Below are 115343 nucleotides of genomic sequence, written 5' to 3' on the forward strand. Positions count from 1 at the left end.
TGCGTATCCAAGTTATTAATTTAGAGGTGAGAACATGAAGTGGACAGAAGTAAAAGTAGAAACGGCTAGCGAAGCAGTTGAAGCAATTTCAAACATTATGATGGAAGCTGGCGCAAGTGGCGTGGCCATTGAAGATGCGTTGGACATTGAAAATTTTGAAAGTGATCTGTATGGGGAAATTTTAGATAAAGAGCAATTCACCCACATTAAAGAAGGGGCGATTGTGATGGCTTATTTTCCTGAAACAACCTTCTTACCAGAAATTTTACCATTTATGAAAGAAAATATTTTACGCTTGCCAGAGTACGGCTTATCCATTGGTAAAAACGAAATGACAATTAGTGAAGTAGCAGAAAGCGACTGGGCAACTGCTTGGAAAAAATATTATCATCCTGTCCGTGTCACACGATTCTTAACGATTGTGCCAAGTTGGGAAGCCTATCACGCACAAGATGAAGCAGAAAAAATTATCACATTGGATCCGGGCATGGCTTTCGGTACAGGCACGCATCCAACGACTCGTTTAACCTTGCAAGCTTTAGAAACTGTTTTACGTGGTGGCGAAACAGTTCTAGATGTAGGAACGGGTTCTGGTGTTTTGAGTATTGCAAGTCGCTATTTAGGGGCTAAAGACGTCTACGCATATGATTTAGATGAAGTAGCAGTTGCAGCGGCAAAAGAAAATATGGATTTAAATCCCATTGCGGCCGATGTTCATGTGTCAGCCAATGATTTACTAAAAGGGATTGACCATTCTGCTGATGTAATCGTCGCAAATATTTTGGCAGATATTATTGTGTTAATGATTGAAGATGCTTGGCGTTTGCTAAAACAAGACGGTACCTTCATTATTTCTGGAATTATTGAAGATAAAAAAGCAATGGTTTTAGAAGCACTAACGAAAGTCGGTTTTGTGGTGGACCAACTCTTTAATCAAGGCGATTGGTATGCGATTATCTTGAAGAAACCAGAGGAAGAGTAAAATGCAACGGTATTTCATGAAAGAAGATTATCAAGAAAAAGATTTGTATAAAGTCGCAGATGAAAACTATCATCATATTGTGCGAGTTATGCGAATGACGCCGAATGATCGTTGTTATTTAGTATTTCAAAATAAAACTGCCATTTTAGCTGAGATTGTGGAAATTGATTCAACATCTGTTTACTTTAAAGAAATTAGTAAAGAAGAAATGGACAAAGAATTGCCAATTGAAGTGACGATTGCGTGTGGGTTACCAAAAGGGGACAAGTTAGAATGGATTGTTCAAAAAGGCACGGAGCTAGGTGGCAATCAGTTTATCGGCTTTCCTGCGAAAACTTCCGTTGTCAAATGGGACCACAAAAAAAGAGCAGCCAAAGAAAAAAGATTACAAAAAATTGCCACAGAAGCGGCGGAGCAATCGCATCGACAGCAGACACCAAGTGTTTCTTTGGTGGAAAAAACACAAGAAATCATTGCGCAATTTGACTCATATGACACAGTCTTGGTTGCGTATGAAGAATCAGCAAAACAAGGAGAAAAAAGTCAATTAGCACAAGTATTATCCACTTGCCAGCCAGGCGCACGTTTGTGTGTGCTCTTTGGACCTGAAGGTGGCTTTGCACCGCAAGAAATTGAACAATTTCTGCAGGCTGGGGCGAAACTTTGCGGGTTGGGTCCGAGAATTTTACGAGCAGAAACAGCACCGTTGTATCTTTTAAGTGTGGTTAGCTACCAAATGGAACTTTTAAATTAAACGAAAGCCCGCCTGTAAAATTCTTGTAGGCATTCTCTTTAAATAAACAGAGAGTAAAAAAGCGACAGTGATTGAAATTTAAGGGAAATTTAGTATAATAGAGTTGTTGAAAGTGCTACTGTTTCAAGTGGTACTTTTCTTTTTTATTAAAATAGATAAAACGTGAACGAAGTGTTCTTTATCCAAAGGTCACCTTCATAGAGGAGTGAATACCATGCCAAAAGAAGAAATACTGACAGGCCCAGCGGTCATCAAAATTGTAAGTACCTATATGGGACCAGAACATGTTGAGTTGGTTCAAAAAGCATTAACTTATGCTGAAAAAGCACACGAAGGTCAAGTCCGACAATCAGGTGAACCTTACATCATCCATCCGATTCAAGTGGCAGGCATTCTGGCTGAATTACATATGGATCCCCATACTGTAGCAACAGGATTTTTACATGATGTTGTCGAAGATACGGACGTAACACTGGACGATTTAAAAGAAGAATTTGGCGAAGACATCGCAATGTTAGTCGATGGCGTAACGAAACTAGGAAAAATTAAATATAAATCTCATGAAGAACAATTAGCTGAAAATCATCGAAAAATGTTATTGGCAATGGCGCAAGATTTACGGGTTATTATGGTGAAACTAGCCGATCGTTTGCACAATATGCGCACATTAAAACATTTACGTGAAGATAAGCAACGACGGATTGCACAAGAAACTTTAGAAATTTATGCGCCTTTAGCACATCGCTTAGGGATTAGTCGAATTAAATGGGAATTAGAAGATACGGCCTTACGTTATATTAACCCCAACCAATACTATCGAATTGTTAATTTGATGCAAAGTAAACGCGATGAACGTGAAGCTTATGTGGCAGAAGCAGTCGAAGATATTCGTTTAGCTACGGAAGATTTAGAAATTTACGCAGAAATATATGGTCGACCAAAACATATTTATTCAATCTATCGTAAAATGAAGGACCAAAAGAAACAGTTTAATGAAATCTATGACTTATTAGCCATTCGTGTTATTGTCGATTCCATTAAAGATTGCTATGCCGTGTTAGGTGCGATTCATACACGTTGGACACCAATGCCAGGTCGCTTTAAAGATTATATTGCTATGCCAAAAGCGAATATGTATCAGTCTATCCATACGACAGTTATTGGGCCAAAAGGGAATCCAGTAGAGGTCCAAATTCGGACCCATGAGATGCACCAAATCGCCGAATTTGGGGTGGCGGCTCATTGGGCCTATAAAGAAGGCAAAGCGGAAAAAATTGAAACAGATGAACTGACGAAGCAAGTCGATTGGTTCCATGAAATTATTGAATTACAAGATGAAAGCTATGATGCTTCTGAATTTATGCAAGGTGTTAAAGAAGACATTTTTAGTGACAAAGTCTATGTCTTTACGCCAAGTGGAGATGTAACCGAACTGCCAAAAGGCTCCGGACCACTAGATTTTGCCTACAGCATTCATACTGAAATTGGAAATAAAACAACCGGTGCGAAGGTCAACGGCAAAATGGTACAGTTAGACTATGTCCTAAAAAATGGGGATATTATTGAAGTCTTAACATCACCGAATTCTTTCGGACCTAGTCGCGACTGGCTGAAAATGGTTAAAACAAGTAAAGCCAAAAATAAAATCAAACGTTTCTTTAAAGAACAAGACCGTGAAGATAACATTATTAAAGGGCATGATGCTGTCATTAAATACATGACAGAAATCGGCTTTACACCGAAAGAATTTTTAACGAAGAATAAAATGGCGGAAGTGCTAGATAAATTTAAATTTCAAACGGAAGATGATTTATTTGCGGCAGTAGGTTATGGCGAAGTAAGTGCGCAAGTAGTGTGCAATCGTTTAACAGAAAAAGAACGCCGCGAACAAGAGTTGGAACGCCAACGTCAAGAAGCAGAAGAGTTGTTAAATCAGCCAGCTAAAAAAGAATCAGAAAAAATGAAAGTTCGTCATGAAGGCGGCATCGTGATTCAAGGGGTGGACAACCTATTGATTCGTTTAAGCCGCTGTTGTAATCCAGTGCCTGGTGATGAAATCGTTGGTTACATTACCAAAGGACGGGGCGTTTCAATTCATCGTGCGGACTGTCCTAACGTACAACATCAAGAAGAATTAGCACAACGTCTAATTGAAGTTGAGTGGGAAGATACCGAGCACAGTCGCAAAGAATACGCTGCCGATTTGGAGATTTACGGCTATGATCGTAGTGGCTTACTGAGTGATGTTTTACAAGTCATTAGTTCGATGACAAAAAATTTAGTCGGCGTTGAAGCTCGTCCATCCAAAGATAAGATGGCCCAGATTCATGTCACTGTGAAAATTCAAAACCTTTCTCATTTAAAAACCATCGTTGACAAAATTAAAAGTGTACCAGATGTTTATAGTGTTCGTCGAACCAATGGGTAAGTGTTAAAAGTGAGGCAAAAAAGATGAAAGTAGTTATTCAAAGAGTCAGTCAAGCACAAGTTGCGATAGAAGAGCAGATAGTGGGACAAATCAAACAAGGCTTCATGGTGCTGGTGGGCATTCATCAAGAAGACACGCCAGAAGATGTGGCTTATGTTGTTGGCAAAATCAGTAAATTACGTGTTTTTGAAGATGACGAAGGAAAAATGAATCGCAGTATTCAAGAGATTGAAGGATCAATTTTGAGTATCTCTCAATTTACCCTCTATGCAAAAACTAAAAAAGGCAATCGTCCCAGTTTTATTGAAGCGGCTCGTCCAGATGTGGCGATTCCTTTGTATGAATTATTTAATCAACAATTAGAAGCAGAAGGAATAGCGGTAGCCACAGGAGAATTTGGCGCGGATATGCAAGTGTCGTTGACCAATGATGGTCCAGTGACCATTGTGATTGATACACGAGAAAAATAATTGATTTTCCTGTCGGAAACCCTTGACTTTCTAAGAGAACTTTAGTAGTTTATAGATAATATTAAAAATCTACGAAGGAACGAGTAAGTTTCATCTGTCTGCGAAGAGAGAGTTGCCGTGGCTGAGAGCAACTTCAACAGTGAAAGTGAAAGACATTCTGGAGATGGACGGAAGAAAAGCCGTCCCGTTACGAGCGTTAATCGTTGAGGAAAGAGTAAAATCTTTCAAAACTAGGTGGTACCGTGTAAAAGAGACTTTTACGCCCTTGTATGTTCAACATACAAGGGCTTTTTTCATTTTTAGAAAAAAGAAAATGGCGCACACATTTTTGTGGAATGATAGAAGGAGAGAAAGACAATGAGTTATCAAAAACCAAAAGGAACAAACGATATTTTGCCAGGAACTTCTGAAAAATGGCAATTTGTGGAAGAAACAGCTCGTTTGATTTTTAAAGATTATCAATACCAAGAAATCAGAACCCCGATTTTTGAACATTATGAAGTGATATCTCGCAGTGTTGGCGATACTACAGATATTGTTTCAAAAGAAATGTATGATTTTTATGATAAAGGAGACCGTCACGTGACGCTACGTCCTGAGGGGACAGCGCCAATTGTTCGGGCCTTCGTTGAAAATAAATTATATGGTCCGGAATATACGAAACCATATAAAACCTATTACATGGGGCCGATGTTCCGCTATGAACGCCCACAAGCTGGTCGTTTGCGTCAATTCCATCAAATTGGTGTGGAAGCATTTGGTAGTGAAAACCCAGCATTGGATGTTGAAATTATGGCTATGGCTTTGGACTTCTTCAAACAATTAGGCATCCAACAAATCAAATTAGTTATTAATTCCTTAGGGGATAAAGAAACACGTGCTACGTACCGTCAAGCATTAATCGATTATTTAGAGCCCCATATGGCAGAATTAAGCGAGGATTCACAACGTCGCTTACACGAAAATCCATTGCGGGTGTTAGACAGCAAAGATAAAAAAGACAAGGTGATTGTCGCGGAAGCGCCCTCCATTTTAGATTATTTAAATGAACCATCTAAAGCACATTTTGAAGCAGTAACTGATATGTTAGATTTACTAGAAATTCCTTATGAAATTGATAGTAATATGGTTCGCGGTCTGGATTATTACACACACACAATTTTTGAAATTATGAGTGAAGCGCCTAAAATGGGGGCGCAATCAACTATTTGTGCAGGGGGCCGATACAATGGTTTAGTTGAAGAATTAGGCGGCCCAGACACACCAGGTTTTGGTTTTGGTATGGGCATTGAGCGAGTGTTGTTAACAATGGAAGCTGAAGAAGTTGTGATTCCAGCGTTATCTGAATTAGACGCATATGTGGTTGGCATTGGTTCAGAAACCAACGTCGCAGCTTTGCAACTTGTTCAAAGCATTCGTAACTTTGGTTTCTCAGCTGATCGTGATTACATGAATCGCAAACCAAAAGCGCAATTTAAAACGGCCGATAAATTACAAGCAAAATTAGTTTTAACAATCGGTGAAAATGAATTGAATGAAGGCATTGTCAACGTAAAATCAATGGCAACACGCGAAGAAAAAGCCTTCCCGTTAAGTGCTATTCATGATTCATTTGATGAAGTGTATGACGAAATGATGACAAAAATGATTGAAGAATAAAAAGGAGAGATTGAGAAATGGCAAAACGCACAACCTATTGCGGCAATGTATCTGCCGAATTTATTGAAAAAGAAGTTGTATTAAAAGGATGGGTTCAAAAACGTCGTGACTTAGGAGGCGTTATCTTTATTGATTTACGTGACCGTGAAGGAATCGTCCAAGTGGTCTTTAACCCAGAAAAGTCAAAAGAAGCATGGGAAATTGCTGATAAATGTCGTAGTGAATACGTCATCGAAGTTAAAGGTCAAGTCGTTTATCGTGATAAAGAAGCGATTAATCCCAAAATGAAAACTGGCGAGTTTGAAGTGATGGCGACTGACATTACGATTTTAAATACTGCGAAAACAACGCCATTTACCATTGAAGATGATAATAACGTTAATGACGAATTGCGCATGAAATATCGTTATTTAGATTTACGTCGTCCATCAATGACAAACAACATTAAATTACGTCACCAAGTAACGAAAACAATCCGTCACTATTTAGATAATCATGACTTTTTAGACATTGAAACTCCTTATTTAGGCAAATCAACACCAGAAGGCGCTCGAGATTATTTGGTTCCTTCTCGTGTCCATGCCGGTCATTTTTATGCTTTGCCACAATCACCACAACTCTTTAAACAATTATTAATGGGGGCAGGCTTCGATCGCTATTACCAAATCGTTCGTTGTTTCCGTGATGAAGATTTACGAGGCGACCGTCAACCAGAATTTACACAAATCGATATCGAAACGACCTTTTTAACACCAGAAGAAATTCAAACATATACAGAAAATATGTTGGCTGAAGTGATGAAAGAGACAAAAGGAATTGAGATTTCTGTTCCGTTTCCACGAATGAGCTATGACGAAGCGATGGCACGCTATGGTAGCGATAAACCCGACACTCGTTTTGCTATGGAATTAATTGATGTTGCAGATGTAGTGAAAGACGTAGACTTCAAAGTTTTCCAAGCAGCGTTGGAAAATGGTGGACATGTGAAGGCTTTAAATGCAAAAGGCGCCGCAGATAAGTATTCTCGTAAAGATATGGATAACTTAGGTAAGTATGTGAGTCAATTTGGCGCAAAAGGCTTAGCTTGGTTAAAAGTTGAAGAAGATGGCTTAAAAGGACCAATTGCTAAATTCTTAACAGAAGTTAGTGATGAATTAATTGCTGCTACCAATGCAGAAGTCGGTGATATTTTAATGTTTGGTGCCGATAAACCTGAAATCGTAGCCGCTGCTTTAGGTGCGGTACGTACACGTTTAGGTAAAGAATTAGGTTTAATTGATGAATCGAAATTCAATTTCTTATGGATTGTGGATTGGCCGTTGTTTGAATATGATGAAGAAGCTGGCCGCTATGTTTCTGCTCATCATCCATTTACACAACCAAAAGCAGAGGATGTGGCCCGCTTAGCAACAGACCCAGCCTCTGTGTATGCTGAAGCTTACGATGTTGTCTTAAACGGCTACGAATTAGGCGGTGGCTCATTACGGATCCATACACGAGAATTACAAGAAAAAATGTTTGAAACGTTAGGTTTTACAAAAGAAGAAGCACAAGACCAATTTGGTTTCTTGCTAGACGCATTAGATTACGGCTTCCCGCCACATGGAGGGATTGCTTTAGGGCTAGACCGCTTAGCAATGCTATTGGCTGGGGAAGAAAATATTCGTGAAGTGATTGCCTTCCCTAAAAACGGGAAAGCAATTGACCCAATGAACAACGCACCAAGTTTAGTTTCTCCATTACAATTGTTTGAATTAAACATTGATGTAACAGCCATTGACGAATAAATGTTAAATCTAAAGAAAGAGTGACTTCATTGACGGATGAGGTCACTCTTTCTTTGGGAAAGAAAAGGATAACAAAATAAAAAGTGGCTGAGCTAAAAATCTGCCAATTGGCTGTTTTTTCTTTTTAGAAAACTTTGTATGATAACTGAGTGTATAAAGGAGCGAAACAAATGACAAAAATAATTTTAACAATTGGCGGTTCCGATCCTTTTTCAGGTGGCGGGATTCAAACAGATTTAAAAACGTTTGAAAATCATCAAGTCTTTGGTTTATCAACTTTAACTTGCCTTGCTACAGCCCCTAAGAATCATTTTCAGATTCATGACCTTGAGACTTCTTTGGTGAAAGAGCAACTCGCTTCCATACCTGCCGGGAGTTTAGACGGCATCAAGATTGGCTTGATTCACAGTGAAGAAAGTATGCTACAAATTGCAACCTTTTTGAAAAAGTACGCAGGTCTGCCGGTGGTGTTGGATCCTGTCTTGGCTTTTAAAGAAACGACTTCAGTTTATGAAAAAAGATACATGCAGTTATTGATTGAAAAACTTTTTCCATTCGCAACGATTATAACGCCTAATTTGAAAGAAGCAGAATTACTCATTGGCAGAAAATTAACAACCGTCGAAGAAGTCCAACAAGCGGCGGAAGAGTTAAACTCTTTAGGAGCGGCAACGGTGGTGATTAAAGGTGGTAATCGTTGGCTTGGCCAAGAAGCACGTGACTTTTTTTATGATGGACAACAACATATTCAATTGGTCAAAGAAAAAGTAATGGCCCACACCATTGATGGCGCTGGTTGTTCCTTTGCCTCTGCAATTGGTGCGAATTTAGTTAAAGGATATCCGTTAATTGAAGCAGTTGATTTAGCAAAAACATACGTTCATGAAGCCATTGTTTCTGGGGTCCAGCTAAATGCAGCTTTTGGAAGTGTGTGGCATGAAGGATTACTAGCAGGAGGTGTGGCGGATAATGACAAGAAAAATTAGTCTATATGCAGTAATTACCGCTTTAACAGTGGCTGTGTCAATGGTCTTTATTATCCCCGTCCCAGCAACAAATGGCTTTGTTACATTGGCGGATGCAGGGATTTACATTGCTAGTTTACTTTTTGGTCCGATTGGTGGCTTGACAGTCGGAGCTTTAAGCGGTGGTTTAATTGATTTATTGTCAGGCTATCCACAATGGTTCGTTTTTTCGTTATTGATTCATGGCGGACAAGGTTGGTTAGCAGGTCACTTCTTTAATAAAAGTAAAAAGATGCAAACGCTAGGATTACTTTTAGCCAGTCTCCTTATGATTAGCGGGTATGCTTTAGCGACTAGCTGGCTTTACGGCGTGGGTGCGGGGATTGCCTCTTTACCAGGGAATATCATTCAATCCTTATTTGGGGTGATTGTAGCATTGCCTCTTAGTCAAACATTAAAACGTGTGTTACCAAAAAATGGTCGTTTAGAAGAAAGAAGGATGAACAAATGACTATCGATGAAAAAATGTTAAAAGAACAGTTAGTGACAATTACAGAAGAAGTCATTACAGCAGGGAATTTAAAAAAAGGGGACCTATTCGTTTTGGGTTGTACCACCAGTGAGGTAGTAGGTGGCGTCATTGGTAAAAATTCCAGTGCCGAAGTAGGACAATGGATTGTCTCAACCTTAATTGAACAATTAGATAAAAAAGGCATCTCTTTGGCTGTCCAAGGATGCGAACATATTAATCGTGCTTTAGCGATGGAACGTCGTGTGGCTGAAGAAAAAGGCTTTGAAATTGTCTCGGTAGTACCACAATTACATGCTGGCGGTTCTTGTTCAGTGGCTGCCTTTGAAAAATTTGATGAACCTGTGGAAGTGGAGCATATTGTTGCTCAAGCAGGGATTGACATTGGCGATACATCTATCGGTATGCATGTAAAACATGTGCAAGTTCCTCTTCGCTTGAGCATTCGAACGTTAGGTGCGGCCCATGTTACAGCATTATATTCTCGTCCTAAATATATTGGTGGACCAAGAGCCCATTATGAAACAACCCAAGAACGAAATCGTTAAGATTTCGTTCTTTTTTCATTTCTATAAACATTTGATGAATCTTCCGTAATTATTATAGGAATCTCTTTTTTTCTCTCGGTAAACCACGTATAATATGAAAAGAAATGTAATTTATTGAAAACCTGAAACGAGGCTATTATTTATGAAAAAAATTTATGACGGACTGCCAGTTCATGACTATACAACAAAATTTTCCGTGTCGATTGTCTATGCTATTCTTGCATCAATTGCCATGAACTTTTTCTATCAACCAGGAAATATTTATTCCAGTGGCTTAACAGGCTTGGCACAAATTTTAACAACCCTCTCAACAAAAATTGTCGGTTTTAATGTGCCTGTCTCCATTACATTGTATCTTTTAAACGTGCCGTTATTCTTTATTGCGTGGAAAAAAATAGGTAAGAAGTTTACAATTTTTACTTTCATTACCGTGACTTTAACTTCATTATTTATGCATATTGTTCCGCAAACGGTGATGACTCAAGATCCAATTATCTGTGCTATTTTTGGTGGGGCGATTTCTGGATCAGGAATTGGTTTTGTTTTAAAAAACGGGGTTTCTTCTGGGGGCTTAGATATTCTAAGCATTACCATTCGGAAAAAAACGGGGCGTTCCGTTGGCTCGATTTCAATTTATTTTAACGCACTAATTGTCTTCGTTGCAGGTTATTTATTTGGCTGGCAGTACATGTTCTACAGTGCGTTATCAATTTTTGTAAGTGGGAAGGTCACAGATGCCGTTTATACTAAGCAAAAGAAAATGCAAGTTATGATTGTCACTAAAAACCCAGATCGAGTCGTGGATGAGATTCAAAAGAAAATGCGCCGTGGTATTACAATTATTCATGAAGCGGAAGGAGCATATCGCCACGACCGCCAAACTGTTCTGCTAACTATTGTGACACGCTTTGAGTTGCCAAGTTTAGAAGCAGCCATGAAAGAAAGCGATCCGAATGCCTTTGTCAGCATCTCAGATAATGTCAAAATTTTAGGACGTTTTTACGAAGAAGATTACAAATAAAAGGATATGAAGCAACGAGAGAATGGCTGTGTCTATTCTTTCGTTGCTTTTTTTGAAAAATAAGTAAAAAAATGCTTTGTGTGAGGACCTGAAATTCCCATTTAAACAAGAAGTTAATTGAAAGACGTTCGTGAATTCCTTTGCTTTTGGTTTAATTAAATCTAATTATTCGGAAATAAGTCGCTATTGTTTCTCGCAAACGAATGCTTTGTTTGGATTTGAAAGAAAACGATGAAAAAAGAATCATTTTTATTGAAAAGACCCAAAAAAACTGGTACACTAAGTGTGTAATTGATAAGTACTTTTAATACTGTTATGAATAAATAGTAGGAAAAACGAACATCAATTCTATTTTTTTAAAGTTCATAGGTCGTTTTCAGTCTTACTTGGACATATTTCGACCCACAAAAGGAGCGCATCATGTTAAAAGAATTTAAAATGATTGAAGCAGTTGCTCCAGATATGCTCGATGTATTACAAGAAAGATTCCAAATTCTTCGCAATATTTATTGGATGCAACCTATTGGACGTAGAAGTTTATCAGAAACGATGGGAATTACAGAGCGAGTCTTGCGTACAGAAACAGATGTTTTGAAGCAGCTCAACCTGATTGAACCTTCAAAAAGCGGAATGACATTAACAGAACGCGGTTTGGAAGTCTACCAAGGCTTAGAATTAGTCATGAATCAATTGCTTGGCATGCACCAAATCGAAAAAGAAATGACACAGTACTTTGGCATTCAACGTTGTATCGTTGTTGCAGGAGATAGTGATATCCAAAAGAAAGTTCTTTCGGACTTTGGAGATGTCTTAACCAATACGCTGAATTTACTCTTACCAAATGGTGAGAATACAATTGCGGTTATGGGTGGGACAACAATGGCCATGGTGGCCGAAAATATGGGATCACTAGAAACTGAAAACCGTCATAATTTGTTTGTTCCAGCCAGAGGAGGGATTGGTGAAGCAGTTTCTGTCCAAGCCAATTCAATTAGTGCTGTAATGGCCAACAAAACGGGTGGTAACTACCGGGCGTTATATGTCCCAGAACAATTGAGTCGTGAAACGTATAATAGTTTATTACAAGAACCCTCGATTCAAGAAGTTCTTACGTTAATTAGTCATGCCAACTGTGTGGTGCACAGTATTGGTCGAGCGTTGCACATGGCGGCACGCCGAAAAATGTCTGATGACGAAATGGTTATGCTCAAACAAAAAAATGCCGTGGCAGAATCGTTCGGTTATTTCTTTGATGAAGAAGGAAAAGTGGTCTATAAAATTCCACGAATTGGTCTTCAATTAAAAAACTTACAAGAAATTCCCTATGTCGTCGCAATTGCGGGCGGCAAAACGAAAGCCAAAGCCATTCGCGCATATATGAAAAATGCACCAAAACAAACGTGGCTCATCACAGATGAAGCTGCTGCAAACGAGATTTTAAAAGGGGTAACCCTTTAAAATAAAAAATTTTTGATTTTCATAAGGAGGAAATCTTTAATGACAGTTAAAGTAGGTATTAATGGATTTGGACGTATCGGACGCTTAGCTTTCCGTCGTATCCAAGATGTAGAAGGAATCGAAGTAGTTGCAATCAACGACTTAACAGATGCTAAAATGTTAGCACACTTGTTAAAATATGACACAACTCAAGGCCGTTTCAACGGTACAGTTGAAGTTCACGAAGGTTCATTCAACGTTAACGGCAAAGAAATCAAAGTTTTAGCTAACCGTAACCCTGAAGAATTACCATGGGGCGAATTAGGCGTAGACATCGTTTTAGAATGTACAGGTTTCTTTACTTCTAAAGAAGCTGCTGAAAAACATTTAACTGCTGGTGCAAAACGTGTAGTTATTTCAGCTCCTGGTGGTAACGATGTACCAACAATCGTTTACAACACAAACCATGAAACATTAACTGGAGAAGAAACTGTAATTTCAGGCGCTTCTTGTACTACAAACTGCTTAGCTCCAATGGCTAAAGCTTTACATGACAACTTTGGTGTTGTTGAAGGTTTAATGACAACTATCCACGCTTACACAGGTGACCAAATGACATTAGACGGACCACATCCTAAAGGCGACTTCCGTCGTGCGCGCGCTGCTGCTGCAAACATCGTACCTAACTCAACTGGTGCTGCTAAAGCAATCGGCTTAGTAATCCCAGAATTGAACGGTAAATTAGATGGCGCTGCTCAACGTGTTCCTGTAGCTACTGGTTCATTAACTGAATTAGTTACTGTATTAGACAAAGAAGTTACTGTTGATGAAGTAAATGCAGTAATGGAAAAAGCTGCTAACGAATCTTATGGTTATAACACAGACGAAATCGTTTCTTCTGATATCGTAGGTATGACTTACGGTTCATTATTCGATGCAACTCAAACAAAAGTTATGACAGTTGGCGACAAACAATTAGTTAAAACTGTTGCTTGGTATGACAACGAAATGTCATACACTGCTCAATTAGTTCGTACTTTAGAATACTTCGCTAACTTATAAGATTCATTCTTATCATTAGTGAAATTTGAACAATTGTGAAATAATAAGCGGGGAAGCAACGCGCTTCTCCGCTTTCTTTTTTTAAAAAAGAAAAATCCTAAAATTGACAATACAGGAGGTCTACTCATGGCTAAAAAGACAATTAAAGATGTAGATTTAAAAGACAAAAAAGTCCTTGTCCGTGTTGACTTTAACGTTCCGTTAAAAGATGGCGTGATCACAAACGATAATCGTATCGTAGCGGCTTTACCAACAATCAAATACGTGATTGAAAATGGCGGAAAAGCAATTCTTTTCTCTCATTTAGGTCGTGTAAAAACAGAAGAAGACAAAGCTGGCAAATCATTAAAACCAGTGGCTGAACGTTTAAGCGAATTACTAGGTCAACCAGTTACTTTTGTTCCAGAAACACGTGGTAAAGAATTAGAAGACGCTGTTAACAATATGAAAGACGGCGACGTTTTAGTATTTGAAAACACTCGTTTTGAAGATGTTGACGGCAAAAAAGAAAGCGGCAATGACGCTGAATTGGGTAAATACTGGGCTTCTTTAGGCGATGTATTTGTCAATGATGCTTTTGGTACTGCACACCGTGCACATGCCTCAAACGTTGGAATTGCTTCAACTGGTATCCCAACAGTTGCTGGTTTCTTAATGGAAAAAGAAATTAAATTCATCGGCGAAGCTGTTGAAAATCCAAAACGTCCATTCGTAGCAATCTTGGGTGGCGCAAAAGTTTCTGACAAAATCGCTGTTATTGAAAACCTAATTGAAAAAGCCGACAAAATTTTAATCGGTGGCGGTATGGCTTACACATTCATGAAAGCACAAGGCTATAGTGTTGGTTTATCTTTACTTGAAGAAGATAAAGTGGACTTAGCGAAAAGCTTAATGGAAAAAGCTGGCGACAAATTAGTTTTACCGGTTGATACAGTTGTCTCTAAAGAGTTCAGCAATGACGCTCCTTTCCACACGGTTCCTTCAACTGAAATCCCAGATGATGAAGAAGGCTTGGATATCGGTGAAAAAACAATTGAATTATTCGCTAACGAATTACAAGGTGCGAAAACAGTTGTTTGGAATGGTCCAATGGGCGTATTTGAAATGAGTAACTTTGCCAAAGGAACAATTGGTGTTTGTGAAGCGATTGCTAATTTAGAAGACGCAACAACAATCATCGGTGGTGGGGACTCTGCTGCTGCAGCAATTCAATTAGGCTACGAAAACAAATTCTCTCACATCTCAACAGGTGGCGGAGCAAGTTTAGAATTATTAGAAGGCAAAACTTTACCAGGTTTAGCTTCTATTAACGATAAATAATCAGTTTAAAAGACAATATTTTTAAAAAAAGAAAAGGATGTGCTTTTCATGCGCAAACCAATTATCGCTGGTAACTGGAAAATGAACAAAACTTTAAGCGAAGCACAAAGCTTTGCAGAAGCAGTAAAAAATGCTGTTCCATCAAACGACGTTGTTGACGCTGTGATTGGATCTCCAGCATTATTCTTAGCTCCTTTAGCTTGGAACCTAAAAGATTCTGAAGTGAAATTAGCTGCACAAAACTGCTACTGGGAAAACGCTGGTGCCTTCACTGGTGAAAACTCACCAGCTGCAATTGCCGATTTAGGTGTAAACTATGTGATTATCGGACACTCTGAACGTCGCGAATATTTCCACGAAACAGATGAAGATATCAATAAAAAAGCCAAAGCAATCTTTGCAAATGGTATGACACCAATCTTCTGTTGTGGTGAAACTTTAGAAACGTATGAAGCTGGTAAAACAGCGGAATGGATCGAAGGTCAAATCACTAACGGCTTAGTTGGTTTATCAAACGAACAAGTTGCTTCAATGGTTATCGCTTACGAACCAATCTGGGCAATCGGAACTGGTAAATCTGCAGATGCTAATATTGCAGATGAAATCTGTGGTGTTGTTCGTTCAACAGTTGAAAAATTATACGGCAAAGAAGTTTCTGAAGCTGTTCGTATTCAATACGGTGGTTCTGTTAAACCAGAAAACATCGCTGAATATATGGCAAAAGAAAACGTTGACGGTGCTTTAGTCGGCGGCGCAAGCTTAGAAGCAGATTCATTCTTAGCTTTATTAGATGCTGTAAAATAAGAAATCACTAACGGTAACGTTTTCTCAATGACTTTTGCAAAAAAATGTTTGCATAGTTTGCGAGAATTAACTACAATCATACATGAGGGAATCCCCTTAGTATAAATACAAACTCAAAGGAGAGACAAAACATGTCAATTATTACTGATATTTACGCACGCGAAGTCTTAGACTCACGCGGTAACCCAACAATCGAAGTAGAAGTTTACACTGAAAGCGGAGCTTTCGGCCGTGGAATGGTTCCTTCAGGAGCTTCAACTGGTGAATACGAAGCAGTTGAATTACGTGATGGCGACAAAGCTCGTTACTTAGGTAAAGGTGTTACTAAAGCTGTAGATAACGTAAACAACATCATTGCTGAAGCAATCATCGGTTACGATGTACGCGATCAAATGGCTATCGATAAAGCAATGATCGATTTAGATGGAACTCCTAACAAAGGTAAATTAGGTGCTAACGCTATTCTTGGTGTGTCTATCGCCGTAGCTCGTGCTGCTGCTGATTACCTAGAAGTGCCTTTATATCATTACTTAGGCGGATTCAATACAAAAGTATTACCAACTCCAATGATGAACATCATCAACGGTGGATCACATGCTGACAACAGTATTGACTTCCAAGAATTCATGATCATGCCTGTAGGTGCGCCTACATTCAAAGAAGCTTTACGTATGGGTGCAGAAGTATTCCACGCATTAGCTTCAATCTTAAAAGGTCGCGGCTTAGCTACTTCAGTAGGTGACGAAGGTGGTTTCGCTCCTAACTTAGGTTCAAACGAAGAAGGTTTCGAAGTAATCATCGAAGCTATCGAAAAAGCTGGCTATGTTCCTGGTAAAGACGTTGTTCTTGCTATGGATGCTGCTTCTTCAGAATTCTACGACAAAGAAAAAGGCGTTTACGTTTTAGCTGACTCAGGCGAAGGCGAAAAAACAACTGAAGAAATGATCGCGTTCTACGAAGAATTAGTTTCTAAATACCCAATCATTTCAATCGAAGACGGCTTAGACGAAAACGACTGGGACGGATTCAAAAAATTAACTGAAGTATTAGGCGACAAAGTTCAATTAGTTGGTGACGATTTATTCGTAACAAACACAACTAAATTAGCTGAAGGTATCGAAAAAGGTATCGCTAACTCAATCCTAATCAAAGTTAACCAAATCGGTACTTTAACTGAAACATTTGAAGCAATCGAAATGGCTAAAGAAGCTGGCTACACTGCAGTTGTATCTCACCGTTCTGGTGAAACAGAAGATTCAACAATCTCTGATATCGCTGTTGCAACAAACGCTGGCCAAATCAAAACTGGTTCATTAAGCCGTACTGACCGTATTGCTAAATACAACCAATTATTACGTATTGAAGATCAATTAGGCGATGTAGCTGAATACAAAGGCTTAAAATCTTTCTACAACTTAAAAAACAAATAATTCATTTAATGAATAACGCTTAAAGGGACAATTGGTTAATGAACCAATTCTCCTTATACTCGGACGTAAAAACACGCCTTTCTGCAAAGAAAGGCGTGTTTTTTTTATATTTATAAAAATATTGAAAAAAATAGATTAGAAATAACTTCAACCGTACATCGCTCTATAATCACTTGTTTAAAAATAACAAAACATTAACAAAACAACATTATATAAAAATTTAATAAAACAAAATAATTGTTATTTTATAATTTTAGTATTGACTGGTTTCAGATAACGCTGTACGCTTAAAGAAATAGTATAGAATTTCACAAAAAAATGAAAATACAAATTTAACTTGGAGGATGTTGAGTAGTGAGCAACGGGAAAAAGATTTTTATTAGTCATAGTTCAAAGGATCAAGAATATGTGGATGCGTTTATCCAATTGTTGAAAAAGTTTGGGTTTCGAACACAGGATATTTTTTATAGTTCCGCTATTGAAACAGGTGTACAGCCAGGAGAATTAATTTTTGACACGATTAAAAGGGAGCTAACTAATCAACCTGTCATGCTGTATTTTTTATCTGATCATTATTATCAGAGTATTCCATGTTTAAACGAAATGGGTGCTTCTTGGATGCTATCAGATAAACACTATCCAATTGCGTTAAATAATTTTTCTATGAAAGATATGAAAGGTGTTATTAGCAGTGAGCGTTTGGCGATTGCGTTTAATGATAAGACAAGTACTAATGAAATAAACTGCTTATTAAAAAAGTTATCTCATGACACAGATGTACAAGCTGAGCCAGATTTTGAACTAAACGTTGAGAAAAATATTCAGCCATTCCAAAATAAACTGACACAACTGATTCGGCAAGCAAGTTATTTAAAACCTGATGAAAAGGGATATTTTGAAACGATTCTTAGCACTCATCGTCCTGTGTATGGCACAGCAAAAGGGGTCTATGACTGTTTTAAATTACCTAGCTTAATTGAGCCTAAAAGTTTAGGTTTAGACACGCTATCAGAGGATGAAAGCCATTGGCTATTCTTTTTTCTTACGTGGGGAACTTTTCAAGAAGGCGAAAAAGTGCGGTTTAAATTGAAAAAGGATAAGGCGTATAACAATCGGGAATTTAGTGATATTGGTAAATGTAAAAATATTTACGTCTCTTATTTAGAGAAGGTAGAGTAATTGGAGGAGGTAATAAATGAAAATGAATTGGCGTCAGTTGGTTGGTACATATCGTATTTCTGATAATGGTAAACAATATCAAAATGACTGGTTAAATAAGCAAGTTGATTTAGCCACAGAACTTCGTAAATCTTTTGATAGTGACTATCGTAGAGTAATTAAAAGTGATGCATTTAGACGTTTACAAGACAAAACACAAGTTTTTCCTTTAGAACGTAATGATTTTGTAAGAACGCGTTTAACACATAGCTTAGAAGTGGCAATGCATAGCAGGGATATACTTAGATTAGTTATTTCACAGTTGAACGAACGAAACATTGAGGTTATGGAATTATCAGAATGCTATCGGTTGTTAGAAACAGCTGCATTAATCCATGATATCGGCAATCCCCCTTTTGGACATTTTGGGGAAGAAGCCATTCGTATTTGGTTTGAAAAAAATGGTCCTTTGTATGCTTGTTGGTCTGATTTTTCGGAGCAACAACAAAATGATTTTCTTAACTTTGAAGGCAACGCTCAAACCATCCGACTTTTAACAAAACTGCATCATGATAATGGGACTTCTAAAGCAGGAATGAAACTAACTGCCACGACATTAGATACAGTTATCAAATATACGGCATCTTCAGATCAATTAAATAAGCAACAGCTTTTGTCTAAAAAAGTTGGCTATTTTTACTCGGAAAAACAAGTGTTTAACGCCATTAAATTTGCGACAGGAACACAAAATAAGCGACACCCATTAGTCTTTTTGCTAGAAGCCTCAGATGATATCGCCTATACTTTTTCAGATATCGAAGATGCCTATAATTATGGTTTATACAGCTATCAAGATTTAAAGCAGTTTGTTGATGGGCAAACAGGAACAAAAAAATTTTTAATGTTAGAAAAAGATAAAACAGAAGAAGCTACCTTACAAGAATTTTTGAGAAAGACACAAAGAGCTGTTTGTCAAAGCGTAGCGAAAAATTTTGCTAATCATTATGACTTAATTATGAGAGGTATCTATCATAATGAAATTATCATTGAAGATTGTGATGAAGTGAAATGCTTTCAGGCATTAAAAAACTTTTCTAGAGCCTATGTTTTTCAAACAAAAACAATTTTGGATCAAGAGGTATTGGGCTTCAATATCATCAATCGTTTACTAGATGAATTTGTTCCAGTCGTACTAAAATACGAAAAAGTTTCCATGAATAAGTATGAGGAGCGAATCTTTAATAATATTTCGGAAAGCGCGAAAGCGTTGTATAGAAGAGAAGCAAAGAACGCTACAGAAGCAGAAAAAGACTATTATCGTTTGAAAATGGCGGTGGACTTTGTATGTAATATGACGGATGGATATGCCAAAAAAGTTTATGATACATTATTCACTTAAAATTTGAGAAAAAGCTTCTCAGCGGTTGCCGCCGCTGAAGAAAACTAGTTCATTGCACAGGCTGATCGTTTCAGTAAAAATTTTAAAGATGCTAGTAATTTCACTGAAAATCGGGTACACTAAAATTAGCTAGTGTAACTAGCAAAAAAGGCAACTGGAATAGATAGGTTGTGCTGTCTATGAAGGGCTTTGTTTGTCAGGTGGTGCTGACATGCAAAGTGCCTTTTTTCTTTTTCTCAACATTTTAAGGACAAAAAACGATTGCAACATGTCACAATCGCTAACCTCGGAGAAAAAGGAATTTTTCTCCAATGGCCATTTCGATAACCTGTTGTGTGTTTCGAAACATTCAGAACGGTGGTGCGTTCTTTCAGTGCCTAATTATCCAATTCGTTTCTTGTTCCTCTATTTACAGTATACTGAATGAAAGCCTATTCTGCAATGATAGAATCAGGTTCCTGTGATTAAATAACATAAAAAATGGGCTCCTTATATAAAGAAAAATAACAAAAGAAATTTTGAATATTGACGTTTTTTTTAGGTACGTTATGATAAATGAGAGGTGATTTTATGTTAAAAATGCAAATTGTTGATTATTTACGCAATCAAACAGCTTTTTTTGAACCATCTTTAGTCAGTGAAATTTTCACAGCAAGCAATATTGCAACGACATTTTCTATCAAACGAAATACAGCTAGTCACTATTTAAATCAGTTAAACGAAGAAGGGATTCTAGTTAAGATCAATACACGACCAGTTTACTTTTTTCATAAAGAAGCGTTTCAACAACAAAACTATCTTTTAAAAAGAACTGTTTATCAAAGTTTCCAAGAAATGATCGATGAACAGCCTGTTTTTGATCGCAAAAGTGATTTTTTTCAGTCGGTCATTGGTTATCGCGGTAGTTTAGCCCAGACCATCGAACAATTAAAAATGGCAGCGCTTTATCCTGGCGGTGGATTGCCTGTCTTAATTACAGGTGAAAGTGGTACGGGTAAAAGTTTTTTAGCATCCTTATATTATCAGTTTTGTCTTTCAAAAGAACTGCTTGACGATTCAGCACCTTTTGTGACAGTTAATTGTGCGCAATATGCTAACAATCCAGAGCTTTTAACTAGTCAATTATTTGGGCATCTTAAAGGCGCTTTTACGGGAGCAGATTCCGATAAAATTGGGGCCTTTCAAAGTGCAGAAGGGGGCGTTTTATTTTTAGATGAAGTTCATCGTTTGAGTCCTGAAGGGCAGGAAAAGTTGTTTACATTTTTAGATCAGGGCATTATTTATCGAATGGGTGAAACCAATCGGCCCATTCCTGTTACGTGTCGGTTGTGCTTTGCCACAACTGAAGAAATTTCTAGCACCTTTTTAACGACATTTTTAAGACGAATTCCTATTCAAATTAAAATCCCAAGTCTTGCTGAACGCACTCAAGCGGAAAGAAAACAATTAATTATGCGAGCATTTTATGAGGAACAGCAAGCTATTCAAAAAGCAGTTACTATCACGCCACAAGTTATCCAACTTTTAGAAAACCACCATTATGTAGGCAATGTAGGTGAATTAAGAAATAATATAAAAATTATTACTGCACGCAGCTTTGCCGCCAATCTTGATAAACGTGTTATTCCAATCACTTTGCACGATCTACCGAAAGAATTTCTGGATCAATCGATCAGACTAGCTCCTGATGAAAATGAATTGCCTATTCGTTTAGATGAGCAAACAAATCTGGTTAGTTTGTTAGAGGAAACAGAGCTTGCGCAAAGAAAAATTATCCAGAGTTATGAACGAATCCTTCGTCTTTATGTCTCTCACCATCATCATCTTTCCACTGCTAATAACGACATCTCGAAAGAAATTGAACGCTTATTCGATGATTTATTATTTGAAAAGAAGCGAGAGAAAAATCACGAAATGTTATTGTTTATTACGCAAAATATCCGTCAATTATTGGAAACGATTGAATCGTCTTATCAAATTCGGTTTAATGGCAGTTTAGTCTATGCATTAAGCACCTATCTGTTTCAACGAAGATGTATTGATTGGTTTCCAGAAAAAGAACCTACAACAGTCATTGACGAACTTTTAACAGAAGTTCAAACTAAATTAGCAACTAGTTATGGCTACGCTGAACAACTGTTAACTTTAGTGAAACGTTCATTAGATATTGAACTATCCCAGATGGATCGAATTATTGTCACCATTTATCTTCACTATTCGGGTTCAGTAAAGGAAAGTCACTATCCGAAAGCGGTGATTGTTGCCCACGGATATGCCACAGCAAGTAGTATTGCGAATGTTGCAAATCGGCTGTTAGATGTGCCAATTTTTCAATCGTTTGACATGCCGTTAGATGTTACTCCCAAAAAAATTTCCGAACACTTAATTCACTATATGGAACGTCAAGAAACGAGGAATGGTTTAGTAATTCTTTTTGATATGGGTTCATTGAAAGAAATTTATCAGTATTTTCCGGCAGAAGAAGAAGGTCCTTTTTTATTAATGAATAATGTGACAACAAGCTTGGCTCTGTCTATAGGAGAAGCCATTAAAGACGAAGTTTCTTTTGAAGAATTGCCCCAAAAAGCGTTAACGGTTCATCCAAATGAATGGGAAATCATATTACCTGAAAATAAAACGGAACGTGTCATTTTAACAACGTGTAGTACCGGAATTGGCACAGCCGTTAAAATTAGAGATTTACTTGGAAAAAGTTTACCTGCGGAAGCACAATTAAAGATTATTCCTTGTGAATATAATCAATTACGTAATGCAGAGTCGATCAAAGAAAGTTTTCCAGAATATGAGATTGTCGGCATCATCGGTACAAACAACCCGTCTTCAAATGACCTCCCGTATATCTCTTTAGAAGAGTTGATTGCAGGAAAAGGAATTACGACCCTTTTAGAATGGACAAAGAGAGAATTAACTAAAGATATGCTGTCCTATGTAAATCATGAGTTGATTCGTAACTTTTCATTAGATCGGGTCATTCAATCAGTGACGATTTTAGATACAGAAAAAATTATTCGACAAGTAGAAGTCTTTTTAATTCAATTAGAAGAGCGGTGGCAACAAACAATTCAAAATGATCGTAAATTAGCGGTATATGTCCATGTCAGTTGTTTAATTGAACGATTAATCCGGAATGAACCTATTGAAAATTATAATGGCGCCGAACAATTAAAGCAGTGTCAAAGAACGGTCTTGCAAGAGTTAAAAGAGGCGTTTAGTGTCATTGAAAAAGTTTATAGTGTCAATATACCTGAATCGGAGCTTTTTTATGTCTATGATGTGTTGTTTGGAAAAACGGAGTTTAACAACGCAGAAAGCGATTTTTAAAATAAAAAGGAGGGAGTGCCACTTTTTTGGCACTCTTTTTGCTATATAAAGAAGTAAGTGAGGTGAAGAAAATGGAACGTAAAATTATTCTGGCAACACATGGTAATTTCGCTGCAGGGATTCAGACATCATTAGCTTTAATTTGTGGTGAAACAAAGAATGTGGAATGTCTTTGCGCTTATATGGAACAACCTTATGATTTAGCCAAGACGGTCAAAGACATTTTAAAGAACAATCAACAAAATGAATTAATTGTGATTACAGACCTATTTGGCGGAAGCGTGAATAACGAATTCTTTAATTATGTGGGGAAACAAGCAATGCATTTAATTTCAGGATTAAATTTAGCAACATTAATTGAAATATATACCCAAATAAATACTGTTGATTCATTAGTTGATTTAGTAAAACGTGCCGTTGAAAACGGACAAGAAAGTCTTTGTTATTGTAATGAGTTATCTAGTAAAGAAATTTTAGAAGAAGAATTTTAGGAGGAAATGAAATGATTAAATTGTTAAGAGTCGATCATCGCTTGTTACATGGTCAAGTGGCTTTTTCATGGACCCAAGGCTTAGGCGCCGATTGTATTTTAATCGCAAATGATGACGTACCTAAAAATGATATTCGAAAAACAACCATTAAGCTAGCTAAGCCAGCAGGAGTAAAACTGGTCATTAAAACGATTGAAGATGCGATTGCCGCACTAAAAAGTGGTGTTACAGAAAAATACAAACTTTTTATTGTAGTTGAGAGTGTAGAAGATGCTTATCGATTGGCTACTGCTTATCCAGAAATAAAAGAAATTAACTTAGGAGGGATGAAAGTAAGGGAAAATACTCGAAACATTTCTAAAGCAATTAATATCACACCGGATGAAGAAAAAATGGTTAAAGAATTGGTCGCAAATGGTTGTGAAGTTGAAATTCGACAAGTCCCAAATGACAAAAAAGTAGCAGCATTAAATGTCTTGTAGAAAGGAGAAATACAAATGATAGGACAAGCGATTCTTTTAGGTTGCATCGCTTTTATTGCGCAGTCGGAATATGCTTTAGGAACCTCGTTGCTTTCAAGACCAATTGTAACCGGTTTATTTGTCGGAATTGTATTAGGTGATGTCAAAACGGGCGTAATCATGGGCGCGACCTTAGAGTTAGCTTTCATCGGTTCTTTTTCAGTGGGCGCATCAATCCCACCTGATGTAGTGACTGGTGGGATTCTTGGTACAGCGTTTGCTATTACTGCTGGCGCAGGAACAGAAACAGCCTTAGTCTTAGGCTTGCCAATCGCAACGTTAACGTTGATTCTTAAAAATATTTATTTGGGTTTGCTCATCCCAATCATGAGTCAAAAAGCTGATCAGTATGCTGAAGAAGGAGCATATAAAGGGGTGGAGCGCATGCATTTACTTGCAGGCTTTGGCTTATCGTTCATGCTAGCGCTCATTGTAACTATTTCATTTGCCGTGGGCAGCAACACCATTAAAGGCTTACTTGATCTGATCCCTGAATTTATTCAACATGGGTTGTCTGTTGCAACTGGGATTATTCCAGCGCTAGGATTTGCGATGCTTGCACGCTTACTGATTAACAAACAAGTGGCGCCATATTTCTTTTTAGGCTTTGTCTTAATGGCTTACTTTAAGTTACCTGTAACAGGAGTAGCAATTTTGGGTGCCATTACAGCAGTAATTGTTGTGAATATCATGAATTATGCCAAAGGAAAGAATGAAACAATACAAACAACAAGTGGGGAGGTAATTGATGATGACGAAGACTTCTAAAACTAAGACAGAAAACTTAATTACAAAAAAAGAACTTAATCAAGTCTTTTGGCGTTCATTCCAAATGGAATTTTCATGGAATTATGAACGTCAGATGAATATGGCTTATGTCTATGCCATGATCCCTATTTTAAAGAAATTATATCCTCAAAAAGAAGAGATGGCGGCAGCTTTAAAACGGCATCTTGCTTTCTTTAATACCACGCCGCATATCGTGACGTTTATTTTAGGAATTAATGCTGCAATGGAAGAAGAAAATGTTCTGGACGAAAATTTTGAAGTTGGAACAATCGATAGTATTAAAACCTCGTTAATGGGACCTTTAGCTGGTTTAGGTGATTCCTTTTTCTGGGGAACCTTACGCTTGATTGCAACAGGTGTTGGAACTTCGTTAGCTTTACAAGGGAATGTGTTAGGGCCAATTCTATTTTTACTCATTTTTAACGTCCCCCATGTGATTGTTCGTTATTTACTGAATCGTTGGGGCTATAAATTAGGAACTGGTTTTCTCAAAAAAATTCAAGCAAATGGCATGATGGAAAGTCTCACATTAGGCGCTTCAATAATTGGCTTGATGGTGGTAGGTGCTATGACCGCCTCCATGATTGATTTAACTATCCCGATTACAATCAGCGGAAGTGGCAAAAATGCAGTCACGGTTCAAAGTATCTTTGACGATATCATGCCTAAATTATTACCGCTTGCATCCTTTGGTTTTGTTTTTTATTTATTGAAAAAAGAAGTAAAACCTTTAGCGATTTTAGGTGGCATGGCAATTGTCGGAATTCTTGGCTCATTAATTGGTCTATTTTAGGAGGCAAAATATGAAAACGATGCTGGATTATATAAATGAGGAGCAAGCAGCCCTAACTCAGATTCTTAACCAATTTCAATTAACTGATACAGACGTTTCAAAGGTCACGCACTGTCTAATTTTAGCAACTGGCTCGTCACATAATGCTTGTCAGGCGGCTAAAGTTTACCTTGAAGAAGTGGCGCCTATTTATGTGGAAATCCAAGAGCCGTTCAATTTTGCTCATTATGGCAAAGTGGATGATCGGTTTGATCTGGTCGTAGCGGTTTCGCAAAGTGGTAAAAGTGCTTCAACAATTGATGCCATTGCAAAAATTAAAAACCAAACGTCTGTAAAAACAGTGGCCTTGACAAGTGATGTCACCAGCCCGATTACGGAGGTTGTGGATGAAGTCCTGGATTTAAAAATGGGGCTTGAAACAGTTGGTTTTGTCACAAAAGGCTATACGGCAACACTTTTAAATTTATTTCTATTTGGTTTGAAACTGGGCTATCAAAAGCATCAATTAACAAAAGTAGAGGTTGAAGAAGAATTAGCAAAACTTGCCAAAGCAATTCAGGAAATCGATTCGGTGATTTATAAAACCGAACAATTTTGGCAAAAAACGAAAAAAGAATTAACAGAGGGGACACGATTTATCGCAATTGGTTATGGGCCCAATATTGGTACGGCGAAAGAGTTTGAGACGAAGTTTACAGAAACAGTTCGCTTACCTTCCCAAGGATTTGAAGTCGAAGCCTATATGCATGGGCCTTATCTTGAAGCGGATACTACACATCTTTTGTTTTTTATTGAAAATCAAAGTCCTATTCAAGCACGTAGCCAAGCCTTGAAAAATTATCTAGCCAGTTATGTTGGCCAATGTTACACAATTACAACGCGTTCAACGCGAGCATCAAATACGTTAGGTTTAGCAAGTGATGTCGAAGAAAAAATTAGTCCTTTATTGTTAGTTATTCCATTTCAATATTTGGCGTATCAAGTAGCTACAAGTAAAGGAATTGATTTATCTCAACGGATTTTTGATGATTTTGATTGTGTCCTAAAAAGTAAAATAGCAAAGAAAGAGGGAAATCAGCCATGTTAAAATTTAATGAAGAACAACAAATCAAAGACATACGAGGTGCCTTAGCCTTGCGTTCAGATGTTGAAAAAGTTGTTGATCAAGTTTGGACGAAAGGATTTGATGCGGTCTATTATTTAGGAATCGGCGGTACTTATGCTTCAGCCATGCAAGCAGTTACTTATGCGAATGGAAAAAGTAATTTACCAATCTATGTTCAACATGCTGCTGAGTATTACACAACAGGCAATAAACGTTTAACAGAAAAATCATTCGTCATCTTGTCTTCCGTTACTGGGACAACACAAGAAGTGGTGCAAGCCGTTCAAGAAATCAAAAAGGTCGGCGCAACGTTATTTGGTTTTATCGATGCAAAAGACAGTCTTTTAGCAGATTTATGTGATTATGTGGTGACTTATCCAGCTCCAGGAACTGAGCAAATCAAGTTCTTTATGGTAGCTGATCGTTTAATGCAAAAAAACAACGAATTTACAGATTACGAAAATTATTACCAAGAATTGGAAGAATATTTGCCTACAGGTTTAGCTGAAGCCGAAAAAAGTGCCGATGCGTTTGGCTTAGATTTTGCGGAAAAACATCGTCATGATAGCATTCACTATTTTATTGGCGCAGGGAACCAATGGGGAGCGGTCTATTCTTATGCAATGTGCTATTGGGAAGAGCAAAGTTGGCTTCGCTCAAAATCAATTCATGCAGCAGAGTTCTTACATGGAACGCTAGAAATTGTAGATGAAACTACGCCAGTAACGTTGTTTATTGGAGAAGACGAGCAGCGACCGTTGGCAGAACGAGTAGCAAAATTATTGCCGAAAATCTGTGCCAATTATACAATTATTGATTCGAAAGCGTATGAACTTCCAGGAATTAGTGAAAAATATCGTGGCCGAGTTATTTCATTTCTCCTAATGCATGCGGTAACGCAACGCATTGATGCGCATGTAGAAAAATTAAATTGTCACCCATTAGAGATTCGTCGTTATTATCGTCAATTTGATTACTAAGACAAAATAGCCTCTTTTTCCAGCAAGCCTGTGGTAGACTGAAGAGAGAATACTTCAGAAAGTAGGAAAACCAATGACAAAACCGAAAATCTATACAATGACCTTTGCCAGTGTTTACCCGCTATATATCCAAAAAGCAGAACGTAAAAATCGAACGCAAGCGGAGGTTGACGAAATTATTTATTGGTTAACTGGTTATGATGAAAAAGGCTTGCAACAACAATTGGCTCAAAAAGTAACGATGGAAACATTTTTTGAAGAAGCACCCAATTTTAATGAAAACGCCCAATTGATCAAAGGCGTAATTTGTGGCTATCGCGTGGAAGAAATTGAAGATCCTTTAATGCAAAAAATCCGTTACCTAGATAAATTAATCGACGAATTGGCCAAGGGAAAAGCGATGGAAAAAATTTTAAGAACATGAAGAGGTCGGGACAGAAGTGTTTAACTCCGAGAACCAAGTAGGTACTGTTTAACATCTATTTGCTTTGCAAATAGTGTTTCTCAGCAATAAGAAGGAATTTCCGAAAATTGTTCTTTAATTTTTGGAGAATTTCGGCTTATTTCCGAAGGAGTTGCTTCTGTTCCCGCCGTTTATCAGTTTTTGAGCGTGGGACAAAAATTCAAAGTGATTTTTGTCCCACGCTCTTCATGTTTTCTTGTACACGGAATTTAACTATTTCCTGTATTAACGAAAGAGGTAACTCTTGCGTGTAGGGAAATTGAATGGCACCTTTCGAGGTTTTAAAAGGGCGTAATTCTTTGCTGAAACGTTGGATGGCTGATGGCGTAGGATAGAAACCTAAATGTTGCTTGGCCGCCGCAAAATGCACTAAATTGCCATTTAAGTAAAAGGTCGGCATTCCATAAGCAATTTTTTCAGTAGTCTCCTGAGGAACAACCGCTAAAATTGCTTGGTAGATTTCTGTTAACTGTGTTTGATGTTGGGATTGCTGGCGTATATAGTTTGCAATGATGGTCATCTAAAAACACCTCCGTTTGTTTCAGTATACTATGTAAAAAATAAAAGGCGAAGAGGATACAAAAAAACCGTCTAGTATTTTTTCTTTACTAAACGGCTTTTAGCTTAAATAACTACCTAAAGGGTCTTGCATGGAAATGTTTGTCACTCCTTAGTTTAATTGTTTTAAGTGTGCAATTGCTTCTTCAATTGTGTGACCAGTTGCTGTTTTACTTTCATTTTTTGCATCAAAAACAATGAAAATATTTTTGTCTGTGTCTAATTGAATACGGTATTGAATGTTTTTTACTTTGTAAGTCATAGTTATTCTCCTTTCATAAAGTACTCTAAAAAGGCGACGATAACTGATAACGAAATTCCATTGTTACTATACCACTGGAAAATTATTTTTGCAACAAATAACATTTTTTCTTTACTATTCCTTAGACTTCTTTGTTAGCTACTTCTTTACATTCTTTTTCAAGAAGCATAAAATAAATACATTACTAGTTTTTGAATAGGAGATCGATGTGAAAAAGAGAGTTGAGAAAATTAAACGATGGCCCTACCGCAATCTTCTGTATGGAATCGGGTTCATCATATTAATTATTTTTAGTAATTTATATCTGCAATGGTGTCAGAATAACTTGTCTGTTGATTTAGCCTTCAAGTTTGCTTTTTCGTGGCATACGGAAAAGTTTTTCTTAGGTTGTTTTGTGCTAAGTGTTTTTTTACTTTTTTTATGTAGTTTGGCAGGTTCATTAGGAGTTGGCGCTCTTTTATATAGTGTCATAATAGGTGTTTTAGGATTTGCGGACTATCAAAAGATGTTTTATCGTGTCGAACCTATTTACCCAGACGACTTAAAAATGATCACAGAAGTTAGTTTATTAAAAGAAATGGTTGGTTTATGGCCGTTTATTTTTGTGGTAGCGTTAGGTTGTGTAGCACTTTTTTTCTTAGGAAAAGCCTTTTATAAAAGTTTCTTTTTATCGAAGAAAAAACAAACGATTCGTGTGTTAAGTCTTGTTCTTTCGATTGGTCTATTTTCATATATTGGTGATTTTAACAATCCGCAAAATTTGTTACGTAAAGCCTATAATAAAACCGCGTTATGGATTCCTTACAGCCAAAAAATGAATTACTACAATACAGGATTTATTGGTGGTTTTCTATATAATTTAAAAGTAGAGGCTATGGACCAACCAAAGGGTTATTCAAAAGAAGCTATTTCAGAAATTACTCAGAAATATCAAAAGTTGGCCGAGGCGAAAACAGTGCCGAGCAATGAGCAACCCAATATTGTGTTTGTCATGAGTGAAAGTTTTTCAAATCCAGATCATCTGAAAGGTTTGTCCATTATTGGTAACCCTTTAGCTGATTATCAGCAAATCGCTGATAAAACTTACAGTGGCCAGATGCTTTCACAAAACTACGGGGGCGGAACTGCGAATATTGAATTTGAAGCCCTAACAAGTTTTTCGATGGAATTAATGAATGCCCAAATGACTACACCTTATACGATGATGATTCCTAAGATGACGGAATTGCCTTCCATTGTTTCATTACTTAAGGAACAAAAGTACCAAACAACGGCTATTCATCCGTACAATACATCTATGTATAAACGAAAAGATGTGTATAAAATTTTAGGTTTTGATCAATTTATCAATGAAAAAACAATGAACTATACGGATAAACTAGAAAATAATCCTTACATTTCAGATCAAGCAGCGTATCAGGAAGTGACGACACTGCTTAAAGAAAAAGAGCAACCGCAATTCATTCATTTAGTTACTATGCAAACACATATGCCCTATGAAAATAAATACACAACGTCCAATTATTTTTCTCAAGGAAACGGCAATCAAGTCGCGCTCAATAATTACTTGCAAGATATTGCCTACAGTAGCGAAGCTTTGAAAAATTTCCTACAAGAAATCGAAAAAATGCCCAAACGCACATTAGTCGTTTTTTGGGGAGATCACTTACCAAGTATTTATGATGAAAACATTCAAGCGTTGAATGAAGGGGCAGCCCTTCACCAGACAGAATTTCTAATGTATGATACGGCGAACCAGTTAACAGAAAAAAATCAGCATCAAGCAACCATTAGTCCATTTTATTTTGCTCCCTCACTTTTCCAACAAAGTGGCTTACCGCAATCGGGATTTTACGCTATGCTAAATGAGGTACAAGAACAATTGCCTGCTTTTGAAAAGGGGAATTACTATCTCGGTGGGGAATGGAAAAAAACAGTAGAAATGAATAAAAAGCAAGAACAACTATATGAGGAATACCGACTGATTCAATATGATATTGTTTCAGGGAAGCAATATAGTTTAGAAAATCAATTTTTTAGCTAAAAAAAACACACGAAATATTCGTGTGTTTTTGATTTTTATTTTAAAGTTTTACGATAAACAATGACATAATAGCTGAAAGCTAACAGACAAGCAAAACTTAAAAAGTAAAGCGGTAAGACCCAAATGGTACCATTGTGAAAGTAACTAATCAAATAGGTAAAGAAACTAACAAACAAGTAATAGACAAAACTAAAAATCCCACTGGCAGTACCAATTACAGATTCATAGCCTTTTAAGGCCATACTTAAGGCATTGGGCAAAGTAATATTAATCCCTAAGAAAAAGAGGAAAATAAACAAAATAAGACCAATGATTGTTTCAAATTGTGTCATTATTAATAAACAGCAAGCCGCAAAGATACTTAGCAGCAAACCAGCAAAGGCAATTTTTTCCGCTGACCAATATCCCAGCAACCAATTGATAAGAACTGCAGCAAGAATACTAGACACAGCTAAAACTAAACCAAGAAAGCCATATTGGACACTGCTAAAGCCAAAGTGATTGATGAAAATAAACGGAGCTTCTGCATAGTAGCTAAACAATAAACCATTAATGCCACCAATCAATAAGCCGTAGCACCAAACTTTCGAGTCGAAGGAAAGGCGTTTCGCCACGGACCAAAAAGGCGCTTTCGTTAAGGTATTTCCTAAGTGAAAGGTTTCTGGTAAACGATAAAAACTATAGAAAAGTAATAGAACAGCCATGACAATTAAGGTGCTAAAGACATGCTGATAGCCAAAATAGGTTTGAACAAGTCCGCCGACTAAGGGTCCGATGGCAGGAGATAGCGATAGGGCAGCGCTTGTTTGAGCAAAAATTTTCCCTCTTTGAAGATCGTTAAAGCTTTCCCGCATCATTGATTGGGTAATGACAGAACCAACGCTTGCACCAAATGCTTGAATTAAACGGAAGAATAACAGCCAAGGAAATGTCGGACTCAAAAAAAGGCCAATATTTCCAATTAAATAGCATAAAATTCCTAATAACATAGCTGGGCGACGTCCAATCGTATCGGATAAAATTCCCCAGAATAAAACGCCAACGGCAAAGGCAACAAAATAAATACTCATGGTTAATTGTGCTACGCTATCGTGAATGTTAAAAGCAGAACTAAGCGCTGGCAAAATGGGTGTGAAAATCGACTCGCTGATTTGTGGAAATCCCACAAGCAAAATAATAATTAGTAATGATGGGACGGTGTTTCGGGTGTTTTTCATGATTTTTCTCCTTAAAAGTTTAATCTAATCAAAAACACCCATTGTCTTTTACAACCGCCAAATTTAAAATAAGTAAAATAATGTCACCAACTTTCCTTGAAATTTTTTATTATACAAAGTCTAAATGAAGAAGCGCTTCTTCTTGACTAAATTCATAAGTGTAGCGACCGGATAAACCGGCAAGCTCACCTGATGCTTGAAATAGTTCACCTGGGCAGTCTAAAAGACCCTGTGTAAACGTCCCTTTTTCGCAAGCAATAAAGGTGCCTTTTTTTCCTAAATAAGTTCCTTCGAAATGTAGGAAACCGACCACTTGAGCCACAGCTTCAAGCCCATCTGCCATTGAAGAGCCTTGATAAGTCATTAAGTATTCCACAGAAGCTGTCCCAGATAAGGCGCCTGACAATTGATAAGTAGCGCTCGCTTGATTCACTGGGAAATTTTCATTAAGATTGTCAATCGGTTGTTCTTGCCAACTAGATACAGTAAATGATGCTTGCTCCATTGCTGTCCCTTCTTTCTTATTAATAAGAATAGGGTAGCGGGAAGCGCACTATTTGTCAACAATCCACCACTTTAACTCTTCATTTTTTGCACAAAAGAATGTAACGCTAAGCGGTTGATGTGATAAGCAGTTCCTTGTTTTTGAATAAAGCCGCGCTCTCGAAATTGTTTGAAGGTATAAATAAGATGGCGATAACTAACCCCTAAGTATTCGGCAATCTCAGTATGTTTTTCTTTATAAACATCTTCGTGATTAGCGGCAACCAATAGCAATTCCGCTAGCCGATAACTTAGTTCATAGGTCTGATTCGTTGTAAAGTGGTCCACCCGTTGGAGCATTTTTTTCCCTAGATAATGGCTGAGTTGCTGCATAAAAAGCACCTTGTTTTTTAAAACAGTTTCTGCGTAAGCTAAAGGTACAGCCAAACAACAGGTTTCACCTAAGGCGATAACGTCCTTGGTTATCGTTTCCGCTTGGACTAATGTTAAATCGCCAATTAAATCACCTGTCGTTAAAAACTAAACAATGGATTGGCGGCCATTGCGTTCTGTTTTTAAAATTTTCGCTTTTCCTTTGATTAAATAAAAAAGATAATTTAATGGCTCTGCTTGGTGATGAATGAATTCTTGATTTTCAAAATCGATAATAAAACTGTGTTTTAAATCAGTTTCATTAAAAAAAGGCGTATTTTTAGCTAATTCTTGTTTCGGTGATCGTTGGTAGGCTGTTTTAAGCATTTTTTCTCCTTATAATAGGAGATATCTCCTATTTGTTTCTTCTATTGTAGCACATAATAGACGTATCAAGAGTAGAGGAGTTTTTATAATGTGGAAGAAAAAAATTGTGCTATCGTTTCTTTTTTATTTAATTAGTGCATTGGGCATCAGTTTGACAATTCAAGCAGGCATTGGAGTTAGTAGTTTTAATGCATTTAATGTGACCTTTGCAACACTTACTCATTTAAAAGTCGGAACTGTTACCACAGCTATTAATTTCGCTTTTTTAGGCACGTGTTGGTTGTTAGATCAGCAGCGTAAAATTCAGAACTATTTGATTATTTTGGTGGCGTTAATTGGCTTTGGTTTTGTCATTAATTTTTTCTTATATCAATTATTTGGTTCGCTTGTTTTTCAAAATTATTTGGTTAAAATTGTTCTATTTATTTTAGGGACAATCATAGCAGGAATCGGGACAGGACAGGTAGTTGCGCTAGGTGTTTTGCAATTTCCTATTGAAAAATTTTGTACACTTATTTCTGAAAGAACGCGCTATAGTTTTCAGTTTTATCGTTATTTAGTTGATATTTTTTGTGTCAGTTTAGCACTAGGATTGTCCATTAGTTATCATTTGCCGATTTTTGTTCGTGAAGGAACCGTGATTAGTCTTTTCTTACTTTCTTGGGTTATTAGTTGGTCGAGAAAGCGGGGACAACAGCGTATTTTACGAATACAAATCAAGAAACTGGAATCCGAATGAAAGGATTTCAGTTTTTTTCAAATGAGCAGAACTTTTATTTGAAAAAAAGAGTGGAAAACGGTATACTAATTAAGTAATTATTCATAACATTGGTTCTCCAACCAATGTTAAATAGTTTTTTCATGAGGGAGTAACTGACAGTATTTATGCTGTGACAACATCACCAACTCCGAAAGCAATTTCTGGTGTTGTCTTAAACGGTGAGACTTATGTATGTTCGACGAAGTAGCATACACAAGTCTATTTTTTTTCATTTATTTTTGATGAAATGTAAAATAGAACTTGGAGGATGCTGCAAAAAATAGAGGAGGAAGAACATGTCAGAAGAAAAGAAAACACAATTGTCTGAAGCGTTTTACGCACAAGACGACACAGTTGTTTTGGAGAAAATGAACACAACAACTGATGGATTAAGTGCACAGGAGGCTCAAAAGCGTTTAGAAACGTACGGGGAAAATGTGCTAGATGAAGGGAAGAAAAAATCACTTGCCGTGAAATTCTTTGAGCAATTCAAAGATTTTATGATTATTGTTTTATTAGCGGCAGCGGTCATTTCAGCCGTCTTTTCCCATGATGTGGTAGACTCGATTATCATCTTAGTGGTTGTTATCTTGAACGCCATCTTTGGGGTCATCCAAGAAGCCAAAGCGGAACAAGCCATTGAAGCATTAAAAGAAATGTCTTCACCAAATGCGAATGTTCGCCGTGATGGACACGTCATTACTGTTAAAAGTGATGAATTAGTGCCAGGTGACATTGTTTTATTAGAAGCAGGGGATGTCGTTCCAGCCGATTTACGTTTATTGGAAGCGAATAGCTTAAAAATTGAAGAAGCAGCGTTAACCGGTGAATCTGTTCCAGTTGAAAAAGAAGTAACCATCTTAGAGGGAACCGATATTGGTATCGGTGACCGAATCAATATGGCTTATTCCAATAGTAATGTGACGTATGGACGTGGTCTTGGCGTTGTGGTTGGCACAGGAATGAATACAGAAGTCGGTAAAATTGCTGGCATGCTAGCAAGCGAACAAGAAACGGAAACGCCTTTAAAACAAAACTTAAACCAATTGGGTAAAATGTTAACAATTGCCATTTTAGTCATTGCAGCGGTGATGTTTGTGGTAGGAATGATGAATGGTCGTTCATGGATTGACATGTTATTAACGTCAATTTCGTTAGCTGTAGCGGCAATTCCAGAAGGATTACCAGCGATTGTCACAATTATTTTGGCTTTAGGGACCCAAAAAATGGCCAAGAAAAATGCGATTGTCCGTAAGTTACCAGCCGTTGAAACATTAGGAAGTACAGACATTATCTGTTCAGATAAAACAGGTACGTTAACCTTAAATCAAATGACCGTTGAAGCGTTGTATACAGATGGTCAAGTTTTATCTGCTTCCACAGAAATCCCTACCGATAATATGGCTTTAAAAATCATGAACTTTACGAATGATACAAAAATCGCTCAAGATGGTTCATTAATTGGTGACCCAACAGAAACTGCCTTAGTACAATTTGGTTTAGATCATGCGTTTAACGTAACCGAAAAAGTAGCAGCTGAACCTCGTGTGGCAGAGATTCCTTTTGACTCTGATCGTAAATTAATGACTACTGTTCATGAATTAAAAACAGGTGGCTTCCTAGTTTCTGTCAAAGGTGCACCAGATGAATTATTGAAACGTTGTACGGAAATCTTATCAAATGGAGAAACAAGTCCATTAGATGAAACAAAACGTCAAGAAATTTTGAAAACCAACACCTCATTAGCGAAACAAGCCTTACGTGTTTTAGGAATGGCTTATAAATATGTTGAGACGATTCCAGCCGAAATGAGTTCTGAACTTGTGGAAAAAGATTTAACATTTGCTGGTTTAGTCGGTATGATTGACCCAGAAAGAAAAGAAGCTGCAGATGCTGTAAAAGTCGCGAAAGAAGCGGGTATTCGTCCAATTATGATTACGGGTGACCACCGTGATACAGCAGAAGCAATTGCGGCACGTTTAGGCATCATCAAAGAAGGCGACGACGATGCAGTCATTACAGGCGCTGAATTAAATGAATTGTCAGATGAAAAATTCGCACAAGTCGTGGGAAACTACTCTGTCTATGCTCGTGTTTCACCAGAACACAAGGTTCGGATTGTTAAAGCGTGGCAACAAGAAGGAAAAGTGGTTGCGATGACTGGTGATGGCGTAAATGATGCCCCAGCCTTAAAAGCTGCTGACATCGGCATTGGTATGGGGATTACCGGAACAGAAGTATCAAAAGGTGCTTCAGATATGGTCCTTGCCGATGATAACTTTTCAACAATTATTGTGGCAGTAGAAGAAGGACGTAAAGTTTTCTCAAATATCCAAAAAACGATTCAATATTTACTTTCAGCTAACTTAGGGGAAGTATTAACCTTGTTTATTGCAACAATGCTCAATTGGGATACCTTGTTACCTGTTCACTTATTGTGGATTAACTTAGTAACGGATACTTTCCCAGCGATTGCGTTAGGTGTGGAACCAGCAGAACGTGATGTGATGAGCCATGAACCTCGTGGTAAAAAATCGAACTTCTTCTCTGGCGGCGTTTTAAGCAGTGTTGTTTATCAAGGGATTACGCAAGGGGCATTGACTTTGATTGTGTATAAAATGTCAATTATGTTCCCAGCACATACCGCAGCTAACACAAACTTATCGGCGCAAGCGTTGTATGATTTACAACACGGCGATGCTTTAACCATGGCCTTTGCTACTTTGGGATTAATTCAATTGTTCCATGCCTTTAATGTGAAGTCGATTTATCAATCAATTTTCAAAGTTGGCTTATTCCGCAACAAATCATTTAACTATGGGATTCTTGTTTCGTTCTTGCTATTAGCTGCAACGATTGTTATTCCAGGATTTAATGATTTATTCAGCGTTACACATTTAGATGCATATCAATGGGCAATTGTAGCAGGTACTTCTTTTGCTATCATCCCAATTGTGGAAATTGTGAAGTTCTTCCAACGTAAAGCAGGTAAAGGTGCTTAATAAATAAGAAAAGAAAATTGGCTGGTACTTAAACCAGTCAATTTTTCTTTATGTAAGGAGTGAAAGGGCTTGAAACGGAAAATTATTTTCGAAACACAACGACTTATTGTCAGAGAATGGCAGTCGGAAGATGAAGTGGAATTGAAAAAATTTTTGCAAGATGAAAATGTGATGTATGCCTATGAACACGCTTTTTCTGATGAAGAGGTTGCAAACTGGCTAAAGTGGAACTTACAGTCCTATCAAGAATACGGCTACGGCTTATGGGCGTTAGAGAAGAAACGAACAGGCGAAGTCATCGGCGAGTGTGGTCTCACCAATCAATTAGTAAAAGGTAAGAGCTATCCAGAAATTGGTTATCATTTATGTGTGAAAGAATGGCACAAAGGGTATGCGATTGAAGCTGCCGCAGCGGCAAAACAGTACGCATTCGATGTATTAAATTTTCCAGAAGTTATTTCAACGATTCGTGATACGAACTTAGCCTCTATGAATGTCGCTATTCGAAACCAGATGCTTGTTAGGGATCGATACATTAAAACATACCGTGGCAAAACGATGCCTCACTATGTTTTCTCTGTTAAAAATCAAAAGAATAAAAACTGAAAAAGTGCCACTTGTCAGATGGAATAGAAAAAGTGTAAAATGGAGTGAAAGAGAAAAGAGAAAAGAGAAAAGAGAAAAGAGAAAAGGGAAAAGAGGGATGGTTATGAGACCAAATTTAGGATTTTACGTTCAAACAATTAATGATATCGTTAAAACAACAGAAGACATTGGCGAAGTCATGAATCCATATTACGAAGAAGTTCGTCAAGCGATCGATAAGAATAAAGTGAATGATTTAACAGCCGAACGAATTGCAGAAATTCAAGCAAAATTTAAAGAAGGTACTGAAAAATATGAATTAATGCTCAAAAAAGTCGGAACATTAAAACCGACGCCACAAGTACTTGGCATTCACAAAAAATTTCAACATGCTTATACAGAATATGTAGCAGGATGCAATGAAATGATTTTAGCAACAGATTCAGAAACAGGTATTGATGCAGATTTATTTAATGCTTCAGAGGAAAAGCAGGATCAAGCAACGGATGAATTAACCTTTGCCATTACGCGGATGAGCAACATTCTTTTGAAAAAATAAAAAACTAATAAAAATAACTAACGAATTTAATATTTTTTTCATGTCTTTTTTATGGACAAAAGAGAAAGTGTATTGTATTATTAATTCATACCAACAACAACCTTTTTATTTTTCATTTTACTCTTATTGAGTAAATACTCCTTTTCCATCGGCAAAACTGCCGGTGGTTTTTTTGTTATTTTTTTATTTAATAATAAAACAACCTTTGATTTTATTAAAATCAAAGGTTGTTTTAGCTTGTTAATTTTCAACATTTCGCACATAATCATCAAAGTATTGAATTAACTCTTTCTTGATTTGTTGATAATCTGCTTCAGAATAGTTCTTTTCTTCTAGCGTACCATTAAAAAATGGCAAATTTAGTTCTTCTTTTAAACGTTCAATCACTTCTTCTTGCTTCATAAGGACCCCTTCTCAACGAATTGTTCTCTTCTATTATAGAACATTGTAGTCATCCGTCAATTGTTCAAAGGCAATTTTCATTTCCTCTAGACGTTCATTCAATTGATGGGTTTCATCTTCTTCATTGAAAAAATGTTGTTTTAATTCAAAATAAAAATTTTCGAAGGCTTGGAAAAAAGGCTCAGACTTGTTGTTTTCAAGAGCAGGAACACTTGTGTAGAGAACACGAGCGCTATGGTAGTAAGTGAAAACCTCGTTAATATTTAATAAAATACGCGCTTCTTCTGGGCGTGGTCGACTTGTAACTAAGTCATGTAAAGATAAACTTTTTGTATGGGTTTCAGATAAATAAAATAAAAATAGTTCCAATTGCTCTTTCGTTGCAGACATGAAAACTCCTCCTCAAACAGTAGTAACATTTATTATAAATGAAAATGAAAGTGCTTGAAAAGCAATGCGCTCAGCAAAAATAATTATTTTAAGGGAAAACTATAGTTGTTGCTTTAGCATTCTTTTTAATCATGATAAACTGAGAGAAGTATAATAGGTCCTGACAGAGGAGGAAACAAATGAAAATTGTGATTATTGGTGCATCATTCGCAGGTATTTCCGCAGCAATTGCTTCAAGGAAAAAATATCCCCAAGCAGAAATTTCTTTAATTGACAAACAAGCAACAGTGGGGTATTTATCTGGTGGCTTAAGTGCGTATTTTAATCATACCATCAATGAATTACACGAAGCACGTTACATAACGGAAGAGGAATTACGTCGTCAAAAGATTCAGTTGCTTTTAAATAGAGAAGTCGTGGCAATGGATGTTGAGAACCAACTGATTGCTTGGGCGCAAAAGGAAGAACAACAGTGGTATTCTTATGATAAATTGATTTTAGCGACAGGCGCGAGCCAGTTTTCCACGCAAATTCGTGGTAGTCAAACAGAAAAATTACTCAAATATAAATTTTTATCAGGTGCTTTAGCGGCTGTTCCATTACTGGAAAAGAGCCAGACAGTAGCCGTCATTGGTGCAGGACCCATTGGAATGGAAGCTATTGATTTTCTTGTGAAAATGAAGAAAACTGTCCATGTCTTTGAAAGTTTAGAAAATCTATTGCCTAAATATTTTGATAAAGAAATGGTTGCAGATGTTCAAAAATCTTTGGAAAAACAAGCAGTAATTTTCCATTTTGAAGAAACGGTCCTAGGAATTGAAGAAACGGCAAATGGTATTGTTCTTGAAACAAGCGAACAGAAAATTTCTTGTGACAGTGGGATTTTTGCTTTAAACTTACATCCTCAATTAGCCTATTTAGATAAAAAAATTCAACGGAATCTGGATCAGACAATCGCGGTGGATGCTTATTTACAAACTTCAGTGCCGAATGTTTTTGCCATCGGAGATTGCATTTCAGTTATGAATGAACCAGTCGCGGAAACTTTTTATGCTCCGTTAGTGAACAATGCGGTACGAACTGGCTTAGTAGTCGCCAACAATTTAGAAGAAAAAACACACCGATTCATTGGCTCTTTGCGAACAATGGGAACAAAAGTGGGGGACTATTACCTTGCTAGTACAGGTCTAACTGAAACGGAAGGTTTATTTTTTCCGCAAACACTTGCTTCCGTAATTGTTAGACAGCCAGCGCCGCCTCTACAACATGGGACAGAAATTTTAGGCAAATTAATCTATGATAAAGTGACACAACGGGTCCTTGGGGCACAGCTTTGTTCAAAAAACAATTGTTTAGAAAAAATAAATACGTTAGCATTAAGTATCCAAACAGGTCAGACACTGACAGACCTATTACAAAAAGATTATTTTTATCAACCTTCCTTAACCAATATTTATGATATTACAAATTTGATGGGTGCTTCGGCTTATTGGAGAGAGAACGATGAAAGTTGAGACGTTATTGGAAAAGAAAGCGATGCGACAATTATTAACGGTGCAACAAACCATCTTAGCAGGCGGTACCTGCTCAGTCTCTGATTTAACAGCATTTTTAGCAGTCACAAAAGCCTCCTTTGAAAAAGACTTAGAGGATTTACATTATTTTTTGAAACCTTTTGGACAGGACTGTCAGCTTACTTATGATGGCCAGCAGCTATCAATCACCTTATCGGATTTTTTTTCGTTGAATCATTTAATTGAAGCATTTGTAAAAGAGTCTCTTAAATTTCAACTTTTAGATTATTTATATCGTAATAAAGAGTTTTCTATTGTTCAATTAACGACTAAATTTATGATTAGTGAGTCTTCTTTATTTCGAAAGATTAAAGAACTCAATCAATTGTTAGCCGCCTTTGATTTGCAAATAAAAAATGGACAACTACAGGGAGAAGAATTGCAGATTCGTTACTTTTACTTTCAGTTGTATTGGTATATTACTCCCTATGAAATACACCAGAAAAAAACGATGTCGCCGTTAAATAAACGGATAATTGAAGGGATTGAGACTGGCTTAGGTTTTACTTTTAATGAACATAATGCGTTAAAAGTTAGCCTTTGGTTGAGTATTACGAAAAAGCGCCTAGCGGTCACTTCAAAAAAATATCAACAATTGAGAAAGAAAATGATTGATTTTAAAGAAGATCCGTTATTTAAGCAAGTTCGACAATTGTTTTTCCGTTTTTCTAGTCGCTATTCATTAGAATTAGATGAAGGAGAAAGCATGATTCATTTTGTTTTTCTAATCACAATGTCGGTCTTACCAGAATCAGCTTTTGATGAATATTCCTTAATTCGGGGACGTCGTTCCGCTGTTTCTTTAGCTGATACGTTTATCTTGGAAAATGTGGTCTTGTATTATCGGCCCCATAAATTTGAACCTACTCTTGAGAAAACCATGGCTTACTATTTTTCACAAATTCATGGAAAACTGTATTTTTTTAAAGGAGAATTGGAAGTTTTTGATCGGGCTCATATCTGGGAAAAAGAACAGCAATTATCTAGTCGGGAATTAGCTTCTTTTTCAACAACGTTATTAGAAAAAGCTTTAGCTTGTTTTGATGAAACGTATCAACCAGGAGATAGTTTGCATGAACTTTCTCTGGTCAAATATTTAAGCGTGTTGGCATTAATTGAATTTAAAATGATTGGTGAAATAAAAATTGGAATTCATCTAGCAATGGATGCTCTTTATCAAGCGGCGTTAACACAAGTATTAATGCTTAGTCTTAAAAATATGAATGGCACGCTGGTGGAGAAGTATCAGCCTGAACAAACATATGATTTAATTGTGACCAATTATCAGCAAACGAGCTATCAAGGAACACCGGAAGTCTATGTTTTGTCAGAATTAAGTTCGACCTATGATGTGCAACAATTAAAAAAGAAAATACGCACCTTGCGGGAGAAATAAACAAAAGGTTGGTGTGACGGAAATTGTCTGATCCTCGCACCAGCCTTTTTACAACTAAAAGTCGAAAATTAGGCTTTTTTAAACAAAAATGTTTCTTTTTATTGAAAAATTAGAGATAATAAAAGTATTATTGAAAGCGTTGTCTTTGTTGGTTTTAGTAGAAATCCTTTCAATTTTTTTAAAATAAAAAAAGTTTTTGACATGTTTAGTTATTCTTTTGTTTGTAAGATAGGGACATAAAGAAAACGATTTCAAAAACGTTTAGGAGGAATTATCATGGCAGAAGAAAAATACATTATGGCGATTGATCAAGGAACGACTAGTTCTCGTGCAATTATTTTTGATAAAAAAGGAAACAAAATTGGTAGTTCACAAAAGGAATTTACTCAATATTTTCCTAATGCAGGCTGGGTGGAACATAATGCCAATGAAATTTGGAATTCTGTTCAATCCGTTATTGCAGGTTCTTTAATTGAGTCAGGAGTGAAACCTACAGATATTGCCGGAATTGGGATTACAAACCAACGGGAAACAACCGTTGTTTGGGACAAAGCAACTGGGTTACCAATTTATAACGCAATTGTTTGGCAATCACGCCAAACGACACCTATTGCTGATCAACTAAAAGAAGATGGCTACAGCGAAATGATTCATGAAAAAACTGGGTTAATCATTGATGCTTATTTCTCAGCAACGAAGGTTCGTTGGATATTAGATCACGTAGAAGGTGCGCAAGAACGTGCAGAAAATGGAGAATTGATGTTTGGGACAATTGACACTTGGCTCGTTTGGAAATTAACGGGAGATACTCATGTCACTGATTATTCAAATGCAAGTCGGACGATGTTGTTTAATATCCATGATTTAGATTGGGATCAAGAAATTTTGGATCTTTTAAATATCCCACGAGTGATGTTACCGAAAGTCGTTTCGAACTCTGAAGTGTATGGATTAACAAAAAATTACCATTTTTACGGAAGTGAAGTACCTATCGCTGGGATGGCTGGTGACCAACAAGCCGCTTTATTTGGTCAAATGGCCTTTGAACCTGGGATGGTTAAAAATACCTATGGAACAGGCTCATTTATTGTCATGAACACTGGCGAAAAACCTCAACTTTCTAAAAATAATCTGCTTACCACTATTGGCTATGGCATTAACGGCAAAGTATATTATGCCTTGGAAGGAAGTATCTTCGTGGCTGGTTCAGCGATTCAATGGTTACGAGATGGCTTAAAAATGTTGCAAACGGCTGCTGAATCTGAAGCAGTAGCCAAAGCGTCAACAGGGCACAATGAAGTTTATGTGGTTCCGGCATTCACTGGTTTGGGCGCACCATATTGGGATTCACAAGCGCGTGGGGCTGTCTTTGGATTGACACGCGGTACCACGAGAGAAGATTTTGTCAAAGCGACACTTCAAGCAGTTGCGTATCAAGTTCGTGACATTATTGACACGATGAAAGAAGATACAGGCATAGACATTCCCGTCTTAAAAGTAGACGGTGGAGCAGCAAACAATGATTTCTTGATGCAATTCCAAGCAGATATTTTAAACACTGCTGTTCAAAGAGCCCATAACTTAGAAACAACGGCCTTAGGCGCAGCTTTCTTGGCGGGCTTAGCGGTTGGCTTCTGGAAAGACTTAGAAGAAATCAAAGCATTCCAAGAAGAAGGACAACAATTTGAACCAATTATGGCGGAAGAAGAACGAGAAGATTTATATGAAGGTTGGCAACAAGCAGTAGCAGCTACCCAACAATTCAAACGTAAAAATAAGTAAATGGAAAAGGGGAATTTTCTATGACTTTCTCAATAGAAACACGCCGACAATCAATCGACGCTTTAAAAACACAACACTTAGATGTCTTAATTATTGGTGGTGGTATTACTGGCGCAGGCGTTGCCCTGCAAGCCAGTGCCGCTAAAATGAAGACAGGGTTAATTGAAATGCAGGATTTCGCAGAGGGCACCTCTTCACGATCAACCAAATTAGTTCATGGTGGTATCCGCTATTTGAAAACGTTTGACGTGGAGGTGGTGGCAGATACGGTGAAAGAACGAGCCGTCGTTCAATCCATTGCGCCACACATCCCTAAAGCGGATCCCATGTTACTGCCGATTTATGATGAGCCAAATGCAACATTTAATCTATTTTCTGTCAAAATAGCAATGGATTTATATGATCAGTTAGCTGATGTAACAGGTACCAAGTACGCCAACTATTTGTTAACAAAAGACGAGGTTTTGGCACGTGAGCCACAACTAAAAAGTGAAGGTCTACAAGGTGGCGGTGTTTATTTAGATTACCGAAATAATGATGCTCGTTTAGTTATTGAAAATATTAAACAAGCAGTAGCTGACGGGGCGCATGCTGTGAGTCGGGTTCAAGCGGTTGGCTTTTTATACAATGATGAAGGGAAAATTACTGGCATTCAAGCAAAGGACCTACTAACTGACGAACAGTTTGAGATTCACGCAGATGTTGTGATTAATACTACTGGTCCTTGGTCAGATAAATTAAGAGGCTTAGACAAAAACGATTCATTTACACCACAAATGCGTCCAACCAAAGGGGTTCATTTAGTTGTCGACAAAAGCCGTTTAAATGTTCCTCAACCAACGTATTTTGATACAGGTAAACAAGATGGCCGCATGGTCTTCGTTGTTCCAAGAGAAGAAAAAACATATTTTGGGACGACGGATACAGATTACCATGGAGACTTTCAACATCCAACAGTAGAAAAAAGTGATGTGGATTACCTATTGGAAGTAGTCAATAATCGTTATCCAGAGGTACAATTGACAATTGATGATATTGAAGCCAGCTGGGCTGGCTTGCGACCTTTAATTTCTGCTAACGGTGGCTCAGATTATAACGGGGGAAACAATGGCAAACTTTCAGATAAAAGTATTGATGAAGTCATTGATGTCGTTGACAGATACCAAAAAAACCAAACAGATAAAAGAGAAATTGAAGAAGTCCTAAACCATCTGGAAGACAGTTTGGTGGAAAATAAAGTCAATCCTTCAGCTGTCTCTCGAGGCAGCTCATTGGAAAGATCAGCGGATGGCTTGCTCACTTTGGCTGGTGGGAAATTAACAGATTATCGTAAAATGGCAGAAGGTGCGATGAAAATGATTCAAACCATCTTAGCAGAAGAATACCAGAAAGAATTCATCTTAATTGATTCTAAAAACTATCCAGTTTCAGGCGGAAAATTGAACCCTGCAACGGTAGACGAAGAATTAGAAGCGTTGGCAAAACATGGCGTGTCTAAAGGGTTAAGTGAAAAGGATGCACTATACTTAGCTCATTTATATGGCTCCAACGTACCAACTGTTTTTGAAATGATTGATGATGCCAAAGTAATTCCTGGTTTAACCTTAACAGAAACTGTCTCTTTAAACTATGCGATGGAAGAAGAAATGGCTTTAACACCCGTCGACTTTTTATTGCGACGGACCAACCACTTATTATTTATGCGTGATCGTTTGGACCAAGTGAAAGCGGGAGTCATTGAAGAAATGGCACAGCATTATCAATGGACAGCGGAAGAAAGAGCACGACACATTGAAACATTAGAAAAAGTAATTGAAGAATCAGATTTAAAAAATTTGAAAGTAGGGTGAAGAAAAAATGGGAACTTCGATGATGACACAATTATTCGGTGAATTTTTCGGAACGATGATTTTAGTTTTACTAGGGGATGGCGTCTGTGCCGCAGTTAACTTGAAGAAAAGCAAAGCCTTTGCTTCTGGTTGGGTCGTTATTGCTTTAGGTTGGGGCGCTGCTGTTACATTAGCTGTTTACATGTCTGGGTATATGAGTCCAGCGCATTTAAATCCTGCTGTAACAGTTGCGATGGCAATTACTGGAAACTTTGAATGGGGCATGGTTTTACCTTATATCGTAGCTCAAGTCATAGGCGGTTTTATTGGTGGTTTAGTTGTCTGGTTAGCTTATTTACCCCATTGGAACATTACAGAAGACAAAGGTGCTATTTTAGGAACCTTCGCCACTGGTCCAGCTGTCCGTAACTATCCAGCCAATGTTTTAACAGAAATTATCGGCACATTTGTCTTGGTTTTTGGTTTACTAGCCTTTTCTCAAAACGACTTAGCGGCTGGCATTAACCCAATGCTTGTTGGGATTTTGGTCTTAGGACTAGGTCTATCATTAGGCGGACCTACAGGTTATGCAATTAACCCTGCACGTGATTTAGGACCTCGTTTAGCGCACCAAATTATTCCTGTGAAAACAAAAGGTGATTCTGATTGGGCTTATTCTTGGGTGCCAATTGTGGGACCTATCTTAGGGGCTTCATTAGCTGCAGTAATTTATTTATTCACTATTTAATAAAATGAAATGTAAATAGTTGTTTTAGACAATAAAAAACGCTTGTGAGAAGTAATCAATTCTTGCAAGTGTTTTTTGCTACATATTAAACCAAAAAAGATTTCGTTAGACATTTAGACAATTTGTCTAAATACGGAACAGAACAATTTTCCTATATGATACAATAAAAGTGCACAAGTAAGTGGGGAGTAACATTTCATACTTATTTGTCAATTTTAATCTGGACAATGTGTTCAGTAATATATACTAATTTAAAAAGGAGTACATGATTTGAATGGGATAATGGTTTTGTTAGTGGGCGCTGGGTACATCGGTTGGGTTATTTATAGAAATGGTCGTACGTATTTCCGTTATAAAAAAAATCTAAAAAAATATCAAACGACGCACCATCTAACGGACAGTGACCTAGAGATGTACCAAAGAATTATGGACGAATTAAAAAAACAAATTATTTATTTAAACGAACTAACGAATAAGTCACGAAATTTAAAAAAAATTGAACAAGTAGAACTGGGTGTTGCTTCCGCTAAGGGCATCTTTAAACACTTAGTGAAGTATCCTGAAGCAATTACTCATTTTAGTGATTTTTTATATCATAAGATACCAGAGATTTTACGAGCATCAGAACGGTTTTTAAGCATTAAAGAAGATAAATTGTCAACAGAAGAAATAACACTTGCAACCAATGGTATCTTAAGTACCATACGAGTGTTGTCGGAAAGTATCACAGATGATTATGAAAGATTAGTCTCCGAAGCATCTGAGGAAATTGCCTTATCAAAAAAATTAGTGGAGAGAAAAAATGGCTAAACAAAAGAATTTTTATGATACATATGATGCGCTTTTTCAAAAGCCAAAATGGTCGTTTTTTCCTGTCACAAGAACAGACACAGTAAAGCAACTTCCTAACCCCAATAAAAAAGTGGTAAAACCACAGACGAAAAAAAAGAAAAAACAAAAAAAGAACAAAAAAATTATTTGGATAGGCATTGCTGTAGCAATTGGCTTTATAGTATATATTGATCTTGCGGAGAAAGATGATTATTGGGATTACTCCGCTTCATCAGAAGATGTTTATCCTTTAAAAGAAGCTGGACTTACCACAACTGGACCTGTTGATTTAGAAAAACCACTAAAAGTCACAATAGAACAAAATAAACTTTTATTTAATCAAGGCTACCAAATAGAAATTATCGGCGACGCCGATATTGAAACCAGTGGCGGAAAGAACTTTTTGATTTTACCTTCTACAGAGGAGTATCCAGATACAAAATATCTAGGCAATATCAGTTTTTATGAAAAAAGAGACTATTATACATCGGCAGGTATGTACCTTTCTGGCAATCTTGTCAACAGTCTTTCTGATTATTTGGATACAAGTAAAGAGTTTATCAAAGCATACCCAATTGATAAAATTGCTGATGTACAAACCGGCTATATTTTAAAACGGAATCAAGGATATACAGACATCTCAAAATATTATCTCTTTAAAGATGGGACAGGATTTGAATTAGAAGTCTCTATTGACCAATTGGAAAAGGTCAAAGATCCCAAAGACTATTCTTCTTTTGTAAAAACATACGCAAAAGAAGTCGCTTTTATAGAAAAAAGTTTTAAATTTGAGTCTACTGATGAGGAATCTCGATAGAGAAACTAGTTTTCAGCTTCAAGTAGCGCCTAGCAATACCTTTGTTGAAAAAATGTAAGAGCCTGAGACAAAAAACACTTTGGATTTTTGTCTCAGGCTTAAAAACTGATCAGCGGTGGAACCGTAGCACTTTAAGGACTGAAGTACGACGTGTACCCACTTACTAGATTGTCTTTGAAGGTAACGTAGAAAAGAACAGCAATATACAAGCGACCTACAAACTATTTTCTGTCAGACTAAAACTGGCAGAAGTGGTTTGTAGGTCGCTTGTTTTCATTATGGCTGGTGAGACAGGTTGGCGCTTGATGTTTGTTTTAATATTGCAAATCAAAAATGGCGATACTTATTTTACTGAAAATTAGTTCCCAATCTTCTCGGGTTAATTCTTCTTCTAAAATGTAAATTCGGTCTATTTCTTTTGGTAAATCAAATAAGGGATAGTCAGTAATCACAATATCACAACTAGAAAAATCGGTTCGTTCAAAAATAATATCCTCACTAAATGCTTGCTTGATTTTCATCATAATAAAGCTAGCAATGTAAAAATCGCGAGAATATGCAACACCAATTTTAATTTTTTTGCGGGGACTATAGTGCTTATAAATTCGTAACAACAATTCACATGTCCAAATTGGGTTCTCCTGATCCTTAAATCTTAACTGATAAGGGGAATGCGCTGAAAAGTTTTGATAAAAAGCATAAATTTTTTTCTGTAAATCTTTTTGATAAGTACTATTTTTATTGACTAAAAAATCTAGAATTGCGGTATTTGGTTGCTGTGAAATAAATAATTGGTTATAGATAATATTTTTAAATAAAATAAGTAAGAAGTAATGACGATCAAATTCACGCATTTTTGGAATTTGAAAAACTTCGCAAAAATTGGTTAATAAAGAATCAACGTAGAAATATTCTGGGCAAGAAATTTCATTTAGAGCAGCCAGTAAATCTTTGGCTCGTTTTGCTGAATCAAAATTATCAATGGCAATGGGTGCAATGATATCTACAACCCGCTGTTGATCTTCTGAAAAATTTGATTGGGAACAAAAAATAGTTTGTTTTGAGTCTGAGAAAAGCCTTAAATAAGGATGTTCTTCAAATTCTTTTTGGAGATCATCTTCACAAGTATATGGAAAGCGATATTTTGCGATGTGTAAAAGTAAATTTAATTTTAGTAGAGAAGCGTGTTCCAAGCGTTCAAGAATTTCTGGTTTAATATGTTGCGTCAGTATATCTTCAAAATAAGTAGAGGTATAACGTGGTAAGGCTAAGGTATTTAAAAAGATGGTCCAGTAGACATCAAGAAAAGCATATAGGACTTGAAATTCAGAACCTGTAATCACTTTACTCGCGGAGGGGGAAAAATGGACGGAAATTCCATACAAACCAAATAGTTTATTAATGTTATTTAACCGTTTGTAAATGTAAGATGAGCTAAAATTAGTTTCTTGACTCACTTTCCAGACAGAATTGTTTTCTTTTTTGATAATTGCTTGAAAAAGAATGAAGTCAGTAGAATGGACACAGTAATAATTAAATAATAAAAAATAGTGGGAAAGAAAATCATTGGAAGTCGTATGTAATGAAATTTTTCCGTGATGGATCTGAATCTCTAAGGTATTTTCAGGAAGGGTTGCTAAGTCTTCTTGAATTTCACGAAGATAAATTGATAAATTTTTAGTAGAAAGATCGAATTTTCGGGCAACACTAGATAAATCAAGGTTCGTTTGTTTTGCTAAGTATAAAAAGACAGCCAATTTTTTTTGTGTTTTCTTTGAAAGTAAAAATGTTTTTATGGCATCTTGTGTTTTGATGAGACTCACTCCTTAGTAATAACTTCTCTTTTATTATAATAGTTCGCCTAATAAATTGTAATAAAAAAGAACAATTCTCATTGGTTTATGAGAAAATAACAAGATATTCAGCAGGAAAACACCTGTGTCAGTCGACACAGGTGTTACGATGAGCAAAAAGAGCGGGTTCTTTTTTTATCAAATAATTTTCCAAAGTGACGTGATCAACTAAAGAATCAATCACCCCTTCTTTAGAAACTGAAAATCCTGCAGCCTGAATTGCTATTTGAATGGCTGCTTCAGTCGGATAACCTTTCGAAAGATAGGAGGCGAGCGCGCTGATAAAGCTGTCACTGGCACCAGTACTATCCACAGCTATATTTTCTGTTGCAGGGAAATAGTGGCACGCTTGGGGTGTTTTTAATAACACGCCTTTTTTTCCTAAAGTAACAATGACATTTTTTACGCCCATTTCTAAGAAGTACGCCGCTTTCTCTTCTAATGTGCCAGTATCTGGTTGAAGTTCCAATAATTCATCTTCATTGGGAATGAAAAAATCAACCTTTTCTAGTATATTCACTGGAATATGATGAATAGCAGCTGGTTTTAAAATAATCGGTACGCCTGAATGTTGGGCAATTTCACAAGCTTTCTCTACAGCAGACAAAGGAATTTCTGTTTGAATGAGACAAAAACTGGCATCCATAAATAGGTGTTTTTGCTGTGCGATTTTTTTAGGTGTAAGCGCTGTGTTTGCACCAGGTAAGATTGAAATCATGGAGTCGCCGCTTGTCTCAACATAAATATAAGCTTGACCAGTCTCAGTATCTTGAATACGTGTGATACCATCTGTCGTAACGTGGTATTTTTCTAATTCTTTATATAAGTAATTCGCATCTGTGTCTGAGCCTAAACAACCAATTAAAGTGGCCTGATGGCCCAGTTTGGTTAAGCCAACAGCTTGATTTAATCCTTTTCCGCCGGGGAATTTAGCATAGCTAGACAAAAAATTTGTTTTACCATTATGTGGTAAATTTGTTGAATACAGATAATTATCAACGTTTAAACTACCCACTACAATCATTTTGCTATGTGGATTAACACTAGACATGCCTAATGTATTTTTGTGATCTAGCACCAATTTTTCAGCGTCATTAATCAAGGCTGTTTTTTCTTTGCGTTTGTTAAGCAATAATAAGGCTAACTGGCTACCAAACGTCTCTGTATCTAATAAGACGGAAGAAATATGATCAGGTAAAAATGAACGATCAATTTTTCGCTTAATTGCGAGTAAAGAGTAATTATCGGGGGTTCGCAAACCGCTCTGCTTTAAAAGCTGTTCCAAAAAAACAGCCTGGGTATAGTCATCAGTAAGGATACCCGTAATCCCATCTGTGATAAGCTGATTACTGAAATCAGCAGGGATAGTAGTTAAAATATTTTCTTTACTAAAGGGTAAATTGACATCAAACAAGGCTTTTTTATAGCCTGCAATAATTGCTTCTTTATATTTTGGGTTAGTGACGAAATAACTAATTTTTTTATGGTTATTCTGTAATAATTCTTGGGTTAAAACATAACTAGCTTCTTCATAAAGCCCCGCTAGAGAAGGTAATTCGTTAGTTGAGTGATTGACGAAATAGTAAGGAATCGTTAATTCTTCTATAAATTTCGCGTATTGTTTACTGTTTTCATTGATTGGGTCCCAAATAATGCCACTGGCTTGTTTTAACGTTGGCGAGGTAATATTTTTCAGTTCTTGTTCTAAACTACCGTGACTATTTAAAATCAAGCAGTTATAGCCATTTTCTTGAGCTTTATCAATAAAGCTCGTAACCCAAGCCTCAAAAGTTTCATGGCTATTTAATAATAACACGAAGGTTTTTGTAGTACTATTTGTGACGAGATTTGCTGAGTAAGGTGTGTAGTTGTAATCTCGAACGATTTTTAAGACACGCTCACGGGTTTCTTTACTAATAGTTTGATCTTTATTATTTATAATTTTGGATACAGTTGAAGCGGAAACGCCAGCTAATTTTGCAATATCTTTAATATTCATCATTTTCGTCCTTTCACTGAACTCTTTTTTATAGTAAGCATTCTAAAAGCAGAAAGTCAAGAAAAAGCCTAATTATTTATTATTTAGAAATTCTGCTTGACTTTTAATGAAAGCGCTGTTAATCTCAAATTAAGAAAACGTTTCCGGAAATGTTTTTCCTAAATGTGAATGGAGGAAGAAAAATGGATACAAAGAAAAGACCGATCATTATTGATACGGACCCAGGAATTGATGATGCTGTAGCTTTAGCGATTGCACTGAATCATCCTAACCTAGAAGTTCGCTTAATAACGACGGTTGCAGGGAATGTAGATGTAGAAAAAACAACAAATAATGCCTTGAAACTTGTCGATTTTTTTGGGAAAAAGGTTCCTGTAGCCAAGGGGTGTAATTGTCCGTTACTTATTCAATTGGAAGATTCTGCTGAGATTCATGGGGAGACTGGCATGGATGGCTTTGAGTTTCCGCAACCTATCTCTACGTGTTTAGATATTCATGCAGTGGAAGCTATGCGAAAAGAAATTCTGTCTAGTGATGTTCCTTTGACCATTGTTCCAATTGCTGCATTAACGAATATTGCTTTGTTACTGACCCTCTATCCAGAAGTCAAAGAAAATATTGCAGAAATCGTCATGATGGGTGGCTCATTAGCAAGGGGAAATACAAATACAAGTGCCGAATTTAATACGTATGTCGATCCACACGCTGCACAAATTGTTTTCCAATCAGGTGTCCCGCTAACAATGGTAGGATTAGATGTTACAAGTCAAGCTGTGTTAACGAATCATGAAGTAACAGCCATCAGAGCGCTTGGTAGAGTTGGGGAAATGTTTTATGGTCTTTTCCGTCATTATAGAGGCGGCAGTCTAACTACAGGTTTGAAAATGCATGATGTCTGTGCGATTGCCTATTTAACTTCACCAGAATTATTTGAGACAACTGAAACGTTCATTGAAGTTGCTTTGGAAGGTCCAGCTGCGGGAGCTACTGTTGCGGATTTAAAAATGAAGTATCATAAAAACACGAATGCTGTTGCCTGTATAGATGTAAACGTTGAAGCTTTTCAAAAATGGGTTGTCGAAAAAATGAAAGCGGTTAATTAACTGAAGGAGGATAAGTATGATTGAAAGTTTATTGGTATTGGTCGTTTTAGTTGTTGTAGCCTATTTGATTGTAAAAAATTATCATCCCGCACTCAGCTTAATTATTGGTGCGCTTGTTCTACTTGCATGTGCATGGATGTTAGGACATCCCATTTATCCTGCAGAAGAAGGAACCGGTTTTGGATTATTTGATATTTTCTTGAAGTTTAAAGATACAATTATTGCACAAGTGAGTTCAGCAGGAATTGTAATTATGATTCTTTTTGGTTATTCAGGCTATATGAATGCAATCGGGGCCAATCAGATGGCTGTAAACTTTTTGGTGAAACCATTAATGAAGATTAAACGTAAATCGTTATTTGTCCCTGTGGTCTTTTTAATTGGAAATTTAATGTCACTAGTAGTTCCTAGTGCATCAAGCTTAGCGATTATTTTAATGTCTATATTATATCCGATGCTAGCCAGCATGGGGATTTCATCCTTAACTGCTGCAGGTGTGATTGCAATGACGGCAACTATCATGCCAACACCTTTAGGCGCGGATAACGTAATCGCCGCAAATACTCTTGGTTATGATGTGTTAAATTATGTTGTATGGAATGCCAAAATTTCGCTGCCATCGTTATTAATCATTGCGGTTGCACAGTACTTCTGGCAAAAATACTGCGATAAAAAAGAAGGTGAGGCTGCCTATGTTTCATTAAATGAAGAGGGCTTAAGCAAACAAAAAGAATTTGATGTTCCTAAATTTTATGCAATATTGCCAATATTACCGCTATTATTAATTGTTGGAGTGGGAATCGCAGGAATGTTTATTAAAGGAATAACGATGGATATTTTTGTTCTTACATTTATTTCTTTCTTCATTGCTGTATTGGTTGAGACGCTTCGCTTGAAATCTTTTAAAAAAGTTCAAGATACAGCTGTCGAGATGTTTAAAGGAATGGGGCAAGGGTTTAGTCAAGTTGTGATGCTTGTCGTAGGCGGTTCATTGTTCACGTCTGCGATTCAAACGTTAGGAATTATTGATAGTATTATGGCATCTGTCGAAGCGTCAAGTTCAGCAGGAATCGTTACGACCTTAATTTTCAGCGGTGCAACGACCCTTTTTGGAATTTTAAGCGGTGGTGGACTGGCAATGTTTTATGCGGTTATCGAACTAATTCCTGGGATTGCTGAAAAAGCTGGGATTGATGGTATTTTAATTTCCTTGCCAATGCAGATGATTGCGAATTTAACTAGAACGATTTCTCCTGTAGCAGCAGTTGTCATGATTGTCGCATCAACAGTAGGAGTTAGTCCCATCAGAATTTTAAAACGGACGAGTGTACCGACCATCATTGGCATTATTAGTGTGATTGTCTTATCGATTCTATTGTTACCTTATTAAGAGAATAAACAATGAAAATTAGAGTGGCTGATGAGAAAGAGTTACCGATGATTCTTCAATTTTTAACAGAAGTAAAGGCATATATGGATGTTGTGGGCATTACACAGTGGACAAAGGACTATCCTTCTCAAGGAGATATCCAAGAAGACATTACAAAAAAACGATTATATTTGCTAGTGCACGAAGAAATGATTTTTTCAATGGCAACGTTATGTATGGAGCAGGAACAAGACTTTGTTTGGTTAAAGCGCTTTGCAACTTCGCCTAATTATATTGCCAAGGGTTATGGCAGTTTGTTGTTCCATGAATTGGAGAAACGAGCAGTCTGGGAAGGAAGACGTAAAATGTATGCTCAGACTAATCATACAAACCATAGAATGATTCGATTTTTCGAAAGTAAAGGGTTCACAAAAATTCATGAATCTTTACAAATGAATCGCTTAGACTTTGGCTCTTTTTATTTATACGTTAAAGAATTGGAGAACCAATCCATCGTTTAAAATAAGAAAACAGGGAGCGTGGGACAAAAATCACTTTGGATTTTTGCTCCACGCTCAAAAACTGATAAACGGCGGGAACAAAAGCAACTCCTTCGGAAATAAGCCGAAATTCTCCAAAAATTAAAGAACAATTTTCGGAAATTCCTTCTTATTTCTCGGAGTTAAACGCTTCTGTCCCGACCTCCTGTTATTTTTCAAGGAAATAGTCAACTTAATTATACAAATAAAACACAAACACATTCGGGAACAGCAACATCTTTTTGAATCATTTCTAATAAGCCAGTTTCTTGGTTCCGACGATAAAGTGTTAAGTTATCAGAGTCTTGATTAGCGACAACAACGAAATCTTCAGAAGGATCTAAATCAAAATCTCTCGGAATATCGCCTTCTGTTGAAATTAATTGAATTAGTTCAATCGCTTCGCCATTTTCTGAAACAGCATAGACAGCAATTGAGTTATGGCCACGGTTTGAAGCATAAAGGAAACGGCCATCAGAAGAAATACGAATCGCAGCGCCACCATTAAACGCATCATAATCAGCAGGTAAAGTAGAAACTTTTTGTAATTCAGTGAAAGAACCATCTGTTTCATCATATGAAAGAACTGAAACAGTGCTATCTAACTCACCAAATAAATAAGCCAATGATTTTGTTGGGTGGAACACTAAATGACGTGGACCAGTCCCTGGCTCAGTCACGAATTGAGCGATTTCAGAAAGCTTTCCATCTAAGCTAACATTATACGTATACACACGATCGGTTCCTAGATCACAGACGACTAAGCGTTGATCAGGCGTCAAATCTGTGTAATGAACATGGGCATTGTTTTGGTTTTCATGAGGACCAGTTGGCTCTGTATGAATCACTTTGTCAGCATCTTCCAAAGAACCATCTTCTAAGATACGATACACGTGAACGATACCTTGGTGATAATTTGCTGCATAGACAAGTTGTCGGTTTTCGTCAACAGCTACATAACATGGCGGCGCACCTTCCTCAGTTACTTTATTCAATAAGTTAAAATGGTCCATTTCTGGTTGATAAGCGGCAGTGCCACCTTCACCGTCAACACTAGTGACGCTAAAAAGTTCGCCCTTTTGACTCAGAGCAAGATAGGTAGGACTCGTTTCTTCTAACAAAAGTGTCGCTTCTGTTAAACGACCTTGTGTCGTATCTAATGCAATTTTATAAATGCCTTGGCTGGCTCTTCGAGTATAGGTACCTAGTAAAATTTGTTCTAACATCACAATTCCTCCAATTTGTTTCAACACAATCACTTTTTATGAAAGTGCTTTTATATAATGTAGTATACCATAAGAAGTCTAAGAACAATAAAACTTTCTATCTGAGATGTTCGCATTTTAAAGTGGTTTGTGCTATTATGATGAGAGACTGTGATGACAGTCATTTTTTGATTTTTAGAGGGGTGACGAACATGTACGACAATACGGATAATAACGGGACCGTTCGTTGTTCATTTTGTGGGAAAACACAAGAAGAAGTAAAAAAAATTGTTGCTGGTCCGGGTGTCTATATTTGTAATGAATGTATTGATCTATGTAAAGAGATTATTGATGAAGAATTTTATGATGAAGCAGTCCGAGAATTAACGGATGTGCCAAAACCCCAAGAAATTTTAAATGTTTTAAATGAATATGTTATTGGACAAGAACGTGCAAAACGCACACTTTCTGTTGCTGTTTACAATCACTATAAACGTGTGAATCAATCAGAAACAGCTGCAACTCAAGATGACGTTGAATTGCAAAAAAGTAACATTTGTTTAATTGGACCAACAGGTTCAGGTAAAACTTTCTTGGCTCAAACGTTAGCAAAAACATTAAATGTACCTTTTGCAATCGCTGATGCGACCAGTTTAACAGAAGCAGGTTATGTAGGGGAAGATGTTGAAAATATCCTTTTAAAATTACTACAATCTGCTGACTATAATGTTGAACGTGCGGAAAAGGGCATTATCTATATTGATGAGATTGATAAAATTGCCCGTAAGAGTGAAAATGTTTCGATTACTCGAGATGTTTCAGGTGAGGGTGTTCAACAAGCCTTACTAAAAATTCTTGAAGGAACAGTTGCAAGTGTACCACCACAAGGGGGCCGCAAACATCCACATCAAGAATTTATCCAAATTGACACAACGAATGTTCTCTTCATCGTTGGTGGAGCATTTGATGGAATTGAAACCATTGTTAAAAACCGCTTAGGCGAAAAAACTATTGGTTTTGGTAAAACCAATTCTGCTTTAAATGAAGAAGAAAGCATCATGCAACATATTATTCCAGAAGATTTATTGAAATTTGGTTTAATTCCAGAATTTATTGGACGCTTACCTGTAATGGCTGCGCTTGATAAATTAACGAATGATGACTTGGTTCGAATTTTAACAGAACCGAAGAATGCCTTGGTGAAACAATATCAAAAATTATTGTCTCTTGATGACACTAAATTAGAATTTGAACCAGAAGCATTAAAAGCCATCGCAGCCAAAGCCATTGAACGTAATACTGGCGCACGGGGACTTCGTTCAATCATTGAAGAAATTATGATGGACGTAATGTTTGATGTTCCTTCAGATGAAAGCATTGAAAAAGTTATCATTACTAAAATGGCCGCTGAAGGTACCGGTAAACCAACAATTATTTATAACAAAAAAGATAAAGAAGCTGTATAAGATTGAAGCTGAAAACAGCTCTTTCGGCGGATCTCCGAAAGAGCTGTTTTTGTTAAGCTTTTGAATGAAAGACTGAACAGAAGAACGGAGGAAAACAATGAACGTACATAATGCAGAAATCGTGATTAGTGCGGTATCCCCTAAACAATATCCTGAATCTCAGTTACCGGAGATTGCTTTAGCTGGACGCTCGAACGTTGGGAAATCATCTTTTATTAATACCTTGATTAATCGTAAAAATTTAGCAAGAACTTCAGGTAAACCTGGTAAAACGCAAACGCTAAACTTTTATTTAATTGAGGATGCCTTACACTTTGTGGATGTTCCTGGCTATGGTTATGCCAAAGTTTCTAAAACAGAACGTGCGAAGTGGGGAAAAATGATTGAAACGTATATCACGCAACGTGAGCAATTACGTGCAGTCGTTTCTTTAATTGATTTACGTCATCCGCCGACCCAAGATGATATCCAAATGTATGAATTTTTGAAATACTATGATTTGCCAGTTATTATTGTGGCAACTAAGGCAGACAAAATTCCGCGGGGCAAATGGAACAAACACGAGAGTGTCATCAAAAAAGCCTTGAATTTTGATAAACAAGATGACTTTATTATTTTCTCTTCTGAAACAAAAGAAGGAAAAGAAGCAGCTTGGACAGCAATTGAAAAATTTCTATAGAAAAAAACAAGCAAAATTACTCTTTTGCTTGTTTTTTTGCTTCTTCTTTTTTTACTTCTTGTCGTTGTTTTGCCAGTTCTTCAAGAGGTACTTCTTTCTTTAATGGATCAACGGCGAAAGAATCGAAGAGTTTATCTAAGTCATTGGAACGTTCAAATTTTAATCCCATTTACTAAGCCTCCATTCCTTTTTTTATAGTGTAGCACGTTTTTTTTCATTTGGATAGCAACAGAAATGTAAGAATTCGTCATAGGTGCACCTGGTGTAATTTCTCGTAACTAAGACTTGCCAAACATGAAAAAACAAGCTATTCTTTAGTAAGAATTAGTTAGAAAGAAGGCACTTTATGAAAAATCCGTTAATCGGCGGTGTTCGTTTTTATCAACGATTTATTTCTCCAGGATTGCCTGCACGTTGTCGCTATTACCCAACGTGTTCACAATATATGATTGATGCAATTCATACACATGGAAGTGTCAAAGGAACAACGATGGGGGTAGCACGGATTTTACGATGTCATCCTTTTGTTAAAGGCGGCATTGACTATGTTCCGTTGAAATTTCGCTTGACGAAAAATCCTGATGAGACCTATCATGGACCGTATACGTATCGAAGAAATAAGAAAACAGAAGTAGAAAAGGATGGATAAATATGGCAATTTTAGCATTTGATCTTGGCGGTTCTTCCGTGAAATACGGCGTTTGGACAGGCAAAGAATTAACAAATCAAGGGAGCTTTCCAACACCTGGCTCTTGGGAAGAAATGAAAGCGCATTTATATTCGGTTTATGCAGACAAAAGAAATGAGTCGATTAGTGGTGTTGCTTTTAGTTCACCTGGAGTAGTTGACGAAAAAAGTCAACAGATTTTAGGGATTTCCGCCATTCCATATATTCATCATTTTAACATTTATGAAGAATTAGAAGCGTTGTTTGGCTTACCAGTGACTATCGAAAATGATGCGAATTGTGCTGGTTTAGCTGAGATATATGAAGGCGCGGCGAAAGGAAAAAAAGAAGTGCTTTTTGTCGTTATTGGGACAGGAATTGGCGGAGCGATTTTTCGCAATGGTGAATTGTACAAAGGCGCTCATTTATATGGAGGCGAGTTTGGACTGAACTTTTTAAGTAATGGCCAAACATTCAGTGAAATTGGCACAGCTGTCAAGATGGCTCAGCGCTATTGTGAACGAATTGGAGTCGAAAAACAGGCGGTGACAGGAGAAGAAGTTTTTGAACTGGCACAACGAGGGGATGAGATTGCTCGCGAAGAAGTCAATAATTTTTATGATTATTTAACACAAGGATTATTCGGCTTACAGTTTTCTTATGATCCTGAAATGATTGTACTCGGAGGCGGTGTTTCTGCTAAAGAAGGCTTATTAGCAGAGATTAATCGCCGGATGCTAACGCATTTACAGACCTTTGAATTAAAAGATTTTGTTCCAGAAATCGTGACCTGCCATTATCAAAATGATGCTAACTTGATTGGCGCAGCCGCCAACTTTCAAGCAAAAACGAATTGGGAACTATAAAGAAACAGCCGATTGTTATTCTCTTCAATCGGCTGTTTCTTTATTTATTTGCCTTGTCGTCAGTGCTTTCTTCTGCGTCAATCCGCGCTTGAACTTGTTGGCGTAAAGCTTCTAGTTCTTTTTCTTTCTTTTCTAATTCAGCTAAATCTTCAGAAATTTCATGGGCTTCTTCTGCTGGCTTAGGTTGTAAAAAGACGTTTAAACCAATCGCTATAAAGGTCCCAATGAATGTATCCAACACACGTTCCATTGCATATTGAAAGGAATCGCTTTGCGGAATACTTAAAGAAATCATTAAAAGTGTCGCAGTTGCAGAAATGATTCCAGCATTGTTATTAATCCCATCAGAAACAACGATGACGATAATGACTAAAAGTGGTAGTAGCAGTAATTCTACTAAGTGTTGATTAGGAAAATAATCTTGTGCTAATACATAAAGCAAAGCTAAAAAGCCACCCAATGTGTTTCCAATAATGCGCGATTTTCCAAAAGACAAACTGGTATTTAAATCTTGTCTTAGCGAAAAAACAGCTGCTAAACAGGCAATCATAGGTGAGCCACGATGGAAAAATTGAAATAAAAGAATACACAGCATGACAGCAATTGCTGTTTTTAACGTTCGCATGCCTAAACGAAATCGACCCACTATCATAAATATTCGCTCCTAAATAACTTTTCTCTTTAATGATAACCGAAATAGAGGTAAAATTACTAGAGAAAAGTGAAGAATTATTATTTTTTAAGGGGAGTATGCATGAAAATTGGTTTACGAACAGTCAAGACAGCCATTAGCGCTGCATTAGCAATGATTATTGCGGAAAAACTGGGATTACTTTATGCCCCTTCGGCAGGGATTATTTCAGTTTTAAGTGTTACTAGCACGAAAAAAACATCTGTCATGACAGGAATTTATCGTTTGTTATCCTTAGCTTTAGCAACTATTTTAGCGTATATTTGTTTTACTTTTTTAGGTTTTACAGCGATTGCTTTTGGTATTTTTTTGTTATTATTTATTCCAGCAGCTGTGTATTTTCAATTATCTGATGGGATTGTTGTGAGTTCCGTTTTGGTAACTCATTATTTAGTCGAAAAAAATCTTTCTTGGGCGATTATTGGAAATGAGTTTTTATTAATGAGTATTGGTGTGGGACTAGCGTTATTAGCTAATTCTTATATGCCTGATACAGAAAAACGTTTAAGAGAAGACCAAGAAGTCATTGAAACAATGTTTCGTAAAATTTTAAGGGAAATGGCGCTACATTTAAACAACGCTGCAGGAGAGCGAAATTTGGTCATGCATTGTGCAGATTTAAAAACCTTTATTCGCACAGGCGAGACGTGGGCCAAAAATCATGCCGAGAATCAATTGCTGTCTACCAATACGTATTATTTAGAGTACTTTGCGATGAGAAAAATGCAAAGTAATATTCTAAAAAACATGTTGGAATTATTAGAAGATATTACTGTTGATGCGCAACAAGTTCGTTATATTCAACAATTGTTGGAATATACGGCAGAAACATTTGCAGAGAATAATGATGGACAAGAAATTATGAATCGAATTAAGACCGTTTATGAAACCTATCGCACAAAACCATTGCCGCAAACAAGGAGTGAATTTGAAAATCGGGCGCGACTCTTTCAGTTTTTACAATTGTTTCAGTCATTCATTCAAGTCAAAGCGGACTTTGCCAAATTACAACTAGATAAATAAACAAAAAAGAAACCTTTTTAAACGGAGGTTTCTTTTTTTGTTCTCTTAAAAATTCAGGCAAGTTCTTTAGTATTCATTGAGAATGTGTTAAACTAATGAGAAAGAAAAATAAAAGGAATGACCGCAATGGATAATGCTCAAGTGAAGAGAAAACATTTCCGTTTTCCAGCATATGATGATGAACAGGGCGTAAAATTACCAACAGATAATGAACGTAACTTATTTCAAGATGATCTGATTGGTAAAGCAATGTCAGGTAGCAGAAGAACTGCAACATCTGCCGAAGATACCAGACAAAGCACACCATCCGTCCAACAACCAACAACGAATCAATCAACTACAAATAAACAAACACAACAATTAACAGCAGCACAACAAGAGCAATTAGCACGTCATCGTTCTAATTTGCCAGACTACACAAAACATGCTAGTAAAGCAACGAAAAATAAACAAGCAACGAAAAAAAATAATAGCCTTTTTGGGACGCCAAAAGGAAATGGCTGGACACAAACGTATAAAAAAAAAGAAGTCGTAGCGAAACCAAGTAGACCTGCCGCATCACCATTAGTGCAGAAAACGACACCTTCTTATTTTGTTCCTAAATATATCCCGGCTTCTGTGATTCCTGAGGAACAGGAACCTAGTTTTACTGAAGAAGAGTTGCTAAAAGCAATGAAAAAAGATCGGCGTTCATATGTCATTCTTGATGATGAACCAACGGCTTTTCAAGTGAAAGATACGGAAGAAGATCCAACGGTGCGGAAGTTTAATATTCCAACCTCAGAACCTGAGATTCCTTTAACTAGACGACAATATCAACAAATCAAACCAGACTTAGAACGTTTTGGCGAAGATGCGTTGGATTTACGTTCGCGTTCCCGTTTGAATGCCGCAAAGAAAAATGCTAAAAGTCAAACGGCTTATGGGAAAAAATTAGCTAAAGCGAATGCTCAAGTGGAGCCGGAAGCACCTGTGACAGAAGAAAAGAAAAAGGGTATCTTGGATAAACCATTAAGTGGGATGCTAGAAGATTCAAGTTCTGTATTAGAAAACAGTAAATATTTTAGTTAAGAGATGAAACTTGCATGTGGAATTGAAACATGTAAGTTTTTTATTCTGTTTTAATAGTTGATTATTTTTTTGTTTTATACGATAATGAATCTCGTATGATTGAAATTTTTTTAAAAAAGGTATGTTTTATATAGTGACAGAGAAGAGGATTATAATGGGAAATCAAGAGAACAAATTATACCATTTTGTCGGAATCAAAGGTTCTGGCATGAGCTCATTAGCGTTGGTCTTACACCAAAAAGGCTACAACGTTCAAGGATCAGACGTAGAAGAGTATTTCTTTACACAACGGGATCTTGAAAAATCAGGTGTCCCTATTTTACCATTTAATGCAGATAATATTGATAAAGACATGATTGTTATTGCTGGAAATGCTTTTCCAGATACCCATGAGGAAATCGCCCGCGCCATCGAATTAGGCGCAGAAGTAATTCGTTACCACGATTTCATTGCTCGTTTTATCGAACCGTATACAAGCATTGCTGTAACAGGGTCACACGGGAAAACAAGTACGACTGGTTTGCTAGCACATGTATTAAGTGGTATCAATCCAACTAGTTATTTAATAGGGGATGGCACTGGCCACGGCGAACCAGATGCTGATTTCTTTGCATTTGAAGCGTGTGAATATCGCCGTCATTTCTTGGCTTATTCACCAGATTATGCGATTATGACGAATATCGATTTTGATCATCCAGATTACTACAAGAGCATTGAGGACGTTTTTTCAGCGTTCCAAACAATGGCTCATCAAGTCAAAAAAGGAATTTTTGCTTATGGTGATGATAAGTATCTTCGTCAGTTAGAATCAGAAGTGCCAGTTTATTATTATGGCGTCAGCGAAGAGGATGATATCCAAGCCCGAAATATTCAACGAACAACGGAAGGCTCATCTTTTGATGTTTATCACAAGGATGATTTTGTAGGTCATTTTGTCTTACCAGCATTTGGCCATCACAATATCATGAATGCGCTAGGTGTGATTGCTGTGGCTTATTTTGAAAAACTTGATATGCAAAAAGTCGCAGAAGAAATGCTAAGTTTTAAAGGTGTAAAACGTCGTTTTAGCGAGAAAAAAGTCAGTGACATGATTATTGTTGATGATTATGCGCACCATCCAGCTGAAATTAAAGCAACGATTGATGGCGCTCGTCAAAAATATCCTGATAAAGAAATTATTGCTGTCTTCCAGCCACATACATTTACACGAACAATTGCCTTAATGGATGAATTTGCTGAAGCACTGGATTTAGCAGATGAAGTATTCTTATGTAATATTTTTGGCTCTGCGCGTGAAACACAAGGCGAGGTACGCATTGAAGATTTAGGTGAAAAAATTCAAAAAGGTGGACAAGTAATTACCGAAGATAATGTGTCGCCTTTACTAGATTTTGAAAATGCAGTGGTTGTCTTTATGGGCGCTGGCGACGTTCAGAAATTTGAACAAGCCTACGAAACATTACTAAGTAACACAACTAGAAACGTTTTATAAGAGAACATAAAAAAAATCGGGACAGGGGTATCTGGCTTCAAAAAATAAGAAGCTGCTCCTGTTCCGTTGTTTGTTTTTAGAATGCTAGCATGGTAGATAAGTTGGTTTTGTTTAAACATCCTTTAAGGACTACTTTTTAGCTTGCCTTTTAAGTACATTTTGGTACAATTATCTTATCAATAACGGAGGTGTACTAATTTGAATATCGGAAAACCGAGAAAATTAGGCAAAACCATCGAAGATATCGAAGAGGGAGATTCGTTGTCCTTGACAGAGTCAATTGAAGACAAGGACTTATTACTTTACTTGGGCTTGACCAATGATGCGAATCCTTTATATATCCAACATGATTATGCCCAAAAAACAGAATATGAAAAACCAATCGTACCATCAATTATGCTGATGGGAATTATCACTAGTGCGATTTCAAAACATTTACCAGGACCAGGTTCACATGTTGTTAATTTCTCTGTGAACTTTGTGGAACCCGTTTTTCATTACGAAACATTAACTTTCCAATTAGAAGTAATCAAAGTTGACAAAATGAAAGATGTGATTACCATTTCAGTTGAGGCTGTTAATGAGCAAGAAAATCGCGTGTTAGATGCAGTGGTGATGGTTCAACCACCCCAAGTGACGATTGATGAACTAACAGAGAAAGAAGGGACTTTAACTTATGAATAATCAAGAATATATCCAAACTGGCACAGGTTTGAATAAATTTTATGCCAAAATTTACGGATTTTTAGCGTTAGGAATTGGTATTAGCGCAATCATGGCTTATGCAATGACAACTGTCTTTTCACCTGTTCTAGCTACTTTATTCCAATCAAGCTTAGCTTTTTGGATGATTTGGCTTGTTGAAATTGGCTTAGTTTTATATCTAGGCGCAAAAGCACAGAAGAATCCAACTATTGCGATTGCAGGATTTGTTGCGTATGCATTATTAAATGGTGTCACTTTATCCGTGACGTTATTAATGTATACTGGTGGAACAGTGGCCGGCGCATTTTTAAGTGCAGCAGCTACCTTTGGCGCGATGTCATTAGTAGGTGTCTTTACGAAGAAAGACCTATCAGCAGTTGGTCATGCCGCTTATAGTGCCTTAATCGGAATTATCATTGCGATGTTGCTAAATATGTTCCTTTTACACAGTAATGCTGTAGAATTCTTTATTTCCATTTTAATGGTCCTAATTTTCTCAGGGATTACTGCTTACGATAACCAACGTATTCGCCAAGTCTATGCGCAAACAGGTGATCAAGCAGGTACTGGGATGGCCGTTTTCTTCGCATTACAATTATACCTTGACTTCATCAACTTATTCTTAGCTTTCTTAAGAATTTTTGGTAAAAACAACTAACATGAACGTAAAAGAGCCAATCTGCTGAGCAGATTGGCTCTTTTTTTAACCCATTCCAATAGCGAAATTCAACAGTTTATCGGAGTATGTTGGGTTTTCTAAATCGGTTTTCATTGTTTCATTCAGTAGACTGAGCTGATCGGTAATGATACCATCGACGCCATAAAAAATCATTCGCGTCATAACATCTTCATCATTTGCTGTCCAAGCATAAACCTTTTTCCCATCATGATGAGCGGCATTTACAAAGTTACGATTCATTGTACTGTATTCCATAGTAAAAAAGTCAACTGGCATTTTAGGCGGTCCCACAATGTTGAAAGGAATAACGTAGCCTACATAAAAGCGTGGTTCTTCTTTCTTTAAGGCCATCGCCGTATCATAGGTTAAGGTATGAAGGATATGGCCGTTTTCTAAAATATTTTCACGGTATTGTTTGACAAAGCGCTGTACTAAATCAGGGCTATCCTGAGGCGTGGTTTTGATTTCAATTAATAAACGTTGTTTTAATTGATTGGCTTTGGCTAAATAATCATCAAAAGAAACCATTTTAGCAGTTTGACCATTTTCTGTGACATTCATGTTCGTTAATTCTTTAAGTGTTAATTGATTTGGTCGTTTATTAACACCCGTTAACGCCCGTAAATTAAAATCGTGCATGACAATAAATTGATGGTCTTTGGTTTCTTGAATATCCATTTCAACATAATCAGGTTTTGCCTTATTGGTCTCGATTAAAGAGTCCAAGGTGTTTTGAACGCCATTGTTACCATTAACACCACGATGGGAGATGGTAACCGGTTTTCGGTCAGGTGTATGACTTAGGTAATTCGTATTATAGGTGCCTACACCAATTCCGAAGATGATTGCAATCAAACAAAAAAGAACGACTCTGAAGGTGGTCCATTCTACCCGAACCTCTGATTTCGGGGTGAACCATTCTGGCGTGTCAGGCAAAATCCCTTCATCCTCCATATCATCAACAATAATGTAAAAAATAGCAACACTAGACAACACCAAGTTTAAGAGCATCATAACCTGAAGGAGCGTCATAGCGATGACAGCGCTAGGTAAAGACCACTCAGGTTTAAACGTTTCGACTGCGGTTTGACCTAAAAATATCAAGAAATAGCCAGCCGTAAAAATCCCTAAAACAGTTCCACCAATGATAATAAATTGTCCTAAAATCTGGAAAAAGCGTCGCTTTGTAATTTGCCAACTACGTTTTAAAGACTCACGAAAACCAACATCACGTAAAATCAACTCTGGAAGGGCAAAAGCAAGTCGAATCGCTAAATATAAGATAATCAGTTCTAACAATACGAAACCAATAATAATAATGACGCGATTTGCAAAAATAAAATCTAAGATAAAGGCTGGAATCTTAACTCTTGTTAATAAATAAGAGCGGAAGGTTAACCCACTTAATGGTAAAATCAAAAAGAAATATGCCAGGAAAAACAGAAAGGTAATTCCTCGAACTTTTTTGATCTGAAGCAAGGTGCCGTGCAATAATTGCGTTAGAGTAATTGGTTGCTTTTTCTTAATAAAATAAACACTAAGCAATAAAAAGGTAAATTCAAAAAAGAGCGCTAGTAAAATTAACAGCCCAATTAGTAGAAAAGTCAAAAGGACATAGGGATGTTGCGTAGCAATTGCCCCTAAGTTATCGTAGGAAATATAATCAATCCCACCTTCTTTGAGTACCAATTTGGACAAACTTGTCAATAAAGGCAATAGAACGAATAACATAAATCCGTGCATCAAGAGCACATCGCGAAAATACGCCGTTGTCCCTTTAAGAAAATCTAGCGTATTCACAATACTATTTTTAAAATAACTAAACATCAAAAGTCCCCCAGTTTCTACCAAAATTCCATAATAAAAGGACTAAATCAAACTGACACAGGCAGAGTTTTGATTTAGTCCGTTCGCTTTTTTATTTATTTTACATTCCCAGTAAGCTAGTTAAAAATGTACCGCCATAAATTAACGCAAGACTATATAAATAGATAGAAGCAGGTTTTGCTAATAAAATAATCAGAGTAAATTTTTTCACAGACATTTTTGTTAAACCGGCCATTAAACAAAGCGCATCATCCGGTGCAATCGGGAAGAAAATTGCTAAAGCAAACAATCGTTCAAAACGTTTTTCATTGTCTAACCAACCGATATACTTGTTATATGTTTTATCACTGACAAGGCTCATAATGAATGGTTTCCCATAATTACGACCTAATAAGAAAATGATAATAGAGCCAAGTGCAATACCAACGTAATTATAGACGAAGCCCATTGTTGGCCCGAAAATCAAGACCCCTGCAGCACAGCTAACACCACCAGGAATAATCGGAATAACCACTTGAATAATCTGAATTAACATGAAAATAATCGGACCGAGAATGACAGATTGCCCTACTAGTCCTCTTAGTGCATTGATGTCCTTGAAGACACCTAATCGGATAAAATAGATGGTTGCAATTATGGTTGCAACAATGCCCAAAATGGAAATAATATTAACAATTTTTCTAGATAGGGTAACACTCACATTTCTCATCTCCTTTAGTTATACTCATCGTACTTTTAGTATATAACTTTTTATCAATAAAAAACATCGTTTGTTCTTTCTGCAAACGAACAAAGTTGTAAGATACGCATCGTTTGATAAGTTTATTATACAAAAAAAGAGACAGAAAAGACATCCTACTTAAGACCCATTCTGCACTGATCTTTCGAAAGAGAGTAAAAGAAACGAAAGTGGCGCATCTTTTAGTAATATTATAGAGGGGCAAAGAGTGAAATTAAATTTGCATCCACGTCTTTAATGATTGCGTATCGTTGGCCCCAAGGTGCATTCCAAGGTTCTTTAAAAACAATGTAACCAGCTTGGCTCATTTTTTTCACGGTGTTATCAACTTCTGCGGCCGTTTCACAAAGAAAAGCAAGTTCAATTTTATCGCCTTGTTGGCTAGGCGCAAACCCATAGACACCAGTAATCATTTGTAGTGAATTTAAAGAAATCCTGACGCCATTGTTTTGTAATTCTGTGTAATCAGGCGAAGCTTCTCCCAGCACGTTAAAACCTAGCGTTTGGTAAAAAGAGAGTGCTTGTGTCATATCGTTGACGATAATACCGACCATATCTAACTTCATCCTCATAACCTCCGATCTATGATAAAATAAGTGTAAGGGATTTTTTGGTAAAAACCAAACGATTTATAGCGAAAGTGCTTAAAAAATTAAAATGTAACAGTTTACAACGAAGAATAAGAAGACTATAATTATGTTAACTAGTTTTAGGTGTACCTAAAAGTGAAATGTGTGAACAAGATAGATTGAGGGATGTTGGATGAAAGAAAAGAAAACGGAAAAAATGCTTAATTATGCAAATGGACCTAGTTTAGAAGAGATAAATAATACCGTCGAGGTACCTAAAAACGCTAGCTTTTGGCGAACTTTGCTAGCCTATAGCGGACCTGGCGCTTTAGTGGCTGTTGGTTATATGGATCCAGGAAATTGGATTACGTCAATTGCTGGCGGAGCGGAATATAAGTACACGTTACTTAGTGTGATTTTACTTTCTAGTTTAGTTGCCATGTTACTACAAAGTATGGCTGCGCGCTTAGGAATCGTGACAGGAATGGATTTAGCTCAAGCGACTAGAGAGCATACAAGTAAACGAACGGGCGTTGCCTTGTGGGTGGTGACGGAGTTAGCCATAATGGCAACAGATATCGCTGAGGTAATTGGTGGTGCCGTTGCTTTGCAATTATTATTTGGTTTTCCATTATTAATTGGTGTGTTGATAACAACGTTTGATGTTTTATTACTGTTGCTACTGACAAAGTTAGGCTTTCGCAAAATCGAAGCAATTGTTTCTTGTTTAATTGCAGTTATCTTTTTTGTTTTTGCTTATGAAGTGGCATTAGCAGATCCAAATGTTGGTGAAGTATTACGAGGTTTTATTCCAGACACAAAAATAGCGACAGATAAATCCATGTTATTTTTAGCCTTGGGGATCGTTGGAGCGACAGTCATGCCTCATAACTTATATTTGCATTCTTCCATTGCGCAAGCACGGAAATTTGATCGTAACGATGATGCTGAGAAAGCCAAAGCAATTCGTTTCACTACTTGGGATTCAAATATTCAATTAACTGTTGCTTTCGTCGTAAATTGTTTGTTGTTAATTTTAGGAGGAGCATTATTTTATGGAACCAACAGTGAATTAGGTAAATTTGTTGATTTATTTGATGCTCTGAAAAATCCAGATATTGTTGGTAATATTGCTAGCCCAGTGTTAAGTATTCTTTTTGCAATTGCTTTACTGGCTTCGGGTCAAAATTCAACGATTACAGGTACGCTGTCAGGACAAATTGTAATGGAAGGCTTTATCCATTTAAAAATGCCGTTGTGGGCACGACGAGTGTTAACTCGTTTGTTAGCAATTGTGCCAGTCATTATCTGTGTCATTATTTATGGCGGTAGCGAAACGGCTGTTGAAGACTTGTTACTTTATACGCAAGTTTTCCTAAGTATTGCTTTGCCAGTGTCGATTATTCCTTTAACGATGTATACAAGTGATAAAAAATTAATGGGCCAATTTGCGAATCCATCGTGGGTGAAATTTTTAGCTTGGATTATTGCTATTGCCTTGACGTTATTGAATTTATTTTTAATTTATGGCACATTAACCGGTTTAACGAATTAATAAAAACAAAGGCTAACTGGAAAAGGGAACTGACCTAAGATTGTGAGACAGGAATAAAAAAGCATTTTCCTAGACTGCTGATTTCCGATAATCTATCGGCGATTGGTAGTCTAGTTTTTGTTGAATTCGACTTTCATTATAATAAGTAATGTATTTTTTTACAATTTCTATTACAATAGATGTAGGTTCATTTGTGAGCCCATCTAAGTAGAACGTTTCAGACTTTAGTGAGGCATGAAACGATTCGATGCAGGCATTATCTGAAGGTGTCCCTTTGCGGGACATACTCATGGTAATGCCTTTTGTTTTTATTTGATTCTGGTAGTCAAAAGAAGTATAAACAGAGCCCTGATCACTATGCAATAGACAATCCGTTGTTTGGGGCAATTGATCAAGTGTATCCAGAACAAAAGCCGTATCTTGCTTATCACCGATGGTATAGGCAATAATTTCACCATTGTATAAATCCATAATTGAAGACAAATACAATTGCTTTTGACCAAAAGGCAGATAAGTAATATCTGTTACCAATTTCTTTAAAGGAGCGTCTGAAGAAAATTGTCTATTTAGCTTGTTCTCGACAACCGTGTAAGGTTGTCCCACTTTACTGCGTTTCTTCATTTTCACGCGACAATTCCAATGATATTTCTGCATAATCTTTTGTACGGTGTTTTTGTTTACTTTGTATTCCTGATTAATCAACGCAGTAATCTTTCGATAGCCATATCGAAACTTATGTTGGAAGCAAAGTCGACGAACAGCTTCTTCAAGAGGTGTTAACTTTCCCAAGTCTTTTCGATGAGTCCAACGATAATAAGTAGCTCGCGAAACGCCGAAAAGTTGACACAATGCAGTAATGGTTATTTTTCCTTTCATTCTTTTAACTAATTCTACAAATATTTCTGGCTCCACGTCCTTTCCAATTCTTTGTACTTTTTTAGCACCTCAATATGCATTTTTAAATAGTTATTTTCATTTCTAAGCTGTTGTTCATTTGATAGAATTTCTGGACCTTTTCCATAAGCATATTGTTTTCCAACGGGTTGAACCAGACGATGATTCTCGCCATTACGGTACCAACGCCACCATGTTTCAATTTGTGTTTTGTTTTTAATTCCTAATTCTGCCATAATTATTTTTACAGGAATATTCTCTTTTTTCATCTGTATAGCCATTTCTTTGATGTGAATCGGATAAGAAACTCGATTTCCCATTGAAAAAGCACCTCCTAGTTAAATTCATTTTAACGTGAATTCAACAAGAGGTGCTTTTTTATTTTGTCTCAGTTTATTGGGTCAGTTCAAAAGTTGGCCTTTGTTTTTTCATAGAATTTGCGCGTAAGAAATGGTAGAATAGGAAAGATGAAATACAAGGAAGAGAGGATTTCACGTGACAGATTATTTAAATGTAGGAAAAATTGTGAACACACAAGGAATCAAAGGGGAAGTTCGGGTCATTTCGAAAACGGATTTTCCAGAAGAACGTTATCAAAAAGGGGCAACGTTACTGTTATTTCAAGAGAAAAAAGCACCAATTGAATTGGTCGTGAAGTCCCACCGCAAGCATAAGAATTTTGACATTTTAAGCTTTGAAGGACATCCAAATATCAACGATGTTGAAAAATATCGTGACGGTATTTTAAAAGTTGCAAAAGACAATCTCGCTGAATTGGCAGAGGACGAATTTTATTATCACCAAATCATTGGTGCTACTGTTTACGATGAAACCGGCAGTGAACTAGGAAAAATTAAAGAAATTTTATCTCCTGGCGCGAATGATGTGTGGGTCGTCCAACGACCAAAGAAAAAAGATTTACTTTTACCGTATATTGAAGGCGTTGTTACAAAAGTCGATGTCGAAAATCAACGGATTGATGTGGATATTCCAGAAGGATTGATTGACGATGAGAATTGATGTATTAACTCTTTTTCCTAGAATGTTTGAAGGACCAATGGGGGAATCAATTATTGGGAAAGCTCGGGAAAAGCAGTTATTAGAATTGAATGTCTCTAATTTTCGCGATTTTTCAGATAACAAACACCAAACGGTCGATGATTATCCGTATGGCGGTGGCGCGGGGATGCTTTTAAAAGTACAACCGATCTATGATAACCTAAAAGCAATTGAAGAAGAGACAAACCAGCAACCAAAACGGGTCATCTTATTAGATCCGGCAGGAAAACCGTTTAATCAAAAAATGGCCGAGGAATTTTCACAAGAAGAACATTTAGTTTTTATTTGTGGACATTATGAAGGCTATGATGAGCGAATTCGCACGATGGTCACAGATGAAGTTTCATTGGGGGATTATGTCCTAACAGGTGGCGAATTAGGTGCGATGGTTATGATTGATGCAACAGTCCGTTTATTACCTGATGTCTTAGGTAACAATCTTTCTGCACAAACGGATTCACATTCCACTGGCCTATTAGAGCATCCACAATATACCAGACCTGCTATTTTCAATGATATGGAAGTCCCTGCCGTGCTAACGAATGGTAACCATAAATTAATTGCAGAATGGCAACTAAAAGAATCATTACGACGGACCTTTTTGCGTCGACCTGACATGTTGGAATCAGTAGAAATGACGCCTGAAATGTTGAAGTTATTAGAGGAAATTAAACAAGAAGAGCAAAAATAAGGGAACTTTCAAGAAAATTCTCTTTACAGCTTATTTTGTCTGTGGTAAACTAATTTGGTGAGTGCAATGCGCTCTAACTATTACAATATTCCGCTGTGGCAGAAGTGACCATAAGAATATTTGGGAATAAGGAGAAGGATAAAATGAATCCATTAATTCAAGAATTAACACAAGAACAATTACGTACGGATATTCCTGCGTTCCGCCCTGGTGACACTGTTCGCGTTCATGCGAAAGTAGTCGAAGGTACTCGTGAACGTATCCAGTTATTCGAAGGTGTTGTAATTAAACGCCGTGGTGCTGGAATCAGCGAAACTTACACAGTACGTAAAGTTTCAAATGGTGTTGGTGTGGAACGTACATTCCCATTACACACACCACGTGTTGCTCAAATTGAAGTGGTTCGCTACGGTAAAGTACGTCGTGCAAAACTTTACTACTTACGCGCATTACACGGAAAAGCAGCTCGTATCAAAGAAATCCGTCGTTAATCTTTACTATTCGACAAATGAACACCCTCTTGCTCAGCAAGAGGGTGTTTTTGTGTGTAATTAAGTGGAAAATCACTTTGACTTTTTTTTGAAGTCACATAAGTGTGAAAATTAGGTTTTTGGACAATGATTCAGAAATCTTTTGAAAATTGAAGGTGTGAGGAAATTTAGAAAGATAAAAAGAGGGAGTACTGAAAACCAAAATTTCAGTTAAGTGCTTGGATCAAGAAACAAAAACTACGTTAGTTTGTCAATATCAGTTGAAATTGGAGAAGAAGCAGAATGGGGTGATAGTATTGGCAAATCAATTATTCAGGGCCATAGTTACAGGATTTTTGTTTTTTATATTCAATCAAAAAGAAATAAATACAAAGAGCACAGATAAGTATTTTAGCAAGTAACCAATAAATAGCAGGACTGTTGGTGCTATAAGAATACAAGAAAATAGTAGTAAACTTAATTAAGAATCGTTTGCTATTTAAATAGTGTTCTTTTCCTTTTAAAATATATACGATAAAATAAGTATATTAATTGTAAAAGGACATGATAATTATGGAAGAATTAGAATGGAATAATTTTTATGTTTGCTATAGTTTTGAGGGTAGTGATTCTTTTAATAACTGTCAAGATAGTAGATTACTTTGCGAATACTCCTGAAGTACAAATACAGAGAAAACTTCCTGAGTTTGAAAAAGTGCCACCTTATGATCCAAGAGATAATTCATTTCTGATACAAATTATTCTTTAAGTAGGACAACGACTAAGTTTATTTACCAAACCATTACAATAAGAAAAGGTGCAAGTATACCTAATTACTATTGGTATGATGATGGTCAATTTAGAGGAAATCTAAAACTTCAACGTTGGCAAGACTACGGAGAAGATCCAAACATAAGAGGATATATCTGTACTTATGGAGGCTACGTTACCAATGGTTCAAGCCCGGCGCAAAGAATTGTCGATATTAATGAACAATAGCTATTCTAACTTTATGTAATAGGAGGGAGTAATCATGAAAAAAATCGGGTATTTTAGTTGTATTATTTTTTTCATGTTTTTGGTAGGTTGTAGTAATAACAAAAAAGAAAACGGCAATCTTTTGAATGCCAGTTCGTTTCCTTTAATACTCACCACGATTATTGAAAAGGAAGAAGACCTAACGAAAGGTTCAATTTTTTTCAACAAGGATAAAACCATGACGCTTGAAAAAGAATATTTAGTTAATCCCAATAATGAAGATACAAAAAAAACAAGTAGAACAGAAAAAAAGGTATATAAAAATATTAAAATACAAGAAAATAAAGAGAACTATGAAATTACAGGTCAATTGGACAAAAAAACGAAAAAAATAGAGTTTAAAAAAGTTGATGAAGGTAAACGTATATCTGATGCAGAAGGTAATGTGTATGGTGATTTTGGTGGTAAATAGGATAGTTAAGTCATAAAAAAGAAGGCTAAAAATTTTTATTTTTTTCGTCTCTATATTTTCTGATGCTGGTAAAAAAACTAACATCAGAAAGTATAGAGACGTTTTTGTGTAATTAAACAAAAAATCAACATTGACTAAGACCAGAAATACTTTCTATAGTTGTTCCGAGTTGCTCTAATATAAGACACCAAATTGATAACCATTTGTTTGATAAAACTCTATTAATTGTGGCAATGCTTGTTTTGTTAATTCCTTATCTACTGAATCATGCATTAAGACTACTCTAATATTATAATCCGGATAAACCTCAAGTGAATGTTGATGGAAAGCGAGCATTTCGGCGACTGTAGTAGGCTGTCTGTCTAACGGCTCCGCATCCCCAACCATCGCATTCCAGTCAATCCAATGGATGCCAAGTTGTTTGAATAATTCATCAGATTTTTCTGTACCTCCCCATGACATATGACCTCCTGGGTATCGCCAGAGAGTTGTTTGAAATGTTTCGCCCAATATTTTTTTAAGAGAGTTCTTCATGGTTGCTATTTCCGCTTGTATTTCTTCAGTGTTGACAATCCCGTTTGGATATAACGTTGCATAATCATGAGTTGAACTATGAAAGCCTATTGAATGTCCTTCTGCAACTTCGCGTTTCACTATCTTTTGATTTTCGGAAGTTAGGGTATTTCCTACAAGAAAAAAAGTTGCGTGGACGTTATACTTTTTTAATGTATCTAGGACTTGTGGGGTTATTTGATTATTAACGCCATCATCAAAGGTTAAGAATACTAATTTTTCACCTTTGTAAGGTTCTTCTCCAGTTATATATTTTCTAATTTTGTCTGCTGAATAAGCATATTTTTTTGATGAAATAGTCATGTGTGTTGATTCCTTTTCTAACTTGGTTGGGGAATCTTTTTTTGCAGTTGAATTTTTAGTCGATGTCTGCGTAGTATCATCATTTTTACTTGTTATCTTGGGTTGAGTTAATAGGAACGTTTGAATGAAAACAAGAACAATGAGGATTAACGCACCAAATAATACATACTCGTTTATTTTGAATTTTCTTTTCTTATGTCGCATACTTTCACTCCTCTTTGGTTAATGAAAAAGTTAAAAAATACACCTCCACGTTATACAAAATTGAACGTCCTATTAGTTATAGACGAATTTGAGGACCAAAAAGTTTCAATTTTTTCAATTTAGTTAGTTGTTTATTTAATAAAAAATAAAAGGTTGCTAGAGGATGAAAGGAGTATAATTTATTTATCTAGAAGAGTAATCGGAATGAGAAAGGGCTGTGGAAATGGATCATCAACAGGTGTTGAAAAATGAAATTAAACAATATTTAGTGAGTAAAAACTGTGAGAAGACGTATTATCATTGTATGGAAGTTGGAGAGTATGCCTATCAACTTGGTGAAAAATATTTAACTAGTCCAGAAAAAGTAAGTATTGCAGGATATTTACATGATATCTCTGCGGTTTATCCAAATAATCAGAGAATTAGTGTCGCACAAAAATATGGGATTGAATTAAACGAAGCAGAAATGGCCTTTCCAATGATAATTCATCAAAAAATTTCTAAGTCTATTGCGAAAATGGATTTTGGTATTGAAGACAATGAAATTTTATCAGCTATTGAATGCCATACAACATTGAAGAAAAACTATTCGGACATAGATTTAGTTTTGTTTGTCGCTGATAAAATAAAGTGGGATCAAGAAGGTAAACCACCATACTTAGATGGTTTATTACAAGCTTTAAATTGTTCTTTAGAAAATGCCGCATATTTCTATATCGATTATATTTTGAAACACGATATTAAAGTTGTGCATCCTTGGTTATGGGATGCTTACAATCAACTTAATTTGACAATTAAATAACAAATAAATATAGCCGTTTTTAGTCGAGTTTTGCTGGTGAGAAAAGGGGAAAAGTAGTACAGTATTCTTGTCAGAAAGAAGGGATTCCCAATGAAAAAAATAATCTTGATAGGTCTTTTATTGAGTATTTTATCAGGATGTTCTTCCAACAAAAATGGTGACAGCACTGCAAGCAAGCCGACAGCAACATCAGAAATGAAAGCACCTGTTACCGTTAACAACAGCCAAGCGAGTCAAATGAGCACGAAGTCAAAATCTAGTACGACTCAAAGTAATTCTTCTGCTTCTAGTAAAGCTGAAAATCAGTTGTGGTCTGCGCAAAAAAAGCACAGTTACAACAATTTATGGCTGATTGGGGGCAACGGATGAACCAAACGTATAAAGAATATACACCAGGAAATTCAATCAATTTTAATGGCGTCCAAGCGCCTGATGGTCTAGTAGGAAATGTTACTATGCAACCAGCGATTGATCAGCATCCCATTTATTTAGAATGGTCTGAAAATGGACAAGTGAAGGATGGATATGCGTTAGTTGCTGTTTACTCTGATGCAGAAACGCAACCAGAAATGCAAAAGCATTTGTATTTATTCACCATCGTTAACAACCAGCCCTTAGTTTTAGTGACGATGCAAAATCAAGGAGATCCTTATGGCTATCTGTATTTTGGAGCAACAGATAATGCAGAGTTGAGGGCTGGGTTTGAAAAAATTGTAGGTGCCCCGTCAATTACTAAAGAACAAATCCCAAATATTTCAGTCAATCCGTGGTCTTCAAAAGAGGAAGCGATTGATTTTTACGAAGGAATGTATAAAAACACGGCAAACGAAATTTCAACTCAAATTGACTGGCATAACTATCAGCGGGCAAATTGGCGCGAGGTAGAAACAAAAGGCGACACTATGACATTACATTTTGCCAACGTGGGCGGTGCTGGGGGCTCATATACACAATTCACGAAAGTTGGTACGAATACTATTGTTGTATCGTTTGATGGCAATGCTTCTTATCCCGATAACCCAAGTAGCGTTTTACTCGTGCAAAACAGTGATTATAAAGTTTTAAGGACTTTGAATCAGTAATAGGGGAAATACATCGTTTACTTAAACATAGGCAAAGGCGGGTTGCTTACCTTTTTATAAGTAACCTGTCTTTGCCTATGTGCTATTTTTTTGGATAGAGGTGCTCAGAGTAGGGGATGTTTTTCTGGGAAGTTTTTATGCTAGATCTCTATTTGACTAGGCTCAAATAGATCTGAATCAATCGTTGAAGTGATATCTGTTTATATAAAGATAGGCTAAATTGTCATTTTTTTACGAATCGTCGTTCATGTTAAAATAAATGGAGAAATGTTTTAGTATTCATAGTAAGTATTTTATCGTAGAATAAAAGATATACTAACAATGGAGCGATGAAAATGCTAAAAGAAGAAAGATTAAATGCGATAGTCTCTCTAGTAGATCAAAAAGGGGCAATCAAAGTTACTGAAATTATGGAACGATTAAATGTTTCGGATATGACTGTTCGTAGAGATTTGACAGAATTAGAAGCAGCGGGGCGTTTAAAACGAGTACATGGAGGAGCTAGCAGTTTAAATACATATCGTCCACATGAACTGTCTCATGATGATAAACAAATTATTAATAGTGTTGAAAAAAAAGAAATTGTCCAAAAAGCATTAAGTTTAATTCACGAAGAAGAAACTATCTTCCTAGGACCAGGAACAACTATTGAACTTTTGGCCGAGGCAATGGAATTTAAACATTTAAGAGTAGTAACAAACTGTTTGCCTGTGTTTGAAACGTTAAGTAAAAAAAAGAATGCGTTGACCATTTATTTGGTTGGTGGAGAAATGCGACTTTTAACTAAATCTTTTTTTGGTGAAATCGCTAATAAAGCATTAGAAGAAATGCATTTTCATAAAGCATTTTTTAGTTGCAATGCGTTAAAAGATAATAAAATTATGACAGCGACTATTGAAGAAGGACAAACACAAGCAATTGCATTAGATAACTCAATAGAAAAATATTTGTTAATGGATACTTCTAAAGTAGAGAAACAGGATTTTTATTCTTTTTATCAATTAGAAGAAGTGACAGCGGTAGTTACAAATAAAGATAAATTTGACACATCTAAAGTATTGGAAAAAGTTGTCAGGGTGATCTACTAAAAAGAAGAGGTGCATCTGCACCTCTTCTTTTTAGTTTCCCTTATTGAGCTTTTTGAGCATAAATAATATTTCGCTTCTTCATTTGTTTTGCATACCAAATGAAAATCAGTAGATAGGCGACTAGCGCCAGACATGCGTATAAAATAAATTCTAGTTGACCTTGTGATGCATTGCCGACTAAGTATCCTAAGAATTTTTCCATTGGCCCTTCCATGGTAGTATGTGAAATTAAAGTATTATTATTTAGACCCGCTGGGAAAGCACCAACTTTTTTTGCGGTTTCGGTAACGAACGGTGCAATTAGGGTACCAGACCATAAGAACAAAGGTAATTCGATTGCTCCAATGATAATCATTCGGATGAGTTTACCTCTTGTTACTACTAGTAGAGCAGGGGTTACACCCATTGCAATAATTCCGCCAAGTGGTAAAAGTTTGTTGCCAGGTAGGACAATGGCTTCTAATAGCATAATTGGAGCCAATACGTTAGCTGCTGCCCAGATTTCAGCACGACCAGCTAAGAAAGGCCAATCTAAACCAATATTAAGTGTACGTCCTTTTAATTTATTCGAAGCAAAATCAGTGATACCTTGTGATAAAGGCTCAACTGCAGCGATAAACCAAGTTCCAATTAAAGAGAATAGTTCCAAACAGACTGCAGCCGTAAAGGATAGAGAAAAAATTTGCGTGGGTGTTTGGCCAGCTAAAAGACCCACAAAAATCCCTAAGTAAATCCCGATGGCAAATTTTGATCCCCAAAAGCCAATTTTACTATTCAATTTGGCAGCGTCAAAATCGTATTTATCTAACCAAGGGAAAAGCTTATCAAAAATTTTATCAAAAACCATAATGATTGGGTTCATCATATAGTTCATATGCGTGGTAGTCATAGGATTGGTATCTGGGGCGTTAAGTAAATCGTTAAACGTTGGTTTCATTAAGTCAGAATTGATAATTTTTAAAACACCTATGAAAATAACTAAGATTGTTGCAATTATTAAGTTTGCGCCACAAAAAATAGCAAATAAACCAACAATCGATAGATGCCAAATGTCGAAAATATCCACATCTAATGTGTTCGTTTTATTTAGAATTAACATAATGACATTGACAATCACCATAATTAAAAGAAAGTAAAGGGTGTAAGGAGATCCCCAAGTGATGGTGGCCAAAGGTGCCCAACCAACATCGGTAATATTTAAAGAAATTCCTGTACGTTCTACGAAAGAGGCCATTGCATCTGAGAAAGCAGTAGTTAAAATTCCTATAATAGCACTGATACCAGTTAAAGCAATTCCTAGTTTAAGACCACCTTCTAATGCGCGAGTGGGTTTTACCTTAAAACAAAGGGCAATCAGTGTTAAAACAATAGTCATTAAAGGAGCAGCACCTAAATCAATTAAAGGTTTAAAAATTGTATTTGCTAGGTCAATAATCGTATTCATTTATTTTCTCCTTCATAAGCTAAGATAACAAAATTTTTATCTTAGTTTTGTTATTGTTGACAATGAAGCGTAAGTAATTAGTCTAAAAAGGAAATCATTTGTTTAAAGAGTGAATGATACTTTCCATTTGTTGATAAACAGGTTCAGCCATTGCTGGAATTCGATAAAGAATTGCGCCTGCATCAACTACAGGAATCGTGATTGGGAAACCCAAATCTGTTTTGGCGATTTGGGCGAAAATATCATAGTGGGATAGCATCTCTTGATTGATATCTTTAATCATTACGGCATCGCAAGAAACTTGGTAGCCTCTTTTAGATAATTCTGTTTCTAATGCAGATTTGATTTGATGGCTAGAGTTTACCCCAGCCCCACATGCAGCTAAAATTTTAATCATGTTAAATCTCTCCTTTAAAATTTTTTTGTAAAAAACGATAAACTTCTTCTTTATCTTCACATTGAAAAAAAGCCAATAGTGATGAACGGTCTGTCGTGTTAATAAAATCCATGATAGTCGCTAAAAGACCCGTTTGTTCAATACCGTTTTCATTTAAAATCATGAAAAGAAAGGAAACAGAGAGCGTTTCATCTGGGATAATCATGTTATGAAATGATAAGGATTGTTTCAATTTAATCGGGATAATTCTTGTCGTCCGTACAAAGGTACTTTCGGTATGCGGAATGGCGATATTCGGTAGTGCAGGATCAATCGGTGTTAAACTTAAACCAGTCGGATAGTTATGTTCTCGTTCCAATAAATTAGTTAGAAAATCAGGTGTAACTAATTTCTTTTTTAACAAGTCTAAATAAACTTCTTCAAAAACTTCTTCTTGTGTTTTTTTGTTTGAAATATAGGTAGTATCTAATGAAAAAATCGATGTTTTAATAACCATAGAACCCCTCGTTTCTTTAATATATTATTATTTATTTACAAGTATAATATAAAACGCTTTCAAAAAGATGTCAACACAATATTAAACAATAATAAACAAAAAAGAAAATAAATGTTGAATAAAGTTCGATATTGTTTTATTATGTTTTCGAGAAGGGGATTTGAGTTTAAAGAAAGGGACAGAATTTTAATAGTAGATACACGAGGTAAGGAGGAAAACAAAATGCGTGTCATACTTGGTTCAGATTTAGATGGAATAAAATTAAAAGCAGAAATGAAACAATACTTATTGCAAGAAAAAGTTGAGGTAATCGATAAAAGTGAAAGTGCTTCGGAAGACTTTATAGAAGCAACGCTTGCTGTTGCTCATGAAGTTTTAAAGGATACTGAAAGTTTAGGAATCGTTTTTGATGGTTATGGGGCAGGTAGTTTTATGACTGCTGCTAAAATTAAAGGAATGATTGTCGCTGAATTGTCAGATGAGCGTTCTGCATATATGGCGCGAGAACACAACAATGCTCGGATGATCACGGTGGGCGCAAAAATTGTTGGAACGGAACTAGCCAAAAACATAATAAAAGAATTCTTAACAGGTCATTATGCAGGCGGGCGTCATCAAATACGTGTAGATATGTTAAATAAAATGGCTTAACAAATAATAGAAAGGAAGCGTTTTTATGAGAATTGCCATTGGTTGTGATCATATTGTGACGGATACCAAAATAGCAGTTTCTGATTTTTTGAAAGCAAAGGGATATGAAATTTTAGATGTAGGCACGTATGATTTTACTCGAACTCACTATCCTATTTTCGGAAAAAAAGTGGGAGAAGCCGTAATGAGCAATCAGGCTGATTTGGGTATATGTATTTGCGGAACAGGCGTTGGAATTAACAATGCGGTTAACAAAGTGCCGGGTATCCGTTCTGCTTTAGTTCGCGATATGACTACAGCGTTGTATGCGAAAGAGGAATTGAACGCAAATGTTATTGGTTTCGGTGGGAAAATAACAGGAGAATTCTTGATCTGTGATATCGCTGCTGCCTTTATTGAAGCACACTATCATCCAACAGAAGACAACGAACAACTAATTGAAAAAATTAATCAAGTTGAAAAACAACATCCAGAACAACAAGATGCGCACTTTTTCGATGAATTTTTAGATAAATGGCAACGAGGAGTCTATCACGATTAGTACGTAATCAATGAGGGTTATTTGAGAAAGCGGTCTTAAATAATAATCATTGGTATTTGAGTTAAATTCCCCTTCAGTAATTTTTATTGCTGTTTTAATGTGGCACTGTAAAGAGCATTATTAAGAAAAAGAAGTAACAAAGGAACAAATTGAAGGCTATACAGGTAACCATAAAAAGTACACGAGAAAAGAACTCGTGTACTTTTTATGGTTTCGCTGCTTGTTTTATTTTAGTAATTATTTTTCTATAAAAATAGTCCCAGAATTATTAAAATAATCCCGATAACTAAACTGCCGATGCCAGAAGCCGTACCATATTTTTTACCTAAATTTATATCAGTAGTATTTTTAGGAATCAAGTTTGAGAAAAAATAAAATTTTTTTACCAAGATTAGATATGCAACAAGTAAAAGTAATAATCCTAAGAGAAGATAACTAAGATTTTCAGCTAATAAATCTAGATGAGCTAATAACAATATCCCTAAAAAGAGGCCTACCAATCCATATTTCATCGTTTTTTCTTTTGCTGACATATAAATATCCCTACTTTACTTTTTAATTTATCAAGAGCATAAAACCATAGATTCGATATAAGTTCATTTTGTTGTATCCAAAAGAGGATGACCTGGAATGACCTATATAATTAGAAAATTGGAGTGATATATAGTTATTTTACCATAGCTTAAATGAGTTGATTAACTCCGAATAATGTACAACTATGTACACCTATTGTGGGTGGAATGTGTGTTGGGACTTTGCTAACCTAATAGTTGAAAAAATGAATCAATAAATTTAGAAAAGGGACTATTCAAACGTAAATTTTTTTGGAAATTGCTATATTATTTATTTTTTTAAGCGTAATCAACTAAATGTTTTTATGGATAAAGAAAGTCATTGTTCCTTGTCATCAAGCTACAACAGCCAAATTCATTAGAACTTTTTTAGTGAATGACTTTAATTTTAGAAAGGTACTGTTGTTAAACATTCATGCTATCAAAGGAGTGTGAGGCGAACGAAGCAAGTATTTTCATTTTATAAAAGTTGTATTATGGACTCTTAAAAAGAGGTGATTTAAAAAATTTTGAAGTGGAAATGTTAAGAAAGGAGAGAGGAAATGACTTATTTAGTTCTGGTCAGTCATGGCGATTTTGCTAGAGGGTTAAAAAATTCATTAGGGATGTTTGCTAGCGAGGAGATAGAGACAGTCAGAGTGTTTGGCTTACAACCTGGTGAATCTACCGATAATTTTGGTAAGCGGTTTCTTTGTGAGGTTGAAAAATTACCGCAGGAAACGAGGCTAATCGTTTTGGCTGATATTGTAGGCGGAAGTCCACTTGCTACTATTTGTAAAGTATTAGATAAGCAAAAAATGCTAGAAAATTCTCTGATTGTTGGAGGAGTGAATTTTCCAATGGCTTTAAATGCGCTTCTATTGAAAGAAACTAGTGAATTATCTGATTTGAAAAAAATGATAGTAGCAGATGCTTGTCATGGTATTAGAGAGTTAACTGTAACTGAAGACGATGTAACTGAAGAGGATATCTAAAGGAGAAGATGAACATGTCAATTTCTTTTGTTCGAATCGATGATCGAATGATTCATGGCTTAATTACTTTACGTTGGACTAAAGAAATGCCTTGTGATGGCATTATAGCTGTGAATGACAAAGCAGCAAGTAACCCTATTTTAAAGGAAGCATATAAAGCAGCTGCACAAGATAAAAAAACCTTTATTTGGACAATGGCGCATTTTTTTGATGTAAAGGATAAAGTATTAGCGTCTAAGTCAAAATACTTTTTGATTACAAAGAGCCCTTTGGATATGAAAAAAATTTTGGTAGATTGGCATTTTGTTCCAAGTGAAGTAAAAATGATTAATGTTGGACCGGGGAATGACCGCGAAGGGACAATTAAATTAGGGGATAACCAATCCTTTACAGCAGAAGAAGCAGCGGCTTTTGAAGAAATTGAAAAGGCTGGTTACAAAGTGGATTTTGCCTTGTTACCTGATCAACGAATTGGTTCTTGGGCGCATTTTAAAGCTAAATTTGGTTACTGATTCTAGAAGTTTTGAAAAGAGGAGAGTAGTATTATGACAATCAACTGGATACAAGCGGCTATTTTAGGCCTATTTGCTTGTCTGTGTTCAAATTCTTGTATGGCTGGACAAGCGGTGGGAAATTATACGATTGGGCGTCCTTTAGTCGGCGGATTAGTTTGTGGCATTATTTTAGGAGATTTAAAATTAGGAATCGCTTGTGGTGTAGCGATGCAATTAGTTTACATTGCTTTAGTCACACCTGGAGGAACAGTGTCTGCTGACGTGCGGGCAATTTCATATATCGGGATTCCTTTGGCGATGGTGGCGATTTCGACCAAAGGCTTAGATCCACTTGGCGGCTCTGCAGCCGACCTGGCTAAATCGGTCGGCACATTAGTTGGAACGATCGGAACGGTATTATTTTATTCTGTTGCCGCGTTAAATTTAGTTTGGCAATCGTTTGGTTGGAAAGATATAAAAAAAGGCAAGCTTGATCATTTATATGCCATTAATTTTGGTTGGCCGTGGATTTCTCATCTACTTTTTTCCTTTTTGCCAACCGTGATTTTAACCTATTTTGGGGCTACGGCTGTTACAGCAATGAGAGATGCATTACCTATGGATGGTCTTGCAATGAAAACGCTTTTTACTGTAGGTGGCATGCTTCCGTGTGTGGGAATTGCAATTTTGTTACGTCAAATTGTTAATAAGAACATTGATTTTGTACCTTTTTTTGTAGGGTTCACATTAGCTGCTTCATTAAAACTTAATTTAGTCTCGATAACGATTATTGCGCTTCTTTTTGCTGTAATTTTTTATAAAATTGCTTTGATTAAAAACAATACTAAACTGGTTGATTCAACAGGAAGTCTAACAAATGATGACGAAGAGGAGGACATATGAGATGGAAGAGTTGAAAGCCAATAAATTAGACCAAAAAACGTTAAAGCATTCTTTTCATTTATGGTTTTGGGGAGCGTTAACTTGTTTTTCACAACAGCATATGCAAACCTTCGGCTATCTTTCTTCAATGCTTCCTATTATCAAAAAACTTTATCCGAAACATGAAGACCAAGTGAAAGCCATTCAAGCATATACAGCTTTTTTTAACACAAATCCAATGCTTGGAACGGTCATTGTTGGTGTGACTGCTAGTATGGAAGAGGCTAGAGCAAGTAAGAATGAAATTGATGGAGAAACGATTAATGATATGAGGGCAGGATTAATGGGACCGATTGCAGGGATTGGCGATTCATTAGTTGATGGTACCTTGATTCCTATCTTGTTAGGAATTTCCTTAGGAATGTCCACGGGCGGTTCGCCAATTGGTGCCATATTTTATATTATTGTTTGGACGTTAATTTCCTACTTTGGCCAACGCTTTTTGTATTTTAGAGGCTATCATTTTGGCGATAAAGCAGTAAGTTTCTTAGTTGGGAAAGAAGGAGCCGCTGTTAGAGTTGCTATCGGAGTTATTGGTAGTATGGTTGTCGGTGGGGTCCTTGCATCTTGGGTAAATGTGACTACTTCTTTTAAATTAATAGGTGCTGACGGAAAAGTTTTCCTTAAACTGCAAGATAAAATTGACAGTATTTATCCAGGATTATTAACGATACTTGTTACCTTGTTTTGTTGGTGGTTAATGTCCAAAAAACATGTTTCCGCTATTTGGACGATGCTTATTTTAGTTGTTATTTCTCTCGTTGGCGTTTTATTAGGTGTTTTCAATCCAGGATTAACTTACTGAACAATCACCAAAAAGGACTCTAGCTGTTAGAGCAAACTGGCTTTTGCAGAAAATCGATGCCGAAAAAGCTAATAAATTAAATTATTGTTCTCTAAGACACAGAAAGAATCTTGTGATTAAAATAAAAATATATAAAATAGAAGAAATTTAGAGACTAGCTTCTATTTTATATATTTTTTTGTTTTAGAAATTTAGTTGGTTTATTAGAATTTTAGGAAAAATTTTACGAAAAGTGTCGCAAAAATGGCTCCTAAAAACGGTGCAGTTCCGGGAACAATCAACCCATATTGCCAATCATTATTGGTTTTATTTTTGATTGGTAAAAGTTGATAGGCGATACGAGGACCTAAATCACGTGCTTGATTCATTGCGAATCCTGTAGTACCACCTAGCCCCATGCCGATTGCCCAAACAAGCAAGCCAACAGCAATGGGTAGTTGTGTTTCGTAGGAATGTGCAATCGCTAAAATAGATGTTAAAAAAATGAATGTTGCAAAAGTTTCAACAAAATAGTTTCTTGGTAAATTTCGTTGGTTCGGATTTGTAGAAAAAATATTACGAATAGCGATTGGATCGACACTATCGGCGGATAGCTTGAAATGATCAGCATACATAATATAAACAATGACGGCGCCACAAATGCCGCCTAACATTTCAGCGATGACATAGGGAATGAAGTAAGACCATGGAATCATTCCTAAAATAGCTTGAGCGAGGGCCATTGCTGGATTAATACAGACTCCGCCAAAGACGAACAGAACAACAGAGATTCCAAAAGCCCAAGTAGTGATTGCAAACATGTGACCAGAACCAGCGTATTTTGTTCGTTTTAGGACATCGTCGCAGTGAACACCTACCCCAAATACGATCATTAATGCAGTTCCCATAAATTCTGATAAGATATGATGAAACATAAGATAAAGCTCCTTTAATCAATAGTTTTGTTATTTAATGTTTGGACGAGGCGATAGACTTCCTCAATTGTAAAATTATATTGTTTAGCAATTCGTTCACAATCTTGGTATTCAATAGACTCTTTCAATAGGCCATGATAATGATTTTTTTTAATATGGACCTTACCAAAAGGTGTTTCCAAGATTTTGAAAGAACGGTCCATCACACTACGTTCCATTGTTTGAAAACGCATACCAATTGTAGAAGTATGTTTAAAGAGTAGTTCTGTAAAATATTCTTTTTCCTCTGTTGTTGTTAAAACCGTTAATAGAATGGCACTTCGGTTTTTTTTCATATGAATGGGCGTGAAAAAAACATCTAGAGCACCATGCTCCAATAATAGATCCATTACGTAACCTAACTGTTCAGGTGTTTGATTGTCTATATTTGTTTCAATTTTTAAAACTTGGTCATGGTGTTCTGTCCTCTTTTTTTTACTATGTGTTTCAGTAAAGATTGATCCTCTGAGGGCATTGAACTTGCCTGTTTCCCGTTTGCCAAATCCGTAACCTATTTTTTCAATTAATCGTTGTTCTGGTGCGACAAATAGAGGACTAAGTTCTTTAAAAATAGCTAAGCCAGTCGGTGTGACAAGTTCAGTTTTTATCTCAAAGTCTTGTTGAATGATTAAATTTGTTTCTTTACGTAATTCCATCACCGCGGGAACTGGTATTGGCATGACTCCATGGGCAATTGTGATAGTACCACTTCCATCTGTAATTGGCGTTGAATAGACTTGTTCAATCTCTAACTGTTCCCATAGGATAAAAAAGCCAACGATGTCAACAATTGAATCAATTGCTCCGACTTCATGAAAATGAATAGTGTCAATTGTTTGTTGATGAACAGCAGCTTCAGCTTTTGCAATGTCATAGAAAACATTTTTACTATGTTTTTTTACAAAATTGGACAAGTCGCTTTTTTCAATTAATGTATAAATATCTTTTAAATTTCTAGAATGGCTATGATGATGTGCATGTTCTTTCGTTTCATGATGTTCATTTTCGTGGTGAGGAGAGAGACTGTGTTTTATACCGTAATCCTTTTTTCCATGTTGTAGGAGAACATCGAAATCTGTTCCGTAAATACAACTTTTAGCAATTCGTTGGGCTTGAATGGTGAACCCATCGATGGGAAGTTTTTTTAATTCGATTAACAGTTTGTTTAAATCCCCGCCTAAGTCAAGCAACAATCCATTTAACATATCACCACTAAGACCAGAAAATGGTTCTAAAAATAAGCTTTTCATAGTGAAGACTCCTTTATTTGATTAATCATACTTGCATTATAAGCGGCACCAAACCCGTTATCTATGTTGACTACACTAACGCCAGAGGAACAACTATTTAGCATTCCTAAAAGAGCAGTCAGTCCTTGAAAATTGCTGCCGTAGCCTATGCTAGTAGGGACGGCAATCACTGGCACGCTAACTAGTCCGCCTAGCACGGACACCAGTGCACCTTCCATGCCTGCAATCACAATAACCGCCGAAGCCTGTTGAATCTCATCTAGGTGAGCGAACAAACGATGAATGCCAGAAACGCCTACATCATAGATACGTTTTATTTGATTCCCGAAAGTTTCTGCAGTGATTGCTGCTTCTTCAGCAACGGACATGTCTGACGTTCCAGCAGTAACTATCGCAATATAGTTTTTTGTTGTAGTCTCCATTTGGTTGATAACGAAACAACGTGCAAGTTCATAGTAGGTTCCATGAGGAAAGTTCGACTCTAAAGGCTGGGCTTTTTGTTGTGAAACGCGAGTAACTAAGATTGTATTGTTTTCTTTTCTTAAGCTATTGATAATTTTGATGAGTTGCTCAATTGTTTTCCCTTCCCCATAAACGACTTCTGGATAACCAGTTCTTTCTTTACGCTGCGTATCAATTTTTGCAAAGTCTAATTCGCAAAAGCCATTTAATTTGTTTGTTGCTTCTTCTAAAGATAATTTTCCCTCTTTAAAAGCTCCTAAAATTTCTTTCGGTTGCATAATACAACGCTCCTTATTCCTGATTTCTCAAGGATCATTATTCTACAATGACAGACAAGCCATCTCGAATCACAGTCACTTTTGCATTTAGACCTTCTCTTTCAAATGCTCGCTCTAACGCTTCATCAAACGTTTTTGCTATTTCCATATGCATCGAAGTGATAAGCTCAGAATCAACAAGATCTGAAACAAAAATTATATGATGATGAACTAAAATTCGCGCTAAAATTTGCGAAGTCCATTGATCTGGCACGGTTTCTAATCGTGGTGTATGGATGGCTGCTTCTAAAAATTCGTTTGGATTTTTAACATTGGCAATATTTTCATAAAAACCTTCACCACCGTGACCATCACGACAACCAGCGACCATAATAATGACACCGCCGTCTTTATTGGTTGCTTCTGCAGCGGTCATTCCTTTAACTGCTTGATAAATGTTTTGATCAAGTGGAAATCCGCCATTCGTTGAAACCGCAATGTCGCAAGGTATTTTTTTGACACGGGCAATTTCTTTTACAAAGTTACAACCAACTTTATGCGCTTCAACCATATCGCCTGCAAAGGAACCAATAATTTTTTTGTCACCATCTAAAACGACATTAACAATAAAAGCTAGATTCGCTTTAGCGGCAGCGTAGACCATATCATTATGAATCGGATTATCCGTTAAATTTCCTGTCCGTGAGTTGGAGGAATCAATAAATTCTCCAGAATGGTTAGCCATGATGGTTTTATAAGAAGCAATTCCAGGTAAAACAGATTTACGTCCACCAGAAAATCCTGCAAAAAAGTGTGATTCAATAAACCCTTCGGCCAGCAGTAAATCTGCTTCTGCTGCAATGCGATTAATGATACAATCGCCCCCTGAAGGTAGTTGACCGATTTTGACCATTGAGGAATCATCAGTAGAGATATGCATAACGATTTCTTCATTCTCTACAATCTCTTTACCATATTTGCTAATCAGTTCTTCTCGTGTAGAAGGGCGATGAAAGCCTGTAGCAACTAAAATCCGTATTCTAGCTGTTTTGTTCACTGAACGAATTCTACGCAAAATAATTGGGGTGATAATATGTGAAGGAACGGGACGTGTGTGATCGGAACTAATGAGGACAATGTCTTTTTTACCCTTAGCTAATTCTTCTAATGGAAGGCTTCCAATAGGATTGTCCAGCGATTTTTCGACTGTTTCTTTCTCAGTATATGGATTTGAAAAATGTTCAGCTTTTGATTCGAGAAGCCCAATAAAATTTTTATCGGGAATTCTTGCAGTAATCATTTTCTTGTCATAAGGTAGGTTAATTTCTACCATAGCAATCATCTCCTAAGTAATATTTTACGAGACTAAGTATAATGAAATTTAGAAATCACACAGTCCTTATTGTGGGTAACATTTGCTAACAAAAGGTTGGTGAGAGTGTTTATAATAGTTAACGAATCAAACAGAAACTTAGTCAAAGGAGTGACAATTATGGAGTCAGATTATCTTACAGCTTTCTTAGATAGAAAGAAGACGCCGATTATCAAAAAAAAACGCCATACTTATCTCGCTTATCATGGATTGGAGGAAGCGTACACCTATGTATTAAAGAAAGGGGTCGTTAAGACGAGTATTATTTTAAAGGATGGACGAGAATTTAATCTGTCGTATATTGTGTCTCCTGACATTATTTCATTGTTACGTGATGAAGTATCAAATTATACATCTGCTCCTTTTAATATCCGCATTGAGTCGGAAGAGGCTAGCTTTTATCGGATACCAAGGACTGTATTTTGGGAATATGTTAGAGAAGATGCTGTTCTTCAAGATTATGTACGGGATTACTACCGAGCAAAATTATCGGAGAGTATTAGTTCCTTACAGAATATGACAATGAATGGTAAGAAAGGGGCTGTTTGTACTTTTATTTACCAATTAATTGATTTGTTTGGTGTACAGACAGAGGAAGGAATATTAATTGATTTTCAAGTAACTAATGAGGATATTGCGGGGTTTTGCGGGATTTCAACGAGAAATAGCGTAAACCGAATTATCCATGATTTAAAAGAGGAAAAAGTCATCGATATCAAAAAACAAAAAATTGTGATTTACGATCAAAGTTATTTAGCTGATTATATTGATCGATAAGATAGGAGTCTGACGAACATGCATATTCCAGAAAATTATTTAAGCCCACAAACTTGCGCAGTGATGGGCGCGATTATGGTACCTGTCTGGTACCGCGCTGTAAAAAAAGTTGACGTTCAAATTAAATTAAAAAAAGATACAGGGACCATGTTAGGGATTTCCTCCTCCTTGTCATTTTTAATAATGATGTTTAATTTGCCAGTACCTGGTGGAACAACTGCGCACGCTGTTGGGGCTGTTCTCATCGCATTATTGATGGGACCTTGGGCCGCGACGCTGTCTGTTTCGGTGGCTTTACTATTACAGGCTTGTTTATTTGGTGATGGTGGTATATTAGCTTTTGGTGCAAACGCCTTTTCTATGGCGTTTGTGATGCCATTCGTGGGATATGGAGTTTATAAGCTAGTTACGCGTGTAAAAAAATTTGAAACAATGGGTCTTTTCTTAGCTGGGTATCTTGGTGTAAATGTTGCGGCATTTTCTACTTCTGTATTATTAGGTATCCAACCCTTACTATTCCATGAAGCGAATGGTACGCCACTTTATAGCCCATATGGTCTTTCTATAACTATACCAGCAATGATGAGTGTCCATCTGTTAGTAATAGGAATTGTTGAAGGTCTCTTCACCGTGTGTGTCTATAATTTTGTAAAAAGTGTGTCAAAAGATGCAATTTTTATCGAAGAAAAGAAGAAAAGGACTCCGTTGTTGCGATTAAAGAGACTGTTATTGGTTATGGTAATTTTATGTCCATTAGGTTTGATTGATCATGCCACTGCTTGGGGTGAATGGGATTTATCTGAATTAGTCAAGAATTTAAAACAGAATCATTTACCTGCAGTACAACCAAAAGGTATGGTGAATGGTTTTTCATTTCATGCACTTTTCAGTGATTACTTTATTCCAGGACTGCCATTAGCACTTGGGTATATTTTAAGTGGCGTAACAGCCATAATCGTTTTTTTACTCATTTTTCGTTTATTTAATGGAAGAAGGCAAAGTTGATGCCTGAATGGATGAAAGAATCTTCCACGTCCTTTGAACCTAATAAAAAAGAAACCTTTATGCTTAAAAATCGAAAAGGAATCCTTTTTTTATTAAATAAATTTCAGGTGAGCGGGAAACGCAATAAGACAATTCTCAGTGATATACACCCAGCAATTCAACTGATCAGTACTTTTTTACTAATTGTTTTAATCAGCACAGCACAAAAAGTTCTTGTTTTGTGGCTCTTAGGCATCTACCTAGGCATGTTACTTTTAGTTGAAAAACCAACTATTCTACGAAACATTGTCAAAAAAGCTAGTATCCTCATTTTGATGCCGCTGATTATCTATTTACCGATCTTTTTTTTAGGTCAATTTAGTTTATTATTTATTGTTCATTTGTTTTTTTTAGCCATAGCGATTAGTCAATATATGGAAACAACCAACATGAATCAATTTATAGCAGCATTAAAAATCTTTCATTTTCCGAATATAATACTTTTACAATTAGATATTACGATTAAATATATCTTTTTCTTTGGAAATCTCTTAATCCAACTGCTTGCCGCTGTAGAAGCTAGAGCAGTTGGTGGGAATATCCAGTTGAGTACGGGTAGTAATTTAATCAGTCTTATTTCTTTAAAATCTTTTACGTATGGGGAAAAGTTGGACATGGTGATGGAAGCAAGAGGATATACTGGTCAATATTATCGAGTAAAGCAACCATTAAAAACGAAAGATTTTTTGGTTAGTATTGCCTATCTTTTATTTTTCGGGGGGTTGCTTTATTTAGGGAGGAACTAATATGTATCGAGTAAATCATTTGGTTTATCGCTATCAAACGAAGCCTGTTTTTTCGCCTTGTAATTTGGAAATAGCCAGAGGAGAATATCTGGTTTTGATGGGAGATAACGGCAGTGGGAAATCCACTTTTTTAAATTTGCTCGCAGGTTTTTTAAAACCTTCCGAGGGAACGATTTATTTTGGGAGCGTCAATAATTTTGTGTAAATAAATTGTCCTCCTGCAAAATAATTAGTTACTCAGTAAACATTGAAACTAATGTATCGGTTACCTGTTGAAAACCTTTATGGCTTCTGTTTAGAAATTTTTGATTGTATGTATCAAAAATGCTGACTAGAAAGCGTTCTAGTGATTCTTCATTTTGAAACTGCTCTTTTCTACGGCTGTATCTTTTAATTTGCTTATTGAAAGACTCGATTAGATTGGTTGAGTAAATGGTTCTACGAATGCTAGGTGGAAAATCATAAAAAGTTAATAAGTCTTGGTTTTCTATGAGTGACTGCGTCACTTTAGGATAGTTTTTCTTCCATTTCTCAATCATGCCGGATAAGAAGGTATTCGCTTCTTCTTTTGAGTTAGCTTGATAAACAGCCTTAAAGTCATCACAGATTTCTTTTCGGTCTTTGACACGTACTTTATGAGCGATATTACGAGATACATGGATACAACAATGCTGATATTTTGCTTTAGGATAAATTTGATGGATAGTATCTTTCATGCCTTTTAAGCCGTCCGTAATAAAAAGCAAGACTTCTTGAACTCCTCTGGAGTTAATATCCTGTAGCAGCTCATTCCAAACGTATGTTGATTCAGTTGGAGCAATCGCATAACTCAGTACTTCTTTAGTGCCGTCTTCTCGTATACCAATGGCAATATAAATCGCTTCTTTGGATACGGTTTGACGTTTTAGTGGAATGTAAGTAGCGTCCATAAAAATAGCGACATACTTATCATTTAAGGCTCTGGATTTAAAGGCATTTACTTCTTCAGTCAGAACTTTAGTCATGTTGGACATGGTTTGTGGAGTATAGTGATGACCGTACATTTTTTCGATCAAATCAGCAATTTCAGACATCGTAACACCTTTTTCGAATAAATGGATAATAGTGGTTTCCAATGTATCGTTTGTTCTTTTGTAGGCTGGTAAAGTTTGTTGTTTAAACTCACCATTACGATCTCTAGGTATTTCCAATGTTAATTCACCATATTCGGTTTTGATTGATCGAAAGTAAGAACCGTTTCTCGAATTACCTGAATTAAAACCAGTGCGATCATATTTTTCGTAATCTAAAAAAGCCGTTAATTCAGTCCGTAGGAGTGTGTTTATCGCTTTTTCTAAGTGCGAACGGAATAATTCATTTAAATCGCCTTTAGTGACTAGAGTTTGCACAATTTCTGTAGTAAAATCATTCATAGGGAAGTCCTCTTTTCTGTGAATTGGTTGTCGTTAACTTTATTCTACAGAAGCGACTTCCTTTTTTGTATGGATTTTTTCATTTACACAAAATATTTTACACTCTCTTTATTTTATGGAACAATCATTAACGGCCTGGAAAAAAGACCCTATTCATAAAAAGAAGTATTATGCTCATTTGGGTATATTATTTCAAGAGACGGACACACAATTATTTAATGCAACAGTTTATGACGAATTGGCATTTGGCCCTAGACAGCTCCAACTATCCGAGCATGAAACAGCAAAAAGAATTAATGATTGTTTGAATTTATTAAAAATTACCCATTTAAGCAATCAAGTGCCTTATCAATTATCGGGAGGAGAAAAGAAAAAAGTGGCTTTTGCTAGTCTGTTAGTAATGAATCCAGACGTGTATTTATTAGATGAGCCGTTTACTGGGTTGACAAAAGAATCGGAAAAATTATTTAAAAAGATAATAAAAAATCTGCATCAACTTGGTAAAACAATTATCCTTTCCGCCCATGACTATTTGAGTATTTGCGAGGAAGCTGATTCCATTATATTGTTTGATTCGGCTGTTACAAGGTACTCAAAGGAAGAGATAGAAGCCAATGCTAACTTGTTACAACATTTAAAACGGTATTAAGTGTACAAATATTGACAATAATTGATACTATGAATCGTGATTTTTTCTATTGTGGAGATGTCTATAATTAATTATGTAAAAGAAAATCAATAGGAGATGGTTTAAATGTCTGTCATGAAAACGAAAGAACAAAATTTAGTTCGCGAATTACAAAAAATGGATAAGTTGGCTGTTGCATATTCAGGTGGAATTGATAGCTCTTACTTGCTAAAAAAAGCTTTGGACACTTTAGGTGCTGAAAATGTACTTGCGGTTGTTGTAAATTCAGAATTATTTTCTGATGATGAGTTTGATAAAGCGGTTGATTTAGCTAATGGGTTGGGAGCAAATGTGTTAGGCCTTGAAATGAGCGAATTAGCGGATGATAGAATTGTTGCAAATAACCCTAATAGCTGGTTCTACAGTAAAAAATTATTATATAAAACTATTCGTTCGGCTATTCAGAAAGAGGGATTTGATGTTCTGGCCGATGGGATGATTATGGATGATAATACTGACTTTCGTCCTGGATTAAGAGCAAGAGATCAAGAAGGGGTCATCAGTCCGCTACAACAAGCTAAATTATATAAAATTGAAATACGTCAACTTGCTAAAGACGCAGGTATTTCCAATTGGAGTAAAGTTGCCTCATGTAGCATTGCTTCAAGAATTCCTTATGGCATTAAGTTAACACGCTCAGCTATTGATCAAGTATTTGCTAGTGAAAAATATTTACGGGAAATAGGTTTTCCAATTGTCCGTGTCAGAGCACATCATGATTTAGCACGGATTGAAATTCCAGAAGACAAACTTTCTCTGTTATTAGAAAACAGAGAAAAAATTGCAGATTATCTTAAAAAACAAGGATTTAATTATGTAACTTTTGACTTAGAAGGATTTAAATCTGGCCGAATGAATGATATCCTCACAGAAACTGAAAAAAAAGTTTTTTGTGAATGTTAGACAGATAAGTTTATAAAATTGAGTCGGTGTAACGGAGTCAGGACAGGAGTATTCTGTTATAAAAACCAAGTTTTCTGCTCGATTAGATCGGTTGTTTTCATTGATTACTCTGCCAGTAGATTATCAACTTTTAAGCCTAGGAAAAATTCCCTTTGGATTTTTCCTAGGCTTTTTGTCTATTTAATCATTTGATATTTGCTAAAAAGAAATTAGCTGTAGAATTTTTTAAGATTACCAGTGATTGTTCAATTTGAGGAAAATAAATGGATTGTTTGGACTGGTTGATTAGTCGATTATTTTTGGGATTCGTGAGTGAAAGTATTTGCTGTGAATAGTTAAATAACTCAGTGTTTAGTGTGTCCGGCCTAACTGGCGTTAATTTTTTTAAGTAGTATTGTGTTTTCATAAGTTCTAAAAGAAGCTCTTCCATAGCAGTTTGCATTTCCAACAGTTGATCATTTAGTTGTTTTTGTTGCATTAAGCTTTCAGCAGAGGCATCGTTACTATAAATAGGAGATTCAAGAACAATTTCTTGAATAGAATAGTTTACTCTACGTTGTACCCGATAAGCTAGTACCCAAGCATCACTAGGCAACGTGGTCTCTTCATTGATTAACGCTAGCAAAATAGAGCTGATCGTTTTTGACCAACTATTGATATTTTTACGTAATACTTGACTATGCCATGTTGGGAAAATAAAAAACATAACAAAAGCAATCAGCGCACCAATAATTACATCAAAAACTCTTGTATAGCCTGCAGAACTACCACCTAATGTGAAAGTTAACCAAGTGGTCACACTTAGCATTAGAAATGCTTGACTTAATTTACGGACGGTTTCATACAATATAACTAGCAAACAAGACAATAGCATTGTCCATAAAGGATTTAGGTTTGTTAAGTTAGCAATTAATTGAGACAAAAAGATGCCTAAACAACCACCTAAAATAGAACCAATAGTTCTTGAAGTGATTTTACCGAGTGTACCATGATAACCTGGCATAACCATTAAACAACCAGAAATAACTACCCAGAATTCGTGATTAGCTAAAGGCAAAGGGTACATGTAATTAAGAATAAGCGAACAAAAATGACACACTAAACCTGTTAAAGCTAAACGAATTGCGAATCTAGCAGAGCTGCCTTTGTAAGAATGAAGGATCTCTTTGGCTTCTGCAAGTCCTTCTTTTGTGGGTAAGAAAGATTTAAATGAGATTTTTTTAAAGGATTGTTTGTTTTGTATCAAAAGGATTGCTGATTTTATTTCGGTGTTTGCTGAAGCAAATTCTTGAAGAGGCAGGGTTAATTGTTCTCCTTTTAAAAAGAGTAGAATTGCTTTTAAAGCAGGAAGATTTTCAGCTGCATTGGTTGAATCTAACGAGCCTGCAATTGCATCTGCTTGTGAAACCAAGGGATAAATCCATGGTGTTTTTTGATGATTGACCCATGGCATCGTTTCAACAGATTCGCGTACTTTTATTCTGAAATGGACATAGCGTGCGGGTTTTCCTTGTGCTAATAAATATAATTGTTCATATAAATCGGCTACTAATTTTTGTGCTTCATTATTTTGCGGCTTAGAATAAAGACAATAGAACAAACAAAGGATGGACATACCTAAAATTATTGCACCCAGACCTTCAAAAGTTTGACCAATAGACAAATTGCCTTTTAATTGCGCACCAGCTAGTAAAGAAATGGTCCCAAAGAGACATCGAATATACAGACCAATACTAAAGTTTCTTACAATCCCTGAAAAATACAAACCAAAGACGAATAATAAAATAATGGATATACTTGACGACTGTAAAAGTATCCCCAGACTGGCACCAAGAAAAATCATTAAAATACCATCTATGGCACTTCTTTGTGGAGAGCTATGTCGTGGTAAGACACAAATTACAGTGCCCAAAAAGCTACCAACATTTACTAAAACAAAAGCGAAAGGAAAGACTATTGTTAGAACAGCACCAACAGCATTTGCAATAATGATACTAAGAACAAGGGCAAACCAGTTCTGTCTTGTATCAAAAGTTAGTATAGGGCGACTATACGCCCAAGACGATTCTAAGAAGACCTCAAAAAAATTTTTGATAGATAATTTCACAAAACATTCCTTCTTTAAAAATTTATTAAAAGCTAAAAAATTATTCCTCTGCTAGTATACACCTCTAAATTTTTTTTTCAAATTTGCTCTTTTTAAGAAAACTCACAATTATAGTCCAACATTAAGTTTAGCCATATATTTTTGTTGAATAAATTCTGTAAGCTCATGCCAACTTTCTTCATTTTCAATGGAATCTAAGTAGAAAATATCTTGATTAGAAGTAGCTTTTTCGAAGGAATCTGTGATGATGATATCCGCATTTGTGAAGTCTTCGGTAATAGAGATTGCGTTTGTATTATATAAGGAGGATAACCGTGTTTTAATAAAATAACTTGCATAAAAATCTTTGATAATTTGTAAATAGATTCTCACTTGTACTTTTTTTTCGGACACAGACAATGTGTAAAGCAGTTGACTGAGTAACTCTAAATGCGTTTCTTGGTGAACTAATTTTGCCACCGTTCGTTTTATTCGATTAAAGTATGCCACATCTGACGGAGTACAAATTTCTGGCTGCGGTAAATAAAGTGTTAAAAAAGTATAATAATTGCCCTCCGTTAAAAAGTACCAAGCATTAAAAATAGAAAGATAGTAAACGTATTGATAATCATGCTGATTTGTCAGTAAGTAGGCTACTTGCTTAAATAATTTTTTTGATAAGACACAATAAGGATGGTTAGATTCTATAAATAATTTTTCTATTTGTTTCGTTTGCTTTTCCGAAAAGATATAAGGGATAAAAATGCGAGATAAAAAATTAAAGTATAAAATTTCAGTTTTTCTTGTTTCGCATTGAATGTCAGCGAAAGAGTGTTCAAGAAAAAATAAAGTCACATGACTGTATTGATTGATCAGAATAAAAAAAGAATGCAGGTTTTTAGAGTGCGGCATCTTTAAGAAGTTTTGTGCACTTGTTCTAGTTTTAAATATCGCATATAAAATATAAAACGCTCTTTTCTTCATTCGGACATTTTTATAGGATCGTTCAAGAAGTTCATCGGGTAGACTTTTTTTTATTTCTTCAAGACTTATTTTAGAAAAAGGCCAAGCCAATTCTTGAAAGGAATCTTGTAGGAAAATGAAAGAAAACACTCGAATCGATAATTCATTGCCAGTTAATTGATAAATACCCTTAATACTAACGATTACTATATCAAAAATTTTAAAAAAGTTATTCAGTTGTTTCGTGATTTTTACCAGATAATGTTCAGAAATATATAAAACTTTAATTAATTCGTTTTTATCAATGGAAGAATGGGGAGCGTCAATAATTTTGTGTAAATAAATTGTCCTCCTGCAAAATAATTAGTTACTCAGTAAACATTGAAACTAATGTATCGGTTACCTGTTGAAAACCTTTATGGCTTCTGTTTAGAAATTTTTGATTGTATGTATCAAAAATGCTGACTAGAAAGCGTTCTAGTGATTCTTCATTTTGAAACTGCTCTTTTCTACGGCTGTATCTTTTAATTTGCTTATTGAAAGACTCGATTAGATTGGTTGAGTAAATGGTTCTACGAATGCTAGGTGGAAAATCATAAAAAGTTAATAAGTCTTGGTTTTCTATGAGTGACTGCGTCACTTTAGGATAGTTTTTCTTCCATTTCTCAATCATGCCGGATAAGAAGGTATTCGCTTCTTCTTTTGAGTTAGCTTGATAAACAGCCTTAAAGTCATCACAGATTTCTTTTCGGTCTTTGACACGTACTTTATGAGCGATATTACGAGATACATGGATACAACAATGCTGATATTTTGCTTTAGGATAAATTTGATGGATAGTATCTTTCATGCCTTTTAAGCCGTCCGTAATAAAAAGCAAGACTTCTTGAACTCCTCTGGAGTTAATATCCTGTAGCAGCTCATTCCAAACGTATGTTGATTCAGTTGGAGCAATCGCATAACTCAGTACTTCTTTAGTGCCGTCTTCTCGTATACCAATGGCAATATAAATCGCTTCTTTGGATACGGTTTGACGTTTTAGTGGAATGTAAGTAGCGTCCATAAAAATAGCGACATACTTATCATTTAAGGCTCTGGATTTAAAGGCATTTACTTCTTCAGTCAGAACTTTAGTCATGTTGGACATGGTTTGTGGAGTATAGTGATGACCGTACATTTTTTCGATCAAATCAGCAATTTCAGACATCGTAACACCTTTTTCGAATAAATGGATAATAGTGGTTTCCAATGTATCGTTTGTTCTTTTGTAGGCTGGTAAAGTTTGTTGTTTAAACTCACCATTACGATCTCTAGGTATTTCCAATGTTAATTCACCATATTCGGTTTTGATTGATCGAAAGTAAGAACCGTTTCTCGAATTACCTGAATTAAAACCAGTGCGATCATATTTTTCGTAATCTAAAAAAGCCGTTAATTCAGTCCGTAGGAGTGTGTTTATCGCTTTTTCTAAGTGCGAACGGAATAATTCATTTAAATCGCCTTTAGTGACTAGAGTTTGCACAATTTCTGTAGTAAAATCATTCATAGGGAAGTCCTCTTTTCTGTGAATTGGTTGTCGTTAACTTTATTCTACAGAAGCGACTTCCTTTTTTGTATGGATTTTTTCATTTACACAAAATATTTTACACTCTCGAAGAATGTGTGACCAATTGTACGCAATAATTAAATTGTACATTGTTTTTTAAAAGATTAAGTTTTAACGTGTAGGCGTATTCGACCGCGCTTTTTCGGTACGCTGGATTTACACAAACAATGCCATTATTGTTAGAGACAATAAAATGTTGGATTTGATAAGTATCCTCGAATTCTTGATTTATTTTTATCAGATTTTCTTTGACCGTTCTTTTTGAAATTTTTAAATTGGAAGAAATTTCATTTAATGACGTATGAGCTCGCTTCACTATATAAAATAAAATTTCTAGCTCATTCGTTAGGTAGGATGGAAACATGTTATGGACCTCCAAAAGTAAAATTTAGGTTCATTGTAGTCTACTTTCGATAAAGTCCGTATAATTGTGTAAAAGTAAAAAGGCCATATAACAGTCCTTTTACGGTACAATGTTTTTAACGACAAAAACATACCCAGGAGGACTTTTACATGACCCAAGTACATTTTACACTGAAAAGCGAAGAGATTCAAAGCATTATTGAATATTCTGTAAAGGATGACGTTTCTAAAAATATTTTAACAACGGTATTTAATCAACTAATGGAAAATCAACGAACAGAATATATTCAAGCAAAAGAATATGAACGAACAGAAAACCGACAAAGTCAACGAAATGGCTATTATGAGCGCAGCTTTACGACACGTGTAGGCACGCTAGAATTAAAAGTACCCAGAACACGTGATGGCCATTTTTCACCCACAGTGTTTGAACGTTATCAACGAAACGAAAAAGCCCTCATGGCTTCAATGTTGGAAATGTATGTATCAGGCGTTTCAACTCGTAAAGTATCAAAAATTGTGGAAGAACTTTGTGGTAAATCCGTCTCTAAGTCCTTCGTTTCTAGCTTAACAGAACAGCTAGAACCTATGGTTAACGAGTGGCAGAATCGTTTATTATCAGAAAAAAATTATCCTTACTTAATGACCGATGTACTCTATATAAAAGTACGAGAAGAAAATCGAGTACTCTCAAAAAGCTGTCATATAGCGATTGGAATAACCAAAGATGGCGACCGTGAAATTATCGGCTTCATGATTCAAAGTGGCGAAAGCGAAGAGACCTGGACAACATTTTTTGAATACCTAAAAGAACGCGGTTTACAAGGTACGGAACTCGTTATTTCTGATGCGCACAAAGGATTAGTCTCTGCCATTAGAAAATCCTTCACCAACGTAAGTTGGCAAAGATGCCAAGTTCACTTCCTAAGAAATATCTTTACCACCATTCCTAAAAAAAATTCAAAATCTTTCAGAGAAGCTGTTAAAGGAATTTTTAAGTTCACAGATATTAACTTAGCGCGTGAGGCTAAAAATCGATTGATTCATGATTATATCGATCAACCAAAATATTCAAAAGCTTGCGCATCATTGGATGATGGATTCGAAGACGCCTTTCAATATACCGTACAAGGAAATTCCCACAATCGACTAAAGAGTACCAATCTAATTGAACGACTGAATCAAGAAGTACGCAGAAGAGAAAAGATTATTCGCATCTTCCCCAATCAAACATCAGCCAATCGCTTAATTGGAGCCGTTCTTATGGACCTACATGATGAATGGATTTATTCTTCAAGAAAATACATCAATTTTGATAAGTAGAAATGGTAAAAACATTGTATAGCATTTTACACAGGAGTCTGGACTTGACTCTACTTTCTTTAAATTTTTGTATTGATATGTTAACACAAGCGCAATAAGAAGCGGCCATCACAATTAATGTACAGCCTTATACATTAATTGTGTGTGGCAAAGCAATTTCAATGTTGATAAGCTAGCAGTAGTTAGAATAATTATTATTTAGTTTCTAATTCCAAAAAAGGTCAAGGTGAGTAAGCAATGAAAAAAATCAACGAACAATTAAAAATGAAAATGCCAACCTACAAAAGAAAAAAAAGCATTGCTTATTTCTTTTACTCTTGTCTACTATTGGTATCGATTTCTTGTTTTTTGAGCGTGCATTTTCAAGAATGCGAGGCAGCTTCGCTCTATCAAGCGGGAGGGATAGCCATTGATTTGAGAACTGATTTACCTTATGGAATGGAGATAAGCCATGACGGTGGTGGTGGTCCTGATGGATCATTTGGAGGAAAATTACACGTAAAATTATACGGAACAGTGGACACTTCTCATACAGAAGCATTGAAGTTTCTTTCTTTTGGTACTGTAGGAATGCAATATGGACTGATGTTTCATTTGCCAGAAAATATAAGTGCAGATAATTTTAAAGCGGCTTATGACAAGGCTTTTGCGGATAATCCAGAAAATTTTTATTCAATTAGTGGACAAAAAAACACACAAATACCAATTGTTAACACAAAAGGAATGCGGACGTTTAACGGTTCTTCAGAAGATGGTTCACCGGGATGGGGTGATCCTGATCAAGATTATAGCGGAATTGATACTGAGCATCAGGTGATGTTTTGTGAACGGGGGGACACTATTAATTTTTCTTTTACTAAACTTTATGAAATTTGGCGACATGAACCTGACAAATCGGCCATAAAATTTGAACTTCATTTTGATTTAGATGTTGCTACTTTAATGAAGGATGGCGATTCAAAGGATTATTCCCTCAATAAAAATTTAACGAAACATCGCTTACCAGTATCAAATGTTTTGTCAGATGGTACTGAAAGTGATCAATTTTCGTTGTCGGCAGATTTTTTTGGTCGAACTTACGAATCAGATACAACGAATACGGTTAATCATAATTGGCTATTGTTTAGTTCGGATATGTGGTTACGTGCGACAAGTTTAGCGGCAGCAGCAAAGCAAGATCCAAATAATTTGAATCATCAAATTATCACTGGAATCACTGGGAAAGTGGCTACTTGGTCTTCTTATATCTCGCCATGGGACAGCGGCGATAAAGACAATCCATTATCCAATTACAATACCCAAGATGCCTCTAAATATCCTGAAATACCTGAAAGCAAAACGATGTTACCAGGGGATTTTTTATCACCAAAGTTTACGATGAACCAAAGACAAGACAATCCGCTTAATTGGACAGATGGGTATGTTGCTCAACGGTTTGCGCGCGTAGTTAATTTTCATACTCACACAGTTGATCCTAAGGCCAATGTGAATGTCTCTTCACAACAACAAAACGGGTTAACAACCTATTTATTTAGTGGCAAAGATGGTTGTGGGCTGCCGTTAGTCAATCCGCCAGGAACGGATTCTTCAGAGCCCACAGATAAAACATATATGCGCGTCACAATAGATCCATACCAAGTGCCAAGTTTAGAAAAGGCAGCTTTTGTTAAAGGTCAAACAACATTTCATCCGCAACAAAAGATACCAGTAGAACTAACCGTTAAGGCTCCGACAACTAGAAAAGTTCAGATTGAAGAAAAAATTTCAGGTGCTGCCCAAACTGATTTTCATAAAATTGGGGAGCAAGATTTAAAAAATTTACCAGTCACAGATGATTGCGTTAGTTTTAACTGTTTAGCAGATGCTTTACCAACTTCAGGAGATTACACATTAACATTTAGAATTCTTGATGTTGATGATACATCTAAAAGCTACTCAAATGAGAAAAGTTTAGCTGTGCACATTGATCAAGCGCAAATTAAAGTTAAATCTCAAGATACGGTTTATCAATATACTCAATGGCAACCAGAAAGTGAAGTGACTATCCTACAAACACCAGATGGTAAAAAAGGTGATTTTCGAGACGTAAGTGTCACCATATATAAACTGGACGGAGAGCAAAAGGTCCCAGTAGATGCGGTGGATACAAAAGTGGTTGGTAAATATGAAATTGATTATAACTACCTAGGATTAGAGGCGCAGACTGCACTAGAAGTCATTCCCTCTTCAGCTCATATTGGTGCACATAACGGCAGCTTTTCTGTAGGGACGCCCTTCGATCCAAAACGTCTTTTTGATAGTGCAACAGATAATGATGGACAGTCCATTCCTTATAGTAAGATAACGATTCGCTATACGCCTAAGCAGGTAAACGATGAAGTAGCGGGCATTTATAGAATTACTTATGATATCTCTAAAATAGTAGGTTTTAGTGAAAATATTACCGTTGATTGGACCTACTATTACTCTAATCGTCTAGACTTTTATCACTTATCTGAACAACTAATGCCTTTTGAGAACGTAAAATTTAATGGCCAAGATCAAACACAGACATTAAAAAGTTGTGAGATGAACATTGAAGATACGGGGGATCCTAATCGGACAACTGGCTGGCAGCTTGAAGTAGCCTATAATTTAAATGATCAGAAAACACAAGCGTGGAAAGACGCAGGGCTTGATCTCACGCTAAATCCAAAGTCAGTCGATTATGTAACAACTGAGCAAAATATTATGGTTAACGATGAGCAACAATTAGTAGCTGATGTAAGTAACCAATCTATCAAAAATAAAAAAGTTTTGACGAAATTACAATTATTGCCCACATTAACTATTTCAAAAGTCACACCTGCTGATAAATATGAAGCTCAGTTAATTTGGAACTTAGAAGCAACACCGTAAGGGAAGAGGGAATAGCTGTGAAATGGTTTATCTATGATTTATTGTTTGTTGCCTTTATTCTTGGTTTGCCAATTCAAGCACAAGCTGAAGACAAGACAACTGACGCACAAGCTGGCACAAAAGTCATGGTAATAGTGAAAGAGAGTGAGGATATTGTTCCACATCCCAATGAGCTTATACCTCAGACTAACGATATGCCAACTTCACGAGGACAACCTAATTTTTTACCAAAAACAAACGAGATTACGTCTCAAGAGACGATTTTAGGAATCGTGGTACTCGGAGGTACATTAATCGTCGGACTTTATAAAGAAAAGAGGAAAAATAATGAATAAAAAAATAATTGGTTTAACTGTCACTTTAGGAACGGGAATCTTTTTAATTGGACAACAAACTGTGAATGCGGCTGATAATACCAATACCACAGCGAATGTGTCGGTTTTGGGTGGCGGATTAACCATTACACCATTAGCACAAATTAACTTTGGGACGGTGACAAAAGACGGCCAAGATCATACGCAACCAGATCAAAGCAAGTCGCAACTTATCATTAATGATAATCGTGGGACAACGAATACAGGTTGGTATCTGACAGCGAATTTAGAAGATAAAGGAAAAGGTGTCACTGGCTTAGACGGAATGACACTTCATTTAGACACTAAAAAACCTGACGGATCTTCTGAAAAAGGTACCTTTACGGGCGTTGATTTAACCACAGATGCTTCAACCATTATTTCGCTAGATAAAAGTGATATCCGTTTATCAGACACTGTCACGACAGCCGATTTAAATGCAACGTTAAATATACCTAAAAGTATTGCTGCAAATACCTACTCTGGAACCATCGTCTGGAATGCCATCGATGGAGCACCCGCCTAAGAATTTAACATAAAACGATGTAAGAAAACGAGGCAGATAAATTGAAAAGAATTTTAAAGATACTTTTTATATTGACTATTCTCTGTTTAGGTGGAGCGATGCGTGCCTGGGCAGAGCCGTCTAATACCAATAGTTCAGCAACAATTGACAATGCGAATGCGTATACAGTCACACCCGTTTTCGGAGCAACTCAAAATAACAAAACCAGTAATTTTTTTGATATGACATTAACTCCGAAACAAAAAGATACATTCAAATTAACGATAACCAATACTACGCCGAACCCTCAAAAATTTAAAGTTCAGGTAAATACAGCAACAACAAATAGTAATGGGATAGTTGACTATACAAAAAGTAGCTTTGAAAAAGATCTATCGATGAGTTTGGTACTTAGTGATTTGATTAGTCCCAATAGGAAGGACATTAGTGTTCCTGGTAAACAATCACAAACGATTGATTTTCAAATAACGATGCCAGAAAAGTTATTCTCAGGAATTTTATTAGGTGGAGTGACGATTCGACCTGTAGAGATAGCTGGGGACCAAAGCAAGGGTGGGATTCAAAATGTTTATATGCATACGATTGCTATTCGGGTGAATGAAACAGCAGAGACCATACCTGCAAAATTGGAAAGTGGTTCTGTTAAAATTGGGCAAATTAACCGTCACAATACTGTTTCGATGGAAATTAAAAATCCACAGCGGAAGTTATTGTCAAAAGTCGAAGGAGATTTTTTTGTTAAAGAAAAAGGAACAAACAAAACGATCATTCACGAAAAGAAAAATAATCTTAGTTTTGCACCAAACACAAGGTTTGACCTACCTATTTTACTGAAAGATTCGTTTAAACCTGGAGACTATACCTATACCATTAAGTTGAAAAACCATGAGGGGAGCTGGACGTTCTCAAAAGATTTCACGATAAACAAAAAGCAAGCTGATCAGTATAATAAGCGTTCTGTTGATCATAAAGTCAAAAACCTTCACTGGCTTAAGTACCTCATGGCCTTTTTAATTCTAGTTATTTTAGGTGCCGTCTGCTATATCTTAGGAAAAAAGAAGGGAAAAATGAAGTTGTAAAACCTGCCTTTAAAATAGTTGACAATTATGCAGAAAAAATCATGCCAGTATGAATTATCTATGACATAAGGGAAGAATAGCTGTCTAGCAAGGATAAATTGTCAAATTAGCGTTAATTTACGCAAGTCATTGGTGTTCCTTATTTTGGAAAGTAGTATTATACTATTATTGTTCAATGATTCACAATAGAAACAAGGAGGAAAGAACCATGTATAAAGCAATTGTCGCAGCAAAAGGAAAAACAACAAAAATTGTTGAAAAAGAATCGCGTCCATTGAAAGATAATGAAGCGCGGTTGAAAATGGAAGTCTGTGGTGTCTGTCATACGGATTTACACGTTAAGAATGCAGATTTTGGCGATGTTAGCGGTTGTACCTTAGGGCACGAAGGAATTGGGATTGTGACGGAGGTTGGAAAAGACGTTACTAGTTTAAAGATTGGTGATCGTGCATCTGTTGCATGGTTTTATGAAGGCTGCGGGCATTGCGAATATTGTACTTCTGGTCGAGAAACGCTTTGTCGTTCAGTAAAAAATGCTGGATATACAGTTGATGGTGCCATGGCCGAAGAATGCATCGTCACAGACGGTTATGCAGTGAAAGTGCCAGAAAATTTAGCATCAGAGCCAGCTTCCTCTATTACTTGTGCAGGGGTAACAACCTACAAAGCGATAAAAGAATCTGGGATTCGTCCAGGTCAATGGCTAATGATTTCAGGATTAGGTGGGCTAGGTAATCTAGCTTTACAATATGCCAAGCATGTCTTTAATGCCAAAGTAGTAGCTGTTGATGTGAATGATAATCAGTTAACTTTTGCGAAAGAAATGGGTGCTGATCTTTTAATTAATCCAGTTAAAGATCCTGATTTTGCTGCACAACTTCAAAAAGAAATTGGCGGTGTTCATGCAGCAGTAGTCACTGCGGTAGCTAAATCAGCATTTAATGGCGCAGTCGATGCAGTCCGTGCGGGAGGAACGGTTGTCGCCGTTGGATTGCCTGTTGAGACAATGGATTTATCTATTCCACGTCTTGTTCTTGATGGCATTCACGTAGTCGGATCGTTAGTTGGAACCCGTCAAGATTTAAGCGAAGCTTTCCAATTCGGTGCAGAAGGAAAAGTTGTTCCTGTTTGTCAAACACGCCAACCAGAAGAAATTAATGCTATTTTTGAAGAAATGGAACAAGGAAAAATTCGCGGGCGCATGGTCATTGATTTTCGCAGTTAATTTAGTTTTTTAGTGATTCGTTGATTTAATCTGAAAACCATGAAAGGATGGATGGAATGTTTGCGAATCTTACTCTCCGTGAGAGACGACTGCTTAAACAAGCACAAGTGGGAGCCACAATTAGCTTTATTCTTTTGTTTGTACCAATTCTGACAATCAGTCTTTTGCATACTAGTGACTCATTAGCAAAATGGCTAGGTATAGTTGGGGTAATTATGGTTTTACCATTGTTGTATTTTGCGTGGCAGATTTTAAAGATAGCCTATAAAGATCAAAAAGATAATCCAACGCCTCCTTTGTGGGTTCCGAAAGTTTATGGGATTGGGCTTTCGATCAATCCCTATCACCGGTTTGGAAAGTTAATTTTTATATTGCTAGCGGTACTGATAGTTGGCATAATCATTAGTTTGCTTTTCACACCAGCAAGTCAAATCAATCACTAAAAAACGAGTAATTAACACCCTCTTGCTGAGCAGGAGGGTGTTGATTATTTTTAAATAGACTAAATTTGAGCAACAGGTATTAGATTTTTGAAAAAAGTCTTTCTTTTTCTGATGTGGATATTTTCGCAATAAAATCATCATTATAAGTGAATGAACAGGTTTATCAAGGGTTAATACTTGTTAATGGTGGCTGCTATAATTAACCGTTGACAAACACAAAAAAACCATCATACGATAATTATGTTATTAAAAAAGTGAAAAATTGGTAGTCAACAAATGAAAACGCATTCATTGGAAATTGTGATTCTGTACTAAATTTTTTATATAAGATGAAAATGGATTGTTTTCATTTAATAATTTATTGAAAGGATGTGTTTAGGAAGGGGTTACTGAAACTGACTTTCTAACAGTCTCAGTAAACTAAGAAAATCATTATGACTTTTCATCTGGATAAAACTTTGTTGGGTTTTGGATTTTGTGAGTAATTGTGTCGGAACTATTCTATGGGGAGCAATTTTAAGGAGGAAAAAATGAACAAAGAGTATCAGGGTAAAAAAATTTACGGTAAAAAGCACTGGTTGACATTTTTATTAGTGAGTTCGTCTGTATTGGCGTTCCATTCGTTTGTTACGATGGATTCTCAAATGGTTGATGCGCAAGAGCAAACAGCAAAAGAAGACGTAGCTGATTCAGCAACGTCAGTCGGAGCAATTGTGTCGATTGAAAAAGCGGAGAAAAACTTTGTCATTACGTATGCTTCTGGAAAAAAAGCACAAATTAGTATTTTAAACGACCATCTTTTTCGCTATCATCTAGATCCAACTGGTAAATTTGAAGAATATCCAACGCCAAATGATCCAAAGCATGTTGCGAAAATTACGGCTAAAACAATGGCCGACTATGGCACACAAGCCTTTGAGCAAACGAACATCACAGATTCAGGAAACCAATTTATTCTAGAAAATAATGGTTTAAAAATTATATTCGAAAAAGAAAGCGCTTTAATGAAGGTTCTAGACAAGAAAAAGAATCAAGTTATTTTAGAAGAAACCGCTCCGCTATCCTTTAAAAATGATAAAGCTACACAAACGTTAAAACAAAGTAGTCAAGAAAATTATTTTGGCGGAGGAACTCAAAATGGTCGATTTACGCATAAAGGAACAGCTATCCAGATTGTCAATACGAACAATTGGGTAGATGGCGGAGTAGCATCGCCTAACCCATTTTATTGGTCAACTGCAGGGTATGGCGTTGTTCGAAATACATGGAAACCTGGCAACTATGATTTTGGCAGTCATGATCCACAAACAACCACAACAACGCACGAAGGAACAGATTTTGATGCTTTTTATTTCTTTAATGATTCCTCAGCAGGTATTTTAAAAGATTACTATGAATTAACCGGGAAACCAGCTTTGATGCCAGAATACGGGTTCTATGAAGCGCATTTAAACGCGTATAATCGGGACTATTGGGTGAAAGTAGCAGAAGGAACCGCGGGAGCAGTTAAGTTTGAAGATGGTAATTTTTACAAAGAATACCAACCAGGCGATCTAGGAAACTTAAATGGCACGCTAGAATCTTTAAATGGAGAAAAAGAGAATTATCAATTTTCTGCACGCGCAGTTATTGATCGATATAAGAAAAACGATATGCCGTTAGGGTGGTTCTTGCCAAATGACGGTTACGGTGCTGGCTATGGCCAAACAGATTCATTGGACGGCGATGTACAAAACTTAAAAGAATTTACAGAGTATGCTCAAGCCAATGGTGTTGAAGTGGGGCTGTGGACCCAATCTAATCTCCATCCAGCGGATCCTAAAAATCCTAAAAAAGGAGAACGGGATATTGCGAAAGAAGTTAGTGTCGCTGGTGTTAAAGCTCTCAAAACTGACGTGGCGTGGGTTGGGTATGGGTATTCCTTTGGCTTAAATGGTGTAGAAGATGCTGCAAATGTTTTTGTAAAAGAAACAGACGGCGCAGTTCGTCCGATGATTGTCTCATTAGATGGTTGGGCCGGAACCCAACGGCACGCTGGTATTTGGACAGGCGATCAAACGGGTGGTCAATGGGAATATATTCGCTTCCATATCCCAACATATATCGGGACTTCGTTGTCTGGCCAACCAAATGTTGGTTCAGATATGGATGGAATTTTTGGTGGAAAAAATAAAGAGGTCAACATACGTGATTTCCAATGGAAAACTTTTACACCAGTGCAGCTAAATATGGACGGCTGGGGCTCCAATCCAAAAACGCCATTTGCTTTTGATCAAGAAGCCACAGATTTGAACCGAGCGTATCTAAAATTAAAATCAATGATGATGCCTTATAACTACAGTATTGCCAAGGAATCAGTTGATGGACTACCAATGGTACGGGCCATGGCTTTAGAATTTCCTAATGAAGGAACAGCATATACAAAAGATTCTCAATACCAATATATGTGGGGACCCAATTTACTCGTTGCCCCAATTTATAATGGCAATCAAGATGAGGCAGGAAATTCAATCCGTGATGGAATCTACTTACCAGATGAAAAACAAGTCTGGGTTGACTTATTTACAGGCGAAAAATATCAAGGTGGCCGTGTCTTAAATGGAGTAAAAACACCGCTGTGGAAGGTGCCCGTTTTCGTCAAAGATGGCAGTATTATCCCAATGACGAATCCAAACAACAATCCAAAGGAAATCCAACGGGATCAACGATCTTTCTTGATTTATCCAAATGGCGCCACTTCTTTTAATATGTATGAAGATGACGGAATTTCAACTAGTTATGAAGCTGGGCAATCAGCTACGACTAAAATAAATAGTCAAGGCCCTAAATCAAACGAAAAAGGGGATCTGACCGTTACTATCGAACCGACAAAAGGAAGTTATAGTGGCTTTGTTGATGAACGAAGCACCACGCTTGATTTGCTAGCTTCAGAAGCGCCCGAAAGCGTAACAGCAATGGTGGGGGGAACAGAAGTAACCTTGAAACAAGCAGCTAATAAAGAAGAATTTTTAGCTGGCACAAATCTATATTATTTTGATAAAGAATTCCAAGTGAATCAGTATCTTTCTGAAGCTTCAGGAGAAAAACTGAACCAATCAGCGTTATCAGTAAAACTAGCGAAACAATCTGTGACCGCCAAAGATGTTCAAATAACTGTCAAAGGTTTCATTAATAAAGGAACGGTTGACGGAGGAAATACAACGGTCGATGACCAGTTAACTATTCCGGCAAATGTCGCAATCAATGAAGAAAAAACAACGCCATCTTCTTTGACTCTTCAATGGGATCAAGTAACTGAGGCAACAAGCTATGAAGTAGAGCGTGACGGGACTGTTTTCGGAAATATTCAAACGAATACAGCAACATTTGATGGATTTTCCTTCCTAAGCGAACATACTTTTCGAGTTCGAGCTGTTGGAAAAAACGGGGTCTCTGAATGGAGTGAACCGATTAAAGGGAAAACACAAGATGATCCCTATAAAGAAACAATTAATCAAGTCAAAGCAACAAGTAATTTACCAGAACAACCGGGTGCAGAATTGAAGAAATTAACAGATAAAGATTTAAGTACAGGCTGGCATACGAACTGGTCAACTGGCATCGCTAATCCAAGTGATGGGAATTTCTTGACTTTAAAATTTGATCTTGGTGCGGAGTATCAAATGGATAAAATTGAATACTTGCCAAGAGACAATGCCGGCAACGGAAATATTTTGCAACTCCAGTATCGGACGTCGAAAGATGGAGCTAATTGGACAGAGTTTTCAGAACCTATTAACTGGAAGCAAGATGCTTTGACAAAAACCATTGAAACGAAGGACCAAGCGTATCGTTTTGTTGAAATGAAGGTATTAAAATCGGTGGGTAATTTTGGCTCTGGTCGTGAGATGCTCTTTTACAAACAACCAGGAACAGAAGGAATCTTACATGGAGACATTACTAACGATGGAACGATTGATGAAAATGATGCAATGAGTTATCGAAACTATACAGGCTTAGAATCTGTGGACAGTGACTTTAATGGCTATGTTGAAAAAGGCGATTTAAATAAAAATGGGGTAATTGATGCTTATGATATCAGTTATGTTTTACGACAATTAGATGGTGGGATTGAGATACCTGATGTCGAAGAAATTGCGGGCGGTTTATCCCTTGCTGTGGTTAATGAAAATGGCAAGGATACTTATCTTCCTGGCGATACATTAACCTTTACACTTAAAGGTCAAGACTTAAAAAACATTAATGCGTTAAGCACAAAAATGTCCTTTGATTCTAGCAAATTTGAACTTGTCGGTCAGCCTGCAACCACGAATAATACAAAACAAATGGAAAATTATTCTAAATATCGGAAACATTCAAATGATGTGGAGAATCTGTATTTAGTTCTTAGTAATCAAGGAAATAAACAATTGTTAAATGGTTCAATGGACTTAGTTACCTTTAAAGTTAAAGTAAAAGAAACAACTCGCGTAAAACGTGCGACAACTGTTGAGCAGCCATTACAATTTGATATGAGTCAAGGCTTATTAGTAGGCCAAGGATTCCAACAAGCCACACTTTCAGATTTTTCTGTAACAGTGAAGCCCACAGAGCTAGTAGATAAAGAGTTATTACAAGCGCTAATTACGCTAAATCAAGCACGTGTCGAAAAAGAATATACGCCTGAAACTTGGGCAATTTTTAAACCAGTCTTAGATGAGGCAGTAGCTGTTCTAGCCAATGAACAAGCCACACAGACAGACGTTTCTGCTGCTGTGGAAAACCTAAAAAAGGCTGTAGAACAGTTGGAAAAAATGCCTGATGTAGCGAATAAAGCTGATTTAGAAAAAGCAATTCAAGAGGGGCTAACGAAGAAACCAAGTGATGGGCAAGAATTCACCGAAGAAACTAAAAAAGTTCTCGAAGAGTCATTAGCAGCAGCTCAAAAAGTATTTGCTCAAGAAAAAGTTACCCAAGAAGAAATAGACCAAGCGACTAAAACATTGCGTGAAGCAATTGCACAATTAAAAGAACAACCCGTCGCCGTTGATAAGGAAACCTTAAAAGAGAAAATCGCTCAAGCCCGAGGAAGAAAGCCGGAAGAAGGATACCAATTTACAAAAGAAACAGAAAAACAATTGCAAGAAGCAATTCAAGCGGCTGAAGCAATCGTAGCGAAAGAAACGGCGACAAAAGAAGAAGTCTCAGCGGCTCTAAACGCATTGGAAACTGCAATGGCTCAATTAAAAGAAGTACCCCTTGTAAATAAAGACCAATTACAAGAAGTTGTCAAACGAGCGCAGCAAGTCACTCCAAGTGAAGGGCACCAATTTACTGCCTCCTCGTTACAAGATTTACAAAAAGCGCTTTTAGCAGCTAAAAACACATTGAAAAACCCAGCAGCTAATCAAAAAATGATTGAGGAAGCGGTTGCTGAATTAACTAGTGCCATTGATGGGTTACAAGAAGAAGCGTTAGTTACAGATAAAAAAGCCTTAGAGGCAATGATAGCCAAAGCAAAAGCAATCAAACCATCTGCCGGAAAAGAATTTACCAGCGAGTCTAAAGCGCGCTTAACTGAAGCAATTGACCAAGCGGAAGGGATTTTAGCTGATAAAAATGCTCGGCAAGAACAAATTGATACTGCTGAAAAAAATGTAAAAACTGCTTTGGATAGTTTAGAGGAACAAGTCCTTCAAGCGGATAAAACAAAGTTGAGAGAACTGCTTCAAAAAGCAGAAACCTTGAAACCTAAAGCAGCAAAACAATTTACAAAAGCATCGCAAGAAGCTTTAGCTGAAGCAATTAAACAAGCAAAAGCACTTGTTGAGGACCCAAATGCGACGCAAGAAGCTGTGGACAAATGTTTAAGTATTTTAGCACAAGCCATTGAAGCAATGGCAGAAGAGCCAATCAGTAGCAACTCTACAGGCAACAATGGAAATCATGGCACGGTTAGCGGGACTGGTGGTGTAACCAGTCCAGGAAAGGGCACAGCAGCAGGTGGAACGACAACAAAAACCACCACTTCTGGTACTTTGCCAAAAGCAAATGAAGTTGTTTCGCCAATCTGGTCAATCAGTGGTTTTCTATTGATAGTAAGTATTGGTTTAGGAAAATTATTCTTCAAAAATAAAAAAGACCAAAATTAGCGTATCATTAACTTACAAGGCGCATTTGTACAAAAACAGTGTGCAAATGCGCAAGTAAGTAATAGGAGAGGATTTTTACGAATGAAAAGAAAGAAAATCAAGAATCAACTACTTGTTTTAACAAGTATTCTCGTTCTTCTGAGTTTGGAAGTCGCTCCAGTTGTTACGTTGGCTGCAGAATTACCAAGTAGCTCGCTACAAACAGCTCTGTCCTCGGAA

The 115343-nt window shown here is 36.5% G+C and carries 107 protein-coding genes and 4 pseudogenes (2 of these 111 cut by a window edge); 81 read left to right on the forward strand and 30 right to left on the reverse strand.

Going from position 1 to position 115343, the window contains the following annotated elements:
* From IGK96_RS05195 to IGK96_RS05330, 28 genes are all read left to right on the forward strand, one after another.
* A protein-coding gene (locus IGK96_RS05195; protein ID WP_010713278.1) for a DUF3013 family protein crosses the window boundary here: on the forward strand, window positions 1–19 show its 3' end. It extends 467 nt beyond the left edge of the window; the window shows 19 of its 486 coding nt (coding positions 468–486); the start codon falls outside the window, past its left edge; it ends in the stop codon at window positions 17–19.
* A gap of 15 nt (window positions 20–34) precedes the next feature.
* On the forward strand, window positions 35–982 hold the full coding sequence (gene prmA, locus IGK96_RS05200; RefSeq protein WP_002357075.1) for a 50S ribosomal protein L11 methyltransferase: 948 nt from the start codon (window positions 35–37) through the stop codon (window positions 980–982).
* Between the two features lies 1 nt (window position 983).
* Complete coding sequence (locus IGK96_RS05205) at window positions 984–1736, forward strand: 16S rRNA (uracil(1498)-N(3))-methyltransferase (RefSeq protein WP_002370972.1); 753 nt, start codon at window positions 984–986, stop codon at window positions 1734–1736.
* Window positions 1737–1950: 214 nt separating this feature from the next.
* Window positions 1951–4164: a RelA/SpoT family protein gene (locus tag IGK96_RS05210; RefSeq protein ID WP_002357079.1), complete on the forward strand. Its 2214-nt coding sequence runs from the start codon at window positions 1951–1953 to the stop codon at window positions 4162–4164.
* A gap of 23 nt (window positions 4165–4187) precedes the next feature.
* Window positions 4188–4634, forward strand: a complete 447-nt coding sequence (gene dtd, locus IGK96_RS05215) for a D-aminoacyl-tRNA deacylase (protein ID WP_002357080.1) — start codon at window positions 4188–4190, stop codon at window positions 4632–4634.
* A 139-nt stretch (window positions 4635–4773) separates the two neighbouring features.
* On the forward strand, window positions 4774–4995 hold the full coding sequence (locus IGK96_RS05220; RefSeq protein ID WP_002383130.1) for a hypothetical protein: 222 nt from the start codon (window positions 4774–4776) through the stop codon (window positions 4993–4995).
* Entirely contained in the window at window positions 4992–6293 is a 1302-nt protein-coding gene (gene hisS, locus IGK96_RS05225) for a histidine--tRNA ligase (RefSeq protein WP_002362049.1), read from the forward strand. The genes IGK96_RS05220 and hisS overlap by 4 nt, the downstream gene beginning before the upstream one ends.
* Before the next feature lie 17 nt (window positions 6294–6310).
* Window positions 6311–8080: an aspartate--tRNA ligase gene (gene aspS / locus IGK96_RS05230; RefSeq protein ID WP_002360034.1), complete on the forward strand. Its 1770-nt coding sequence runs from the start codon at window positions 6311–6313 to the stop codon at window positions 8078–8080.
* Window positions 8081–8229: 149 nt separating this feature from the next.
* Window positions 8230–9066 carry a bifunctional hydroxymethylpyrimidine kinase/phosphomethylpyrimidine kinase gene (locus IGK96_RS05235; protein ID WP_025191152.1) on the forward strand — a complete coding sequence of 279 codons (837 nt, stop codon included), beginning with the start codon at window positions 8230–8232 and terminating at the stop codon, window positions 9064–9066.
* The gene (locus tag IGK96_RS05240; RefSeq protein ID WP_002395212.1) at window positions 9050–9556 is read left to right on the forward strand and encodes an ECF transporter S component; all 507 of its coding nucleotides are present in this window, start codon (window positions 9050–9052) and stop codon (window positions 9554–9556) included. Before IGK96_RS05235 ends, IGK96_RS05240 begins: the two co-directional genes overlap by 17 nt.
* Window positions 9553–10122 (forward strand): TIGR01440 family protein, encoded by a 570-nt coding sequence (locus IGK96_RS05245; protein ID WP_002364165.1) that lies wholly within the window; start codon window positions 9553–9555, stop codon window positions 10120–10122. Before IGK96_RS05240 ends, IGK96_RS05245 begins: the two co-directional genes overlap by 4 nt.
* Window positions 10123–10264: 142 nt before the next feature.
* The gene (locus IGK96_RS05250; protein ID WP_002357090.1) at window positions 10265–11143 is read left to right on the forward strand and encodes a YitT family protein; all 879 of its coding nucleotides are present in this window, start codon (window positions 10265–10267) and stop codon (window positions 11141–11143) included.
* A 420-nt stretch (window positions 11144–11563) separates the two neighbouring features.
* Window positions 11564–12601 (forward strand): sugar-binding transcriptional regulator, encoded by a 1038-nt coding sequence (locus IGK96_RS05255; protein WP_085443264.1) that lies wholly within the window; start codon window positions 11564–11566, stop codon window positions 12599–12601.
* 39 nt (window positions 12602–12640) lie between these two features.
* The gene (gene gap / locus IGK96_RS05260) at window positions 12641–13642 is read left to right on the forward strand and encodes a type I glyceraldehyde-3-phosphate dehydrogenase (protein WP_002357093.1); all 1002 of its coding nucleotides are present in this window, start codon (window positions 12641–12643) and stop codon (window positions 13640–13642) included.
* A 126-nt stretch (window positions 13643–13768) separates the two neighbouring features.
* Window positions 13769–14962, forward strand: a complete 1194-nt coding sequence (locus IGK96_RS05265; RefSeq protein WP_002357094.1) for a phosphoglycerate kinase — start codon at window positions 13769–13771, stop codon at window positions 14960–14962.
* A gap of 48 nt (window positions 14963–15010) precedes the next feature.
* The gene (gene tpiA, locus IGK96_RS05270; protein WP_002362045.1) at window positions 15011–15766 is read left to right on the forward strand and encodes a triose-phosphate isomerase; all 756 of its coding nucleotides are present in this window, start codon (window positions 15011–15013) and stop codon (window positions 15764–15766) included.
* Window positions 15767–15897: 131 nt separating this feature from the next.
* Window positions 15898–17196: a phosphopyruvate hydratase gene (gene eno, locus IGK96_RS05275; protein ID WP_002357098.1), complete on the forward strand. Its 1299-nt coding sequence runs from the start codon at window positions 15898–15900 to the stop codon at window positions 17194–17196.
* A 354-nt stretch (window positions 17197–17550) separates the two neighbouring features.
* On the forward strand, window positions 17551–18375 hold the full coding sequence (locus tag IGK96_RS05280) for a toll/interleukin-1 receptor domain-containing protein (RefSeq protein ID WP_085443265.1): 825 nt from the start codon (window positions 17551–17553) through the stop codon (window positions 18373–18375).
* 16 nt (window positions 18376–18391) lie between these two features.
* Window positions 18392–19753: a deoxyguanosinetriphosphate triphosphohydrolase gene (locus IGK96_RS05285; protein WP_002371997.1), complete on the forward strand. Its 1362-nt coding sequence runs from the start codon at window positions 18392–18394 to the stop codon at window positions 19751–19753.
* A 211-nt stretch (window positions 19754–19964) separates the two neighbouring features.
* The gene (locus IGK96_RS05290; RefSeq protein WP_002357102.1) at window positions 19965–20180 is read left to right on the forward strand and encodes a hypothetical protein; all 216 of its coding nucleotides are present in this window, start codon (window positions 19965–19967) and stop codon (window positions 20178–20180) included.
* Between the two features lie 143 nt (window positions 20181–20323).
* Window positions 20324–23095 (forward strand): sigma 54-interacting transcriptional regulator, encoded by a 2772-nt coding sequence (locus IGK96_RS05295; protein ID WP_070416109.1) that lies wholly within the window; start codon window positions 20324–20326, stop codon window positions 23093–23095.
* Between the two features lie 71 nt (window positions 23096–23166).
* Window positions 23167–23586, forward strand: coding sequence for a PTS sugar transporter subunit IIA (locus tag IGK96_RS05300; RefSeq protein WP_002389037.1), 420 nt, complete (start codon window positions 23167–23169; stop codon window positions 23584–23586).
* Between the two features lie 11 nt (window positions 23587–23597).
* Window positions 23598–24068, forward strand: coding sequence for a PTS sugar transporter subunit IIB (locus tag IGK96_RS05305; protein WP_002357106.1), 471 nt, complete (start codon window positions 23598–23600; stop codon window positions 24066–24068).
* Between the two features lie 15 nt (window positions 24069–24083).
* Window positions 24084–24875: a PTS mannose/fructose/sorbose/N-acetylgalactosamine transporter subunit IIC gene (locus IGK96_RS05310; protein WP_002357107.1), complete on the forward strand. Its 792-nt coding sequence runs from the start codon at window positions 24084–24086 to the stop codon at window positions 24873–24875.
* Window positions 24856–25689 (forward strand): PTS system mannose/fructose/sorbose family transporter subunit IID, encoded by an 834-nt coding sequence (locus tag IGK96_RS05315; RefSeq protein ID WP_002384383.1) that lies wholly within the window; start codon window positions 24856–24858, stop codon window positions 25687–25689. Before IGK96_RS05310 ends, IGK96_RS05315 begins: the two co-directional genes overlap by 20 nt.
* Window positions 25690–25699: 10 nt before the next feature.
* A complete protein-coding gene (locus tag IGK96_RS05320) occupies window positions 25700–26776 on the forward strand; it encodes an SIS domain-containing protein (RefSeq protein ID WP_010707390.1) in 1077 nt (358 codons plus the stop codon).
* Window positions 26770–27774 carry an SIS domain-containing protein gene (locus IGK96_RS05325; RefSeq protein WP_010707391.1) on the forward strand — a complete coding sequence of 335 codons (1005 nt, stop codon included), beginning with the start codon at window positions 26770–26772 and terminating at the stop codon, window positions 27772–27774. Before IGK96_RS05320 ends, IGK96_RS05325 begins: the two co-directional genes overlap by 7 nt.
* A 73-nt stretch (window positions 27775–27847) precedes the next feature.
* Window positions 27848–28198 carry a DUF2200 domain-containing protein gene (locus tag IGK96_RS05330; protein WP_002360043.1) on the forward strand — a complete coding sequence of 117 codons (351 nt, stop codon included), beginning with the start codon at window positions 27848–27850 and terminating at the stop codon, window positions 28196–28198.
* Window positions 28199–28397: 199 nt separating this feature from the next.
* Here the strand turns inward: IGK96_RS05330 and IGK96_RS05335 are convergent, their stop codons facing one another.
* Window positions 28398–28757 (reverse strand): iron chaperone, encoded by a 360-nt coding sequence (locus IGK96_RS05335; protein ID WP_002400669.1) that lies wholly within the window; start codon window positions 28755–28757, stop codon window positions 28398–28400.
* Window positions 28758–28907: 150 nt separating this feature from the next.
* Window positions 28908–29057: a hypothetical protein gene (locus IGK96_RS05340; RefSeq protein ID WP_002357118.1), complete on the reverse strand. Its 150-nt coding sequence runs from the start codon at window positions 29055–29057 to the stop codon at window positions 28908–28910.
* Between the two features lie 208 nt (window positions 29058–29265).
* Here IGK96_RS05340 and IGK96_RS05345 point away from each other — a divergent pair, with 208 nt between their 5' ends.
* Complete coding sequence (locus IGK96_RS05345) at window positions 29266–31101, forward strand: LTA synthase family protein (protein ID WP_104846714.1); 1836 nt, start codon at window positions 29266–29268, stop codon at window positions 31099–31101.
* 35 nt (window positions 31102–31136) lie between these two features.
* On the opposite strand, the gene IGK96_RS05350 is transcribed toward IGK96_RS05345, so the two are convergent.
* The 3 genes and pseudogenes from IGK96_RS05350 to IGK96_RS05360 all read right to left on the reverse strand — a co-directional run bounded on the left by IGK96_RS05350 (window position 31137) and on the right by IGK96_RS05360 (window position 33560).
* Window positions 31137–32318 (reverse strand): multidrug effflux MFS transporter, encoded by a 1182-nt coding sequence (locus tag IGK96_RS05350; RefSeq protein WP_002365813.1) that lies wholly within the window; start codon window positions 32316–32318, stop codon window positions 31137–31139.
* Window positions 32319–32427: 109 nt separating this feature from the next.
* The gene (locus IGK96_RS05355) at window positions 32428–32823 is read right to left on the reverse strand and encodes a DUF3224 domain-containing protein (RefSeq protein WP_085443266.1); all 396 of its coding nucleotides are present in this window, start codon (window positions 32821–32823) and stop codon (window positions 32428–32430) included.
* Between the two features lie 71 nt (window positions 32824–32894).
* A pseudogene (locus IGK96_RS05360) lies at window positions 32895–33560 on the reverse strand (cyclic nucleotide-binding domain-containing protein).
* An 88-nt stretch (window positions 33561–33648) separates the two neighbouring features.
* On the opposite strand from IGK96_RS05360, the gene IGK96_RS05365 reads away from it, so the two are divergent.
* The 4 genes from IGK96_RS05365 (at window position 33649) to IGK96_RS05380 (ending at window position 38466) form a co-directional block, all read left to right on the forward strand.
* Window positions 33649–34299: a YczE/YyaS/YitT family protein gene (locus IGK96_RS05365; protein ID WP_010713287.1), complete on the forward strand. Its 651-nt coding sequence runs from the start codon at window positions 33649–33651 to the stop codon at window positions 34297–34299.
* Window positions 34300–34616: 317 nt separating this feature from the next.
* Window positions 34617–37322, forward strand: coding sequence for a cation-translocating P-type ATPase (locus IGK96_RS05370; RefSeq protein WP_010713288.1), 2706 nt, complete (start codon window positions 34617–34619; stop codon window positions 37320–37322).
* 69 nt (window positions 37323–37391) lie between these two features.
* Window positions 37392–37928, forward strand: a complete 537-nt coding sequence (locus IGK96_RS05375; RefSeq protein ID WP_438755922.1) for a GNAT family N-acetyltransferase — start codon at window positions 37392–37394, stop codon at window positions 37926–37928.
* A 97-nt stretch (window positions 37929–38025) separates the two neighbouring features.
* Window positions 38026–38466 carry a hypothetical protein gene (locus tag IGK96_RS05380; RefSeq protein ID WP_025192018.1) on the forward strand — a complete coding sequence of 147 codons (441 nt, stop codon included), beginning with the start codon at window positions 38026–38028 and terminating at the stop codon, window positions 38464–38466.
* Between the two features lie 240 nt (window positions 38467–38706).
* On the opposite strand, the gene IGK96_RS05385 is transcribed toward IGK96_RS05380, so the two are convergent.
* Complete coding sequence (locus IGK96_RS05385; protein ID WP_002357133.1) at window positions 38707–38868, reverse strand: hypothetical protein; 162 nt, start codon at window positions 38866–38868, stop codon at window positions 38707–38709.
* Between the two features lie 33 nt (window positions 38869–38901).
* Window positions 38902–39258, reverse strand: a complete 357-nt coding sequence (locus IGK96_RS05390; protein ID WP_002365807.1) for a hypothetical protein — start codon at window positions 39256–39258, stop codon at window positions 38902–38904.
* 179 nt (window positions 39259–39437) lie between these two features.
* Here IGK96_RS05390 and IGK96_RS05395 point away from each other — a divergent pair, with 179 nt between their 5' ends.
* From IGK96_RS05395 to IGK96_RS05425, 7 genes are all read left to right on the forward strand, one after another.
* Entirely contained in the window at window positions 39438–40772 is a 1335-nt protein-coding gene (locus IGK96_RS05395; protein WP_002374545.1) for an FAD-dependent oxidoreductase, read from the forward strand.
* The gene (locus tag IGK96_RS05400) at window positions 40762–42228 is read left to right on the forward strand and encodes a helix-turn-helix domain-containing protein (RefSeq protein ID WP_071646737.1); all 1467 of its coding nucleotides are present in this window, start codon (window positions 40762–40764) and stop codon (window positions 42226–42228) included. The genes IGK96_RS05395 and IGK96_RS05400 overlap by 11 nt, the downstream gene beginning before the upstream one ends.
* A 276-nt stretch (window positions 42229–42504) precedes the next feature.
* Window positions 42505–44010: a glycerol kinase GlpK gene (gene glpK, locus IGK96_RS05405; protein ID WP_071646736.1), complete on the forward strand. Its 1506-nt coding sequence runs from the start codon at window positions 42505–42507 to the stop codon at window positions 44008–44010.
* Window positions 44011–44030: 20 nt separating this feature from the next.
* On the forward strand, window positions 44031–45860 hold the full coding sequence (glpO, locus tag IGK96_RS05410) for a type 1 glycerol-3-phosphate oxidase (RefSeq protein WP_113851239.1): 1830 nt from the start codon (window positions 44031–44033) through the stop codon (window positions 45858–45860).
* A gap of 7 nt (window positions 45861–45867) precedes the next feature.
* Complete coding sequence (locus IGK96_RS05415) at window positions 45868–46587, forward strand: MIP/aquaporin family protein (RefSeq protein WP_161975110.1); 720 nt, start codon at window positions 45868–45870, stop codon at window positions 46585–46587.
* Window positions 46588–46869: 282 nt separating this feature from the next.
* Window positions 46870–47397, forward strand: a complete 528-nt coding sequence (locus tag IGK96_RS05420) for a 5-bromo-4-chloroindolyl phosphate hydrolysis family protein (RefSeq protein WP_070416111.1) — start codon at window positions 46870–46872, stop codon at window positions 47395–47397.
* Window positions 47390–48235: a hypothetical protein gene (locus IGK96_RS05425; protein ID WP_070416105.1), complete on the forward strand. Its 846-nt coding sequence runs from the start codon at window positions 47390–47392 to the stop codon at window positions 48233–48235. Before IGK96_RS05420 ends, IGK96_RS05425 begins: the two co-directional genes overlap by 8 nt.
* A gap of 314 nt (window positions 48236–48549) precedes the next feature.
* Here the strand turns inward: IGK96_RS05425 and IGK96_RS05430 are convergent, their stop codons facing one another.
* Both IGK96_RS05430 and IGK96_RS05435 read right to left on the reverse strand, forming a co-directional pair.
* Window positions 48550–50058, reverse strand: coding sequence for a helix-turn-helix domain-containing protein (locus IGK96_RS05430; RefSeq protein WP_010708797.1), 1509 nt, complete (start codon window positions 50056–50058; stop codon window positions 48550–48552).
* A gap of 118 nt (window positions 50059–50176) precedes the next feature.
* Complete coding sequence (locus IGK96_RS05435) at window positions 50177–52090, reverse strand: PfkB family carbohydrate kinase (RefSeq protein ID WP_161975109.1); 1914 nt, start codon at window positions 52088–52090, stop codon at window positions 50177–50179.
* Window positions 52091–52236: 146 nt separating this feature from the next.
* On the opposite strand from IGK96_RS05435, the gene rihC reads away from it, so the two are divergent.
* Genes rihC through IGK96_RS05450 form a run of 3 tightly spaced genes read left to right on the forward strand, consistent with a single transcriptional unit; the run spans window position 52237 to window position 55080 of the window.
* Window positions 52237–53190, forward strand: coding sequence for a ribonucleoside hydrolase RihC (gene rihC / locus IGK96_RS05440; RefSeq protein WP_002383111.1), 954 nt, complete (start codon window positions 52237–52239; stop codon window positions 53188–53190).
* A 16-nt stretch (window positions 53191–53206) separates the two neighbouring features.
* Window positions 53207–54580, forward strand: a complete 1374-nt coding sequence (dcuC, locus tag IGK96_RS05445; protein WP_438755927.1) for a C4-dicarboxylate transporter DcuC — start codon at window positions 53207–53209, stop codon at window positions 54578–54580.
* An 11-nt stretch (window positions 54581–54591) separates the two neighbouring features.
* Entirely contained in the window at window positions 54592–55080 is a 489-nt protein-coding gene (locus IGK96_RS05450) for a GNAT family N-acetyltransferase (RefSeq protein ID WP_002381769.1), read from the forward strand.
* Between the two features lie 215 nt (window positions 55081–55295).
* Here the strand turns inward: IGK96_RS05450 and IGK96_RS05455 are convergent, their stop codons facing one another.
* Window positions 55296–56324: a lactonase family protein gene (locus tag IGK96_RS05455; protein WP_002381770.1), complete on the reverse strand. Its 1029-nt coding sequence runs from the start codon at window positions 56322–56324 to the stop codon at window positions 55296–55298.
* A gap of 191 nt (window positions 56325–56515) precedes the next feature.
* Here IGK96_RS05455 and clpX point away from each other — a divergent pair, with 191 nt between their 5' ends.
* Both clpX and yihA read left to right on the forward strand, forming a co-directional pair.
* Window positions 56516–57769 carry an ATP-dependent Clp protease ATP-binding subunit ClpX gene (gene clpX, locus IGK96_RS05460; RefSeq protein ID WP_002357154.1) on the forward strand — a complete coding sequence of 418 codons (1254 nt, stop codon included), beginning with the start codon at window positions 56516–56518 and terminating at the stop codon, window positions 57767–57769.
* 97 nt (window positions 57770–57866) lie between these two features.
* Entirely contained in the window at window positions 57867–58448 is a 582-nt protein-coding gene (gene yihA, locus IGK96_RS05465; protein ID WP_002357155.1) for a ribosome biogenesis GTP-binding protein YihA/YsxC, read from the forward strand.
* Window positions 58449–58464: 16 nt separating this feature from the next.
* Here yihA and IGK96_RS05470 read toward each other — a convergent pair whose 3' ends face one another.
* Complete coding sequence (locus IGK96_RS05470; RefSeq protein WP_002357156.1) at window positions 58465–58617, reverse strand: SPJ_0845 family protein; 153 nt, start codon at window positions 58615–58617, stop codon at window positions 58465–58467.
* A gap of 177 nt (window positions 58618–58794) precedes the next feature.
* Between IGK96_RS05470 and yidD the strand changes: the two genes are divergently transcribed.
* Both yidD and IGK96_RS05480 read left to right on the forward strand, forming a co-directional pair.
* Window positions 58795–59097, forward strand: coding sequence for a membrane protein insertion efficiency factor YidD (gene yidD / locus IGK96_RS05475; RefSeq protein ID WP_002357157.1), 303 nt, complete (start codon window positions 58795–58797; stop codon window positions 59095–59097).
* A 2-nt stretch (window positions 59098–59099) separates the two neighbouring features.
* Window positions 59100–59981, forward strand: a complete 882-nt coding sequence (locus IGK96_RS05480; protein ID WP_002360061.1) for an ROK family protein — start codon at window positions 59100–59102, stop codon at window positions 59979–59981.
* A 40-nt stretch (window positions 59982–60021) separates the two neighbouring features.
* On the opposite strand, the gene IGK96_RS05485 is transcribed toward IGK96_RS05480, so the two are convergent.
* Complete coding sequence (locus IGK96_RS05485) at window positions 60022–60633, reverse strand: FUSC family protein (protein ID WP_010713300.1); 612 nt, start codon at window positions 60631–60633, stop codon at window positions 60022–60024.
* 102 nt (window positions 60634–60735) lie between these two features.
* On the opposite strand from IGK96_RS05485, the gene IGK96_RS05490 reads away from it, so the two are divergent.
* The 5 genes from IGK96_RS05490 (at window position 60736) to IGK96_RS05510 (ending at window position 65621) form a co-directional block, all read left to right on the forward strand.
* A complete protein-coding gene (locus IGK96_RS05490; RefSeq protein WP_002360063.1) occupies window positions 60736–61695 on the forward strand; it encodes an aromatic acid exporter family protein in 960 nt (319 codons plus the stop codon).
* Between the two features lie 117 nt (window positions 61696–61812).
* Window positions 61813–62766: a hypothetical protein gene (locus tag IGK96_RS05495; protein WP_002360064.1), complete on the forward strand. Its 954-nt coding sequence runs from the start codon at window positions 61813–61815 to the stop codon at window positions 62764–62766.
* 154 nt (window positions 62767–62920) lie between these two features.
* A complete protein-coding gene (gene murC / locus IGK96_RS05500) occupies window positions 62921–64258 on the forward strand; it encodes a UDP-N-acetylmuramate--L-alanine ligase (RefSeq protein ID WP_002357163.1) in 1338 nt (445 codons plus the stop codon).
* A 198-nt stretch (window positions 64259–64456) separates the two neighbouring features.
* Window positions 64457–64942, forward strand: a complete 486-nt coding sequence (locus tag IGK96_RS05505; protein WP_002357164.1) for a MaoC/PaaZ C-terminal domain-containing protein — start codon at window positions 64457–64459, stop codon at window positions 64940–64942.
* Window positions 64935–65621: a Bax inhibitor-1/YccA family protein gene (locus tag IGK96_RS05510; protein ID WP_010777778.1), complete on the forward strand. Its 687-nt coding sequence runs from the start codon at window positions 64935–64937 to the stop codon at window positions 65619–65621. The genes IGK96_RS05505 and IGK96_RS05510 overlap by 8 nt, the downstream gene beginning before the upstream one ends.
* A gap of 45 nt (window positions 65622–65666) precedes the next feature.
* Here the strand turns inward: IGK96_RS05510 and IGK96_RS05515 are convergent, their stop codons facing one another.
* The 3 genes from IGK96_RS05515 to IGK96_RS05525 all read right to left on the reverse strand — a co-directional run bounded on the left by IGK96_RS05515 (window position 65667) and on the right by IGK96_RS05525 (window position 68774).
* Window positions 65667–67469 carry a glycerophosphoryl diester phosphodiesterase membrane domain-containing protein gene (locus IGK96_RS05515; RefSeq protein WP_002364138.1) on the reverse strand — a complete coding sequence of 601 codons (1803 nt, stop codon included), beginning with the start codon at window positions 67467–67469 and terminating at the stop codon, window positions 65667–65669.
* 100 nt (window positions 67470–67569) lie between these two features.
* Window positions 67570–68169 (reverse strand): TVP38/TMEM64 family protein, encoded by a 600-nt coding sequence (locus tag IGK96_RS05520; protein WP_002357169.1) that lies wholly within the window; start codon window positions 68167–68169, stop codon window positions 67570–67572.
* A gap of 230 nt (window positions 68170–68399) precedes the next feature.
* A complete protein-coding gene (locus IGK96_RS05525; RefSeq protein WP_002381774.1) occupies window positions 68400–68774 on the reverse strand; it encodes a VOC family protein in 375 nt (124 codons plus the stop codon).
* Window positions 68775–68970: 196 nt separating this feature from the next.
* Here IGK96_RS05525 and IGK96_RS05530 point away from each other — a divergent pair, with 196 nt between their 5' ends.
* Window positions 68971–70332, forward strand: coding sequence for an Nramp family divalent metal transporter (locus IGK96_RS05530; RefSeq protein ID WP_010828837.1), 1362 nt, complete (start codon window positions 68971–68973; stop codon window positions 70330–70332).
* A gap of 69 nt (window positions 70333–70401) precedes the next feature.
* Here the strand turns inward: IGK96_RS05530 and IGK96_RS05535 are convergent.
* Window positions 70402–71546 (reverse strand): IS3 family transposase gene (locus IGK96_RS05535; protein ID WP_096397480.1). Its coding sequence is split into 2 segments (ribosomal slippage): window positions 70402–71273 and window positions 71273–71546, totalling 1146 coding nucleotides; the frame shifts between segments, so codons are not numbered across the junction.
* Window positions 71547–71721: 175 nt separating this feature from the next.
* Here IGK96_RS05535 and rimM point away from each other — a divergent pair.
* The 4 genes from rimM to IGK96_RS05555 all read left to right on the forward strand — a co-directional run bounded on the left by rimM (window position 71722) and on the right by IGK96_RS05555 (window position 74896).
* Window positions 71722–72246 carry a ribosome maturation factor RimM gene (rimM, locus tag IGK96_RS05540; RefSeq protein ID WP_002360070.1) on the forward strand — a complete coding sequence of 175 codons (525 nt, stop codon included), beginning with the start codon at window positions 71722–71724 and terminating at the stop codon, window positions 72244–72246.
* Window positions 72236–72976 (forward strand): tRNA (guanosine(37)-N1)-methyltransferase TrmD, encoded by a 741-nt coding sequence (gene trmD / locus IGK96_RS05545; RefSeq protein ID WP_002381776.1) that lies wholly within the window; start codon window positions 72236–72238, stop codon window positions 72974–72976. Before rimM ends, trmD begins: the two co-directional genes overlap by 11 nt.
* A gap of 143 nt (window positions 72977–73119) precedes the next feature.
* Window positions 73120–73467 (forward strand): 50S ribosomal protein L19, encoded by a 348-nt coding sequence (gene rplS, locus IGK96_RS05550; protein ID WP_002357176.1) that lies wholly within the window; start codon window positions 73120–73122, stop codon window positions 73465–73467.
* A gap of 1012 nt (window positions 73468–74479) precedes the next feature.
* Entirely contained in the window at window positions 74480–74896 is a 417-nt protein-coding gene (locus IGK96_RS05555) for a hypothetical protein (RefSeq protein WP_010828836.1), read from the forward strand.
* A 174-nt stretch (window positions 74897–75070) separates the two neighbouring features.
* Here IGK96_RS05555 and IGK96_RS05560 read toward each other — a convergent pair whose 3' ends face one another.
* The gene (locus IGK96_RS05560; RefSeq protein WP_085443058.1) at window positions 75071–75976 is read right to left on the reverse strand and encodes a polysaccharide deacetylase family protein; all 906 of its coding nucleotides are present in this window, start codon (window positions 75974–75976) and stop codon (window positions 75071–75073) included.
* 223 nt (window positions 75977–76199) lie between these two features.
* Here IGK96_RS05560 and yqeK point away from each other — a divergent pair, with 223 nt between their 5' ends.
* From yqeK to IGK96_RS05575, 3 genes and pseudogenes are all read left to right on the forward strand, one after another.
* Complete coding sequence (gene yqeK, locus IGK96_RS05565; RefSeq protein WP_010713303.1) at window positions 76200–76778, forward strand: bis(5'-nucleosyl)-tetraphosphatase (symmetrical) YqeK; 579 nt, start codon at window positions 76200–76202, stop codon at window positions 76776–76778.
* Between the two features lie 90 nt (window positions 76779–76868).
* Window positions 76869–77860, forward strand: a pseudogene (locus tag IGK96_RS05570) (DUF4767 domain-containing protein).
* 335 nt (window positions 77861–78195) lie between these two features.
* On the forward strand, window positions 78196–78948 hold the full coding sequence (locus IGK96_RS05575; RefSeq protein WP_002362011.1) for a DeoR/GlpR family DNA-binding transcription regulator: 753 nt from the start codon (window positions 78196–78198) through the stop codon (window positions 78946–78948).
* Between the two features lie 40 nt (window positions 78949–78988).
* On the opposite strand, the gene IGK96_RS05580 is transcribed toward IGK96_RS05575, so the two are convergent.
* The 3 genes from IGK96_RS05580 to IGK96_RS05590 form a co-directional block, all read right to left on the reverse strand.
* A complete protein-coding gene (locus IGK96_RS05580; protein WP_002357183.1) occupies window positions 78989–80392 on the reverse strand; it encodes a PTS galactitol transporter subunit IIC in 1404 nt (467 codons plus the stop codon).
* 94 nt (window positions 80393–80486) lie between these two features.
* Complete coding sequence (locus IGK96_RS05585; protein ID WP_002357185.1) at window positions 80487–80789, reverse strand: PTS fructose transporter subunit IIB; 303 nt, start codon at window positions 80787–80789, stop codon at window positions 80487–80489.
* Window position 80790: 1 nt separating this feature from the next.
* Window positions 80791–81285 carry a PTS sugar transporter subunit IIA gene (locus tag IGK96_RS05590; RefSeq protein WP_002357187.1) on the reverse strand — a complete coding sequence of 165 codons (495 nt, stop codon included), beginning with the start codon at window positions 81283–81285 and terminating at the stop codon, window positions 80791–80793.
* A gap of 222 nt (window positions 81286–81507) precedes the next feature.
* On the opposite strand from IGK96_RS05590, the gene lacA reads away from it, so the two are divergent.
* Together lacA and lacB are read left to right on the forward strand one after the other, a co-directional pair.
* Window positions 81508–81936, forward strand: coding sequence for a galactose-6-phosphate isomerase subunit LacA (gene lacA, locus IGK96_RS05595; protein ID WP_002357188.1), 429 nt, complete (start codon window positions 81508–81510; stop codon window positions 81934–81936).
* A 25-nt stretch (window positions 81937–81961) separates the two neighbouring features.
* Window positions 81962–82477, forward strand: a complete 516-nt coding sequence (gene lacB, locus IGK96_RS05600) for a galactose-6-phosphate isomerase subunit LacB (RefSeq protein ID WP_002357189.1) — start codon at window positions 81962–81964, stop codon at window positions 82475–82477.
* 245 nt (window positions 82478–82722) lie between these two features.
* Here lacB and IGK96_RS05605 read toward each other — a convergent pair whose 3' ends face one another.
* Window positions 82723–83010 (reverse strand): hypothetical protein, encoded by a 288-nt coding sequence (locus IGK96_RS05605; protein ID WP_002369241.1) that lies wholly within the window; start codon window positions 83008–83010, stop codon window positions 82723–82725.
* A gap of 581 nt (window positions 83011–83591) precedes the next feature.
* Here IGK96_RS05605 and IGK96_RS05610 point away from each other — a divergent pair.
* Genes IGK96_RS05610 through IGK96_RS05625 form a run of 4 tightly spaced genes read left to right on the forward strand, consistent with a single transcriptional unit; the run spans window position 83592 to window position 86264 of the window.
* Entirely contained in the window at window positions 83592–84023 is a 432-nt protein-coding gene (locus IGK96_RS05610) for a PTS sugar transporter subunit IIA (protein ID WP_016618290.1), read from the forward strand.
* A 14-nt stretch (window positions 84024–84037) separates the two neighbouring features.
* Window positions 84038–84535 (forward strand): PTS system mannose/fructose/N-acetylgalactosamine-transporter subunit IIB, encoded by a 498-nt coding sequence (locus IGK96_RS05615; RefSeq protein ID WP_002357192.1) that lies wholly within the window; start codon window positions 84038–84040, stop codon window positions 84533–84535.
* A gap of 33 nt (window positions 84536–84568) precedes the next feature.
* A complete protein-coding gene (locus tag IGK96_RS05620; RefSeq protein WP_002357194.1) occupies window positions 84569–85420 on the forward strand; it encodes a PTS mannose/fructose/sorbose/N-acetylgalactosamine transporter subunit IIC in 852 nt (283 codons plus the stop codon).
* Window positions 85395–86264 carry a PTS system mannose/fructose/sorbose family transporter subunit IID gene (locus tag IGK96_RS05625; protein WP_002419912.1) on the forward strand — a complete coding sequence of 290 codons (870 nt, stop codon included), beginning with the start codon at window positions 85395–85397 and terminating at the stop codon, window positions 86262–86264. Before IGK96_RS05620 ends, IGK96_RS05625 begins: the two co-directional genes overlap by 26 nt.
* Before the next feature lie 203 nt (window positions 86265–86467).
* On the opposite strand, the gene larD is transcribed toward IGK96_RS05625, so the two are convergent.
* Genes larD through larA form a run of 4 tightly spaced genes read right to left on the reverse strand, consistent with a single transcriptional unit; the run spans window position 86468 to window position 90519 of the window.
* Window positions 86468–87178 (reverse strand): D/L-lactic acid transporter LarD, encoded by a 711-nt coding sequence (gene larD / locus IGK96_RS05630; RefSeq protein ID WP_002357197.1) that lies wholly within the window; start codon window positions 87176–87178, stop codon window positions 86468–86470.
* 14 nt (window positions 87179–87192) lie between these two features.
* On the reverse strand, window positions 87193–88467 hold the full coding sequence (gene larC, locus IGK96_RS05635) for a nickel pincer cofactor biosynthesis protein LarC (RefSeq protein ID WP_002362001.1): 1275 nt from the start codon (window positions 88465–88467) through the stop codon (window positions 87193–87195).
* Entirely contained in the window at window positions 88464–89207 is a 744-nt protein-coding gene (larB, locus tag IGK96_RS05640; protein WP_002362000.1) for a nickel pincer cofactor biosynthesis protein LarB, read from the reverse strand. Before larB ends, larC begins: the two co-directional genes overlap by 4 nt.
* 37 nt (window positions 89208–89244) lie before the next feature.
* Window positions 89245–90519 (reverse strand): nickel-dependent lactate racemase, encoded by a 1275-nt coding sequence (gene larA / locus IGK96_RS05645; protein WP_033625020.1) that lies wholly within the window; start codon window positions 90517–90519, stop codon window positions 89245–89247.
* A 159-nt stretch (window positions 90520–90678) separates the two neighbouring features.
* Here larA and IGK96_RS05650 point away from each other — a divergent pair, with 159 nt between their 5' ends.
* The 4 genes from IGK96_RS05650 to IGK96_RS05665 are packed head-to-tail and all read left to right on the forward strand — an operon-like array spanning window position 90679 to window position 93330.
* Window positions 90679–91335: a Crp/Fnr family transcriptional regulator gene (locus IGK96_RS05650; protein ID WP_002361998.1), complete on the forward strand. Its 657-nt coding sequence runs from the start codon at window positions 90679–90681 to the stop codon at window positions 91333–91335.
* A gap of 18 nt (window positions 91336–91353) precedes the next feature.
* A complete protein-coding gene (gene cbiM, locus IGK96_RS05655) occupies window positions 91354–92340 on the forward strand; it encodes a cobalt transporter CbiM (RefSeq protein ID WP_002374603.1) in 987 nt (328 codons plus the stop codon).
* Window positions 92340–93125 (forward strand): energy-coupling factor transporter transmembrane component T family protein, encoded by a 786-nt coding sequence (locus IGK96_RS05660; protein ID WP_075578550.1) that lies wholly within the window; start codon window positions 92340–92342, stop codon window positions 93123–93125. Before cbiM ends, IGK96_RS05660 begins: the two co-directional genes overlap by 1 nt.
* A 1-nt stretch (window position 93126) precedes the next feature.
* Window positions 93127–93330, forward strand: a complete 204-nt coding sequence (locus IGK96_RS05665; RefSeq protein WP_438755938.1) for an ATP-binding cassette domain-containing protein — start codon at window positions 93127–93129, stop codon at window positions 93328–93330.
* Between the two features lie 28 nt (window positions 93331–93358).
* Here the strand turns inward: IGK96_RS05665 and IGK96_RS05670 are convergent, their stop codons facing one another.
* Window positions 93359–94537 (reverse strand): IS256-like element ISEf1 family transposase, encoded by a 1179-nt coding sequence (locus IGK96_RS05670; protein ID WP_000997695.1) that lies wholly within the window; start codon window positions 94535–94537, stop codon window positions 93359–93361.
* A gap of 115 nt (window positions 94538–94652) precedes the next feature.
* Here IGK96_RS05670 and IGK96_RS05675 point away from each other — a divergent pair, with 115 nt between their 5' ends.
* Window positions 94653–95186, forward strand: coding sequence for an ABC transporter ATP-binding protein (locus IGK96_RS05675; RefSeq protein WP_438755940.1), 534 nt, complete (start codon window positions 94653–94655; stop codon window positions 95184–95186).
* 105 nt (window positions 95187–95291) lie between these two features.
* Window positions 95292–96128 carry an ATP-dependent sacrificial sulfur transferase LarE gene (gene larE / locus IGK96_RS05680; RefSeq protein ID WP_002374609.1) on the forward strand — a complete coding sequence of 279 codons (837 nt, stop codon included), beginning with the start codon at window positions 95292–95294 and terminating at the stop codon, window positions 96126–96128.
* A 184-nt stretch (window positions 96129–96312) separates the two neighbouring features.
* On the opposite strand, the gene IGK96_RS05685 is transcribed toward larE, so the two are convergent.
* The 4 genes and pseudogenes from IGK96_RS05685 to IGK96_RS05700 form a co-directional block, all read right to left on the reverse strand.
* Window positions 96313–98235: an FUSC family protein gene (locus IGK96_RS05685; protein WP_085443061.1), complete on the reverse strand. Its 1923-nt coding sequence runs from the start codon at window positions 98233–98235 to the stop codon at window positions 96313–96315.
* Window positions 98236–98343: 108 nt separating this feature from the next.
* Window positions 98344–99492: pseudogene (locus IGK96_RS05690) on the reverse strand (helix-turn-helix domain-containing protein); the annotation flags it as partial.
* Between the two features lie 52 nt (window positions 99493–99544).
* A complete protein-coding gene (locus IGK96_RS05695; RefSeq protein WP_000997695.1) occupies window positions 99545–100723 on the reverse strand; it encodes an IS256-like element ISEf1 family transposase in 1179 nt (392 codons plus the stop codon).
* A 106-nt stretch (window positions 100724–100829) separates the two neighbouring features.
* Window positions 100830–101147: pseudogene (locus tag IGK96_RS05700) on the reverse strand (helix-turn-helix domain-containing protein); the annotation flags it as partial.
* 149 nt (window positions 101148–101296) lie between these two features.
* On the opposite strand from IGK96_RS05700, the gene IGK96_RS05705 reads away from it, so the two are divergent.
* From IGK96_RS05705 to IGK96_RS05745, 9 genes are all read left to right on the forward strand, one after another.
* Entirely contained in the window at window positions 101297–102469 is a 1173-nt protein-coding gene (locus IGK96_RS05705) for an IS256-like element IS256 family transposase (protein ID WP_000195429.1), read from the forward strand.
* A gap of 237 nt (window positions 102470–102706) precedes the next feature.
* Window positions 102707–105367: a bacterial Ig-like domain-containing protein gene (locus tag IGK96_RS05710; RefSeq protein ID WP_075578548.1), complete on the forward strand. Its 2661-nt coding sequence runs from the start codon at window positions 102707–102709 to the stop codon at window positions 105365–105367.
* Window positions 105343–105702, forward strand: coding sequence for a hypothetical protein (locus IGK96_RS05715; RefSeq protein WP_002377171.1), 360 nt, complete (start codon window positions 105343–105345; stop codon window positions 105700–105702). Before IGK96_RS05710 ends, IGK96_RS05715 begins: the two co-directional genes overlap by 25 nt.
* Window positions 105695–106246: a hypothetical protein gene (locus IGK96_RS05720; protein ID WP_002357217.1), complete on the forward strand. Its 552-nt coding sequence runs from the start codon at window positions 105695–105697 to the stop codon at window positions 106244–106246. Before IGK96_RS05715 ends, IGK96_RS05720 begins: the two co-directional genes overlap by 8 nt.
* Before the next feature lie 98 nt (window positions 106247–106344).
* Window positions 106345–107325, forward strand: a complete 981-nt coding sequence (locus IGK96_RS05725; RefSeq protein WP_033625017.1) for a DUF916 and DUF3324 domain-containing protein — start codon at window positions 106345–106347, stop codon at window positions 107323–107325.
* 208 nt (window positions 107326–107533) lie between these two features.
* Window positions 107534–108550: an alcohol dehydrogenase AdhP gene (adhP, locus tag IGK96_RS05730; RefSeq protein WP_002374623.1), complete on the forward strand. Its 1017-nt coding sequence runs from the start codon at window positions 107534–107536 to the stop codon at window positions 108548–108550.
* Window positions 108551–108597: 47 nt separating this feature from the next.
* Entirely contained in the window at window positions 108598–108993 is a 396-nt protein-coding gene (locus IGK96_RS05735) for a hypothetical protein (RefSeq protein ID WP_002408845.1), read from the forward strand.
* A 503-nt stretch (window positions 108994–109496) separates the two neighbouring features.
* On the forward strand, window positions 109497–115124 hold the full coding sequence (locus tag IGK96_RS05740) for a TIM-barrel domain-containing protein (RefSeq protein ID WP_161975119.1): 5628 nt from the start codon (window positions 109497–109499) through the stop codon (window positions 115122–115124).
* 81 nt (window positions 115125–115205) lie between these two features.
* A protein-coding gene (locus IGK96_RS05745; RefSeq protein ID WP_085443063.1) for an amidase domain-containing protein crosses the window boundary here: on the forward strand, window positions 115206–115343 show its 5' end (the start). Its footprint extends 1821 nt past the window's final position; 138 of the gene's 1959 nt are visible here — the first part of the coding sequence; the start codon lies at window positions 115206–115208; the stop codon falls past the right edge of the window.

Source organism: Enterococcus sp. DIV0682 (assembly GCF_051712685.1).
In the GTDB taxonomy this organism is placed as follows: domain Bacteria; phylum Bacillota; class Bacilli; order Lactobacillales; family Enterococcaceae; genus Enterococcus; species Enterococcus faecalis.

Bases quoted from the DNA above. Each gene is read 5' to 3' on its own strand.
- prmA (WP_002357075.1), top strand. From the start codon at position 35: ATGAAGTGGACAGAAGTAAAAGTAGAAACGGCTAGCGAAGCAGTTGAA.
- IGK96_RS05205 (WP_002370972.1), top strand. From the start codon at position 984: ATGCAACGGTATTTCATGAAAGAAGATTATCAAGAAAAAGATTTGTAT.
- IGK96_RS05210 (WP_002357079.1), top strand. From the start codon at position 1,951: ATGCCAAAAGAAGAAATACTGACAGGCCCAGCGGTCATCAAAATTGTA.
- dtd (WP_002357080.1), top strand. From the start codon at position 4,188: ATGAAAGTAGTTATTCAAAGAGTCAGTCAAGCACAAGTTGCGATAGAA.
- hisS (WP_002362049.1), top strand. From the start codon at position 4,992: ATGAGTTATCAAAAACCAAAAGGAACAAACGATATTTTGCCAGGAACT.
- aspS (WP_002360034.1), top strand. From the start codon at position 6,311: ATGGCAAAACGCACAACCTATTGCGGCAATGTATCTGCCGAATTTATT.
- IGK96_RS05240 (WP_002395212.1), top strand. From the start codon at position 9,050: ATGACAAGAAAAATTAGTCTATATGCAGTAATTACCGCTTTAACAGTG.
- IGK96_RS05245 (WP_002364165.1), top strand. From the start codon at position 9,553: ATGACTATCGATGAAAAAATGTTAAAAGAACAGTTAGTGACAATTACA.
- IGK96_RS05250 (WP_002357090.1), top strand. From the start codon at position 10,265: ATGAAAAAAATTTATGACGGACTGCCAGTTCATGACTATACAACAAAA.
- IGK96_RS05255 (WP_085443264.1), top strand. From the start codon at position 11,564: ATGTTAAAAGAATTTAAAATGATTGAAGCAGTTGCTCCAGATATGCTC.
- gap (WP_002357093.1), top strand. From the start codon at position 12,641: ATGACAGTTAAAGTAGGTATTAATGGATTTGGACGTATCGGACGCTTA.
- IGK96_RS05265 (WP_002357094.1), top strand. From the start codon at position 13,769: ATGGCTAAAAAGACAATTAAAGATGTAGATTTAAAAGACAAAAAAGTC.
- tpiA (WP_002362045.1), top strand. From the start codon at position 15,011: ATGCGCAAACCAATTATCGCTGGTAACTGGAAAATGAACAAAACTTTA.
- eno (WP_002357098.1), top strand. From the start codon at position 15,898: ATGTCAATTATTACTGATATTTACGCACGCGAAGTCTTAGACTCACGC.
- IGK96_RS05285 (WP_002371997.1), top strand. From the start codon at position 18,392: ATGAAAATGAATTGGCGTCAGTTGGTTGGTACATATCGTATTTCTGAT.
- IGK96_RS05290 (WP_002357102.1), top strand. From the start codon at position 19,965: ATGCAAAGTGCCTTTTTTCTTTTTCTCAACATTTTAAGGACAAAAAAC.
- IGK96_RS05295 (WP_070416109.1), top strand. From the start codon at position 20,324: ATGTTAAAAATGCAAATTGTTGATTATTTACGCAATCAAACAGCTTTT.
- IGK96_RS05300 (WP_002389037.1), top strand. From the start codon at position 23,167: ATGGAACGTAAAATTATTCTGGCAACACATGGTAATTTCGCTGCAGGG.
- IGK96_RS05305 (WP_002357106.1), top strand. From the start codon at position 23,598: ATGATTAAATTGTTAAGAGTCGATCATCGCTTGTTACATGGTCAAGTG.
- IGK96_RS05310 (WP_002357107.1), top strand. From the start codon at position 24,084: ATGATAGGACAAGCGATTCTTTTAGGTTGCATCGCTTTTATTGCGCAG.
- IGK96_RS05315 (WP_002384383.1), top strand. From the start codon at position 24,856: ATGATGACGAAGACTTCTAAAACTAAGACAGAAAACTTAATTACAAAA.
- IGK96_RS05320 (WP_010707390.1), top strand. From the start codon at position 25,700: ATGAAAACGATGCTGGATTATATAAATGAGGAGCAAGCAGCCCTAACT.
- IGK96_RS05325 (WP_010707391.1), top strand. From the start codon at position 26,770: ATGTTAAAATTTAATGAAGAACAACAAATCAAAGACATACGAGGTGCC.
- IGK96_RS05330 (WP_002360043.1), top strand. From the start codon at position 27,848: ATGACAAAACCGAAAATCTATACAATGACCTTTGCCAGTGTTTACCCG.
- IGK96_RS05335 (WP_002400669.1), bottom strand. From the start codon at position 28,757: ATGACCATCATTGCAAACTATATACGCCAGCAATCCCAACATCAAACA.
- IGK96_RS05340 (WP_002357118.1), bottom strand. From the start codon at position 29,057: ATGACTTACAAAGTAAAAAACATTCAATACCGTATTCAATTAGACACA.
- IGK96_RS05350 (WP_002365813.1), bottom strand. From the start codon at position 32,318: ATGAAAAACACCCGAAACACCGTCCCATCATTACTAATTATTATTTTG.
- IGK96_RS05355 (WP_085443266.1), bottom strand. From the start codon at position 32,823: ATGGAGCAAGCATCATTTACTGTATCTAGTTGGCAAGAACAACCGATT.
- IGK96_RS05365 (WP_010713287.1), top strand. From the start codon at position 33,649: ATGTGGAAGAAAAAAATTGTGCTATCGTTTCTTTTTTATTTAATTAGT.
- IGK96_RS05370 (WP_010713288.1), top strand. From the start codon at position 34,617: ATGTCAGAAGAAAAGAAAACACAATTGTCTGAAGCGTTTTACGCACAA.
- IGK96_RS05380 (WP_025192018.1), top strand. From the start codon at position 38,026: ATGGTTATGAGACCAAATTTAGGATTTTACGTTCAAACAATTAATGAT.
- IGK96_RS05385 (WP_002357133.1), bottom strand. From the start codon at position 38,868: ATGAAGCAAGAAGAAGTGATTGAACGTTTAAAAGAAGAACTAAATTTG.
- IGK96_RS05390 (WP_002365807.1), bottom strand. From the start codon at position 39,258: ATGTCTGCAACGAAAGAGCAATTGGAACTATTTTTATTTTATTTATCT.
- IGK96_RS05395 (WP_002374545.1), top strand. From the start codon at position 39,438: ATGAAAATTGTGATTATTGGTGCATCATTCGCAGGTATTTCCGCAGCA.
- IGK96_RS05400 (WP_071646737.1), top strand. From the start codon at position 40,762: ATGAAAGTTGAGACGTTATTGGAAAAGAAAGCGATGCGACAATTATTA.
- glpK (WP_071646736.1), top strand. From the start codon at position 42,505: ATGGCAGAAGAAAAATACATTATGGCGATTGATCAAGGAACGACTAGT.
- glpO (WP_113851239.1), top strand. From the start codon at position 44,031: ATGACTTTCTCAATAGAAACACGCCGACAATCAATCGACGCTTTAAAA.
- IGK96_RS05415 (WP_161975110.1), top strand. From the start codon at position 45,868: ATGGGAACTTCGATGATGACACAATTATTCGGTGAATTTTTCGGAACG.
- IGK96_RS05420 (WP_070416111.1), top strand. From the start codon at position 46,870: ATGGTTTTGTTAGTGGGCGCTGGGTACATCGGTTGGGTTATTTATAGA.
- IGK96_RS05425 (WP_070416105.1), top strand. From the start codon at position 47,390: ATGGCTAAACAAAAGAATTTTTATGATACATATGATGCGCTTTTTCAA.
- IGK96_RS05435 (WP_161975109.1), bottom strand. From the start codon at position 52,090: ATGATGAATATTAAAGATATTGCAAAATTAGCTGGCGTTTCCGCTTCA.
- rihC (WP_002383111.1), top strand. From the start codon at position 52,237: ATGTTTTTCCTAAATGTGAATGGAGGAAGAAAAATGGATACAAAGAAA.
- dcuC (WP_438755927.1), top strand. From the start codon at position 53,207: ATGATTGAAAGTTTATTGGTATTGGTCGTTTTAGTTGTTGTAGCCTAT.
- IGK96_RS05450 (WP_002381769.1), top strand. From the start codon at position 54,592: ATGAAAATTAGAGTGGCTGATGAGAAAGAGTTACCGATGATTCTTCAA.
- IGK96_RS05455 (WP_002381770.1), bottom strand. From the start codon at position 56,324: ATGTTAGAACAAATTTTACTAGGTACCTATACTCGAAGAGCCAGCCAA.
- clpX (WP_002357154.1), top strand. From the start codon at position 56,516: ATGTACGACAATACGGATAATAACGGGACCGTTCGTTGTTCATTTTGT.
- yihA (WP_002357155.1), top strand. From the start codon at position 57,867: ATGAACGTACATAATGCAGAAATCGTGATTAGTGCGGTATCCCCTAAA.
- IGK96_RS05470 (WP_002357156.1), bottom strand. From the start codon at position 58,617: ATGGGATTAAAATTTGAACGTTCCAATGACTTAGATAAACTCTTCGAT.
- yidD (WP_002357157.1), top strand. From the start codon at position 58,795: ATGAAAAATCCGTTAATCGGCGGTGTTCGTTTTTATCAACGATTTATT.
- IGK96_RS05480 (WP_002360061.1), top strand. From the start codon at position 59,100: ATGGCAATTTTAGCATTTGATCTTGGCGGTTCTTCCGTGAAATACGGC.
- IGK96_RS05485 (WP_010713300.1), bottom strand. From the start codon at position 60,633: ATGATAGTGGGTCGATTTCGTTTAGGCATGCGAACGTTAAAAACAGCA.
- IGK96_RS05490 (WP_002360063.1), top strand. From the start codon at position 60,736: ATGAAAATTGGTTTACGAACAGTCAAGACAGCCATTAGCGCTGCATTA.
- IGK96_RS05495 (WP_002360064.1), top strand. From the start codon at position 61,813: ATGACCGCAATGGATAATGCTCAAGTGAAGAGAAAACATTTCCGTTTT.
- murC (WP_002357163.1), top strand. From the start codon at position 62,921: ATGGGAAATCAAGAGAACAAATTATACCATTTTGTCGGAATCAAAGGT.
- IGK96_RS05510 (WP_010777778.1), top strand. From the start codon at position 64,935: ATGAATAATCAAGAATATATCCAAACTGGCACAGGTTTGAATAAATTT.
- IGK96_RS05515 (WP_002364138.1), bottom strand. From the start codon at position 67,469: ATGTTTAGTTATTTTAAAAATAGTATTGTGAATACGCTAGATTTTCTT.
- IGK96_RS05525 (WP_002381774.1), bottom strand. From the start codon at position 68,774: ATGAAGTTAGATATGGTCGGTATTATCGTCAACGATATGACACAAGCA.
- IGK96_RS05530 (WP_010828837.1), top strand. From the start codon at position 68,971: ATGAAAGAAAAGAAAACGGAAAAAATGCTTAATTATGCAAATGGACCT.
- trmD (WP_002381776.1), top strand. From the start codon at position 72,236: ATGAGAATTGATGTATTAACTCTTTTTCCTAGAATGTTTGAAGGACCA.
- rplS (WP_002357176.1), top strand. From the start codon at position 73,120: ATGAATCCATTAATTCAAGAATTAACACAAGAACAATTACGTACGGAT.
- IGK96_RS05555 (WP_010828836.1), top strand. From the start codon at position 74,480: ATGAAAAAAATCGGGTATTTTAGTTGTATTATTTTTTTCATGTTTTTG.
- IGK96_RS05560 (WP_085443058.1), bottom strand. From the start codon at position 75,976: ATGCGACATAAGAAAAGAAAATTCAAAATAAACGAGTATGTATTATTT.
- yqeK (WP_010713303.1), top strand. From the start codon at position 76,200: ATGGATCATCAACAGGTGTTGAAAAATGAAATTAAACAATATTTAGTG.
- IGK96_RS05575 (WP_002362011.1), top strand. From the start codon at position 78,196: ATGCTAAAAGAAGAAAGATTAAATGCGATAGTCTCTCTAGTAGATCAA.
- IGK96_RS05580 (WP_002357183.1), bottom strand. From the start codon at position 80,392: ATGAATACGATTATTGACCTAGCAAATACAATTTTTAAACCTTTAATT.
- IGK96_RS05585 (WP_002357185.1), bottom strand. From the start codon at position 80,789: ATGATTAAAATTTTAGCTGCATGTGGGGCTGGGGTAAACTCTAGCCAT.
- IGK96_RS05590 (WP_002357187.1), bottom strand. From the start codon at position 81,285: ATGGTTATTAAAACATCGATTTTTTCATTAGATACTACCTATATTTCA.
- lacA (WP_002357188.1), top strand. From the start codon at position 81,508: ATGCGTGTCATACTTGGTTCAGATTTAGATGGAATAAAATTAAAAGCA.
- lacB (WP_002357189.1), top strand. From the start codon at position 81,962: ATGAGAATTGCCATTGGTTGTGATCATATTGTGACGGATACCAAAATA.
- IGK96_RS05605 (WP_002369241.1), bottom strand. From the start codon at position 83,010: ATGTCAGCAAAAGAAAAAACGATGAAATATGGATTGGTAGGCCTCTTT.
- IGK96_RS05610 (WP_016618290.1), top strand. From the start codon at position 83,592: ATGACTTATTTAGTTCTGGTCAGTCATGGCGATTTTGCTAGAGGGTTA.
- IGK96_RS05615 (WP_002357192.1), top strand. From the start codon at position 84,038: ATGTCAATTTCTTTTGTTCGAATCGATGATCGAATGATTCATGGCTTA.
- IGK96_RS05620 (WP_002357194.1), top strand. From the start codon at position 84,569: ATGACAATCAACTGGATACAAGCGGCTATTTTAGGCCTATTTGCTTGT.
- IGK96_RS05625 (WP_002419912.1), top strand. From the start codon at position 85,395: ATGATGACGAAGAGGAGGACATATGAGATGGAAGAGTTGAAAGCCAAT.
- larD (WP_002357197.1), bottom strand. From the start codon at position 87,178: ATGTTTCATCATATCTTATCAGAATTTATGGGAACTGCATTAATGATC.
- larC (WP_002362001.1), bottom strand. From the start codon at position 88,467: ATGAAAAGCTTATTTTTAGAACCATTTTCTGGTCTTAGTGGTGATATG.
- larB (WP_002362000.1), bottom strand. From the start codon at position 89,207: ATGCAACCGAAAGAAATTTTAGGAGCTTTTAAAGAGGGAAAATTATCT.
- larA (WP_033625020.1), bottom strand. From the start codon at position 90,519: ATGGTAGAAATTAACCTACCTTATGACAAGAAAATGATTACTGCAAGA.
- IGK96_RS05650 (WP_002361998.1), top strand. From the start codon at position 90,679: ATGGAGTCAGATTATCTTACAGCTTTCTTAGATAGAAAGAAGACGCCG.
- cbiM (WP_002374603.1), top strand. From the start codon at position 91,354: ATGCATATTCCAGAAAATTATTTAAGCCCACAAACTTGCGCAGTGATG.
- IGK96_RS05660 (WP_075578550.1), top strand. From the start codon at position 92,340: ATGCCTGAATGGATGAAAGAATCTTCCACGTCCTTTGAACCTAATAAA.
- IGK96_RS05665 (WP_438755938.1), top strand. From the start codon at position 93,127: ATGTATCGAGTAAATCATTTGGTTTATCGCTATCAAACGAAGCCTGTT.
- IGK96_RS05670 (WP_000997695.1), bottom strand. From the start codon at position 94,537: ATGAATGATTTTACTACAGAAATTGTGCAAACTCTAGTCACTAAAGGC.
- IGK96_RS05675 (WP_438755940.1), top strand. From the start codon at position 94,653: ATGGAACAATCATTAACGGCCTGGAAAAAAGACCCTATTCATAAAAAG.
- larE (WP_002374609.1), top strand. From the start codon at position 95,292: ATGTCTGTCATGAAAACGAAAGAACAAAATTTAGTTCGCGAATTACAA.
- IGK96_RS05695 (WP_000997695.1), bottom strand. From the start codon at position 100,723: ATGAATGATTTTACTACAGAAATTGTGCAAACTCTAGTCACTAAAGGC.
- IGK96_RS05705 (WP_000195429.1), top strand. From the start codon at position 101,297: ATGACCCAAGTACATTTTACACTGAAAAGCGAAGAGATTCAAAGCATT.
- IGK96_RS05710 (WP_075578548.1), top strand. From the start codon at position 102,707: ATGAAAAAAATCAACGAACAATTAAAAATGAAAATGCCAACCTACAAA.
- IGK96_RS05720 (WP_002357217.1), top strand. From the start codon at position 105,695: ATGAATAAAAAAATAATTGGTTTAACTGTCACTTTAGGAACGGGAATC.
- IGK96_RS05725 (WP_033625017.1), top strand. From the start codon at position 106,345: ATGCGTGCCTGGGCAGAGCCGTCTAATACCAATAGTTCAGCAACAATT.
- adhP (WP_002374623.1), top strand. From the start codon at position 107,534: ATGTATAAAGCAATTGTCGCAGCAAAAGGAAAAACAACAAAAATTGTT.
- IGK96_RS05735 (WP_002408845.1), top strand. From the start codon at position 108,598: ATGGATGGAATGTTTGCGAATCTTACTCTCCGTGAGAGACGACTGCTT.
- IGK96_RS05740 (WP_161975119.1), top strand. From the start codon at position 109,497: ATGGGGAGCAATTTTAAGGAGGAAAAAATGAACAAAGAGTATCAGGGT.